The following is a 115,343-nucleotide window of genomic DNA, read 5'->3' on the forward strand; positions in this document are numbered from 1 at the left end:
GCTGGCACTGTTTATAGCAATAGGCAATTCCTTGTTAGACAGTGGCCTCACAGCATCCCTGATCAGAACAACCGATGCTGACGATCGCGATTACTCAACGATATTTTATTTTAACCTGGCAGGGAGCGCAGTTGTATATGCATTGCTTTTTTTAGGCGCACCGCTTATTGCCGAATTTTATAATCAGCCGCTTTTAAAATCGGTTGTACGGGTGTACAGTTTTATCCTGGTCATTAATGCCTTTTTCGGCGTGCAGAGCACATTGCTGGTTAAGGAAATGAAATTTAAAAAACAAACCAACATCCAAATACCGGCAGCTATTGGCGGCGGCATACTGGGTATTGTAATGGCAAAAATGGGCTATGGAGTTTGGAGCCTGGTTTGGATGGGTATGTGTACTTCGTTTTTATCAACAGCCCTGCACTGGATCTATTCGTCATGGCGGCCGTCATTAACGTTTGACAAGGAATGTTTTAAAAAGCATTTCAGTTTTGGCTCCAAAATGACCCTATCGGGAATACTGGATACCATTTACCAAAACATATACCTGATCATAATCGGGAAGTATTTTTCGGCCGTGCAGCTTGGGTTTTATTCCCGGGCCGATACCATCAGCCAGTTGCCAATTGGTAATATATCTGCGGCGGTTAACAAGGTAACCTATCCCATGTTTGCCGAAATATCCCACGATGTGGTGCAGCTGAAAAATGTATATAAAAAATTGATGCAGCAGGTGCTGTTCTGGAATGCGCCGATCCTGATCTTTTTATGTGTTATTGCCGAGCCTTTGTTCCGCTTTTTACTCACTGATAAGTGGATGCCGGCTGTACCATATTTTAAAATTTTATGTATCTGCGGCATTATGTACCCGCTGCACGCTTACAACCTTAATATTTTAAAGGTACTGGGTAAAAGCGCTTTGTTCCTGAAGCTGGAAGTTGTAAAAAAAGTACTTAGCCTTATCGGTATTCTATCGTTCATCTCTTTTGGGATCTATGGCCTGCTTTACTTTCAGTTGTTCTTCAATTTTGTAGCCTATTATATCAACTCTATATACAGTGGTAAACTGATTGCATATCCTGTAAAGGAGCAGGTTGAAGATATCCTGCCTATCCTGATCCTGGCAGGCAGTATTGGAGTGGCCTGTTATTTTCTTGATATGCTGCTCGCCCAGTTATTTATACCCGACCTGATCAGGATTGCCATCATTGGGATATGTTATGCCCTGCTTTATTATGCGTTTAGCCTGCTTATTAAGCTTACAGCTATAAATGATTTTAAACAATTAATCCTAAGAAAATGATACCAGTAACTAAACCTTTTTTACCCGCCGAGAAAGAATTTAAAAGTTATGTGAAAAGCATTTGGGAGCGGCAATGGCTCACCAACAATGGCCCTCTTGTAAATACGCTTGAACTAAAGCTAAAGGAATATTTAGGGCTTGATCATTTATTGTACGTATCAAACGGTACGGTGGCATTGCAGCTGGCTATTAAAGCCCTTGAGTTAACCGGCGAGATAATTACCACACCTTTTTCGTTTGTGGCAACAACCAGCACCATTGTATGGCAAAGTTGCAAACCTGTATTTGTTGATATTGATGCCGAAACATTTAATATTGACCCTGCTAAAATTGAGGCAGCCATTACTCCGCAAACTTCGGCCATACTGGCTACACATGTTTATGGTACTCCATGCGATATTGACGCCATACAGCAAATTGCCGACAAGCACGGGCTTAAAGTAATTTATGACGGGGCCCATTGTTTTGGAACCAGGTATAAAAACAGGTCGGTGTTTGAATATGGCGATATAAGTACCACCAGTTTTCATTCAACAAAACTGTTTCATACCATTGAAGGCGGTGCCGTATTTACCAGGCAGCCCGATTTACTGAAGAAAATGGCGCTTATGCGCAATTTCGGATATTCAGGCGTGGATACTTTTTCTGAACAGGGCATCAACGCCAAGAATTGCGAGTTTCATGCAGCCATGGGTTTATGCAATTTGCCTCATATTGATGAGATCCTGAAAAAAAGAAAACTCTTGTCGGCCCACTATATGCTTCGCTTAAATAAGCTAAATGTGCGGTTTCAAAAACTTCATGATATTGAAGAATATAATTACGCCTATTTCCCTGTTCTTTTTAAAAGCGAGGCATTAATGAAAGAGAGTAAGGAGAAACTGGAGCTTGCGCAAATTTATTGCCGCAGGTATTTCTACCCGTCACTATCGGCTTTGCCTTATGTTAATAATGTGGATATGCCGGTTTGCGATTCTATTGCCAGCCGGATCATGTGCCTGCCGCTTTATCATACCCTGACGCTTGCTGATGTAGATTTGATTTGCCGTCTTTTATTAAGGGTGCAAAATACTGATGAAAATAATCTGTCGGAATCAAAACATTTTGGAATCCTGATAGCCGATCAGATTGAGTCTGAAATTAATACAGCAACCATAAAAGTAAACGGTTCACTATGAGCTATCAAAATCCGATGGTCAGTATTTGCTGCTTAACTTATAATCATGAGCGGTTTATTGCCCATGCTATGGAAAGTTTTTTTATGCAGCAAACAAACTTTCAATTTGAGATTGTTGTAGGTAATGACTGCTCATCCGATGGGACGCTGGCCATATTAGAATCATTCAAAAAAAAATATCCAGATCAGGTAAAGCTCATTTCTTCAAAGAAAAACCGGGGTACACATTATAACCTTATTGACACTATTAAAGAATGTACAGGTAAATATATAGCCCTGTGTGAAGGAGATGATTACTGGACAGACTCATTTAAATTACAAAAACAGGTTGATTTTTTGGAGAAGAACCCCGACTATGTAATTTGCTGTCATTATACACATGTGGTCGATGAGAACGGCAATACCATTTATGTTAATCCAAAGCCTGTACCTCTTGTATATACTTATCATGATTTGCTTGCCGGCAGACAGGAAGAAACAAAAACAGCAACCGTGCTTTATCAAAACATACCGGCTATACACGAGTTGTTTACCCAGCCCTGGTTTTTTAGCTGTAATGCCGGCGATAAGATATTTAAACTTTTTGCCACCCATTATACCGGCCGAAAAATTTATGTGCTGCCCGAAGTAATGAGCTGTTACCGTAATCATGTGGGCGGTATATGGAGTATGATTGATGTACGTAAGCGTAAAGAAAAAATGATCAGCGATTTTAACCTGATCATTAAAAATTTCACCTATCCGGCATTGCAAAAGAAAGTGCTGCTGTTGTTGTATATCAAACGTTACTTTTTGTTTGAATTGAGTCGCCACCGGGTACGTGAAGCTTTTAACACCATCAAATACCTGCTCTGAGCCAATCATGAAAACACAAACAGATTTACAGCAAAAGCCGGTACTATTTTTTGTTATCCCGTCATTAAAAGGCGGCGGCGCCGAAAGGGTGCTAATTGCTTTGGCAAATCATTTTAACCAATTAAACTATACATCGGTAATTATAGCTTTAAATTATGCTGAACCCGGTTATGTGATAGATGATGGCGTAGGGGTGGTTTACCTGGTTGATCGTAAAGAGAATTCAGTGGTGCACCGGGTATATTATATATTACTTACCTTTTTTAAGCTATTGGGTTTGCTTTTAAAAGAAAAACCGGTTTGCGCTTTGTCTTTTATTACATCAGCAAACATATGGACAGGGATCACCTGCAATATAACCGGGACTCCTTACATAGTTTCTGAACGCACATCGCCCAACCGCAGCATTTATAAGCTCAACCCGATAGTAAGGCAGCTGGTTGCTTTACTGTATAAAAAAGCAATGGCGGTTGTGGTTGGTGCAAAGGGAGTTGAAGATTGTTTACGCCAGGGCGAAGCATTTAAAAAACTTAACAATGTCTATAAAATTACCAATGCTGTTCCGTCTTTTAAACCTGTATCATCACTAAAGGTACATCATCGCAGGTTTATACTGGGGGTAGGCCGGTTGGAATATGTAAAAGGATTTGATTTGCTTATCACGGCTTTTAATAACGTGGGCCTTGCCGATGATATAGATCTGCTTATTATAGGCGATGGGCAGGAAAGGGACAATTTGACCCGGCAGATAGATGAACTTGGATTAAACGACAGGGTTTTAATTCCTGGTACTAAAACCAACCTTCAGGATTATTACAGCCAGGCAGATGTTTTTGTGCTGCCATCAAGGAACGAAGGGTATCCCAACGCCCTGGTTGAAGCCATGAGCTTTGGTTGCCCCTGTATAGCTATGGATTGCGAGTTTGGCCCATCCGAAATAATTGTAAATGAGCATAACGGATTATTAGTTGATACTTCGGCAACAACCAATTTGGCAAATGCGATGACCAGGTTAACAAATGATGCCGAGCTAAGGGCCAGTTTGGGCAGGCAAGCCAGTGAAATTAATTATACCAATGGCGCAGCGCAAATATTTAGTAAGTGGGAGCAACTGATTTTAAACCCTGTTAACAAAGCTGTAAACCTGCAGGTTTGATACAAACAAATAAAACCAATTAAAAGAGGGTTACTGACCTGATCATAAACCTGACAAATTTTTATGGTACAATATTTAATCCGCCTGGATGACCTCTGTCCAACCAATAACCTGAAAAAATGGGAACGGTTTTTCCACCTGTTTGATCTTTATGATATTAAACCAATTATTGCAGTAATACCTGATAACCAGGATCCTAAGCTAAATGCCTGCGGCGAGTTTAACCCTTATTATTGGCCTATGGTTCGCCACTTGCAAAAGAAGGATTATGTTATTGGGATGCATGGCTTTGAGCATCGTTACCAGATCAATAACTCGGGTTTGTTCAAAGTAAACAACCGTTCGGAATTTGCTGGTTTGCCATTATATATCCAGGAACAAAAAGTAAAAGCAGCGGTGGCCATATTTAAGCGCGAAGGTGTAAAAACCCCGCTTTTTATTGCGCCGGCGCATACGTTTGATCGCAACACGCTAAAAGCATTGGATAAACACTCCGATGTGCTGATCATCAGCGACGGGTTATTACGGTCGCCATATATCAGGTTTGGTTTTGGGTGGATACCTGTACAATTGTCTGAGGCGGTTGCAAAAAACAAAGATACCTGGACATTTAACTATCATCCTGAAACCTGCACCGATGAAGCCTTTGAACGGCTTGAAAAATTTATTGCCGAAAATCACCAGCATTTTGTTCAGCTTTCAACATTATCTTTTAAAGACTATACTTTTAAAGACTACATAGATGAGTATTACCAGGTTTATTTAAGGTTATTGAAAACCACCGTAAAAGATTATTTGAACCGTTTCCGGTCATTTAAACTCGTCAGATAAACCAGCCCTGTTTCACCCGCTTTATTCGCCTAATTCATAAATATCATGATGAATATTCCATTTTCGCCACCTTTTATTGACGATGACGTTATTGATGAGGTTTTACATACGCTTCGTTCCAAGTGGATCACCACTGGACCAAAAGTGGCTGCATTAGAGCAGGAAATAGTAAAGTTAACCACATCAAAAGCAGCCGTTTGTGTAAATTCATGGACCTCGGGAGCCATACTGATGCTGAAGTGGTTTGGTGTAAAAGAGGGCGACGAGGTAATAGTTCCTGCTTATACTTACAGCGCTACCGCATTGAGCGTTTTGCATTGCGGGGCAACACCGGTTATGGTTGATATTGATGATGATTTTTGTATATCGCCCCAGGCCATCCGCAAAGCCATAACACCCAGAACAAAGGCCATCATGGCGGTTGATATTGCCGGCTGGCCATGTGATTATGACGAACTGAACGCCATGATCAGCGAACCTGAAATAGCCGGTTTATTTGTTGCCTCATCTGTTAAGCAACAGCTATTGAACAGAATATTATTGATCAGCGATGCCGCGCACTCATTAGGGGCCACATTTGGTGGTTTTGCCGCTGCTAAAAAGAGCGATGTAACCATCTTTTCGTTTCATGCGGTAAAGAATGTTACCACTGCAGAAGGGGGTTGTATTTGTTTGAACCTGCCTGATAACTTTGATGCGGCGGCAGAGTATAAATATCTTAGGATGTATACGCTTAACGGGCAAACAAAAGACGCGTTGTCAAAATCACTGGGCGGCGGCTGGAAATATGACATCCTTTTTCAAGGCCTTAAAATTAACATGCCTGATATTTGTGCCGCCATCGGGCTTGCCCAGATAAAAAAATACAAGACCGAGCTGCTTCCCAGCCGGAAAGATGTGGCGTTAAAATATTGTGACGGGTTTAAAGATGCAGAATGGTTTATTGCTCCCCCGCTGAAAGATCAAAAACGTGAGTCGAGCTATCACCTGTTTCCCCTCCGGATAAAAAATATTACAGAAGAGCAGCGCGACCGCATCATTGACGATATAACCAGTATGGGTATTGCTGTAAATGTGCATTTTATACCAATGCCGTTACTAACCTTATTTAAAAACCTGGGCTACCATATTGATGATTACCCGGTGGCTTACAAACAATACGCCAGCGAGATCTCCCTGCCAATTTATCCGCAGTTAACCGCTCAGGAGATCGCGTTCATTATTGCATCAGTTATTGGCGCTGTTGAAAAAGAGCTTGCAAGCAATCAGGCACCGAATGCAGGAAGCAAAGAATATGAACCTGCTGCCGTAAATTTTTAAAAATACAGATATGTTTTTGAAAAGGGCTTTTGACGTTTGCCTGGCTTTAACAGGCATTATTTTGCTGCTTCCATTATTTATAATAATAGCGCTATTGATATGTATTGACTCCCGCGGGGGGGCGTTTTACGTTCAGCGCAGGGTTGGCCGCAATTGCATTGATTTTAACCTGATAAAATTCAGGACCATGTACACCAATGCCGACCGCAGCGGATTGCTAACAATTGGCAACCGGGATTTCCGCATTACCCCGGTAGGCTACTGGCTGCGTAAATACAAGCTTGATGAATTGCCGCAGTTGTTCAATATTTTTTTAGGGCATATGAGCTTTGTTGGCCCCCGGCCCGAAGTGCGGAAGTATGTAGATCTGTACACCCCCCAACAACAAAGAGTGTTAAGCATTAAACCAGGTATAACCGACCGCGCCTCTATCCGGTATTTTAATGAAAATGAACTGCTTGCAGTTGCCGAGGATCCCGAGAAGTTATATATCACTGAAATTATACCATCTAAAATTCAATACAACCTGGATTATATTGATAACCAGAATTTATGGGTCGACATGGTTATCATATACCAAACCCTAAAAAGAATTATCAGTAAATAGATTCATCACCTTTAGTATATGTTCCTTAAAAAATGTATCGTTTTTGGCCTGATGACAGCTTATCTGTATTCACTTGTCTTTGGCATTTTTATGACAGATATCATCAGGATACCGGCCCCGATAATTTTAGGCATATTAATGTTGCCTTTTATAAAAAAACCGCTGCCGCCTTTTGCTTATTATAAAGAGTGCATTTTGTTTACAGTTGCCCTGTTCCTGTACAATATTGTAGGCCTTGGCGATAGTGTATCATTTTTTGCAAGCCTGATTACCATTTTAACCTGCGCGCTTTACTTTAACTATTTTGTTGGGTCAAACCCTGTTCGTTTTAACGCATCAGTTTTTATATCATTTGCGCTGCTGCTGGTTTCAATGATCATACTGGTTCTTGATCATTATTTTGTATCAACAATTGATCCCATAAGGGCTTTAATGCTGGGCGAACCGGTTAAACAAACCCCTGCGGGCCTGTCGCTCACCCAGTTTACATTTGGTTATCAAACCGCGGCGTTCTCTGCCTTTGTATTTGTATTAACCTATACATTCAGGCAAAATGTTTTTGTTAAAGTAATAGCTTTTTGTGTTTGCATGGCCTGTCTTTATTTGGGTATGAACCGCTCGGCCTTTGTTAGTTTTGTTGGTGCGGCGGTAATATTCCTGTTTGTTTACTACCGGTTTAAGGCTGTGTTTTTAGTAGCTGCCGCCTTGCTTATAGGTTTTGCCATTTACACTTTTGTACTGAAGGAAAATGCCGACGATAAAAATAATATCCTGGCTAAAGATCAGGCTAAAGAGGCTAATGATTTTAACCGTGTAAACCTGGCTGCCGAAAACCTGAAAATTTATGCCGACTACCCATATGGCCTTATATTTTATGGCAAGAACTGGGACGAAGTAACTTACAAAAATATTGTATTTGAACCCGGGCTCACAAGCCACAATGCTTATTTAATGTTCATTACCTATCTGGGGCCTTTTTTAGGCATAGGGTTACTCATAGGCATTTATTACAAAATAACGCGGCTGTTCCGGAGAACAATAAAACAGGGACGGCTAAAAAGTAATGCTTTAATGCTGTGTTTATTCTTTTCATTTATCTCGGTATCACTAAATGCACTATCACATAATGCCTGGCTGGTAGCCGCTGATGGCCCCACATTGTTCCTTTATTTTGCCATACTGCAGGGTGCCAGGATATACGAAACCCAGCCTGTGGCTGATGAGGTACCTATTGAAGAGGAAGCTGTTTTACACTAAGACCACACAGGTTATTAATAAGTGTTAATCATGAAAAAGAAGATATTTCTTATTGTAGGGTCACTGGGGGCCGGCGGTTCTGAGCGGGTTTACTGGCTACTGTCGCAATATTTTAATAAGCCCGATTATGCAGTGGCTGTCGTTTTTCTGGATGCAAATGATAGGTGTTTTTCCATGGACATTGAAGGTATCCGTTTTATAGATCTGAAAACTATCAAAGCATCCAGATCCTTTTTTAAACTGTACGCTCTTTTAAAGAAAGAGAAACCTTATGCCGTTTTTTCAACCAATGATCACATTAATCTTTTAACCGGTATGGTGGGCCTGTTTTTAAAAGTGCCCGTACTTATAGCCAGGGTTTCAAACAACCAGGAACAAATGAAGGAGTTTTGCGATAACAAGTCAAAATTCTACAATTTCTTTACCCGGTTGTTTTTTGCCCCGTTCAATTTTGTGGTTTGCCAAACCAGTGAAATGCGGGTGGCTATGGCCAGGCTGCACGGAATAAAAACCAAAAGGATCAAGGTGATATCAAACCCGGTTTTACGGCAGCCGCTTATAAAGGAAGATGCCCCTGCATCAGCCCAAAAAAAATTAATTGTTGTTGTCAGGCTTGCAAAAGAAAAAGGCTTGTTCCGTCTGATAGATATTATGCAGGAACTTCCCGCTAACTATACATTATCAATTGTTGGCGAGGGCCCTTTACTTGACGAGCTTAAAGCCTATGTAGCGTTAAAGCAGCTAAATAACAGAATTGCTTTTATGGGTAAAATCAGTGGCATATCGTCATACATCATACAGCATGATCTTATGGTACTGAGCTCTTTTACCGAAGGATTTCCCAATGTGGTTTTAGAAGCCCTTTCTGTTGGCGTACCCGTTGTAAGCTTTCGTGTAGACGGTATACGGCAAATGATACGCAATGGATTTAATGGTTTTGTAGCTGAGCAGCATGATACTGCACAGTTAAAGGAATTGATTATAAAAGCATGCTCGCAAACATGGCCGCATGAGCAAATTAAAGCCGACGTATATGAACGGTTTGCTCTTGATAAAATTGGCCAGGCTTATGAAAATCTTTTACTGGAATATTAACAATTAAAATAATAACTGATATGTGTGGAATATACGGATCAACAGTTTACTATAATGACAATACAGTTCGGGCTAAGTTGGCAAGGGTTAGTTTCAGGGGGCCGGATCATTCCGGGTTTGAACGTATTGACCAGGTAATATTAGGCCATAACCGGCTGGCAATTGTTGATCTGGATCCACGCTCAAACCAACCATTTACCTACAAACATCTTAAGGTTGTTTTTAACGGGGAAATATATAATTATAAACAGCTCAGAGCGTCATTAAGAAACTTAGGGCACACCTTTAGTACCGATTCAGATACAGAGGTGCTTGCCGCGGCATACCTGGAGTATGGTACACATTGTGTTGCCCATTTTAACGGCATGTTTGCTTTTGTAATTTATGACACCATAGCGCAGGAATTTTTTGGCGCCCGCGACAGGTTGGGTAAAAAGCCGTTTTACTATGCACATAGCGGCCTTGATTTTGAGTTTGCCAGTCAGCCGGCACAAATTACACACAGCAGGCAAACCAATATTGATCTGCAGGCTATTAATGAATATTTTATATGGGGGTATGTGCCTGAACCACGCTCGGCCTGGGAAGGCATTCACAAACTTTGCGCTGGCTACTCTTTTTGTTTTAACCTTCATACCGGCCAGTTTAAAACAGAAAAATATTGGGATATTGACCATGCCGGTTTAAACAACTATAAGGGCAGTTATTCCCAGGCTAAAACTGAGCTTAAAACCCTATTAACCGATGCCGTTAATATACGTATGCATGCCGATGTAAACCTGGGGGTTTTTCTTTCGGGTGGCATTGATTCTTCACTGGTAGCAGCGCTTGCCGCCGAAAATACCAGGCAGATCAAAACATTTTGTATCAGGTTTAACGAGAAGGGGTTTGACGAAAGCGTTTATGCCGGGAATATTGCCAAATACCTGAAAACAGATCACCACGAAATTGAATGCGATACGGAGGAAGGAATGACCCTGATTGGCGATCTTGGCAAATACTACGATGAACCCTTTGCCGATTCAAGTGCTATCCCAACTTTATTGCTTAGTAAATATACCAAGAAGCACGTAACTGTAGCCCTGAGCGGCGATGGTGGCGACGAAAGTTTTATGGGTTATTCCAGGTATAAATGGCTAAACATGGCCAACCAGTTTTTCAATTGCCCGCTGGCACTGCGTAAGGTAATGGGCGGGCTTGTAAAACTGTCGCCCGATTACCGGCACAAACTAATAGCCATGGGTATGAGCACTACTTCAATTGATATGCTGTATGTGCTGATGCTTGGCGGGTTGGAATACTCCTGGCTGCAGCAAACCGAGCTGGGGTTAAACGTACCGTTTATGGATATGTTGTCCTCAGAATCCGGAAGTTTTTTAAAGAAAATGTCGGCTTTTGATACCAAGACCTATCTGAACGGGGATATCAATACCAAGGTTGACCGCGCCTCAATGGCTTTTGCTGTAGAGGCAAGGGCTCCGTTGATGGATCACCGGATAGTGACCTTTGCACAGCAGCTTCCTGATAACTATAAATTTGGTAACGGGATACAAAAAAGAATATTAAAGGATGTTTTATACCAGTTTGTGCCGCCTCATTTATTTGAGCGGCCTAAATCGGGATTCACCATGCCGCTTAAGCATTGGTTCAGGCACCAGCTTAAAGACTATGTGCTTGACCAGCTATCCCTGCATGAGTTAAAAAGCATTCCGGGCATTGAGGTGCAAACAACGGCCGACATGATTAATGATCACATGACCGGTAAATGGAACCGCGCCCCTCAAATATGGAAATTATTGGTGCTAAAGCAGTGGTTAAAGAATCAAAAAACAACCACGTTACCGGCATTTCAATTAGTATAAGAAACCATCTTCCCCTTTATCATTATGATCCGGATTAAAGCGAGGGCGTTGCGCATAATGCCCGTTAATGTAATTTGGTTTGCAGGTAAACCGCAAAAATGGCAATGCCTTTCCAGCTATTATAAGCAAAGCGCTTATTGCGGGTCTGTTGCAGGCTATTACCGCGAGGCTTTTTATACCAAAGTTATTGATATAAGTGCCCCCGTTGACGCTTTTGCATCAGGCTTTGACTCAAATACCGCTTACGAGATCAGGCGGGCTATAAAAGATGGCGTAACCACAGCCATTGAAACAAATTTGGAGAGCTTTGTTAACTTTTACAATTTATTCGCCCAAACAAAACAGCTGCCGGGCCTTGGTTCTAATTTTACCAGCTACAAATCGCGCCTGGTTATTACCAAAGCAATTTATAATGAGCAGGACGTTGTAATGCACGCTTATATTATTGACGTTAACCTGAAAAGGGTAAGGCTATTGTATTCGGCTTCGCTTTTCAGAAACGAGCAAAGCACACAAATGAAAGCAATAGTAGGCCGGGCTAACCGCATGCTGCATTTTGAAGACATGTGTTTGTTTAAAAAGCAAGGATATGATGTTTATGACCTGGGTGGTTATGCCTATAACACCGGTAATGAAGCGTTAAAAAGGATAAACCAATTTAAAGACAGTTTTGGCGGAGAGTTGATACAGGAGAGCGATTATTTGCCTATGCCGGCAAAGGTGCTGTCTTTTTTTAACAAGGTGTTTAAAGCATGAAATTGATGGATTTGCTTCACCGCTATTTCACCAAGCTGTTTGTGAGCGACAAATGGAACATCGGGTATGTTAAACAAACGCCCGAAGACCTTATCAGATCTCAGCAGCTGAATGGTAAAATAAACTGGCTCAAGGAAGATAGTGTTGATTACGCAGCCGATCCTTTTATCATCAATATAAAAGGCCGCACGCATATTTTTTACGAGGAGCTTAATTTTTGGAAAGGGAAGGGCGAGATATTAGTTACCGAGGGGCTTTGTTTTAAAAAGAAAAAAAAGGTAAGGGGAATCATGAACCAGTCGGTACATCTTTCATATCCATACCTGTTCCAGGTAAAAGATAAGCTTTACTGCATTCCCGAAACCTCGGCTGCCAAACAGGTTGCACTGTACCAGGTTGATAAAGACAACCCGCAGATATTTAGAAAAGTAAGGGTGCTTTTGCAGGGGAATGATTTTGTAGACAGCTCCATTATATATTACCAGACTAAATACTGGTTGTTCACCAGCCGGTCGGGAAAGCCGGGCGAGTTGTATATTTTTTATGCAGACAGCCTGCTGAGCGCATTTAAGCCGCATGCTTTAAACCCGGTTAAGGTTGATAATTACGCGAGCAGATCAGCAGGGGGCTTGTTTATTGTGGACGAAAAGCTTTATATGCCCGGTCAAAATCCTGAAAAGTGTTACGGCGGTTCAATCATGATCAATGAGATCACGAGCATTAACGAGGCCGAATTTAATTACCGCCCTGTTTTTGAATTGTTGCCCCAGCCGCCTTATAACGGCGGGCTTCATACCATAAATTTTGCCGAAGGGTTACTTATTGTAGATGGTAAACGCAGTGTGATCAGCGCGCTTACCCCAATAAAGAAAATGGTCAGGAAAATTACCAATTACGCTAAGCCAGCTATCAATGTCAACAGTTAATCAAAAGGTAGTTTTTATTTCCATGTCTGATATGGTTGGCGGCGCGGAGAATGTGTTACTGATGGCTGCCTGTGTAAGTAAAGGCCTTACCATATATTTAAAAAAAGCCCGGGTTGGCCGGCTGAGTATTCCTGACGGCCAGGAAGTAATTTATGCTACGGACAAAAGCATGCTTACCGGTTTTTTAAAACTTGTTGGTTTACTTAAACCCTACCGTACCGGCTGCATCATTATGAGCACCCATCCTTATTTAAACGCCTACCTTGGTTTTTTAAAACGGATGGGATTTTTAAGGTCAAAGCTTGTTGTGCGCGAGTGTACCTCGGTTTTCACCAGGTTTACAGGTTTTAAAAGATTGAGCTATAAGCTGGCCTACCAGCTGGGTTACCGGGGAGCCGATCTGGTAGTTTGCCAAACGGGCCTCATGCGCGATCAGTTTTTGCAGCATGTTGCTTTTATGCCTGCGCAAAAGGTAATTATACAGGAGAACCCGGTTAATTTAAAACAAATTTTTAGTAAGGCAAATGCGCCTTTAACTGACCAGGATACTAAGGCAGGTTTTATTTGCGCGGCGGGCAGGCTGATCCCCGAAAAAGGATTTTCAGTTTTGATCCACGCCTTTAGTTGCATAGAAAAAGAATATCCCGGCCTGAAGTTAATAATACTGGGCGAAGGGCCCGAAAGACAGGCGCTTACGGTATTGATCGATGCGCTTGACCTCGGCAACAGGGTGATTCTTAAAGGCCGGATTGATAACCCGATACCATATTTTAAACAGGCAAATGCCTGCGTGGTATCATCGGTTAAAGAAGGCTTCCCAAATGTTTTGCTTGAAATGATGAGCATCAACCCAATTGTGGTTTCAACCCTGTGTGCCGGCGGGATAGAAAGTATCCCTGGTATTTTAAAGGTTGAGCCTAATAATGTTAATGCGCTTGCCGCGGTAATAAAAACCGCCCTTGACGAGGGCACAACCAGCCATAAACAAGAAATAATTCAGCAATACCTGCATAACAGGACGCCTGAAATATTCATAAACTCTTTGTTACAGAACATCAATTACAAAACCTACCATAAACAACCTTTAAACTGAAGGCTAATTGTTTCACTTTTAAATTTTAAACAAAATGAAAAGCAAATTGGAATTCTTTCGAAAAGTGGCATTATCCTGCATGTTATTAAGCGCAATAATCGCTTTTAACAGTTGTAAAAAGGAAATTAGCCAAACACCAACACCGCCTCCTGATAAACCAAAAACGGTAGTTGAAATACGACCAGGTTTATTCAAGGTAAACTTTGTCGGGTTACGATCTGATGGAGGTTTCGCATACAAGATCGGTTATGAAATTGATGGAGGCGATTCAAATGATGAGCCGCAACTATCAAAACTCCGGCTGTTTGAAAATGGTGTTGAGTTACACCCCCCTCATTCATACCACGCTGATATCCGCGATTATGGTAAAGGGCGTTTTAGCCACTGGGGTACTACTTTATACTTCTCTACTTCTGATAATACAGATCCGGTTGTTAACGGCAAAGAATATGCTTACACATTAGATGGTACCGGGTACCCAGCACCATAAGTGCCGGTACCTTCTGTGTATCAAATAAAAAGGCAACAATTGCCGGTAACTATGGGCAATATTTAATAAAGTGCCTATAGAGGGAGTAAGCAATTTGCAGCTATAAATAATACCCTCATTAAATCAATTGTTGTTGGATAAGTATTTGTCCGGCCGGGTCCGGCGTTATCCAGCAGCAATAGATAAGCCTGTTACGCAGGTGTCAAACTCATCCATGTTATTCCTGTAACGCCTTACTCAAAAGGCTCATTTTTTAATACTTAAACTTAATCTTATGAAAATTTTGGTTACCGGTACAGCCGGTTTCATTGGCTATCATTTGGCTAAACACTTGCTTGAAAGAGGCGACACCGTAGTAGGTATTGATTGTATTAATGATTATTATGATGTGAAGCTAAAATACGCCCGGTTAAAGCAAACCGGTATCAACGTAGCTGAACTGGAATACGCAAAGCCAATTTGCAGTGAAAGTTATCCCAACTACACTTTTATAAAGCTTGATATATTGGATAAGGAACAACTGCAGGCATGTTTTCAAAAATATGAGTTTGATGCGGTATGTAACCTGGCCGCCCAGGCGGGCGTTCGCTACAGTTTAACTAACCCCGAGGTTTATATTGATTCAAACATTAAGGGTTTTTTAAATATCCTGGAATGCTGCCGCCATTTTAAAATAAAGCATTTAGCTTATGCAAGCTCATCAAGCGTATATGGGTTAAATAAAAAGATGCCTTTTAGCGAACATGACATAGCCGACCACCCCGTTTCGTTATACGCGGCATCAAAGAAGGCAAATGAAATGATGGCGCATACTTATAGTCATTTATTTAATATACGCACTACCGGTTTACGCTTCTTTACGGTTTACGGGCCATGGGGCCGGCCAGATATGGCGCTGTTTATTTTTACCAAAGCCATGCTTGAGGGCAAGCCCATTGAGGTTTTTAACAATGGTAACATGCTGCGCGATTTTACTTACATTGATGACATTATTGAAGGCATTGTACATGTAATTGATAACCCCGCCGAGCCAAACCCCAATTGGGATGCTCAAAACCCCGATCCGGCTACTTCAAAAGCGCCTTTCCGCATCTTTAATATTGGCAGGGGCGCCCCCATAAGTTTGATGGGATTTGTTGAGGAAATTGAATCGCAGATGAATGTTACAGCCAAAAAAGTGCTGCTGCCAATGCAGGAGGGCGACGTCGCTGAAACCTGCGCGGATGTATCAAATTTAGACGATACTTTAAACTACAAACCCAGGGTATCTGTAAAAACCGGGATAGCCAATTTTGCAGCGTGGTATAAGGCGTTTTATAAGGTTGGAAAACGCCAGTTAGTGGCGGTCTCCTGAGAATTTAAGACCGAGAAATGTCATATTAATGTCATGAAGTGTGCAATTTTACATGTCAGCTTTACATTAATGTTTACACATTTTTAGCACGTATAGTTGTGTAAACACACTTTTTGAACCTTTTACGATATAAGTATATTTCATCCATGTAAATTTTACGGCAATTTTTCAAACATAGTCCCGTTTGATGGCCTTAAAATAAAAAATACATGGAAAGAAAAACAAAACTCTTTAGAAAAGTGGCAGTTGTCTGTATGATGTTAAGTGTAATTCTCCTTTGGGGAAGCTGCCAGAAAACTGGCGAAGCGCCAATGCAGATGCAAGACAGCACCGCAGCACAAACAGCTGCGTTAACCACTGCGACGACGGCAACCCCTACCGTTTACACAGTAAATTTATCGGGCCTTAGGTCAGATGGGGGATACGCTTATCAAATTGGGTATATTCTGAGTGTATCAGGCGACTCGAATACAAACGAGAAAGCGTCAACTATGAGGCTTTATGAAAATGGTGTTGAACTGAAGCCAGCCCACTCTTATCACTCTGACATCCGTCAGTACGGAAAAGGGGCTTTCAGTCACTGGGGTACTTCATTGTACTTCTCAGCATCTGACAACAGTAACCCCAAAACCAATGGAAGGAAGTACACCTATACTTTAGGTACCACTTCCACTTCATCATCTACCGCACCTGTTACCACAACGCTGCCCGCTACAACTACCGTTCCGGGGCTTATTGGTTATGCAATGGTGAACGGAACAACCACTGGTGGTGCCGGCGGTAAATCAATTACTGTTACAACGCTTGAAGGTTTAAGAAGCGCGGTTAAAGGTAACACGCCAAAGATCGTTTACATCAGCGGTGCAATTAAAAGCAGCGGTGACGATTTGATCTATGTTGGATCAAACACTTCTATCATTGGTAAGCCATACGCTTCTGTTGAAGGTTTAACACTCTTTATGGAAACTGTAAGCAATGTAATTGTACAGGATCTGCGTCTTAAAAATTATGTTTATGATGCTGGGGTTATGGTTAAATACCAGTCGCACCATATTTGGGTTGACCATTGCGAGTTTTCTTGCGATCGTTCCCGTTGGGGTTACTGGGGCAAGGATATCGCCATCACACGCGAGTCTGATTATGTAACCGTATCCTATTGTAAGTTCCACGATAATAACCTTTCGGTATTAATTGGTGTTGATTCACCTGATAAAGGAACCTTACACGTAACCATGCACCACAACTACTGGTATAACATTAGCGAAAGGGAGCCGGCTTTGGTTTACGGTACTGTACACTTATTTAACAACTATCACCTTAACAACGGTAGCTACTCTATTGGTTTAAGATATGGTGGCATAGTTCGTACAGATAATGACTTTTTTGAAAACGGTCATAAGCCTATCACTACCAACCTGGATGGCGAAACTCCGGGTTACATCAGCGGGCTTAGTACAGACATATTTAAAAACTGTCAGCCTAATGATATTACTACAGCACTTTCATCATGGATACCGTCTTACAGCTACAAACAATATCTGCACGCCGCTAAGGATGTGCCGGCAATTGTAACAGCCGCTACTGGTCCACGTGCTATTCATTAATACATTATTATAATAACAATTTAATAAACAAACCAATTTTAATAGCCCGGGAGCATAACGCACCCGGGTTATTAAAATTTATAATACCAGGTTACCCAGCTTTACTTTATCTGCATTATACAGATAAATACATATATCCTCATATAGGGCTCAGCATATTTTATATGCGTCAAAATCATTCCGATTTTTAATAAACCGGCCCGCATCCGTTACCGTTCCAAACGTTAATATTTTTCTTCTTAGCTCTATTAATTCTTATACCGTGGTATTTATACCACTATCATAATTACAGGTATTTATTAATATCATGAATCAAATTGCGCAAAAAGTTCTGATCGCGTGCGATTCGTCAAAATCATTAATGGATTTCAGGGGCAAGCTGGTTGAAGCAATAGCCCGGCAGCACCAGGTGCACGTTTACACACCGCGGGTATCAGATCCTCAATTTCTTGAAAAATTGCGGTCGATGCAGGTTGAAATCCATGAAAATGAACTTGATGGCGGCACAGTATCCGTTTTTTCAGATCTCAGGTATATCACACGGCTGTATAAGCTCATGAAAACTATAAAGCCCGATGTGTTTTTTCCGTACACATTTAAGCCGGTTATTTACGGAACGTTATTGGCAAAAGTATGCCGTATTAAAAGTATAATACCCATGTTAACCGGCCTGGGATATAATTTTACTTCAACCTCGCAAAAGAAACTTGTAAGTAATATTACCCGGCGGCTGCTCAGGTTTAGCCTGATGCAAAGCAAGCGGTTAAAAATTATTTTTCATAATAAGGACGATTATCAAACACTGCTGCAACAGGGCATACTGACAGCAAAGCACCAGGCCTTTATTGTTAATGGCTCGGGCGTTGACCTTGACCATTACACCTACGCCGAACCCGATACCCAGAATATAAGTTTTTTGATGATTGCACGGCTAATTAATGCCAAAGGCATCAGGGAATATTATGAGGCTGCAAAAAACATCAGCTCGCGCTTTCGGGGCATTAAATTTAAACTGATAGGCGCTTATGGCAACAATGTTGACACCATTAGCGACGAGTTGTATGCCAGCATCTGCAGCGGCGATGTTATTGACTACCTGGGCGAGGTTAACGATGTGAGGCCCTACATACAGGATGCATCAGTAATAGTTTTACCCTCATACCGCGAGGGAATGCCCCGCAGCCTGCTCGAAGGTATGGCAATGGGCCGCGCAATTATTACCAGCGATGCCATTGGCTGCCGCGAAACGGTTGATACCGATTCGGCAGTAAACGGGTTTATGGTTCCGGTTAAAAACGTACCCGAGCTTATTTCAAGCATGGAGTTTTACCTGCATAATCGCCAGGCCATACGCACTTATGGTATAAGCGGGCTCGCTTTTGCCCGCAAAAAGTTTGATGTACACATGATCAATGCCGAGATGCTGAAGATCATGCAATTGAACTAAGTAAAACCACATAAACAATAATAGAATTTTAGTAAAGCATTAAAACCTTGTCAAAAATGAGAAACAGACTGAGCTATGCCGACCGGACGCCGAACGATTTTAAAGCCATTATGGATGAATTTGGATGGGTTGTATATGAAAACGTACTTGAACCTGATTTTATCAGTACTATAAATTACGATTTATTTAAAGCACATCAGCTTCGCAAAAGCATTCAGGAAAAAAACGGTATCAGCGCTAATATGAGCGGTACACTGCACCACTTGCTTGAGCGGGATAATTTTGCATTAGGGTTTCTTGAAAATATGTATTGTGACGAGGAGATAAAAATGTTTTTAGATGGGCATTATATCCTGAACGGTATTAACGCGGTTATACATGCCAAACAAGAACATCCTTATTTAAGCAATATGCACCGCGATGTGCGTACGTTTATGAAAGAGACCAAGTTGCTGGTGCAAATGATTGTTACGCTTGATGATTTTACGCTGGAGAATGGTGCAACTTATTTTTTGACCGGCTCGCATAACGTTGACCTGCGGCCCGATGAAGATTATTTTTATGATTATGCCGACAGGGCTGTTGTTCCAAAGGGAAGCATCATCCTTTTTAATTCAAACATATGGCATGCCGCCGGCGAAAATACCACCCAGCATGTACGCAGGGCTTTAACATTGGGTTTTACACGGCCATTTTTTAAACAACAGTTTGATTACCCGCGTTTTTTGGGTTATGATTTTGTTGCCGGCCTGAGCCCGCAATTACGCCAGGTTATTGGGTATAACGCCCGTGTTCCTGAAACTTTAGACGAATATTACCAGCCTCCGCATTTGCGGATGTATCAGCGCGATCAAGGCTGAAATACCTTCCTGAACCTACTTCCAATTTTTTAGCAATGCAGAAAACTAAGCCTGCCCTTAAAACCATTGGGGGTTATTTTGAGCTGCAGCTCAGCCCCGGTAAAGAGCATTATCCCGATCTGGTGCGGTTAAATACAGGCCGCAATGCTTTAGAGTATATTTTAAAGCAAAAAGGGTATACCAAAATTTACATACCCTATTTTACCTGCGACGTTATACTTGAACCTATTACCAAATTGAATATACCTTACCAGTTTTATTCAATTAACGAAAAACTTGAACCCATTATTGATTTTGAAATTGAGCCGCATTCCTGCTTTTTATACACCAATTATTTTGGCATTAAACAGGAAGCTGTAAAGGGATTAAGTAAGCAGATAAAACACCTTATTGTTGATAATTCGCAGGCGTTTTTTTCTGATCCGCTGCCCGGTTTGGATACCTTTTATTCCTGCCGCAAATTTTTTGGCGTTCCTGATGGGGCTTATCTGCAAATAAGCAAAAAGATCAACCGCAAATTTCCGGTCGATTCATCCATCGGTCGCTTTTCGCACCTTTTAAAAAGTATCGAGCTGGGTATCGAAGCCGGGTACTCTGATTTTAAGGCCAATAACGATGCCTTAAATAACAATGAAATTAAGTGCATGTCGCCCTTAACGCAAAAGATCCTTTCAAGTATTGATTATGAAGACTGCGCCAGGATAAGGAAACGAAATTTTAACTTTTTGCATAAGCATTTAAAAGGACACAATGAGCTCAAATTCAATGCTAAAGAAGATTATTCGCCCATGGTTTATCCCTTTTTAAGTGCCGACCGCGACCTCAAGCTCCATCTAATACAGAAAAAAATATTTGTGGCAACCTACTGGCCAAATGTTTTTAAATGGACCAATAGTAAAATGTACGAAAACTATCTGGCCCGCTGCTTAGTGCCCCTGCCCATTGATCACCGGTATAATCTCCAGGATATGTTTTTAATGTTAACCACTTTACAACAATTTTTATGACACTTTCTGTATACATACGCCCTTTGGTATTGGAAGATGCCCAAACCTCTTATTTATGGAGGAACGACCCACAGGTATGGACTTTTACCAAATTTAAACCCACTCAGCGCATCACCCCGAAAATGGAAGCCGCGTGGCTTCAGGACAACCTGAACAGACCTGACCAGGTACGTTTTGCCATCTGTTTAAAAGAGCTTGATACTTATATAGGCAACGTACAGCTGCTTGATATTAAGCATGAACGGGCCGAACTGCACCTTTTTATTGGAAATAAACTTTACTGGGGAAAGGGTATTGGCTATCAGGCTACCATGCTCATACTCAGGTATGCTTTTTTTTACCGCAAACTGGAGGGTTTATACTTAAGGGTACACCCAGCCAATATACCGGCTTTGTCAATTTATGAAAAAGCGGGTTTTGAAATCACCGGCGAAACAGAAGGGTTGGTAAAAATGAATATCTCTAAAAACAAGTTTGTAGCTCTTGAGCAGCAACTGGTAAAGTGATAGTTAACTAAAATATTAAGCCTTATGACTAAATTATATACCATTAACAACAAACCGGAGTGGGTTTCTTATGTTCAAAAAGCAGCCGAATACGATTTTTATCATACCTGGCATTATCACAAATTAGAAACAACAGGCGCGCCTACGCTATTTGTTTACCAGGAACAGGACGATTTTATAGCGTTCCCTATGTTAAAAAGAACCATTCCGGGATCTGATTATTATGACCTGGGCTGCGTGTATGGTTATAGCGGTCCGTTTTCAAACCGGAAAATGGAAGACCTGGACGATACGCTGAAAGAAAACTTTAAACAGGCATTTCTTGATTTTCTGTCGACCGAAAAATGTGTTTCGGTATTTACCCGGATGCACCCGTTTTATAATCAGCAGTTATTGCTCGAAAAATTCGGCGGCGTATATGACAACGGCCAAACAGTGGTTATTGACCTATCGCAAAGTATTGAAGACCAGCGCAGGAAGTACCGGCAGTCAACCATGGATGCCGTTAAGCATGCCTGGAAAAGAGGCTTTACGGTTAAAGACGAAAAAGGGCCCGAAGCCATTGCCATGTTTATGAGCATCTATAACGAAACCATGACGCGGGTTAATGCTTCTGACAGTTATTTTTTTGATGAGGACTACTATAACGAGGTTTTAAACACGCCCGAATATGACGCGCGCCTGCTGAATTTGTATGACGGGGATAAAGCTATTTGCAGCACCATAGTGATGTTTACCAATGGCATTATCCAGGCACATTTAATAGGCACACGCACCGAATTCCTGCACCATAGTCCCTCTAAGTTTATGGCCGATGAAATTTCGGTAATGGGCAGGTCATTAGGCATGCGCTATTATAATTTGGGTGGTGGCCTTGGCTTTAAAGAGGATGCCCTTTTTAAATGGAAGTTAGGCTTCACCGATCTTTGTTTTGACTATAAAAGCTGGCGCTATATTGCCAATCCTTCCAAATATCAGGAACTGCTTGATAAAAAGGATATCGACCAAAATGCCGGTATCGATTTCTTCCCGCTATACAGGTACGCCTGAATTTTTCTTTGTCTCCTAAATTTTATTTGTCATGATATACATTAGAAATTTACTATTTCACGAAAGGATACACTCCAGGTGGTTGGTACTTTTAATTGACCTGATGATCGTATTTGTATCGCTTTGTCTTTCAATATCTTTAAAAGACAAGCTGGATATGAAACTGGATAACATTTATTATCTTAGTTTTTACTGCAGCAACGCTATTTTAATTTTCATGATAATGCGTACCCATACCCGCATTATCAGGTATTCAAACACCAAAGATATGTTGCGCATTTTTGTAGCGGTGCTGGTAAGTAACCTGGCCTTTTTGCTGCTTTGTAATATATTATTTGCGCCGTATTTACAATTTAGCCTCAGCGGTTTGGGCGATATATTGCTCATTAATTTTTTTATATCGTCCTCACTGCTCATGGGTATGCGCATAGTGATCAAAGATTTGTTTGTGTACCTTGAAGAGCCCGCGCCGGCCGTAAAGAAAGAGAATATCCTCATATACGGGTCAGGTACGGCCTCTATCTTAATTAAAAACACGGTAGAAGCACAAAAAGGATTAATGATACACGTGCAGGGTTTTATTGATGTAGGCCCCGATAAGATATATAAGTGTGTTGAGCAAAAGCAGGTTTACCCGGTACGGGTTATTGAAAACTTAAAGAGAAAGTTTGCTATTAAAACAATGCTCATAACCTCCGAAGACCTGAATATTGATGGGAAAAGAATAGCGGTTGAAAAATGTATGGCACTTGGCATTAAGGTTATTACCGTTCCCCCGTCAGACCAATGGCTTAACGGCAAACCCAACTTAAATCAGTTTAAGGACCTCAAAATTGAAGATCTGCTTGAACGTGCGCCAATTGAGCTGTGTAAAGACCATATCATGAGCGAGCTGCAGGGTAAAAGGGTTTTAGTTACCGGCGCGGCGGGTTCAATCGGGTCTGAAATTGTGCGCCAGGTAATGTGTTACAATCCCGAGTGTGTGATATTATGTGACCAGGCCGAAACGCCGTTGCATGAAATTCAGCTGGAGATTGAAGATCATAAAACCTTGTGCAAAACAAAGATGTTTGTTGCTGATATTCAGAATACCGCGCGCATTAGGTCGCTTTTTGATTTGTACAAACCACAAATTGTTTTTCATGCGGCGGCATATAAACATGTGCCCATGATGGAGAATAACCCTACCGAAGCGGTATCCACCAATGTTTGGGGCACCAAGAACATAGCCGACATTTCGCTGGAGTTTGGTGTCGAAAAATTCATTATGATCTCAACAGACAAGGCTGTGCGACCAACCAATATTATGGGGGCCACCAAGCGTATTGCCGAAATGTATATCCAGTCGTTAAATAAAGAAATAAGCGATAACCCTGTTTTCTTTCAGGCCAACGGCCAAAGCGTGATCGGGAAAACCAAGTTTATTACTACCCGTTTTGGAAACGTGCTTGGATCAAACGGCTCTGTTATTCCGAGGTTTAAAGCGCAGATTGAACGGGGTGGGCCGGTAACGGTAACCCATCCGGATATTACCCGCTATTTTATGACCATTCCCGAAGCTGTGCAGCTGGTGCTCGAAGCGGCCATAATGGGCAATGGTTCTGAGATTTTCCTGTTTGACATGGGAAACCCGGTTAAAATAGCTGATCTGGCTGCCAATATGATCAAATTGGCAGGTTACGTTCCTGATGTGGATATCAAGATTGTTTATACCGGCCTTAGGCCAGGCGAGAAGCTTTACGAAGAATTGCTGAACGTTGAAGAACAGATTATTCCAACTTATAATGAAAGCATAAAAATATCAAAGACCATACCTAACAGTTATGCCGAGGTTAATAATCTGATCAAAGAGCTGCTTGAGTTGAGCGTGCTTAATAACGAAGAACTGATGGTTATGAAAATGAAAACCATCCTGCCCGACTTTATCAGCAATAATTCACAGTATGAGAAATTGGATTTACGGCTTGTAAACAGCGAAGTATAACTAACACGCAATAATATTAAATGGCACTAAAATAAACACCATTCTATTGACGAATATCATCGTTAATTGTGACCAAAATCATTTTTTACAATTTTGGATACCCTAATTTTATATTAATGAATGCACAATAATTGTACATAGATATAGCTAACAGATGGGAATTGTTCGCTAAGAAATTACAAATGATCATTATATAAAATTTAAGTTATGCACAACAAAATCGATTATCCAGTTTTAGGTTATGAGAATAATAATGCTGGCAGTATTTCCGATTTAAATTATGGTCGAATATTAGAAAGGGTAGTCCGCAGGGATCGTATGGGGATTAGCGAACTTGCACGAAGACTGAACGTAAGTCGCAGAACCGTATATAACTGGTTTGAAATGGAAAAACTCAATATTGATATTATAAGCAAAATTGGGTTTTTAATAGGACATGATTTTTCCAATGAGTTTCCGGAAGAGTTTGCCAAAACAACGAACTACTTTACTGACGAAGATCCGTTGAAAGACGGGGTAAGCCAATCAGAGCAACCATCTAATGCAATTTACTACTGGATGGACAGGTATATAAAGTTACTTGAAAAATTCAATGAGGTTTTAAGCCATGAAGGGAAGGATCATGAAACCTCAGGACAACAAGCCTTTTAATAGTTAAGCGTACATCGTTTTAATGCGATGTAATTTATTGTGATAATGGAAGCAGGTAAATGTAATTTACCTGCTTTTTTTATGTCCAAAATTTTCAGGGCGTTAGGTAGTTGGCTACCTAAATCAGGATATCCAGGAAAAAATGTTAAAATGATCATTTTTGATGTTTTTATTGCCAGTTTTTGCTGTCAACGCTTGTTTTATGGGTACTAAAAGTGTTAAATCTGACGGTGTAGAACGCGTCGTTACTTAACCGTTTAAACACTTTTTTCATTTATTTTGAATGATTCTAAATAATTTGACTTTCTTTGTATTAATTTAGACTCAATCCAAATAACGAATGAAGGCAGGACTTATACTTTTATTATTCTTTTTTACTTTATCTACTCAAACCTTACAGGCACAACAGGACAATACCATTACCGGGAAAGTGGTAACCACCGATAACAAGCCTGCCGAAGCCGTTTCGGTTGGATTGGCCGGGACAACAAAAGGAGCTATTACCAACTACAAAGGGGAGTTTACAATTGTTAAAGTGCTGGCTGGCAATTACAACCTGATATTTACTGGTGTGGGATACAAAAAACTCATCAAAAATATTACCATAACAGATGGGCAGTCAGCAAATATCACCGTAACCATTAATGATGATGAACAACAATTACAGGTTGTTGAAATTACGGGTCGAAAGGAGAAAACTTATAAAACAACCGCGACTTTTATAGGTAACAAAACAGAAACCGATATCAAGGACCTGCCGCAATCGGTATCCTACGCCAGTAAGGAACTTATAGCCGACCAGGGCGCAATACGCGTAGGCGATGTGGTGAAAAACTTCAGCGGCGTTAGCCAGTTCACTACTTATGATGATCTTACAATCCGTGGATTCAGGATAAACGGGGGGAGTAACACGCAGTTGTTGAACGGGTTGCGTACCAGTACCGGCTTTTGGAAACAACCTTTAACCAACTATTTGGAGAGGGTAGAAGTTTTAAAAGGGCCATCATCGGCATTATATGGTAATGCCAGTCCGGGTGGAGTAGTTAACCGTGTTACCAAAAAACCGCTTAATGATACCCGCCAAACCGTTAGTTTTTCATTAGGAAGCTTTAATACCTTTAGGGCACTTAGTGATTTTACCGGACCTGCCAATAAGGATAGCTCATTATTGTATCGCCTTAACCTGGGTTATGAAGACGCTAACTCGTTCCGCGACCTGCAGTTTGATAAAAATATCATCGTGGCTCCGTCATTATCGTTCGTGGCATCCCCTAAAACGCGTATAAATTTTGACCTTGTATACAATAACTCTAAAAGCCGGTTAGACAGAGGGCAATCAACAAGGATGAATGATCTTTATTCTACTCCCTCATCGTTATCATTAAACACTGGTAATGACCACCTAAACGAACAAACGTATATTGTAACATTATCAGGAAGCCATCAATTTAATAGTAAGCTGAGCTTTAACGCGGCTTATTCAAAAACAGGCTATCAGGAAGATCTGTACGAACACAGGAGCGCTAATGCCTATGCTGTTGATGGTAATGGTACCGCAGTCCCCAATCTGGTTGCCATGCAGATATTCTCGCGCATACGTAAACGTTATGTAGACAATTTTAGCGGTTATTTTAATTACAGGGAGGTTACGGGCGCTCTGGAGCATAATATAGTGGCCGGTTATGACTATGGCAGCGAAAAATTGCCGGTTGGCGCATCTCAATTAACAGCATCAGGTTACCGCAACGCTGCCAATAGCGGTAGTATTAGCAGTTATGATCCTGCCAAAAAAGCTAATTATCTGCTGGATAAAAATGGTGATCCTGTTCCTAATGTACCATCATTTAATCTTGATGATGTTATAAATTCGCAGCGTATGCAGGATGACAGTAAAGATTTTTTTGCACAGGTTGCTGTTGATCCCACCTATTATTATTTAAATGCCGGCTACGTTCAGGATCAGATAAAGTTGGGTAAGTTTCAGGCGCTGTTAGGTGTTCGTTATGAGTATTATACCGATTTTGCCAACTATAAAAAATCGACAGAGGCTAAAACACATTCCAGCGCCTGGCTGCCCCGGTTTGGCCTGGTGTACACTGCAACTACCAACATTAATATTTATGGTACTTACGTTGAGGGATATAACCCGCAAACAGCGTCAACCCTATCAAATCCAAACGCTGGTGGACCTTTTAAACCGTTAATCAGCAATATGATAGAGTTTGGCGCAAAAAGCAGCTGGTTAAATAATATGCTTACTATAAGCACCGCGGTGTATCAGATAGATCAAAATAATACGCTTTATAACGCAAATGTTGCCGGTCAGCCTGACCTGCTCAGGCAGGTAGGCAAAGAACGCTCAAAAGGAATTGAATTTGACATAACCGGGCGCATTATGCCCAACTGGAGTGTTTTGGCGTCATATGCTTACAACGATGCGAAAATTACACAAAGCCTTGTACCTGCCGAAATTGGCGCGCAAAAGCCAAACGCCCCCAAAAACATGGCCAATATCTGGACGCGTTATAACGTAACCAATGGCCTTTTTAATGGCTTAGGTTTTGGAGCCGGCGCTAATTATGCAGGCAAACGTAATTTGTCTATAAATCTCGCCCAGGGGATACCTGCTTATACATTGGTGAACGCAGCTTTATATTACCAGGTGGGCAAGGTACAACTGCAGTTTAATGCAAATAACATTACCAATAAAAAATACTGGGTGGGCGGTTATGATTATATCAGGCTATTTCCTGGCGCCCCTTCTAATTATCTGTTAACATTAAATTATACCATTAATTAATATCCGTTTGAAAAGGTTTAAAGCAATAGCAGGGTGGCTGCATTTATGGATCGGCCTGGTAACCGGCCTCGTGGTAGTGGTTATTTCAGTTACCGGTTGCATACAGGTATTTGATGAGGAATTATTTGATCTTTTTCATCATGATTTAGTTAACGTTACAAAAACCGGCCCTGCAAGGCCGGTTTCTGAGCTGCTGGCGGTAGCACAAAAAACGTTAGGCAAAACAAAACCTGTCAGCAATATTAAAATAAAGCAGGCCGGTCACAGCTATGTATTTACCGCTTCAAAAACCAATAAGTTAAAGGATATTGGTATAAGCTACTTTAGTCAGTTTAAATATAATGACGATGTTTATATAGATCCATACACAGGTAAGGTATTAGGTGTTATTGATTCGCGGTATGAGTTTTTTAATGTAGTGGAGCAACTACATCGACAACTTTTGCTGGTTAAACCAGTTGGCAGTGTGGTAGTTGGCACATGTGTTTTGCTTTTTCTGCTTATGCTGATAACCGGTTTTATTTTGTGGCTGCCTAAAAATTACAAACAACTCAAAAAAAATATATCTATTAAGTGGAAAGCCAAATGGAAACGGGTTAATTATGATATTCATAATAGCTTTGGTTTTTATGTTCTGCCCGTTGCCATGATAATAGCTATCACAGGCCTTGCGTGGTCATTCAGTTGGTGGGAAAATGGCATATTCAAAATATTAGGTTCCCCGGGAAAAATTGTATTAACCCGTAAAACTCCTGCTAAAGCAAATGCTGATACCACTACTAATAACACTGTTGATGTGGTATTTACAGCGATGCAGCACCAGATAGGCGATAACTACAAAACCATAGGTATTAACTTTCCCGATAAAAAAAATAAAGTAATTATGGTTTATACTTATGGCAAAAACATTGACGGCTGGCGCAACATGAGTTACTATTATTTTGACAGCCGCACAGGCAAAATGTTTGATAAGCTTGAGCAACAAAATAAGCCGCTGGCCCTTAAATGGCGAAACTCAAACAAGGATATCCATACCGGGCGCATATATGGCTGGCCCACACAAATACTTGCGTTTTTTGCAAGTTTAGCTTGTGCATCGTTACCCATTACCGGGTTTTTGATATGGTGGGGCAAGCGCAATAAAAAGGTTAAAAAGCATGCTGTGAAACAGACACAAACAGCATTGGCCTGATGTTTTCCGCATTTTTTATTATAATCAGTTAAACCGCTTAATAAATAGTGCTAAATTGGTTTCAGTGAAAGATATTCCCGTACACCAGTTAAAAGAGAGGGTAAACACAGGCCTGGAGATCTGGCACTTTGTTGCCGGAGAGGTGCTAGATGAGGAGGACACACTTGGAGCCCATCGCGATGATCATTATATTTTTTTTGTTGTTGAAAAAGGAACAGCATCATTAATGATCGATTTTCATGAATTGTCTTTTCAGGGATCTTCATTGTATTATATTTTACCCGGTCAGGTACATCATCGCATTCGCAGCGAAGTTGCGCATGGTTGGTTCATTGCCATTGACGCTATGTTGATAGCGCCCGATTATAGAAATGTTTTTGAAACACAATTATTATTACAACAACCTTTTTTACTAAGTGAAGTGCAATTAAAGCAATGTAACGATGTGCTGTGCTTGTTGCAGGCAAAATATCTGGAAGATGAACCCGGGCCTTTTTATCTGCCGGTGGTGCACTCCCTGCTGCAATCATTTGTGGGCATGGCCGCCAGTTGTTATAGTGGGGCAGGCGGTTTGCAGTTTGCAATGTCCAGACCCGTACAATTAGCCCATCAGTTTAAAAAACTACTGGCCGAAAACATCCGGCAGATCAAAAGCCCGTCGGCTTACGCTTCAATGCTTAACGTTTCTGAAACTTATTTGAATGAGGCTTTAAAAAAAGCGACAGGTTTATCGGTAAGTTATTGGATACAGCAGGAAGTGATGCTTGAAGCTAAACGCCTGTTGTTTTACAGCCAGATGAGCATAAAAGAAATTGCCCACAACCTGGGCTATATGGATCATACCTATTTTTCAAGGATATTCAAAAAAAGTGAAGGGAATACGCCTTTACTATTCAGGGTTAATTACCGTAAATAGTCCAATCATTACCGCAAGTTGGTTATTGATTTAGCTTTTAATACCATGTTTATTTGTATTATAAAATAAAATACACATGGAAACATCCACTCTTAAAAAACTCATCAGAAGAAAAGCGGGCAAGCTGTTTGAACACAGGTTACAAACCTGCAACGTGCTCGACGTAAGACACTGGGAGCCTTCAACCATTATTGAGGTAGACCTTCACCTGCCCCACGCTGATATAGCATTATGGAACGAAGTGCCCTATATTAAATTTAAGGTAGACGATTTTACTTACAGGGATTACACACCATCGGGCTGGGACGCCGAAACCAGCACCTGCACTATTTATATTGATGCAGCACATCAAGGCCCCGGCAGCCAATGGGTAAAGCAGCTCAAAAAAAATGACACTGTAAGCTATATTAAAATTGGTTCAACACATCATAAACCGGTAGCAACATCAGCAGTTGTTGCGCTGGGGGATGAAAGCAGTATAGGACATTTACTGGCATTGCAAAAAATGGTATTGCCTAATACCCGTTTCTCGGGCGGACTTGTAATAGGTAATGAACATCACCGTAAACTTTTTCATGAATACTTTTGGTCGCCGCTGGTGCCTGTTGCCCGTAAAGACATATTTGGCCATCATAGTTTAATGGAGTGGGTACTTGAACAGCATTACAGCCTTGAGAATACCGTTTTTTATCTGGCCGGCAATAATACTATGGTAGCACAGTTGCGTAAACTGCTTAAGAACCAGGGATATCCATCAGCGCAAATAAAGATGCAGGGTTTTTGGTCGTAAATATTAAGCCAAAGCTGCTTTTATCTTGTTTTCGGCATCCAGCACAAGATCTTCAACAGGGGTCTTTCCTGGTTCAATAGGGCTAAGCACTTCCCAGGTCATAGATGTAAACGTATTTAGCGGATACAGGCCATAACGTATCAATTTCCAGGAATCCTTTATAGCTATTGGTACCAGCAGGGCATCGGGGCATTTTTTCAATATGGTTGCAATACCGCCTACCTGAAAGCTTTTTACTTCGCCATTTTTTGACCTTGTGCCTTCGGGGAATATCACCGCCGACCATTTATTTTCTTTCATCCGGATGGCCAGCTTAACAATTTCGGTAATGGATTGGCGCGAGTCCTTACGATCGATATTGGCACCACCGCCATGTTTTAAGTTATAGGATATTGATGGAATACCTTTGGTAAGCTCAACTTTTGAAATAAATTTAGCGTGGTATTGACGTAAGTACCATATAAGCGGCGGTATATCAAATAAGCTCTGATGGTTGGCCAAAAAAATAATGGGCCGGCCGGCCGGAAGATTTTGTTTGTTGATAAAAGTAACGGTATTGCCCAATAGGTAAACAGAGCTAAGCAGGCATAGGTTTAAAAGGTCAACAGCCCTTTTGTGCGCGGTATAACCAAATAAGCGAAAGCATACCCATTGGATAGGGTGAAAAATAAGAAGCGCTAAAAAGAATGCTGCAATAGCAAGCGGGGACAAAATGTAGCCTAAAAACTTTTTCATCGACCACCAAATTTAGTTTTTTTTAAATAAACGTATTGGTTTTTATAAACGGTTTTCTAACAAAAGCAATTGTACTTTAAGCACTGCAGCTACGGTTACCGAGTCGGTGATTTCGCCGCTGCAAACCATACGGTACACCTCGGCAAAGGGAACCTTATTTACTATCAGCTGTTCGGTATCCTCTGGTTCGGCTTCAAATTGGGTTAGGTCCCGAGCAAGGTAAATAATGCATAGTTCGTCACTTACCGAATTGCTCAGGTGCATACGTTGTATTTCAACCCATTGGTCTGCTTTAAGACCGGTTTCTTCCAGCAATTCTCGTTTAGCAGATTCAAGCGGATCGGTTCCCTCAGGAGAGCCGCCTTCCGGCATTTCCCAGCTATATTGGTCCAAAGCAAACCGGTATTGCCCTACAAGGTAAGTGTTCAGTTCTTCATCAAGCGGTATTACACCAATGGCCAGGTTCTTGAAATGTACTTTGCCATAAATACCCGGGTTGCCCGATGGATTTATCACCTGGTACTCGGTTACGTTTATCCAGGGGTTATTATAAATAGTTTTTTCAGACGTTATTTTCCAGGGGTTTTCTTCAGGGTGATGCATGGTGTTAAAAATAATAAAAGCCCGCTAAATCTTCCTTAAAGGGCAAATTTTTATGAGGAGATCAATTATTTAAAAAACGACAAATAAATCTGTTTCACCACATGATAAGCTGCAAATGCGAAAAACAGGATAGCTATACCGGTATTAATGAATCGCGTGCTCAGGGCAAACTTTTCCTGTATATACTTAGCAAATTTGGCATAAAGGAACAGGCACAGAAAGGCCCCCGCTGCCGATCCTATGCTAAATATAACTAAGGCTATTTTTCCGTCAAGAATCCACTCATGCGTGATCAGGTAAGTACCTGTTACCATCCAGAAAGGTACCTGCATGGGGTTTAAAAAGCCAAGTAATATGCCGTATTTGATACTGGCATGTTCAGAATAATGGGTTTCTGGTGGTTTGTTGCGGTGTATCCAGGTTATGGTACCTAAAACGCCAAACAATATAACCATTATCCAGTCTATTATAACTGCAAGCCGCAGTTCGCCCGAAAGCCACCTGGCCGCGTGCATGATAAAGTATGTGAAAAAAAACTCTACGCTTGAAAAAGCTATAATAAAGCGCAGCGCCTCTTTTATGCCGCGGTTTATAGTGATCTGTATGAGTGTAAGATTTATGTTTCCAGGCGGTATGTAACCAATAAAATTGGCTATTAGACCTATAAAAAAGGTTAGGAATATCATTGCCGCAAAGATAGGTTCAAATTACTCATATTTCAAATGTGCAAATATGCAGATGTTTAAAATGATCCGGCTATTTTCAAGATCAGGTCAAAGCAATCCTTTGATCTGCTTAATTCCGGTTCAGACAAAAATCTGCATATTTGCACGTCTGAAATCTGCACATCTGTAACATGTCAACTGATAAAATAGTTTCCCTGCTGCCATCTGCCACCGAAATAGTTTGTGCCCTGGGCCTTGAGGCTAACCTTGTAGGCCGTTCGCATGGGTGTGATTACCCTGAATCGGTGAAGCAATTACCCGTATGTACAGCAGCTAATTTCCCTGATAATTTAAGCAGTGCAGAGATTGACGGTAAAGTAAAAGAGATTCTTGCCGATGCCTTGTCGGTATACACGGTGAAGCGCGAACAGATAAAAGAATTGGCCCCCGACGTAGTGATAACACAGGATCAGTGCGAGGTTTGTGCTGTTTCCCTTGCGGATGTAGAACTTGCGCTGGATGATTACCTGGATAAAAAAGCGCGTATAATTTCCTTGAAACCCAATAGTCTTGATGACATTTTTGCAGATATCACTACCATAGCAAGGATTCTTAATGTGCCCGAAACAGGCGCAGATCTGCTGGAACGGCTGATCGAGCGGGTTGACATTGTTAAGCACAAATTAAAGTTTAGCGAAAGCCGCCCTACGGTTGCTTGCATAGAATGGCTTGACCCTATGATGGTATCGGGTAACTGGGTTCCGGGCCTGGTAAGCATTGCCGGCGGTACACCTGTACTGGCTCAGGATGGCAAACACTCTCCCTATGTGCAATGGGGTGATATCCGTGCGCAAAACCCGGAATTTATTATGGTAATGCCCTGCGGGTTTTCGATAGAACGCACTCTAAAAGAGATTGATACGTTGATGCAGCTGCCCGGTTTTGCCGACATGCAGGCCGTGAAAAACAATCAGCTTTTTATTGCTGACGGTAACCAGTATTTTAACCGCCCCGGGCCGCGTATTGTTGATTCTATTGAGATATTGGCCGAGATCATACGCCCCAAACAATTCGCGTTTGGTTATGAGGGTGAGGGCTGGATCAGGTTTGGCATGTAGTAATTTCGGTGTTCAATTTTGAATGATGAACACCGGCAAGATCATGCCACCATTAGGAGATTCTTTTACGGGCATGCAGATTAACATCGTGTCGTTAGCAAGGTAAAAACCACTACAAAAGTGGCTAAAAAATGATGGTTTGCTTATCAATTCCGCATCATTTGTGATCTTTTTAACAAAAAAACTACGGTTTTAAGAAAGTCGGCTTTTAACAGCGTTTATATCCGGGTTCCGTGTTGCCGGCCGGCGCTGTTACAAATGGTCCAGCGTTTAAAAATAATTCTTATTAAATTTTTTTAAAAAGTACTCCTTTCATTTTAAAGAATGAAAAGTTGTTTATATTTACCATTCAATCATTATTAACCCTGTTAAACTATGCGCACAATTTTTACAACGATGCTGATCGCGGCATTTTTTATGAGTACCGCTTTTACTGTTACTGATGAAATAAAGTTTAAAGCTGCCGATCTGCGCATGAGCTGGCAGGTGGTTGATAATAATTACCAAAATAAAAACCGGGCGCTAACCGCACTGGTGATCACCAACGCCGGGCATGATATATTGCCGGCCATCGGATGGAAATTCTATTTTAATTCCGGCCGGGGCTTTACCGAGAACGCGGTAAGCGGCAACGCTAAGATAAACCAGGTGAACGGCGACTTATACAGCATTACCCCAACCGATGGCTTTAAAGAATTAAAACCAGGCGCGTCTGTTCGTATTGAATATATTAATGACGACCCCGTTGTAAATGTTACCGACGCCCCCGAGGGTATATACATGGTTTGGGATGCCGACCCCGGCAAAGGATATAGCATAACATCATTTAATATTGAATCATTTAAACCTACTTACCAGGGGCTTGTAACTCCCGAAATTGTTTTCGACAGAAATAAGGCGATAACCGATATTCCTGCCGGCGAGCTGCCCAAAGTTTTCCCAACGCCGGCAAGCTACCAGGAAACTAATGGTAAGTTTACCCTTGATAACAAGATAAGTATTGTTGCTGATAAGGATTTTGAAAACGAAGCCGGCCAACTGAAAGCAATTTTAAATCAGCTGCTTGTTAGCCCCGTTACAAACACACGCAAAGCTGGCGGTGCGGTTATCAATTTAACCAAAGTATCCGGCCTTAACCCCGAAGCTTATGAGTTAAAAGTAACTCCGCAGGGCGTTACTATCAATGCATCAAACAGCGCGGGGGCATTTTATGGCATACAGTCCTTAAAATCACTGATACCGGCCACCGCGTTTGCCGAAAAGCATAAATCGGTTCAATTAGCCGGTGTAGATGTAAAGGACGAGCCCCGTTTTGGCTACCGTGCCGTGATGCTGGATGTTGCCCGTAACTTTCAGCCCAAAAAACAGGTGCTCAAACTACTGGAAGCCATGAGCTTATACAAGCTGAACGCCCTGCATCTGCATTTAACCGATGATGAAGGCTGGCGTTTGGAACTGCCCTCACTGCCCGAGCTAACTACCGTTGGCGCAAAACGCGGCCATACGCTGGATAGTAAGCACTTTTTACCCGCTTCGCACGGATCGGGCCCTGATGTAAATAATACTGTAGGTACAGGGTTTTATAACCGCGCTGATTATATTGAGATTTTGAAATTTGCCGCTGAACGCCATATCACCGTAATTCCCGAAATTGAGACACCCGGACATGCGCGCGCCGCTATTAAAGCAATGGACGCCCGCTATGACCGACTGATAGCCGAAGGCAAAAAAGCCGAAGCCGAAAAATATTTGCTGCGCGATCTGAATGATAAATCTGAGTATCGTTCGGTGCAGTATTGGAATGATAACGTGATCGATGTATCGCTGCCATCAACCTACAATTTTGTGGAAACCGTAGTAAACGATGTTGCCGCTATTTACAAAGAGGCGGGCGCGCCACTGCAAACCATTCATTTTGGTGGTGATGAGGTACCCCCGCACGTTTGGGAAAAATCGCCCGCGTATTTAGCATTAAAGGCCGGTCATCCCGAAATACAGGGCACCAATGACCTGTGGTATTATTTTTACGGCCGGGTAAATGATATATTAAAAGCCAAAGACCTGCGTCTTTCGGGCTGGGAAGAAATGGCCCTGCGCAAAACAATGCTTGACGGTAAGCCTGCCTATGTGCCAAATCCCGATTTTACAAAAGAGCACTTACAGGCCGATGTATGGAATAATGTGTTGGGCGATGGGCAGGAAGACCTGGCTTACCGTTTGGCAAATGCCGGTTACAAGGTAGTACTTACCTGTGTTACCAATTTGTATTTTGATATGGCCAACTATAAGTCATTTGATGAGCCGGGCTATTACTGGGGCGCATTTTTAGGTATTGACAAATTTTACTCGTTTATTCCTTTTGACTACTTTAAAAATGCCGACGTGGATAAAAACGGTAAGCTCATTAACCGCTCGTTATTTATAGGCAAGCAGCGCCTTACCGATTATGGCAAAAGCAATATTGTAGGTTTACAGGGCGCGCTTTGGGCCGAAACCGTAAAAAGTACCGAGCGTATGGATTACATGATATTTCCGCGTTTACTGGCTTTGGCCGAACGTGCCTGGGCCGCTGATCCGCAATGGGCCACCGAAACCGATCCTGTTAAGGCACAGCAGGAATACCAGCAGGCGTGGTCGGGTTTCCTGAATGTGTTGGGCAAACGCGAGCTGCCGCGTTTAAGTTATTATGAAGGTGGCTATAACTATCGTATCCCTAAGCCAGGCATTAGTCTGCAGGATGGCAAATACCTGAGCAATATTGAATTTCCCGGTTTAACTATTCGTTATACCACCAATGGCAAGGATCCCGATGATAAAAGCAAGGTTTATACCGGACCGGTTAACTACAATGGAGGTCTCATCAAATTCCGTGCTTTTGATACCAAAGGCCGCGGCGGAAACATAGCCGAAGGCGGGAGCAATGGGGGCGAATAGTGAGTGGTGAATGGTGAGTAGTGAATGGAGAGGGGAGACGGAAGTAGTGAATTAGCGCGGGGCAATTTTTTGGTTAGGGACGCATCACCCGCGTCTCCCGATAAACCCACCTTGTCATTTCGAACGAGCCTCGGTCGGGCCTGTGCAGTTGGGGGTGAGGAGAAATCTTGTACGCCAGGCGCTATCCGTATTTTAGGCCGGGTGACCTTGAAGTGAGTATTCGTGACGTATAAGATTTCTCCTCACTCCTCGCTCTTTCCAACCCCACGTTCGTCGAAATGACATTACGGTTTTGGTCCGGGGCATTGTTTTTTTTAACACGTTTCAATAACCCATCAATAACCCACCTTGTCATTTCGAACGGGCCTCGGTCGGGTCTGTGCAGTGGGGGCGAGGAGAAATCTTGTATGCCTCGTGCTATCCATATTCCGGCTGACCTTGAAGTGAGTATGCCCGGTGTATAAGATTTCTCCTCACTCCGCGCTCATTGCAACCCCATGTTCGTCGAAATGACATGGGGAGGCGCTTGGTATTCTTTTTTTAACACGTTTCAATAACCCATCAATAACCCACCTTGTCATTTCGAACGAGCCTCTGTCGGACCTGTGCAGCGGGGGCAAGGAGAAATCTTGTACGCCTGGTGCTATCCGTATTTCTGAGCGACCCTCAAGTGAGTATGCCCGGTGTATAAGATTTCTCCTCACTCAGCGCTCATTGCAACCCCATGTTCGTTGAAATGACAGGGTGGTTTTGGTCCGGCATTGTTTTTTAACACGTTTCAATAGCGCCCGCTTAAAACACAACTCCCATGCCTACAGTATAATTCCTCAATGGCGACGCGTTATAATAGCGATTGCCAACCGCGTTAAGGTCATTGCCGAGGCTGTATTTTTCGTTCAGGATATTATCGGCGCCGGCATAAAATTCAAGGCGCGTTTTGCGACCGATGACCGGCTGCCAGCTTGCTTTGGCTTGCAGCAGGTTATAATGTGCCGCATATACCGTATTGCCATCATTCAGTGGTATTTTCGCGGTGTAGTTATGTTGGCCAAATAACGAAATATATTGCGGAAACCTTATCTGCAAACTGGTTACAAATACCTGCCGCGGAACTCCTGTAAGATTATTGCCGGCATAGCTGGTAGTAGCGTCCGCGTAATCCCTAAACGTGAATTTGCTATAGGTATATGATTCATTGAACTGCAGTCCGCGTACAAAATGTGTGTGGTTCGGGTGGATGAGCCAGTCGGTAAATGACAGTTCAAAGCCGGGCTGATTGGTTCCGCCGGCGTTAATGTAATGTTCAGTTTCATTAGCGTTAAGGCGGCGCACAATGGCATTGCTAATGCGGTAGTAAAATACCGAGGCATCCAGAAACATGGTTTCGTCCTGGTTACGCAGGCGAAAGCCGGTTTCATAGTTCCAACCGTATTGCGCCTGTAAAGCCGTGTTCACAATATTATCGGTAGGCCTTACTTCGGCGGTGGTTGGTGTAGAGTAGCCACGGCTTACTGATGCCCGCCATATAAAATCATTGGTAACCTGGTAACTTAGGGCTAATCTGGGCATAAGCTGGGGATCAAAATTCCGGTTGGTAAACCCGGTTTGGTTAAGCGGGTAAATGTTCTTAAAATCGTATCCGTACCAGTTAAGGCTCAGGGCAGCTTCCAGGTGCAGGCGTTTAAACATATCGGCCGAGTAGCGGGCAAATATAGAATGCTGGTTGCTGTGTATGTCATCGCTGGTTTGGGTGGTATCCTTTACCCCCCTGTTATTGCCATAATTGCTGATACGTGAGTTGGTTTGCTGCCACTCCATCCCCAGATTGATTTTCCAATTGATGTTTTCATGAGGTAGTCCGGCCAGTTCAAAATAGGTACGGAAGCCGTAGGTGTTTTCGCTACGCTGCTCAAAATTAGTGATGAACGGATTGGCGAAATCAACATGGTTGCCAAAAACAGCCAGTACATTACGGATCCGATCATTGAAATGATACTCATTAACCAGGCCGCCTAAATACATGCTGGTAGTAATACCAATATGCTGCTGAATGGCCCCGGGTACTACTGCAGTAGGTTGCCTGGCCTGGCGCGGATTGGCTGTAAACTGCGCCAGGTTTAAACCGCCCGGTGTTTCATAGGCCAGGTCAGAATACAGGCCCAGGAAACGCAGTTGGTTTTTACCGCTATAGTTCCATTTATCGGCCAGTTGTATGTAATTGCGGCTCATGTTGCTGTTTTGGCGGTAGCCCTGGTAAGCCTGGTAACTTTGATTGATGCTCAGCAGGTTTTTGCCGAACTGCTGTTGTATGTTTGCCTTTTCATGAAAAAGGCCATATGAACCGGTGTTAATGCCCACTGACCGGTAGCTGCTATCAGCATACCTGTTGATGGGGCTCAACAAAACAACGCCGCCTGAGTTGGCGCCGAACAAGCTGCCATCGGGTCCTTTTAAAATTTCAATGCCGGGTACAGCGGCAATATCAATAGCGTTTAAATAGGTATTGCCCCCGGCATCAGTAAGCGGGATCTCATCAAAATAAACCTTAACATCGCGCACGCCAAAAGGTGAGCGCAGTAAACTACCCCTGATGGATAACCTGTAACTCCCCGGCGAACGTTCCTCGGCCCTGATGCCAGGAACCGTATTGAGCGCGCTTACAAAAGAATTATCGGGCTGTAGCTTTAGCTGTGCCGCACCCAACACACTTACCGATGCCGGCACGCTGATCACGGGTTGCTCGCTCAAATAACCTTTAACGGTAACCGTTTGCAGATGAGTAACTGTATCCCTTTTTGCAGATGACCTTTTGGTTTGGGCGGAGGCGTTTATCGCGGCAGCAAAAATGAAAAATATTGTAGTATAAGTTTTTAACATAGATTGATCGGCAGAAAGCCAAAAGTATATGTTTTGACTTGTAAAACCATGTGGGTTTAAGTAACAAATTAAGGTGCAGACAATCGCAGTCTTCCTTGGAAAAGAAGAGATAGCGGCTTAAATAAATTACTAAGCGGCACCCCGGCACTAAAGGTTACACCAGTACGTCCATTTAACAACTAACTGGCGGTTTTTAACCATAAAGGGTGACGGAGTTGAATTATCGCCATAAACAATAAAAAAGTCCGACGCGGGTTTATAGCGCCATTGCATACGGATATTGGTATTGATGTTCCTGATTTGTCCGTTGTATTGAATGTAGGTGGTAAAATACAGCTTATTGCTTACAGTAACATCGGTGCGCGGCCCAATAAGCCAGAAACTGGTATTGCCATAAGGCTGCGGCAGGTGCAGATCATTGTAGGAGCTGTTGATGGCAATGTTTACATAGGGCTGAAAGCGATATCCCAGCTGCCCTATTATGCTTGTTTTATTGCCGTTTTGGTAATACCCGCCGTAAGCCGCTTCGGCAAGGTAGGTAAACAAGGCTTGCGGCTTTGATACAAACTGGGCGTCAACGGTATTCCAGTGATTTCTTGTACCTATGGGCAAAGGTATTTTACCTGTGTTGGTAGGATCAAAAGGAACCAGCAGCTTTATATAAGTATCAACAGCCGATAGGGTAAACGTGCTGCGGTTGCGCAACGTGACAAGATAAGCCAGTGTGCTTTCATTATCGGTGCGCTTAAAATTCTCGTCGAAATAATAATTGGACATGAGCTGTATGCCATGACTTAATATGTTGCCTGACTTAGGGAAAAAGTTGCGCAGCAACAGCGGACTGATCTTATTGTACCCTGTTCGTGGCACATAGCCAACGCCCGCGGTATAATTTTTACCTACATACTGGTCCTGTAAATAAGCGGTCCAGTATTTACTCAGGTATTGCAGGTGACCGGCCACTACCAGGTCATGCCCCCTTAAGCCGGGTGTAAATGATTTTATGCCCAGCATTTTACCCGTAAGTAAATTATTTGATGATGCCAGGTTAAACTCCATGCCTATATTGCGGTTATAAGCATTACCCGGTGCAGCAGAGCCAGTAGCATCTTTATTGATAAACATAAAGCCGATATTTGAACGCGCAAGCACCCGCCGTTGCAATGTAATTACCCCATAGTTTTGCGCCGGGGCAGCCACTACGTCTGAAGCGCCGGTTTGTATATCCATAACGCCTACACGCCAGTCCTTATCAATTTTACCAGTGAGCCTGGTGCCAAAACGTATAGGCGCGTTAAGCCCGATGCGGCGCGAAAAGAATGGCCGGATATCTGCATAACCAAAGTTGGCAAACAAATCGCCGTTTTCTAAAAAGAACTGGCGTTTCTCCGGGAAAAAGAGTTCGTAACGATTCAGGTTAACTACCTGCTGGTCTACATCAACCTGCGAAAAATCGGGGTTTACGGTAAGGTCAAGATTGAGCGACGAGGTAAGGCCAATTTTAACATCGCCGCCTACGTCCTTGCGCCAGGCCGTACCTGTTTTGGCTTGATAGTCTTTAGAAACACCAGCCAGCGCATAAGGGATTATGGAGATATTGGTGCCTGCATCGGGGGGCAGTTCGTCCCACACCAGCGAGCCGGTATAGGCTAAGGAAGCTGTAGGGAACTGACGTGGTACAGGAGCCCAGCTTGATTTTTCGGTGGTTTTAAGATCGTTGCGGCTAAAATTAATACCCCACACGCCAACTCCTTTTTTGTACCTGATGCTTTTAAAAGGGATAGCCGCCTCAAATATCCATTTGTCCGGATAGTTTTTTACCGCCGATGTCCATTTGTTGTCCCAGCTCAGGTCAACCTTACCGCCTTCATACATGGTGCCGTCCCATTGGGCGCCCGCTGCATTGGCCCCAAAACTGAAACCATCCGTCCGGGCATCAAAGGGGTCAATAAATACAAGGAAGTTATCATTTTTAACAAAGCTGAAGTCGCGTTTAAGTGATTCAACCATGTATTGTTCCGCGCCCTGGGTATAACATATGGCAAGCAGGTACAGGTTGTTGTTGTCATAGGTCATGCGCACTTGTGTTTGTACAGTGGCGCGGCTTGTATCCATTGGCAACACCATGAAAAAACTACTGGTGGAGTCGGCCTTTTGCCAGGCATCATCCATTATGCCGTCTATGGTGATAGGGGCGGCGCTTTTACGGATATGGTATTGATAACCGGCATTCTTTTTTTGAGCGTTTGCCTTAAAACAGAGTAAGGACAAAGCCAGCAGCATTAATATTTTTCCCGGCGATAAAGGATAGATAAAATTCAAAATTAATGCTTTGTAATTGGTTTTGTTAAAACGATTTACTTGGGTGTGGAAAGTTAGTAATTATCATTTAAATTTAAAGGATACAATATTTGTATCCCTTAAATTATTTTTTTAGAAAAAAACGCGTTAACGCGCCTGTTGGTACTTATTACAAACTAACTACCAGCGCCTTCCCTGCATATTTAACTACCTTATCGGCTTGGGCTGTGGTTTCCATATTTGCACCGTGCGCACCTTTAACCATTACGATATTAAACGTATGGTTTTTAAGCATGCCCGGGAATTTTCCTTTAGTGTCTGATATACTCAGCTTACGTGTTTTATCGTTCCAGGTAAGTTTAAAGGTTGCATATTGCCCTTTTTCGTAGTTGTAATTATCATTCTCATCTTCATAGAACTGGAATGAACCGTCGGCGCCCGGGTAAATACGCAGTTCGATATTATCAGCCGGTTTTTCGGTTGCGTATTCCATGTGCGGGCCCATTGGTATAATAGAGCCGGCCTTTACGTAAAGTGGTAAAATTTCAATAGGCGCGGCAGCGCTGATGCTTTGTCCGCCATCAAGTACTTCGCCGGTCCAAAAGTCGTACCATTTGCTGGCTGCAGGCAGGTACACCTGGCGCGCTTTGGCCTTTTTATCGGCATCGGCCGAGGTATACAGTTGTTCAGTAACCGGGTTTACCATAAATGCCGGCCCAAACATATATTGATCAGGTATGCCATAAACCTTAGGGTCGTTCCTGAAATCAAATGCCAGCGAACGCATAATGGTATAGTTATCAGTAGTAACCCTGCCGGCCAGCGAATAAATATAAGGCAGCAGGCGATAACGCAGCTTATCAAAGTTCAGCAGGATGGCCTTGGTGTTGTCATCCCAGTTTTTGCTGAACAGGGCACGCTCACCTTTACCATGGATACGGAAGATTGGGCAAAACGCGCCAAACTGAAACCAACGGGTAAATAGCTCTCGCTTATCAGGCTGCGACCAATCGGCAGCTTTCCAATGGAAGTGATAACCACCGATGTCTGATGTCCAGTAAGGGAGGCCCGATGCGCAGGCATTTATGCCCTGCGGTACCTGGTTCTTGAAATCCTTAAAAGTACACTCAATATCACCCGACCATAGCGTTGATGCATTGCGCTGCTCGCCGGCAAATGATTGCCTTACCAAAAAGAAAGCACGTTTGCCCGGAATATCCCTGCGCCAGCCTTCATAAACCCCTTTGGTATGCTGTAAAGAGTAAGTATTAAAATAGTCGATTCCCTTACCTATGCTGAAATTGCTTTGACGGCGTGCATCCTGCAGCGCGCCGTTATCAGGTTCGCACTGATCTATCCACCAGGCGTCCCAGCCATAACGTTTAATGAGGCTGTCGCGGGCCTGGTCCCAGTAAAGCTCGCGGGCTTTGGGGTTATGGGCATCATAGTAGGTATCAAAAGTATGGGTAACCACGTTGTCCCAGGTAATATCAGTTAAGCCGCCCATTTTTTGCAGCGCGTCATAATTCGGGGTGCCTTTGCCAAATACCGGCCAAATAGAGATCATGGCATGAATGTTGGCTTTATGCAGTTCGTCAACCAGTTGTTTTGGGTGAGGATAACGTTCAGGTTTCATTACATGCGAGCCGATAGGCAATGGATCCCAGTAGTACCAGTCCTGCACAATTACGTCAACCGGTATATGATTATTGCGGTAATTATCTTTAACACCGATGATCTCCTCCTCGCTCATGTACCTGTCCTGTGACTGGAATAAACCAAAGGCCCATTTGCCAAACATTGGCGCGCGACCGGTAGCTGTACGGTACAGATCAATAATATGATCAAAATTAGGGCCGTAGAAAAATAGGTAATCAACCTGTTTACCGCTTTCAGACACATATTTGAACTTAGTGTTATCGGCTTCGGCACCGTAGAAGTTGGAGGCCGAGTAATTATCCCACAATAAGCCATAGCCTTTAGTTGACAGCAGCACAGGAATAGCGCCGGTAAGGTATTTGATCAGCAGTTCCTGGTTGCGGCCTTTATAATTGATAGACAAAGAATCAAGCGGGTGGCAGCCCAGGCCAAACAAGCCCTCGGTTTTGGGCGAAACAAATTGGGTGCTTACATTATAAGTGCTGATGCCCGCAATGGTTGCCGGTGTAATGGTTTTATTTTCGTCGTCTTCGGCGGTAATGACATTGCCTTTCAGGTCGGTGTAGGTAATAGCGTTGGTGGCCTTGTTCACTTGTACCTTTAATTTGGAGGTGGTAATTATAACCTCTTTTTTATTTTCGGTAACCTGGTAAGCGGAAGGAGTTTTCCAGCTATTGTTAACCACCAACGATGGTTTGGTTTCAAAAGCATTAAATATGGTGTACTTTACCTCAATAATATCAGCCCGGCGAACCAGTACTTTCAGCAGGCCTTTATCTAAAGAAAAGGTAACACCATCTGCCGCCTTTTTAAATGATTTAATGGTTGCATTTACAGGCAAAACTGCCAGGCAACTTATTATCAAAAATAACAACGCAATCGATTGTTTTATTTTTGCATTGAGGTGGGGTAGGGTTTTGATCATATTGAATATTAGTATTATGGGTTTATAACTAGTGTAAGAATAACACTTGCTTTGAAAATGTGAATATAGGTTACTTTTTTTAAATTGAAAAGAATTTTTTTCAAAGCATATAAATTCAGGAGCACTCGTTGGCGCCCGTTTCTGACCCTATGCTATTGGAGTATATGTTCAGGAAAAATGGTATGATCAAAAAAGTTCGCGCAGATTATAGGCAATTAATGCTTCTTTTCTCCTGCAAATAGTTTTTCTCCGGCTTCAATAGCAACGGCCAGCCGGTTACCATCAGGCGGTTTTGGGCAGGAGTACCCGCCACTATAAGCACAATACGGATTATAAGCCTTATTAAAATCAATCACCACGCTGCCATCTTTAAAATCGCCGGTGCGCAGGTCAATATACCGGCCGCCTCCATAAGTCGCGGTACCGTTGGTATCATCCATAAACGGCAGGAACAGGTAATCGCTATACTGCGGGTTTTGAGATAGTGCAATGCTCTTATACACGGTAAGTTGCATGGGTTTACCCTTAAGCATAAATTTAAGCAAGGCATAAGGAACATATTCGCGGGCTGTGCCGCTAAATACCGGCATAATAAAAGCCTGGGCATTTATCAGTATCTCTGCTTTGGCTGTAACCCTATAACTGCTGTCGGCATCGTAAAAGCGTAAAAGTTGCAGATCATTTTTTTTAAGCGGAGAGCGTTCATCTTTCAGAAAGTCTTCCATATAACCTTTGCGATGCTCCGCTATCAGTGTCTTATAATCTTGTCCAAAACAGCTCAGGCTTGTCATCAACAGGATGGAAAGGAGGTATTTCATTAATGTATATTTATTGAAATGCAATATAGAACAAAAAGGGATATAAAATAGGGATAATGCTGTTTGTTGAGCCATCCCATCTCCGCTGCGAAGCGGAGATAACTCTCACTTTTATCATCAATTCATACCTAAAACGATTTACAGAAATATATATTTGCTTATTAAACCCCCAAATACCAATTATTACTATGGACAATAAACCGCTAAGGAGCAGGCAATGGTTTGGTAAAACCGGTAAAGATGGTTTTATATACCGTGCATGGATGAAAAACCAGGGAATCCCTGCGCATCAGCTGCAGGGCAAGCCGGTTATCGGCATCTGCAATACCTGGTCGGAGCTTACACCTTGCAACGCTCATTTCAGGGAACTGGCCGAATCAGTAAAAAATGGGATTTACGAGGCGGGGGGCTATCCGGTAGAGTTTCCTGTAATGTCATTAGGCGAAACATTGATAAAGCCTACAGCCATGTTGTACCGTAACCTGGTGAGCATGGATGTGGAGGAATCTATACGCGCCAACCCGCTTGATGGCGTTGTACTGCTTTGCGGCTGCGATAAAACCACGCCAGCCCTTATTATGGGCGCCTGCAGTGTTGATATCCCCGCCATTGTAGTTTCGGGTGGCGCCATGCTTACTGGTAAATACCGTGGTCACGACATTGGAACGTCTGATATATGGCGTTTTTCTGAAGATCACCGGGCTGGTTTTATGAGCGATGAGGACTTGTATACTGCCGAAGCATGTATGGCCCGCAGCCGGGGGCATTGCGCGGTAATGGGTACGGCATCAACCATGGCTTGTATGGTGGAATCGCTGGGATTGTCACTTGCTGAAAACGCGGCCATCCCGGCTGCCGATTCACGCCGTAAAGTGCTGGCCCACTTGTCGGGCAACCGCATTGTTGATATGGTACGTGAGGATCTTAAACCGTCGGACGTACTTACCCGGCAGGCTTTTGAAAACGCTATTTGTGTGAATGCGGCCATTGGAGGCTCAACCAATTTTATCATTCATTTGCTGGCCATTGCTGCCCGCGTTGGAGTGGAGCTGGACATGGACGATTTTAATACTGCGCATAAACGGATTCCGCTGCTGGCCAATTTGCAGCCATCAGGTAAATATTTTATGGAAGACTTTTACTACGCCGGCGGCTTGCCCGCTTTAATGAAAGAATTGCACGAAGTGCTTCACGGCGATACTATTACGGTAAGTGGGAAACCCATAAAACATAATTATGAGCACAGTGAGTGCTTTAACCGCGAAATGATAGCCACCTGGAAAAAACCATTTAACGAGGTGGCAGGTATTGTGGTGTTAAAAGGTAATTTGTGCGAGAACGGCGCGGTACTTAAGCCATCCGCGGCAAGCACGGAACTGATGATACATACCGGACGCGCTGTTGTATTTGAGGATATTGAAGACTATAAAAATAAAATTAACGACCCCAGCCTTGAGGTTGATGAAACCAATGTATTGGTACTCAAAAACGTTGGCCCCAAAGGCTACCCTGGTATGCCCGAAGTAGGTAATATGGCCATTCCCAAAAAACTGCTTGACAAAGGTGTGCGTGACATGGTGCGTATATCTGACGGGCGCATGAGCGGTACCGGCTTTGGCACCGTTGTACTGCATGTATCGCCCGAGGCCGCTGTTGGCGGCACCCTGGCTATTGTACAGGACGGCGATATTATAAGCCTTGATGTATACGCCGGCACCCTGCATATTGAATTAAGCGATGAAGAAATTGCGGCCAGAAAGAAAAGCCTGGTGTTAAATACCAACATAGCCAAACGTGGTTATGTGCATTTATACCAAACCCATGTGGAGCAGGCGCATTTGGGCGCTGATTTCGACTTTTTGAAAGGCGGGTCGGGGAGCGAGGTTGTGCGGGATTCCCATTAACATAGCGTTGAATTGCATAGCTAAAATGAGTCGTCGCCATCTGAGCTTTGCCGGACGGTATTAAATGAATATGAATTAAGATTTAAAATGTATATGAATTAAGATTTACGAAATAATCTTCATAAGTCTGATAAACAGATCAATTTGAAAATATGACAGCTAATAATTTTAAAGATCAGGTAGCTATTGTAACCGGAGCAGGGCAGGGAATTGGTTTTGAAATAGCCAAACAGCTAAGCCTTGCCGGGGCCTGTGTTTTACTGAATGATTTGAGCGAAGAACTAACCGCACAGGCATCGGATAAAATTAATGCTCTTGGCTGTAATTGTTATCCCCTGGCCGGTAATGCTGCCGATCTTGATTTTATACAGCAAATGGTTGATGTGGCTGTACGGCAGTTTGGCAAACTCACTATTGCCATTGCCAACGCGGGCATTACCCTGTTTGGCGATTTTTTAGATTATCCCGCCGAATCATTTCAAAGTGTTTTAAACCTTAACCTGCAAGGCAGCTTCTTTTTGGCCCAGCGTGCGTCCAGGCAAATTATACAGCAAAAAAGCGGCGGCAGTATACTGTTCATGTCGTCGGTAACAGGGCACCAGGCACATAAACACCTCGCGGCTTATGGCATGACCAAAGCGGGGCTCGAGATGCTGGCCAAAAGCCTGGTGGTTGAGTTGTCGCCTTACCAGATCACCGTAAATTCGGTAGCTCCGGGCGCAACACTTACCGAGCGCACCATGGAGGACGCCGGTTATCAGGACACCTGGTCGCGCATTACACCCATGGGCCGCCCCGCAACAGTACAGGATGTAGCCAATGCTGTATTGTTTTTAGTATCGCCCCAGGCCAACCACATTACCGGGCAAAATATCATAGTTGATGGCGGGTGGACAGCCGTAAGCACATCGCCCTATTAATTGAAATGAGCAAATACAGATTTAAAGTTTTTAACCGCTAAATTATCCAGTATAAAATCAGCCCGTCGCTAATTCACCAATCCCAATAATTAAGCATCAATGGGGTAAGCCCTCAGCCTGTTCCACTCGGGGTGGCGCTTCAAAAAGGTGAGTACATATGTACAAAGCGGAATTATTTTCAGGTCATGCTGTTCCAGGTAGATAAATGTTTTTTCGACCAAAGCAGCTGCAACGCCCTTTCCCTCCAGCTCTTCAGGTACTTCGGTATGTATCAAATATACCTTATTGCCCCTTTGTTTATAATCAACAAATGAACGCGCGCCATCAACAGTAAGCTCAAAGTTGTGCCGGGCCTCATTATTTATAAGCGGAATATCTTCGTATTTCATATTTTTGCACTTTAGCAATAAAGGGCTTCCCGCTAAATATGGGAAACCATTTGTATTGAAGATAAAGGTATAAACTGGCGCTGATAATGCCTGTTACAAATGATTTTTATTGATGATATTTGTAAAAAAATATTTGAACAACCAATAACAAGTTTTTATAGTACGCAAACCGGCAGTATAAAGACACAAGCGTTTTGTTCATTTTCTTCAAATTTTTATTAGTTTTAAATTGTATTTATACTTTTATAAAATTACCTTAAAGCACATCGTATTTTTCCTGAAAATGAAAGCTATTGTGAAACAAACTAAGCGAACCTTATTACTGCTTGTGCTTTTGTTTGTTGTGATCAGTGGTGGAGCACAGGTAAAATATCCGCATTTATTAACCAGGGTAAAAAAGAAACCTGTTCCTGCACGTGCCAAAGCCCCAATAAGCGCACAGTATAAGGAGTTTTTGCAGCTTTTGGCCCAGGCGAGCGTCAGCTTTACTTTCCCAAAAAACTTCAAAGAGATCCCGGCGGTTAATAATGAGGACTTTTCTTTTGACTATGCCATGGAAATGCCGGGCAGGGATTTTGAGGTTTGGTTCCAGGTAAAGTCACAAAAGGAAAACTGGGCCAGTTATGAACGGGCGCAGAATGATGATGGCCGCCAGCTGGCAAACCCCGACTCGTTATACCTTGACATGGGTAAAGCCCATGCTACAGCTTTTACCGGCGACAGAAATTATTTTGTGCGCAACATGCCGCAAAATGTGCTTGACCGTTACAACGCTGATGCGGGTAAGTCATATCTGCTTAACCTGCTTGACTTGCCTGCTACAAAACACTATAAATATGCCTTGCTGATAACGCTGCAACGCAACCACACCGGTACTATTATGATGGTTTGCTTTACCAACGAAAAGGACCCGGAATTTTTTAAGAACATTGACAGGGTTAGCAACTGTCTTAAGTTTAAATTGTAACAGCATAATGTTAATAAGTTGACAGTTTTGAACGTAAGTTCAAAACCGAAACTATATTTTTGCAAAATGGCGCATGCTGGCGCCGGTTTTAAAAATCTACTTTATAAATGGCAGAACCAGTTAATTATAGTGAAGATAGTATCCGGTCGTTGGATTGGAAAGAACACATTCGTTTACGTCCCGGAATGTATATTGGTAAGCTGGGCGATGGCTCGGCCTATGACGATGGCGTATATGTATTGTTGAAAGAGATCATTGACAACTCAATTGATGAGTTTGTGATGGGATCGGGCAAAACCATTGAGGTAAGTATGAGCGACCATAAGGTATCCGTACGTGATTATGGACGGGGCATACCTTTGGGCAAGGTGATAGATTGTGTATCAAAAATTAATACCGGTGGCAAGTATGATAGCAAGGCCTTCCAAAAATCGGTAGGTTTAAATGGTGTGGGTACCAAGGCAGTTAATGCCCTTTCCAATACTTTTATTGTACAATCGTACCGCGACGGCCGTACCAAACTGGCTGAATTTACTAAAGGCGAACTGGTACGTGAGGAACCTGAAAAGGAAACCACACAGCGTAACGGCACCGCCATAAACTTTATTCCCGACGATACCATTTTTAGAAAATACCGTTTTATACCGGAGTTTGTTGAAAGCATGATCTGGAACTACGTTTTCCTTAACTCGGGCTTAACGATAAATTTTAACGGACAAAAATATTTTTCCGAAAGAGGTCTTTATGACCTGCTCAGCAAAAATACCATTGCCGAAAACTTGCGCTATCCCATCATTCACTTAAAAGGTGAAGATATTGAGATAGCTATGACCCACGGCCAGCAATACGGCGAAGAATATTACTCCTTTGTAAACGGGCAACACACCACCCAGGGCGGTACCCATCAGGCAGCGTTCCGCGAGGCGGTAGTAAAAACCGTACGTGAGTTTTATGATAAGGATTATGATGTTTCTGATATCCGAGCATCAATTGTGGCTGCAATTGCCATTAAGGTACAGGAACCGGTTTTTGAATCGCAAACTAAAACCAAGCTTGGTTCGCAAAGTGTAGGTCCCGAAGGGCCAACAGTGAAAACGTTTATCAATGACTTTGTTAAAAAGGAATTAGATAACTATCTGCACAAAAATCCTGCTGTAGCCGATGCTTTGAAGGCGAGGATCCTGCAATCTGAACGCGAGCGTAAAGATATAGCCGGCATTAAAAAGCTGGCCAATGAGCGCGCCAAAAAGGCATCATTGCATAACCGCAAACTGCGCGATTGTAAATTGCATTTTGAAGATCAGCATGAACGCCACCAGGATACCACGCTCTTTATTACCGAGGGCGACTCGGCCAGCGGCTCCATCACCAAATCGCGCGATGTGATGACCCAGGCCGTATTCAGCTTAAAAGGTAAGCCGCTTAACTGCTATGGGCTAACCAAAAAAGTGGTTTATGAAAATGAGGAATTTAACCTGCTGCAGCATGCCCTCAATATTGAGGATGGCCTTGATGCACTGCGTTATAACAACATTGTGATAGCTACCGATGCCGATGTGGACGGAATGCACATTCGCCTGTTGCTGATGACCTTCTTTTTGCAGTTTTTCCCAGACCTGGTAAAGGCCGGGCACGTATCCATCCTGCAAACACCATTGTTCCGCGTTCGTAATAAAAAGGAAACTATTTATTGCTACAGCGATGAAGAACGTAAAAATGCCATCGCCAAACTGGGCAATAAACCCGAAATAACCCGTTTTAAAGGTTTAGGTGAAATATCACCCGATGAATTTGGACTTTTTATTGGCAAGGATATGCGCCTTGACCCGGTAATATTAAAAGACGCCAACATCAAAAACCTGCTGGAATATTTTATGGGTAAAAATACGCCAAGCCGTCAAATGCACATTGTAAACAACCTGCGGGTTGAAAAAGATGACGAAAGCATTAACCCGCTTGTTGCCGAAGAAGCTGAAAGTTTGACATTGCCGGTTGCAGTGTAGATTTTTACCTTCCCGGATTATAACTTTAAGTATTTGACCTGTCTGTGTAGGGGGCTGCTTTGCTGCTTGTAATGACGCGTGTTTTATTCTGGTGAAATCATTTTTTTTCAAAAAAATCCTTATCTTGTTTCCCCTGCTTTTTATGCGGGGGATTTGTTATGATTAACCACGAGATAAAAATTGCTTTTGACGAATATGATTCGCTGAAAGATTTGGACACTGCCGACTATGATTTGTGTATCGAGGCAGCTAATGCACTTAAAAATTCACATTCACCATATTCAAAATTTCGTGTAGGCGCTGCGTTACGTTTGCAGAGCGGACGAATAATTTACGGCAGTAACCAGGAGAATGTAGCTTATCCATCAGGCCTTTGCGCCGAGCGCGTGGCGTTATTTTACTGGGGCGCCAATCATCCCGATGATCCGGTTGAGGCTATGGCTGTTACAGCTCAAACAGATGAATTTGAACTTACCAGGCCCGTTACCTCCTGCGGATCATGTTTGCAGGTACTGGCCGAAGTTGAAAAAAAACAAAAACGGCCCGTGAAAATTATATTATATGCCGGACAAGGGCCGGTTTGGGTGATAAAAGGCATTGAAAACCAATTGCCATTTTTGTTTTTTGAGGAACGACTAACCACTATTTAAATATGAAATTAAAACTGTTTTTATTATTGATAGGCTGCGGTTTTGCAGCAAGGGTATTTGCCCAGCAGGGTTTCCCGTTTGATAACGAGATACGCGCATTTAAACACCAGGATAGCCTTAACTTTCCAAAGCCCGATGGTATATTATTTATCGGCAGTTCGTCTATTCGGTTATGGGGTGATCTGGAGCAGCGTTTTGCGGGCAAGCCTATTATAAAGCGTGGGGTTGGCGGGTGTATGTTGCAGCAGTTGGTTGATTATTATACGCCCTATATTCTTTTTCCGTACCACCCGCGCAAAATATTTATTTATGCCGGCGACAATGATATAGCCGCTGGCAGGTCGGCCGCGTTTATAGCTAAGGAATTTGACAAGTTATGGACAATGATCCATGAGCAGTTGCCACAAGCCGAGATCTATTTTATGTCGATAAAGCAAAGCCCGGTAAGGGCCAAATATTATGATACCGTTACAAAGGCCAATGAACTTGTAAAAACTTACTTAAAAAATAAACCTAACAGTCATTTTGTTGACCTGGTTACCGCTATTTACAAACCAGGCACAACCACTCCCGATAGCAGTTTGTTTAAAAAAGATCATCTGCATCTGAATGCAAAAGGCTATGATAAGTGGCAGTCGGCATTGCAGCCCCTGGTAAACTGAGCGGGCAGTTGCTGTATTACTGTTAAAAATTTTATTGAACATAAGGTTCAGTAGCTATTTAAATGAAAAAACCCTGCATCAGCAGGGTTTTTACTTACATATAAACACTAAACTAAAACTAAACTTATTTGAAAATACTGTAAACGTTGGTGATTTTCCAGCCTTTACCTGTATTGGTAACGGTTACCATGTTGCTGCGTACAAAACCATCAAACTGCATGTCAACCTTTATAACTGCCATAGCTTCGTTGCTTTCAATAACCGAGGTTGTGGTGGTGCATTCCTGTTCAACGTTTTTTGTAGAAGCTAATGACTCCAGCATTTCGTTCTTGGAAAAATTCAATACGGTTTTTCCGCGTAACATGCTGAACTTAGCATCTGAGTCCAACACCTCACCTAACCCTTTTAATTTACCATGGGTCATGGCATCAATGTAAGTGCTGATAGCGTAATTTTTGGTTAAATTTTCTCCATCTGTAAATGTATTAGCTTTTGCCGCGCTGCATACTATTAATAAAGCTAAGCCGAGTAATATTGATTTAAAGGTTTTCATTTTATTGCTGTTTAAGGTTGTTTATTATTATTAATTAAATTTATACTCATAAGACATCAGCAATATGCCGTACGTTACAATTAATATTATAAATTTTGACGATTTAACAATCATTTAACATATTGCATGTTTTTTTGGATACTTAGCAACAGAAATTAAGTTAAACATTGCTATGATTGATTTTAACACCATTATTTTACAATTTGCAGAACAGGGCGAAAAAACCGGCTGGACATATATAGAAATTCCGGGTGATGTGGCCCGGCAAATGAAGCCAGGTAATAAACGATCATTTAGGGTAAAGGGTAAACTTGATGAGTTGCCGATTGCCGGTATGGCCCTGATACCAATAGGTGAAGGCAACTTTATTATGGCGTTAAAAAAAGAGATATGTAAAGGGTTGCGCAAGCATCGCGGAGCCATGTTACGCGTACGCCTGGAGCCTGATGATGATTTTAAATTAAACGTACCTGCCGATCTGTTGGAGTGTTTTGAATTTGAGCCCGAAGCCGGCAAGTTTTTTTACAGCCTTACCGAAAGCCACCGCGGTTATTTTATAAAATGGATAGACAGCGCCAAAACAGAACAAACCCGCGCCAACCGCATAGGTAATACCATTGATGCCATGTTGCGCCGGCATGGTTACTCTCAAATGTTAAGGGCACTGAAAAACGCAAGGGAATAGGCCTTTTTTAAATTTTATCCTTTTCTCTCTCCTTCCAGTTTTCAGGAAAGGGTATATCTGTTATTTTGATGGTCTTAAATCCCGGTATCTTAAAATCAATGCCCGACGCGTTATACATAAAGAACGGATCAGTTTTAAAGTATTCATAGTCCTTAAGCATATGCGCTTTAAGCTTTAGTAAACGGTTTTGGTATTTATCATCATAAGGCGTACCGGTATTTTTGTCAAGTAACCTGTCAATATATTCAAGTAAATTGTAGCAGGTAGTAAATTGGCCGCAGGCAATAAGGCAGGCTTCGCAATGTTCCTGCTCTGCTGATTGCTTATCAAACCAAAGGGTTGTACCCATATTATAAGCGGTTTGTGATACTATTTGTATATCTCTGCTGGGTTCAAGTGCCGATGGGGCCGCCTGTATCTGGGTATTGCCTTGTTTGCGGTTAATATCATTTGAAAAGGAAAGATCATAAAGGTGGTTGCCCTTGCCGCGGTTTTTCCATTGAGGCGTTCCGTAAAACTTATCATATAGTAATTGCCGAATGCGTTTTAAAAATATACTGGTATTCAGCATCAGCACAGATTGCGTACGGGTCATCAGCATGTGTTTGATCTCGGTTGTGGGAATTTTAGTAAAGTAGCCAACCAGCAGGGATATGATCTTTTGGGTAAAATTCCTTTGAAAATTCATGCCCGACGATGATTTGGAAACAGTGAAAAGCTCATGCCGCACATACAGTACTGCCGATACCCATATTAACGGAATAGGTGTAAGTAATGAGCCGGCAATTATAGCAACCGCATGGTTACGGCATACGCCAAAACAAATTAAAGCCAGGGCAGCTAATAAAAAAGCAGTGGCTATAAAAAATATACCCCACAGGTTTAACTCAAAACCCTTCTTTAATTTAGGCAATATATAAGGATGTATATAGTGGCTACCCACATCATTAACCAGCATTAGCTCAAAATACGGAAATTCGGTTTGATGATTTAATCGGCGGCCATCTGCCTCCATCATGCTTTGCAAACCCTGGTTATCGGTAATACCGCCATCCATCAGGCCAAACTGTTTTTTCCTTATAAACTCAGTTTCTTCCTTATCGCCGGTTTGCTGTACCGGAGAGAGCGCATTTTTTAACTCAGTTTCATTTAATTGCTGATGCGTAAAATCACATGGGTAAACGATGGGCTCAAATCCCGACGGAAAACAGGACGAAGCCGCAAGTACATCGCCTAATTTTATTTTACGGGCAACTGACTCATCTACAGTTATTTCCTCATTTCCGTATCTAAAATAAGGGTCGGCGGCCTTGTCAGAGACCAGTTTAATAGCCTGCCTGAATGATTGCCCGGTATAAAACTCAGTGGCGTTAAAACAAACTTCCTGCAGGTGTAAACCCGGCGATGAGTCATGACACAATGATTGAAGCATGGCGCCGTCAAATAGGTACCGGTCATACGCTAGCGCAAACGCATTAACAATATTGCGGCTTTTTTGGGGCCTGTTGCGCCAGTGTTTTTTATCTGCTAAAATTTCAAGTGACTGCCGTAACAGGTCATCGCCGTTAAGCCCGGCGAACAACTTGCTGTAAAATTGCCCGAAGGTTTTGCCTTGCGCATTGTACAGCGCGTATAAAGAGGTAGTTATTGTACCGCCTGATGCTGATGATAAAAAGCGTACCTGCTGCAAAAGTGTTTTATTATAAAGTTCGTCCTGGTCATCGTCAAAGGTCACTTTATCCAGATAGGATAGTACCCCTAATGCAAATGAGGCTGCCCGGAAACCACCACCCGAAAAGGCCAGTGCTATATTTTCAAATGGTTTTATGTAATCAACTTCAAGTTTGATTTCGGCTAACTTGTCGGGTATAGGTGTGTTTGCCATATGGTATTGATATACTATAAATTTAGATATTAAAGCTTAATAAGGTATACGTAAAAATACCTTATTTTCAGAGTGTTAACACGTATGTGTAAATGTGTAAAGCAGTTGTATACATAACGTTGAAAAAAATTGACAGCCATCATTTACTAAAAGGGGACGAGTGGGTACGATTGCCAAAAGCTGTGTCTTTTAAAACAAGCGCCAAATAAAAATTTGCAATTGTATAAGCACTTATATAAATTGCATCATGAATTTATATCAAAGCCTGGGCTACCTGGTTTTGGGCAGCCGTTTGCGCCGCCTGAGCGAATCTTTTTTGGCCGAAATCAACCGGGTTTATCAAAATGAGGGTATTGATTTTGATGCCAGCTGGTTTCCGGTATTTTATTTACTGTCAAAAAATGAAGCGCTTTCTATCAAGGAACTAAGCGAGCAGATCGAGGTTTCGCACCCGGCCGCAAGCCAGCTCATTACAAATTTGAAAAATCGCGGATTGGTTACCTCGGCTACCTGCGTTGATGATGGCCGCAGGCAACTGGTAACTTTAACTCAAAGCGGCCGTAAATTATTGGCAACCATATTACCGGTATGGGATGCCATTAGTTTGGCGATGACCCGGCTGGTAGAAAGTGATAACACCGCTAAGCAATTATTGCCCGCTATCACCGCGCTCGAAACAGCTTTCCATTCCTCTGATCTTGCAGGTACTATCAGTCAAAACTTAACTGCCGATTTAAAACCAACCAATCATGGATAGCATATTTAATTATGGCGCCGACCATTTAACTATAGGTATTTGCCTGGACATAGCCGCTGGCAAAACCAGGGGGATTATTAATGCTGATTCCGAGAATAGAATTCGTGCGTCATGGCGCGAGGTGGAGAAAATTGTACACGCACAACACCCGGTTTACGGCATAAATACAGGGTTTGGTCCGCTATGTGATACCCGCATATCTGAAGCCGATACCAGCCTGCTGCAAAGTAACATCCTCAAAAGCCACAGCGTGGGTGTAGGCAAGCCAATTCCGGCAGAAATTGCCAAGTTAATGCTGATCACCAAGGTACAGGCACTGGCGCAGGGGTACTCAGGTGTTGCACCTGAAACATTGGAGCGTATCATCTGGCATATTGATAATGATATTATTCCCATAGTTCCCGAAAAAGGTTCAGTAGGTGCCTCGGGCGATCTGGCGCCCCTGTCGCATTTGTTTTTGCCCCTTATTGGTTTGGGCGAAGTATATGAAAGCGGTGTAAAAATTCAGGCCATGGAACTATTAAAAAAGCATGATCTTGAGCCATTGGTATTGGGGCCAAAAGAAGGGCTTGCATTAATAAACGGTACCCAGTTTATACTGGCCTTTGCCGTAAAAGCCGTACAGCGCTTAAATGATGCCCTTGATCGTGCCGATCTGATCGGTGCTTTGTCATTAGAAGGGCTAATGGGTTCGGCCCGGCCTTTTGATGCGCGCCTGCACGCCATTCGCCCGTTTAAGGGTACTAAGCTGGTTGCATATCGCCTGTTTACTTTATTAAGCGGCTCGGAGATCAACTCATCGCACATGAATTGCGACCGTGTTCAGGACCCTTATTCGTTAAGATGTATGCCCCAGGTGCACGGCGCATCGCGCAATGCATGGCTGCACCTAAAAGAGCTTACCGAAATTGAACTGAATTCAGTAACCGATAACCCCATAATTTTTAACGCCGACGATACCATAAGCGGAGGTAACTTTCATGGGCAGCCGCTGGCCCTGCCATTGGATTATGCTACCGTTGCCGCGGCAGAGCTGGGTAATATTGCCGACCGCCGCTGTTACCTCATGAGCGAAGGGCGTTATGGTTTACCCAAGCTGCTAACGCACAACGCAGGGTTAAACTCTGGTTTAATGATACCTCAATATACCACCGCGGCCCTGGTAACCGAAAATAAAACGCTATGTTTCCCTGCCAGTGCCGATAGCGTACCAACCTCACTGGGGCAGGAAGATCATGTGTCTATGGGTTCTATCAGCGGGCGCAAGCTGCACCAGGTAATTGATAACCTGGAATATATACAGGCTATTGAACTGCTATACGCAGCGCAGGCAGTTGATTTCAGAAGGCCGTTAAAATCAACACCGGTTATTGAGGCTATTCACGCGCTGGTAAGGCAACACGTATCTCATATACAGGATGATCGTGTTTTTGCCGCTGATATTAATAGCCTGCACCAAATAATTACAGATGGATCTCTGCTGGCAACCGCCAATGAGGCAGCCATCAGCAATAATATAAATCTTAGCCATGACGAGTTCAGAATTTATTAAAACCTATGCCAGCCATCCGGTGTATAAGGCACCGCACGGTATGCAGCTGCATGCCAAAAGCTGGCAAACAGAAGCACCATTACGAATGCTGCTCAACAACCTTGACGGGGAGGTTGCCGAAAATCCGGATGAACTGGTGGTATATGGCGGTATTGGCCAGGCAGCCCGCAACCCGGAATCGCTCCGTAAAATAATTGAGTTGCTGCTGGAGTTGGATGAATACCATTCGCTGCTGATACAATCGGGTAAGCCGGTGGGGATAGTCCGCAGCCACCCCGAAGCGCCGCGCGTGCTCATAGCCAACAGTAACCTGGTTCCGGCATGGGCCAATTGGGAACACTTTAATGAACTGCGTGCCAAAGGCCTCATGATGTATGGGCAGATGACCGCCGGCAGCTGGATATACATTGGGACACAAGGAATTTTGCAGGGTACTTACGAAACCTTTGTAGAATGCGGTAACCAGCATTTTAACGGTGACCTAAGCGGCAAGTTGGTGGTAAGCGCCGGTTTGGGCGGCATGGGCGGCGCACAGCCATTGGCCGCAACCATGGCGGGCGGCGTTTTTTTAGGTGCGGATGTGGATGCCACACGCATACAAAAGCGCGTGGATACAAATTATATCGACAGAATAACACACTCTTATGACGAGGCCATTGCCTGGGTAAAAGAAGCCATCGCTAAAAAAGAAACACTATCAGTAGGCCTGGTGAGCGATGCCGGTGATATGCTGGAACATTTATTAAAAGATAACATCATTCCCGATATTTTAACCGATCAAACATCAGCACATGATCCGCTGAATGGTTACATACCAAACGGGTTATCATTAGCCGAAGCTGCTGCTTTACGCAAAAACAATGCTGCAGAATATAAACACCAGTCTTTAAAAAGTATGGCACGGCATGTGAATTTAATGCTGCAACTGCAAGGTAAAGGCGCTGTTACCTTTGATTATGGTAACAACCTGCGCGAGTTTGCCAAACAAGGCGGCGAGCCCGATGCTTTTAACTTCCCGGGATTTACCCCGGCTTATATCCGCCCATTGTTTTGTGAAGGCAAAGGCCCGTTCAGGTGGGTAGCTTTATCAGGCGATCCGGAGGATATTTATACTACCGACCGGGCATTGATTGAGGCTTTCCCTGAAAACCGGCCCTTGATTAAATGGCTGGAAAAAGCGCGGGAAAAAATCTCTTTTCAGGGATTGCCCGCGCGTATTTGTTGGCTGGGCCTTGGCGAGCGTGAAAAGGCAGGTTTGATATTTAATGAGCTGGTGGCAAGTGGTAAGGTAAAAGGGCCGATAGTGATTGGCCGCGATCACTTGGATTGTGGTTCAGTAGCATCACCAAACCGTGAAACGGAGGCTATGAAAGATGGCTCAGACGCGGTGTCTGACTGGCCGCTGCTTAACCTCATGGCAAATGCCTCGGGGGGCGCAACCTGGATATCGTTCCATCACGGTGGCGGGGTTGGTATGGGCTATTCGCAGCACGCGGGTATGGTAGTTTTGGCTGATGGCACGGAACGTGCAGCCACATGCCTAAAACGGGTACTACATAATGACCCGGCAATGGGTATTTTCCGTCATGCCGATGCTGGTTATGATAAAGCACAGGAGTGGGCAGATAAGTTTGGATTGAAGGTTTGGTAGGTAAACAAGGCCGAAAGCTATAGGCCACATAAAAACAAAAAGCACGTCATTGCGAGGAACGAAGCAATCTCTGTACTTTACAGAGTCAGCAGAAAATCCTAAATCCGGCAAACAGAATGCCTGCGTAGAGATTGCTTCATATCTCACAATGACGCATGGAAATAATGAGCTCACCCCGTTTGCAAGGCTTCCTGCCCCGTAAACTGACGAGGTAGGTGGGAAATATAGATAACAAAATGAAAAAACTGATAGGTCCGTTCACTCAAATACTGCCATTAACCGGGCTCCCGTTAAAAGGCGCGCTGAAGGACGAGCAATTGCAGATCATCTCACAGGGAGGGGTATTGATGGAGGATGGACTGATCATGGCTGTTAGTGATTTTGAACAATTGAGGTCGGCCAACCCATCGGTACGAGTAGAAGAAATTGAGCGTAACCATGTACTGTTGCCGGGTTTTGTTGATTGCCATACGCACATTTGTTTTGCAGGCAGCCGGGCAAAGGATTACGCTTTGCGTACCTCCGGTAAAACCTACCTGGAAATTGCCAAAGCTGGCGGAGGTATTTGGGATTCTGTTACTCAAACCCGTGCGGCTGGTGAAGCCACGCTGACTGATATGCTGTTAAAAAGTGTACAACGGCATTTAACCGAAGGGGTCACAACAATTGAGATCAAGAGCGGCTATGGCCTGAGCATTGATGCCGAGATAAAACAGCTGAAAGCCATCAAAGCGGCGGCAGATAAAACCCATGCAAGTCTTGTATCTACCTGCCTTGCTGCTCACATGTTGCCCAAAGATTTTAATGGAACACACCAGGAATACCTCGACTATATTATAAACGACTTGCTGCCTGTTATTAAACAACAAAGGCTTGCCGGCCGGGTTGATATTTTCATTGAAGAAAGCGCCTTTAACAGTAGTGATGCATTAAACTACCTGTCAAGAGCTAAGCAAATGGGCTTTGAGGTAACTGTTCACGCCGATCAGTTTACCACCGGTGGCAGCGAAGCAGCTGTAAAGGCCCGGGCAGTTTCGGCCGATCACCTGGAGGCCAGCACGGATTATGAAATAAATATACTTGCCCAATCTGACACGGTAGCTGTAACTTTACCCGGCGCGTCTTTAGGGTTGGGTATGCCTTTTGCACCCGCCCGCAAATTACTGGATGCGGGGGCCTGTGTGGCTATTGCCAGCGACTGGAACCCGGGATCGGCCCCAATGGGCGATTTGCTGATGCAGGCTGCAGTTATGGGAGCTGCCGAAAAACTATGCGCTGCCGAAGTATTCGCCGGATTGACGTTCAGGGCGGCATCGGCATTAAAACTAAATGATCGTGGTGTTTTAACCAAAGGCAAGCTTGCAGATATGCAGGCCTACCCATGCGACGATTACCGGGAAATACTATATCAACAGGGAAAATTAAAACCGGATAGGGTATGGGCTGTCGGATTAGAAAATTAAAAATAGCACAGGTTGGTGCAATTCCTTCCCTTGGGAAGAAGAGGAAGGGGTTTATTGAAGAGTAAAGTTCCGAACGGCCCTGCTATTGCACCATCCAACGCGGCCTCTTAAGGGAGGAGGTAGAACGGAATGGATAGTGCTTTGATTTGAAGACTGACAATACCAATGAACAAATAAACTAATGAACCAATGAGCCAGAAACTAATAGAATGTGTACCCAATTTTAGCGAAGGTGTAAACCTCGATATTATAAAGCAGATCACCAGCGAAATAGAATCGGTTGAGGGCGTACGCTTGCTGAATGTTGACCCGGGCAAGGCCACCAATCGTACCGTGGTAACGTTTGTGGGCGAGCCTGAAAAAGTTATTGAAGCTGCTTTTCTGGCTATAAAAAAAGCTGGGGAGCTAATTGACATGAGCAAGCAAAAAGGCGAGCATCCACGAATGGGTGCAACCGATGTTTGTCCGCTGATACCTATTAGCAATATCAGTATGGAAGAAACTGCGGAGTACGCCCGGCAACTGGCTAAACGCGTTGGCGAAGAGTTACAGATCCCGGTTTATTTGTATGAGCAGGCCCAACCTGATAAAAGCCGGAGCAACCTGTCGGTGATCAGGGCTGGAGAGTACGAAGGGTTTTTTAAGAAGATAAAGCTACCTGAATGGGCGCCTGATTTCGGTCCGGCGGAGAATGATATAAAACGGGGTGCAACGGTAATTGGCGCGAGGGATTTTTTGGTGGCTTATAATGTAAATCTCAATACAACATCAACCCGTAGGGCAAATGCCATTGCTTTTGATGTGCGCGAAGCTGGTCGTACCATGCGTGAAGGCGATCCGGTAACAGGCAAGGTTGTTACAGATGAAAACGGCAAGCCCAGATCAATTCCCGGTTCTTTAAAGGCTGTAAAGGCCATTGGCTGGTATATTGAGGAGTATGGCATCGCTCAAATCTCCATGAACCTTACCAATATTGAAATTACCCCGGTACATAAAGCGTTTGATGAAGTTTGCGCCAAGGCCAATGAGCGGGGCATCCGCGTTACCGGCAGCGAACTGGTGGGCCTGATACCGCTGAAAGCCATGTTGGATGCCGGTAAGTATTTCCTGCGTAAGCAACAGCGTTCCGTTGGGGTAAGTGAAAAGGAGTTGATCAGGATAGCTATTAAATCGATGGGGCTGGATGAGCTGGGGCCGTTTATACCGGAGGAGCGGATTATTGAGTACCTGTTAAAAGATAAGGTCGAAAGTAAACTGGTGAGCATGAGCCTTGTTGATTTTGCTGATGAAACGGCCAGTGAAAGCCCGGCTCCCGGTGGTGGTTCAATTTCGGCTTATGTGGGTAGCCTGGGAGCTTCACTTGCGGGTATGGTAGCTAACCTGAGTTCGCATAAAAAGGGCTGGGACAAGCGCTGGGAAGAGTTTAGCGATTGGGCCGGGAAGGCGCAGCTTTACAAAGATGAACTGATCCGTTTGGTTGACCTGGACACTACTGCGTTTAACCGGATCATGGAATCATTTGGCTTGCCTAAATCAACCGACGAAGAAAAAATGGCAAGAGATAAAGCCATACAGGATGCTACAAAATATGCCATTGAAATTCCGTTTAAGGTGATGCAGGCTGCATTAAACAGTATGGAAGTGATAAAAGCAATGGCAGAAACAGGCAACCCTAACTCTGTAACTGATGCCGGTGTAGCTGCCCTTTGTGCCCGTACCGCTGTTTTAGGTGCTTTTATGAATGTGAAGATCAACGCTTCGGGTTATAAGGATAAGGATTTTGTTGTGGATGTAGTTTACCGGGGCAATGAAATAGAGCGCAAAGCAATTGCTTTGGAAACAGAAATTATTGCATTGGTAAATGCTAAGATAGGGGTATAATGGTTAAGGTAAGATTTGTCTAAAAACAGCCTTACGAAGTTTTCAAAACTTCGTAAGGCTTTAAATGAGCCAGCTGATAGCAAAGCACCTGAGATTGCGATGCTATCAGCGATGACATAGATTAAAACTGATAACGTTTAAAGGCTTCCATGGCTTCATATTCAGCAAGACCGAGGCGGTCATAGCGCTGGGCCGTATCGCGTGTACGGTCCTCGGCACGCACCCAGAACTCGCGGGCATCATCGCCGGGGAATACCGGGCGGTCCTTTTGCGACTGGTGCTTAAAAATGGCGTTGCGCTTGCGGATCACCTCCTGGGGCGAAAGCGGCACGGCCATTTCGATCTCATAAGTTTCAAACTCATGCCATGCCCCGCGGTACATCCACAGCCAGCAATCCTTTACCCATTCCTCGGTAGGTTTAAGGCGTTCCAGTGCAGCCAGGATAATATTAAAACAAACCAGGTGGGTGCCGTTCGGGTCGGCAAAATCACCGGCCGCAAAGATCTGCTGTGGCTTTATTTGCTGCAGCAGGTCAATGGTAAGCTGGATATCCGCTTCGCCCACGGTGTTCTTCTTGGTCTTGCCGGTCTCATAAAAAGGGAGGGCCATAAAATGGATATGGTCATCAGGCAGCCCGGCGTACCGTGCACCGGAGATCGCCTCGGTCTTGCGGATAAAACCCTTCACGTTGCGGATCTCTCGGGTATCGATCTGGTTTGGCTGTTTCTGCGGGAAAAAAGCCCTCATTTCCTCATAAAGCTTTTGCAGGTGGCCCGTATCCTCGCCAATGCTGTTGGTAAAATCAATGGCAAACTCCATGTAGCGCAGCACATCATCATCCCAAACGGCGGTATTGCCCGAAGTCTGGTAAGCCACATGCACCTCATGACCCTGGTCTACCAGGCGGATAAAAGTACCGCCCATGGAGATCACGTCATCATCAGGATGCGGAGAAAAGATGATGGACCGTTTTTTGGCCGGCAGGGCCCTTTCCGGTCTTTGGGAATCATCGGCATCGGGCTTTCCGCCGGGCCATCCGGTAATGGTATGCTGTATCTGGTTAAAGATATCGATATTGATGTTGTACACCGGCCCCTGCTCCACGGCCAGCTGCGCCATGCCATGGTTGTTGTAATCCTCCTCGGTCAGTTTCAGTACCGGTTTGCCGATGGTATCGGCCAGCCAGATCACCGCTTTCTTTTTCAGGAGCTGGTCATCCCAGGAACAGTCCTTCACCAGCCATGGGGTATCAAACCGGGTAAGCTCAGAAGCTGCGTCCACATCCAGCACAAACTCCACATGGTCAGACAGCTGGAGGTAAGTAGCCGGCACATCGCCCGACATTTCGCCCTCTACAGCTTTCTTGATGATCGGGGCCTTCTTTTTGCTCCAGGCCATCAGGATGATCTCGCGAGCCTTAAAGATGGTGCCGATGCCCATGGTGATGGCCTTGGTAGGCACATTGGCCTTGCCGCCAAAATCGCGGGAGGCGTCATTGCGGGTGAGGTCATCCAGGGTCACCAGGCGGGTACCCGAGTTAGGGGCCGACCCCGGTTCATTGAAACCGATGTGACCGGTACGGCCGATACCGAGGATCTGCAGGTCGAGCCCGCCCAGCTCCTCGATCTTATGCTCATAAGCCAGGCAAAAGGCAGCCACAGCCTCCTGGTCAAGGGTGCCATCGGGGATGTGCACATTGGCCTTATCGATATCCACATGGCTAAAGAGGTTCTCGTACATGAAGGTCACATAGCTTTGAGCAGCATCGGGCTTCATGGGATAATACTCATCAAGGTTAAAAGTGATCACGTTGCTGAAAGACAAGCCCTCCTGCTGGTGCAGGCGTACCAGTTCGGCATACACCCCGATGGGGGTAACACCGGTAGCCAGCCCAAGCACGGCTTTTTGGCCGCGGGCCTGCTTATCCCGTATCAGTTTGGCTATCCTGCCGGCTACCGCCACGGATGCCTCCTGCTGGTTGCCATAAACGCTTACCGGCAGCTTCTCGTACCGGGTCTCTTCCAATAAATTTAATCGGGCCATAATTTTCTAAGAACCTGTGTTTTAGTATATGTTGAAATTAAAAAAGTCAGTATATAAAAAACCCCCGCCGAAACGAGGATTTTTCAAACCAATTAACAAAACCTTTCCGACCCCACCGACATGAGGCTAAAGTAAATTCCGTTGAATAACATGCTGTACATTATTGGTACAAACTTAATAAAACTAATTTTTAAAATAAAGTACTTTTTAAATTTTTTTAATAAGTAAATATAATTTAATCAAGTCATTAAGTGAATAAAAAAAGAGCTCCTGATGGGCAGGAACTCTAATTAACCAATTATAAAACATAAATATGAGAGAAGAGAGATGCAGGGGACGGGATCGAACCATCCGTTTGCTGCCGAGCCAGCGCCTGCGATGTTGTTATTAAATGAACCACCATTTATCAACCAACTGCTGCAAATATAATATTTATCTATTAAATCTATCTATTTAGTAGATAAATATTTTTTATATTTAATTATATGGCATTACGCCCCGGAGTTAAATACATGAACGCCGTCTATGTTTTTTAGTTCATCGCCGGTAGTATTAAAATATGGCCGCGGGGTGTTAATAAAACCTTAAATGTGCAAATCCCGCGTCCGCACATCCGCTCATAATTATTTATCTTTACCCATCCAAAAGTTTTTAGCATATAATGAGTGAAGATCTGAGTCAAAATGATATACCCGCCAATAATGATGAAAAATTACATAATGTTACCTCACTCGACGGGTTATACGAAAACTGGTTTCTGGATTATGCTTCTTACGTAATTCTTGACCGCGCCGTTCCGCATATTAATGATGGCTTAAAGCCTGTACAGCGCCGTATATTGCATTCGCTTAAAGAAATGGACGACGGGCGCTTTAATAAAGCAGCCAATGTGATAGGCAACACCATGAAGTACCACCCGCATGGTGACGCATCTATTGGCGACGCCATGGTACAAATAGGCCAGAAGAACCTGCTGATTGATTGCCAGGGTAACTGGGGCGACCCAGTAACCGGCGACTCGGCCGCGGCTCCGCGTTATATTGAGGCACGCCTTTCCAAATTTGCACTTGATGTTGTTTTTAATGCCGATACCACGGTTTGGCAGGCCAGTTATGATGGCCGTAATAAAGAGCCTATTACCCTGCCTGTAAAGTTCCCCTTGCTGCTGGCACAGGGTGCCGAAGGTATTGCCGTAGGTTTGGCCACCAAAATATTACCGCATAATTTTATTGAACTGATAGATGCTTCTATAGCGGTATTAAAAGGTGAGCGGCCTAACCTGATGCCCGATTTTCCTACGGGGGGTATGGCTGATGCATCTTTGTATAACGAGGGGCAACGCGGCGGAAAGATACGGGTGAGGGCCAAAATTGTAGAGCGCGATAAGAAAACACTGGCCATTACCGAGATACCCTTCTCAACAACTACAGGCAGTCTGATCGATAGTGTGATCTCGGCCAATGACAAAGGTAAGATCAAGATCAAAAAGATAGAGGATAATACCGCCCAGAATGTAGAGATCATCATCCACCTGGCACCTGGCATATCGCCCGATGTAACCATCGACGCATTGTATGCCTTTACTGATTGCGAAGTGTCCATATCGCCCAACACCTGTGTTATTCAGGATGATAAGCCGCGCTTTATGAGCGTGAACGACATGCTTAGCGAAAGCACCTTTTTTACAAAAGATCTGTTAAAGCAGGAGCTGGAGATCAGGCTGAAGGAGCTGATGGAAAAGATTTTCTTTAGTTCATTACTAAAAATATTTATTCAGGAAGGGATGTATAAACACCCTGACTATGAAGGTTCAGGCAACTTTGAAACCGTACTGGAAGTGCTTAACCGTTTGTTTGAGCCCTTCTTTCCTCAGTTTTACCGCGAAATATTACCTGAGGACTATAAGAAACTGATTGATAAGCCGATGAGCAGCATTACCCGCTTTGATGTTAAAAAAGCGGATGAGCTGATGAAAACGCTCGAAAACGAGATAAAACAAGTTAAGCATCACCTTAAGCACCTCACAGAGTACACCATTGCCTGGTTTGAAAAACTGCGCGAAAAATATGGTAAAGATCGCGGCCGCAAAACGGAACTCCGCACCTTTGACAAGGTAGAGGCGGCACAGGTTGCATTGGCCAACGTTAAGTTATATGTAAATAAAGTTGATGGTTTTATTGGTTCTGGTTTAAAGAAAGACAGCTCCGTTGAGTTGGTTGGCGATTGCTCCGATATCGACGAGATCATTGTTTTTAGAGCCGACGGGCGCTGCCTTATTACCAAAGTACAGGATAAGGTTTTTGTGGGTAAAGATATTATTCATGTTGCCGTATTTAAAAAGAACGATGAGCGTACGGTTTATAACATGATCTACAAGGACGGCGAAAGCGGCATCAGTTACATCAAACGCTTCTCGGTTGTTGGTGTAACCCGCGATAAGGAATATGACCTTACCAAAGGTACCAAAGGCACCAGAGTGTTATATTTTTCGGCCAATCCCAACGGTGAGGCCGAAGTGGTAAATGTGCAGCTTAAGCCGCACTCCAAACTTAAAAAGCTACAGTTTGATGAAGATTTTGCCACGTTAGCCATTAAGGGGCGCGGCTCAATGGGTAATATCATTACCAAATATCCGGTTAAAAAGATCATACTTAAAAGCAAGGGAGTATCAACCCTGGCCGGGCGTAAAATTTGGTATGATGAAATTTTGAAACGCCTGAACGCCGACGGCCGCGGCAAGTACCTGGGTGAGTTTGACGGCGACGATCGTATACTTAATGTGTTGAGCAATGGCGTTTACGAGCTTACCAGCTTTGATCTGAACAATCATTTTGATGATAAAATGATCCTGATTGAAAAGTATGACCCTAAGAAGGTTTATTCGGTGATCCACCTGGATGGCAAATCGAAAAACTATATGGTTAAGCGTTTTATGTTTGAAAATATAGTATTGGGCAAACAGGTAAGTATTATTAGTGATGAACCGGGCTCCAAATTGGTATTAATAGCTAATGCCGCCCCTTTAGTAAGCGTGGTGCAGCTAAAAGGTAAGGATCAAACACCTGAAACCATTGAGGTTAACCTGGCCGAGCTGATAGACGTAAAAGGGATGAAAGCGATGGGCAACCGTTTATCGCAATTTCCGGTAAAATCAGTGCAACTAATAGCTGAAAATGAGACTGCTGAAGTTGAAGAGGCCGCGGGTAGGGATGAATCAGAGATGGGATTAGATGAAGAAGCAGATATGGATGAACCGACTGAACCGATTGATCAATTGTCTGAAACAGAACCCGAACAGTTAAAATCAACGGAAGAGCCTAAAATTACAGCGAATTCTCCGGAGGAAACACCGGCGGAGGTAAAGCCGGATGTTGTGCAGCCATTAGCAAATGAACCTGCAAAGCAGGAAGAACCACCCAAAGAGGTACATAAAAAAGTAGATTTTGAGATCACCAACCCTGATGATATTGAAATTGATGATAAAGGGCAATTGGGCTTATTTTAAAAATTGCGATTGTTACAAAAAAAAAGCGGCTCTGATATATCAGAGCCGCTTTTTTTATATGAGCGATTGATTATAATATCAGGATCAGTACTAAAATAATGATGATGATAGCACCAACTGAAAGATAAACACCACCGCCACCTAAAGCGTTTGCTTCGTGTTTTAAACCTTTAAGCTCAGTACGCAGTTCTTTACGTTCCTGTTTGGTAAGCTCAGATTTCTTCATCGCTTTAATTTCGTTCACCCTTGCTTTAATTTCTTCAACACGAGCCTGTTTTTGCTCAGTGGTCATGTTGGCTATTTGCTCTTTGCTTAATATGGTTAAAGCTCCGTCTGTAGCTGTAGAAGCATAGCTGTTAAATGCCGTAACGGAAAGCAACATGGTAAGGGCAATTAGATAGATTTTCTTTTTCATAGTAATAAAATTTAATTTAATAAGTGTTGTGTTAATTATGGTAAATAAAAAAGCAGTTAAAATGTTTTTATTGTGTCCATTATTTATTGTTACAAAAACCTTGCCTAAAGACTTATAAAATAGGGAGCCTCAAAAACATGCCCGGCATGAAGCGATTGTATGGCTTCTTTTTTGTCAATATTTATAGGATGATCTTGTGTATCGGCATAACCAAGCCAGGGTTCTATACATACAAAATCAGCACCTGGTTTGGCCCACAAGCCCAGGTAATTAAAATGAGGGAATTCAAGGGAGAGGGATTGGTCATGTTTGGTGCTTTTGATGCTTATCATCCTGGAATTTAATTGTTTAAAAACAAGCGCGTCGGCATCAAACAGGTGGCGGGTTAAAAACAGTTTATTACCGGGTGTAGGTACGGGGTGCGTTTCACCTGTAAAAAAGCCTTCGGCCGACAATAAATTTGTTTCTAAATGTTCCTCGGTTTCAAATTCCAGATAATAGTCTTCATAATTTTCACCTTTATTAAAAGGAACGTTAAATGCCGGATGCCCTCCAACCGAAAAATATATTGTTTTTTTATCCAGGTTGATCACCTTATAGGTTATTCTCAGCGAATTATCTATTAGCATGTATAAAACCTGAAAGTCAAATTTAAAGGGGTAAGCCTGAAGTGTTTTTTCGCAATAAGGAAGGGAAAAACTGGCTGATACTTCATCTGCCTCCAGTAAAATAAATTCCGATTGTCTTGCAAAGCCATGGCGGCCCATCTCATAGGTGTTTCCGTCAACCAGTAACTGGTTGTTAATTAATCCGCCTACTACCGGGAAAAGATTAGGGGCGTGCCAGGGCCAAATGTTAGGATCGGCTTGCCAAAGATGCTCAATACCCGTTTGTTTGTTATAAAACGAACTGAGTTGGGCACCTTTAAGCTCAATAGCTACTTTTAGGTACTCGTTTTCTAATAAGGTCATACGTTAACAGCAATTATTTTAGTATAAATTAACTTATAAGCATCCAAGTTACAGGAATTTTCTGTGAAATAAAGCCCTTTGAAAAATGTAACAAAGCAATGGGCATCCTGTTTCTTTTTCTTGAAAAGATCAATAAAAACCCAGGCAACTGGCTAATGAACCAACTGCCTGGGTAAGGAGGAATTTCACGGGTTATATCTCTGCGCCTGTACGCTTATATATAGCCTGTGTTTTATTTGCTTTTTATGGTTATTGATGCGCTTGGTAAGCCTGCTGATGTAGCTGTAATAGTAATATTGCCGGCTTTCTCTTTTGCCTTTACAATGGCCAGTGCCAGGCCATGAAATGCTTTACGGTAATTAACTTTAAAGGAATCATGGCTAACCGGGTCGCCATTATCAACCGAAGCAATCACTGCTTCGCCATTAATTTTAAAATTCACCAAATTTTCGGCATTTGGCACCACATTGCCGTCTTTATCCATAATTTTTACCGTAACAAATGACAGGTCTTTCCCATCGGCGTTGATCAGTTTGCGGTCGGCCAGCAACTCAATTTTTGCAGGTGCGCCAGCGGTATGCAGCTCACTGGTCAAAACTACGTTGCCACCTTTGCGCGAAACTGCCTTTAGTGTACCGGGCTCATATTTCACGCGCCACATCACATGCAGGTCGTCGCCGGTTTTCTTTTTGATGCCTAATGATTTGCCGTTCAAAAAGAGCTCAACTTCATCGGCATTGTTATAATAGGCCCAAACATCAACTGTTTTTCCAGCTTCCCAGTTCCAGTGCGGAAAAATATGGAGCACCGGTTTGTTTGTCCATTCGCTCTGATACATGTAGTATACATCTTTTGGGAAACCGGCCAGGTCCATAATTCCAAAATATGAACTGCGCGATGGCCAGCTGTACGGGGTAGGTTCGCCCAGGTAATCAAAACCCGTCCAGATGAACATGCCCGAAAGGAAATCATGCTTTTTCATTACCTTCCAGGTGGCTTCGTGGGTTGATCCCCATGGTGGTCGCACATTATCATAGGCAGAAACATTATTACCGGGCCTTACAAAAGGTTTATCCCAGCGCTCGGGCCATATCCTTATACTGTCCGACGGCATTTCATAGTATCCGCGGGTTTCAAGGCCCGAAGTGGTTTCTGTGGCAATGAATTTTTTGCCGGGATACCTGTCATGAAATGCGGCGTATTCACCTTCGTGGTAGTTATAACCTACCAGGTCTATAGCGCCGGAGCTGATGATCTTATTGTTTTTACCCGGGTCGTTATTAGCAGTAGTTATTGGCCTGGTGTTATCAAGACTATGTACTATCCCCGCCAACTCGGGCGTAATTCTTAACGCGCTGGTATCGCTTTGTTGGGGTATCTCGTTACCAATACTCCATATCATAACGCTTGGATGGTTACGGTCGCGCAGTATCTGATCTTCCAGGTCGCGTTTATGCCATTCTTTAAAAAACAGATGATAATCATATTTGGCTTTTTTCCATTCCCAGCAGTCAAAAGCTTCATCCATAACTATAAAGCCCATTTTGTCGCACAGGTCAAGCAGTTCCGGAGCGGGCGGATTGTGCGATGTGCGGATGCCATTACAGCCCATTGCTTTTAAAATTTCCAGCTGGCGTTGCAAAGCGCGCGTGTTGATAGCGGCACCCAGCGAACCAAGGTCATGGTGATTGCATACCCCCAGGATCTTCATAGGCTTTCCGTTTAGGCTGAAGCCTTTGTCCGCATCAAAATTAAAATAACGTATGCCAAGAGGCGTGGTATACTCGTCGACAACAGATTTGCCTTTAACTACCTGCGTAACTATTTTATATAAATAAGGATTTTCTACCGACCAAAGCTGAGGCGTTTTTATAACAAGATCAGTAGCGCTTTCAAACACCGTATCTTTTAAATTGCTATTTGAGGGGATATTGCCGCCAGTAGCCACAACTTTTCCGCTTGCATCATAAACAGCTGTTTTTATGGTAAATGGCTCATTGGCACCTGCGGTGTTTTTTACCTTTACTTTTAAATTTACAGTGGCCGATGCATCACTTACCTGCGGTGTGGTTACATAAGTTCCCCAATGGTCAATGGCAACTTTGTTGGTAGTAACCAACCATACATTACGGTAAATGCCTGAGCCGGAATACCAGCGGGAATTAGGTTGAACGGAGTTATCAACCTTAATGGCTATTACGTTTTTACCGCCAAAGTTTAAATAAGGTGTAAGCTGGTATCGGAACGAGATGTAACCGTTGGGCCGGAAACCCAGATGATGCCCGTTTATCCATACATCGCTTTTTTGGTAAACGCCGTCAAAATCAATATAAACCAATTTGCCTTTGGATGCAGCCGGAACAGTGAATGTTTTACGGTACCAGCCTATGCCGCCGGGAAGAGCGCCGCCTTCAGGCGTTGCAGGGTTGTCTTTCGAAAACTTGCCTTCAATGCTCCAGTCATGCGGCAAATCAAGTGTACGCCAGGCCGCATCATTTGTAGTTTTAAGCTGGGCGTTTTTAACATCCCCCAAATGAAATTGCCAGCCCTTATCAAAATCAAGTTTTTGACGGGATGGTTGTGCAAAGCCTTTTGAACTAAGCAGTATGCTGATAAACAGCAGGCCTAATAATCTGCCGGCATTTGTAGATAGTTTATTAAATGGCATATTGATAATTTAGATTAATTGTAATTTTGACACTAAATTATAAATAATTATGAAATAGTAAAATGAATTGTTGGCGCACCCGGTTTAATGCAAATGCTCAGGACAATTGTAAAACAAAAAATGCCGGATAAAACCGGCATTTTTCTCAAAATAGGTTTAATTATACAACCGGTACAGCGGTAAATATACTCGCGTAATACTTGCGGTATGCAATGCCTAAAAATACGTGCAGCACAATAATAGCAAGGGCCATAGGGATACCTGCCGGGGCTAAAATGGTGTGGAAAAGAAAAATATTTACGGAAACAGGGAATAATATGAGTAAGAAGAATGCAGTGTAACGATTAAACAATATGGCCAGCCCGCTTGTAATTTCAATAACCTTCATATATTGAAAGAAATAGCCTGAGCCAAAAAGTCCGCCGCTAAAGGCCTGGGCCTTTTCTGACATAACCGGTTGAGGCATGTGTATAAAATTAAAAAAGAAATTCAGGCCAAATACTACAAAGGTAAGACCCAGTAAGATACGGGCAATTAATACTGCGATTTTCATGAATTTAGGGTTTAAATGTGAGTTTAAATACTAAATTAGTAATTTAATTGACATATTCAAATGCAGCATAACCGCCTTAAACCAAACAGGTGTTATATTCGTAAATAAATAATATGAATATACAAAAAATAACATTTGGCAACGGTTGCTTTTGGTGCACCGAAGCCATATTTCAAACACTTAAGGGTATAACATCGGTAACCTCGGGTTATATGGGCGGAAATGTTTTAAACCCCACCTATGAGCAGGTGTGCACCGGTACTACCGGCCATGCCGAGGTAATACAATTAGAGTACGATGCCGATGTGATTTCATTTGACGAATTACTGCTGGTATTTTTCAGAACCCATAATCCCACCACCCTAAACCGCCAGGGAAATGATATCGGCACGCAATATCGCTCGGCCATATTTTACAATACAGAAGAACAAAAGCAGGCATCACAGGCCATGATCAAAAAACTTAATGATCAAAATGTTTTTGATGGCCCCATAGTTACCGAAGTTACGCCGGCCAGTGAATTTTATCCGGCCGAGAACTATCATCAGAACTATTTTAATGATAATCCTAATAAGTCGTACTGCGCGTTTGTTATCCAGCCAAAACTGAATAAATTTGCCAAAGAGTTCACGGATAAAATAAAGCCTGAACTATTATAAGTTATTCAGCTCCGGTTTGCCGGGCAAGTATCAGTACATCATAATGAAAAAAAACTGTTCTTATCTGTTCTTCGCCATATTGTTTTTAACCGCTTGTTCTTCAACAAAAAAAGTAAGTACAACTACTAACACCGCAATTCCTGTAAATGGTAATATCTCAATCGCCAATGATGGTAAGGTATGGGCATCTTTATGGCAGCAAAGAGCTGCGGAGTATAAGGCATTGTGCTTCCAGGCTTATAATATTGCCAGGCAGCGTGTTGACGAAGGTGTAAAGCGGGTGGGTACCAAACCGCTGGCCATAGTAACCGACATTGATGAAACCCTGTTGGATAACAGCCCTTATGATGCCAAACGCGGCCTGCAGAATTTAGATTACGATGATAAAACCTGGAAAGAGTGGACAGATAAAGGCAAGGCGGATACTGTTCCCGGAGCCCCGGCATTTTTAAAATACGCGGCATCAAAAGGTATAACCATTTTTTATATCACCAACCGCAATGAAAATGAGCGCGCGGCAACGTTGTATAACCTGCAGCGCTATGGCTTGCCTAATACAAATGATGAGCACCTGCTGTTAAAACAAAGTAATTCAAGTAAAGAGAGCCGCAGGCAGGATGTTTTAAAAACACACGACATTTTGCTCCTTTGCGGCGATAACCTGCCCGATTTTGATTTGTTATATGACAATCACCCGTCCGAAGAAAGTCGCATTGTTACAACGCAAAAGCTGCAAAAGGAATTTGGGAACAAATACATTGTTATACCAAACCCATCATACGGCGATTTTGAGGGAGCATTATTCCAGTTTAATTACAAACTAAGCGCGGCTCAAAAAGACTCTGTTATCAGGGCCAAAATAAAGACTGATAAATAGTTGGGTATTGTTTTTTTGCAGATATAATTTATATTTACTGGTTAATTGGCTAAAAAAAGCAGCCGTTAATAGTTCATCTGAATTTGTAAAGGATTATTAAACTTTATAAAAAAACAGGAAAAATGTTGGGTTGATGTCAAATATTGCAGTAAAGTGTGTTTAAAACACAAATAAATTGCAAATTTGTGCCCTGCATAAAATTCAGTTAACACCCTGTTTAACTATGAGTGAAAAGACGATATTGGTTTGGTTCAGAAATGACTTGCGAATACATGATAACGAGATTTTGTTAGAAGCCGTTCGCAAGGCTGATAAAGTACTGCCCGTATATTGTTTTGACCCCTATTATTTTCAGCATAACGCCCTCGGAGTTCCCAAAACCGGAAGCTTTAGGGCAAGGTTCCTTTTAGAGGCAGTGGCTGATCTGCGTAAAAACCTGCAGGCCTATGGTGCTGAATTGGTTATAAGGACCGGAAACCCTGCCGAGATATTACCGCAGCTTGCCGAACAATACCAGGTGAACGAGGTATATCATCACCGGGAGGTTGCCTACGAGGAAACCGGCATATCCGAACAGGTAGAAGCCGCTCTTTGGAAAATGAGGCTTAACCTAAAGCATTTTATAGGCCATACACTGTATCATAAAGAGGATCTTCCGTTCCCTATTAAAGATATCCCCGATAGTTTTGCGGTATTTAAAAAGAAAGTAGAGCGCGATAGTAATGTGCGCCCCTGCGTTCCTACCCCTGAACATATCATTACTCCCGAAATTCCGGACGCCGGAGAATTGCCGACTTTACAGCAATTAGGACTGGACGAGCCTGTTGATGATCCGCGGGCCACTAATTATTTTCAGGGTGGCGAAACCGCCGCTTTGGTACAACTGCACAAGTACTTTTCGCAAAGTGATCCGGCTGTTAAACCCAAAGGCTCGCGCAATAGCAGTGTAAATAACTCATCAAAATTATCGCCCTGGCTGGCTGTGGGTTGTATATCGCCCCGGCAGGTTTACTGGGAAATATTTAAACACAACCAGGATAGCTATGCACAAACCGCCAGCTTATTAAAGCTTGAACTGTTATGGCGCGATTATTTCAGGTTCATGTTTAAAAAACACGGGCAAAAATTCATCAAATCAAAAACTGATAGTGATGCGCAGGCACCCGCAACAAATGAGTTTGATTTCCTGAAATGGGCAAATGGCGAAACCGGCGTTCCGTTTGTTGATGCCTGTATGCATGAGTTAAATGCCACCGGGTATATATGCAACCCATGCAGGCAAATAGTTGCTGCTTACCTGGTACATGAACTAAAAGCCGACTGGACGCGCGGCGCGGCGTACTTTGAAGAAAAACTCATCGATTACTCACCCGCCAGTAATTGGGGCAACTGGGCTTTTATAGCCGGCGTAAATGACGCTAAAGAAAGTAAATACACCATAGCCGCCATGCAGCCTAAAGACGCGGCCAGCGATTTTGTGAATACCTGGCAACATTCTCCAATTGATGAGGCCGGTGATCTGGTTAATGTATGATATGCAAAAGTATTATCATAGTATTATTTGCATATTCTAATTAAACCATTTCTTAAATAAACACTCCATCAAAGGTATTTTACGCGTTCAGTACCTTATGACACCAATATTATGCAGGTGTAAATTTCTTTACAATTAATTATGAAGTATATAAGCCTATATGCTTACTTTTGTACCGTTTTAAAGATCAGTTTCTCATGGATCGTCTAAATTATATCAACAGCGGCAACGCAGACTACATTAATAACCTATACGACAGCTACAAGCAAAACCCCGAATCGGTGGATTTTGGATGGCAGAAATTTTTTGAAGGCTTTGATTTTGGTAAGGATACCCAATCATCCACCGCACCAAGCGTGGGCGACAAAACTCCCGACCACTTTTTAAAAGAGATCAACGTGCTCAACATGATCTATGGTTACCGTTCACGCGGTCACCTGTTTGCCAAAACAAACCCTGTACGCGAGCGCCGTCATTATTATCCCGGCAAAGAACTGGAAACCTTTGGGCTGAGCGAAGCTGATATGGATACCGTTTTTAATGCCGGTGTTGAAGTTGGCCTGGGTGCTGCCACATTGCGCGATATTCGCCAGTTGCTGGAAGATACTTATTGCCGCGCTATAGGTGCCGAGTACAGGTACATCCGCAATCCTATCAAAATTAAATGGTTTGAGGAGCGCATGGAAGGCCACCGCAACACGCCTGTATTTACTCTTGAAGAGAAAAAGCTGATGTTGAATAAACTCAATGAGGCGGTAACTTTTGAGAATTTCCTGGGTACTAAATTCCTTGGGCAAAAACGTTTTTCGCTTGAAGGTGCCGAAGCGCTGATCCCGTCACTTGACTCTGTTATAAAAAAAGGGGCCGACCTGGGCATCGAGGAGTTCATCATTGGCATGGCTCACCGCGGCAGGTTAAACGTGCTTACCAACATCATGGAGAAAACTTATAAAGAGGTGTTCTCTGAATTTGAAGGAAAAAACTTTGATTCCGAATCTCCTTTTGGCGGTGATGTTAAATATCACCTGGGTTTTTCAACCGATGTAACAACTGCCAACGGTAAAAAAGTACACCTGAGCCTTTGCCCCAATCCGTCGCACCTGGAAGCGGTTGACCCGGTTGTAGAAGGGATCACCCGCTCAAAGATCGACTTTAAATACAACGGCGATCATTCTAAGATCGCTCCTATATTAATTCACGGCGATGCATCAGTTGCAGGGCAGGGAATTGTTTACGAAGTTTTACAGATGGAAAAACTTGATGGCTACCGCACTGGTGGTACCATTCATCTGGTTATAAACAACCAGATAGGTTTTACCACTAATTATAAAGACGCGCGTTCAAGCACTTATTGTACTGACGTAGCTAAAACGGTGCTTTCGCCGGTTTTTCACGTAAATGGCGATGATGTAGAAGCATTGGCGCACGTTGTAAACCTGGCTATGGAGTACAGGCAGGTGTTTAATGAAGATGTATTTATTGACATTTTGTGTTATCGCCGTTATGGACATAATGAAGCTGATGAGCCAAAATTCACCCAGCCATTATTATATAAAGCCATTGAAGCTCACCCCAACCCGCTTAAAATTTACAATCAAAAATTAGTGGATGAAGGCAGCATTGATGCCGGTTTGCTTAAATCGATAGAAAAAGCTTTCCGCGATGAGTTGCAGCAAAAGCTTGACGAATCAAAGGCCGAAGAGCGGTTTACCGAAACCATAGCCATGTTTGAAGGCGCCTGGAGCGGATTGCACTTAGCCAGTCACAGGGAATTTGTTACTGCTGTTGATACCTCAGTACCTAAAGAGGAACTTATTGCTATCGGAAATAAAATAACCGATCTGCCAAAGGGAAAAGAATTCTTTAAAAAGATCGAGAAACTGTTTGAAGACCGCAAGGCCATGGTGAATAAAACCCAGGTTTTTGACTGGGCTATGGCCGAGTTACTGGCTTATGGCACGCTGTTGAAAGATGGTTTCCCGGTAAGGCTAAGCGGCGAAGACGTTAAACGCGGTACATTCTCTCACCGCCATGCGGTATTAACCCTGGCTGATTCTGAAGACGAATATACCCCGCTTGCAACTATTGATACCGAGGCTAAACTGAGCATATACAACTCATTATTGTCTGAATATGGTGTTTTGGGTTTTGAGTATGGTTACGCTTTGGCAAACCCTAATGCTTTAACCATTTGGGAAGCGCAGTTTGGCGATTTCTTTAATGGCGCGCAAATTATAGTTGACCAATACATAGCCAGTGCCGAAACCAAATGGCAGCGTGGCAATGGGTTGGTAATGCTGTTGCCGCATGGTTACGAAGGCCAGGGCCCCGAGCATTCTTCGGCACGTGTAGAGCGCTTTATGGAGCTTTGTGCTGATGATAATATCCAGGTAGCCAACTGTACAACCCCGGCCAATTTCTTCCATATATTACGCAGGCAAATGCACCGCGATTTCCGCAAGCCGCTGATCATTTTTACACCAAAAAGCTTGCTGCGCAGTCCTAAATGTGTATCGCCTATTGAGGATTTTACCAATGGGAAGTTCCATGAACTTATTGATGATACCTACGCTGATGTTAAAAAGGTAAAACGCGTATTGCTTTGTACCGGTAAAGTATACTATGATCTGCAGGAAAAACAATTAGCTGATAAGCGTAAGGACGTGGCTATTGTTAGGGTAGAGCAGCTGTATCCTACACCGGTAACACAGATATTGAAAATTAAAGCCAAATATGATAAGGCTACCGAATTTATATGGGTACAGGAAGAGCCGGAGAATATGGGAGGGTGGCCATATATTTGCCGCAAGTTCCATAATGATAAAATTCTGAAGCTGAATGTGATCTCAAGGATAGAAGGCAGCAGTACTGCTACCGGTTTTGCCAAGCAGCATGCCGCGCAACAGGCATATATTGTATCAAAGGCATTTGAAGCGCCTGCAGGCAAGGTAGTAAAAGAAGTTATAAAAAAAACAACCCAAAAAATGGCTGATGCCGGGGCGGATTAAGTACCGGTTGACGGTTGTGTGTTTCTGAGGTTAACCAATTACACGCATCCCAACCAGTAAACCCCCAACAATAAATATAAAATCTACAACACTAAAATATGAGTTTAGCGATCAAAGTGCCTACCGTAGGCGAATCAATAACTGAAGTAACCCTGTCAAGCTGGATAAAAAAAGATGGCGACCATGTGGAAATGGATGAGGTTATTGCCGAACTGGAGTCAGATAAAGCCACCTTTGAGCTTACTGCCGAAAAAGCAGGCACTTTAAAAACCGTAGCCAAAGAAGGTGATACTTTGGCAATAGGCGCTGTTGTTGCCAATATTGAAGAAGGTGCCGCCGCTCCTGCAAAAGAGGAGGCTCCTGCAGCACAGCCACAACCCGAAGTTGTTGCTAATGCGCCCGCTCCTGCTCCGGTTGCCGCTGCGCCTGCCACGTCAGTTGCTGAAGCAGGCCAGGCGTTGGAAATTAAGATACCTGCCGTTGGCGAATCAATAACTGAAGTTACTTTATCGCGCTGGATCAAAAAAGATGGTGATGCGGTTGAAATGGATGAGCCACTTGCTGAGCTGGAATCAGACAAAGCCACGTTTGAACTGACCGCCGAAAAGGCTGGCGTATTAAAAACAATAGCTAAAGAAGGCGATGTGTTGCCTATTGGTGCTGTTGTATGTACCATTGAAGGTGCAGGTGCTGCAAAAGCTGTAAAGCCAACCGAGGTTAGCCCTGCTGTTGTTAACGCTACTGACGAATCGCCACGCGGAGGTGGTGCTAAACCAGCCGCTGAGGGAGTAACTTATGCCTCAGGAACGCCATCGCCTGCAGCTGCAAAAATATTAGCCGAAAAAGGCGTTGATGCCAAATCAGTAAACGGTACCGGAGTTGACGGCCGTATTACCAAAGGCGACGCGCTTGGTGCACAAGCCCCGGCCGCCGCCCCGCAACCCGCAGCTGCTGCACCTGCTGCCGCACCGGTAATTGCTGGTGAAAGAAGCGAGAAACGCGAAAAAATGACCTCGCTGCGTAAAACTGTTGCCAAGCGTTTGGTAGCTGTTAAAAATGAAACGGCCATGCTTACTACCTTTAACGAGGTTGATATGCAACCCATCATGGACCTGCGCGGCAAATACAAAGATAAATTTAAAGAGAAACACGGTGTGGGCTTAGGCTTTATGTCGTTTTTTACCAAAGCAGTTACTGAAGCTTTAAAAGACTGGCCCGCAGTTGGCGCCCGAATTGAAGGCGAGGAAGTAGTGTACAGCAATTTTGCTGATATTTCGATAGCAGTATCGGCGCCTAAAGGTTTGGTTGTTCCGGTGATCCGTAATGCCGATAGTATGAGCCTTGCCGAAATTGAGAAAGCTATTGTTGTTTTGGCAGGTAAAGCACGTGAAAATAAACTAACCATTCCTGAAATGACTGGCGGTACTTTTACTATTACCAACGGCGGTGTGTTTGGTTCCATGATGTCAACACCAATCATCAATTCTCCGCAATCGGCTATATTAGGTATGCACAATATAATTGAGCGCCCGGTTGCCATAAACGGACAAGTTGTAATTCGCCCTATGATGTACCTGGCATTGTCATATGACCACCGTATTATTGATGGCCGCGAGTCGGTTAGCTTCCTGGTGCGTGTAAAACAATTACTGGAAGATCCTGCAAGATTATTGTTGGGAGTTTAATATTCCCTCTTTATAAAATATGATGAAGCCCGGCTAACCGGGCTTTTTTGTTTTATGGCCTGGAAGAAAGTCTATTTATATCAATGGCAACAAAGATCATTATTGCGATGAGAATAAATAAAAAGAATAGAAAACCAAAAAGATAAAACGCCCTGTATTTATTATAGGGCTCTTTTTTTACGTAGCTTTTAATAATGTAAACAATTCCGGCAGGAACTAATATATACATTCCTATAATTGGCAATACCACTAAAAGTGCTTCGATAATTGCGTTGGTTTTGAGCACTTTTGCAACCTGCGTATACAGAATAATCCATAAAAATGTGTACCAGGTTATTTTATACCAGTACTTGGATTTATAAAAGTATTTTGAGTTTTCTTTAGTGATAAGTTCCATGTCTGTTAAAGGGTTACCTAATTCCCTTTTTTGGTATCAATAGTAACCAAAAAAATTAATAACCACATGAAAACAAGAATTTTAATGCTGCCACTGGCAGCCGGCTTGCTGCTGGGCGCTTGTAAAGGATCGACCCCACATTACGAGGCGGTTAACAACAATACGGCCGATACTGCGGCTGTAGCTGCAGACTCATCGGTCGTACAAAAACTGGTGAGAGCCGCAAGTATGTCCTTCAAGGTAAAAAACGTTCAGCAAACAGCAGAAAAGATAACTGCCTTAACAGTTAAAAACAATGGCATGGTGATGAACCACCAGATGGAATCAACCGTCCGGAGCAGCAAGGATTTCAGAATCAGCGATGATTCGGTTAACCGGGTGTCGTCTTTTAACACCACTGCCGATATGACCGTTAAGATACCTTCGGAGCATTTGGAAGAGTTTATGACCGAAGTTGCGCATATGGGCATGTATGTTACATTGCGTAAAATGGATATTGAAGATAAATCGTTGGATTATCTATCCGCCAAACTGAAATTGAATAATCGTAGGGAGTTGGTAAACCAACAGAAAAGAGGAGAGGTCAATATCAAAAATCCGGTGAATGTATTATTGTTAAAAGATAATATGGTTGATGGCCAGGTTGGAAATCTTAAAATTGATGACGCGGTAAAATACAGCATTGTTACACTGAGCTTTTACCAAAGCAATACGGTTTTTCAGGAACATATTGCGAATGATGATCCTTCAGCCTATAATTTACCTTTTTTCAACCGGTTGGCAGAAGCATTTGCCAATGGCTGGTACCTTTTTACGGGAGCTATTTTGATAGCCGTTAATCTTTGGGTATTTATTCTGGCAGGTATAGGTATTTGGATCCTATTCCGTTTTTATAAAAGAAAATATCCAATACTGCAAGGGACGATAAAATCATAAAAATATAATAGCATTTTCGGTAAACATTTCTATTTTTGCCAAACATTAAATAACAGTACCATGGAGTCAATGCAAAATGCTAATTCAGAGAAACATTATAAAGTTTTAGTTATCGCTATCGCCATAGGCATAACAGGTGTTTTCATTCGTTTTGCCGGTGATGAAAATTCAACCTATTTTTCATGGATAGCCAACCTGTTACTGATTTTAGGCGTGTTTATCGGTTTAAAAGCTATTTTCAAGATCATCAGCTAATATTATTTTCAAGATATAATAAAAAAAGCGTCCGGGTCTTTCCCGGACGCTTTTTTTGTGGCCCAGCCTGTTAGCGGGCTTCATTTGGGCCTGTATTTTGATTGGTTCAATATCTTTTGCGCGTCCTTTTCGGCCATCAGTTGCGGCAGGCTAACCTCAGGGTGTTTATCCATATACTCACGCACAATTTGCCAGCCTGTCCATACCGCCAGTTTGGGCGCCGACTCATTTTTTTCGCCCAGGCCCGGCGTAAACGGCGCTTCGGTAAGATATTTCTGAATTTTTGGATAATCGGTTTCATACAGCAGGTTTTCCTCCAAAAAATAACCCCATATTTTGCCTTTAAAATCATTGCACCATTTAAGTTGTTCGGGACTATAGCCTATTTTGGTGGTATCAGCCACATCGGGCAGTATGCGGTCCATAAAATACATGATCTTGCCGTTATAGATCATTTTTGAAAGTAACGACCGGTCATTGTCATCCTCCGGGAACATATCCTCACGGGCAATACCTTCCACAACGCGCGGAGTAATATTGTCGGGTGTAAAATGCCTTGACAAATAATGCGGGAACGCGCTGGTAATAGCCGGGTAAAACCTGGAGTTGGCGCCCAGGAAAAGATCAAGCCCTACTGCAAAATACCCATCGCCAATGGATGTTTGTGCCTGGAAACCAGAAAGGTAGGCGTATATTTTTGGAGGTTTTTTTTGCGGATAATAATATTTGATGTATTTAAAAGCTTCGGTAAGGCTGGCATTTTGCGCGTCCATATTTGGATAAACCGCGTCTACGTCATGCTTAAGGTCTGTATAAGCTTTGCCTGTAAAAATCTGTCGCAGGATTTTAAAATAGGTAGTGTCATTAACAGTGCCTGCCTGTAAAATGTGGTTTATGAAATCCTGGTAAAAAACGCCATACTTCTGCTGCAGGTAAGCGGCCTGCATGTTCATGGGCTTTATGCGCATGGCATCAAAATCATGGTCAAAACGTTCTACTTTAACATCAACGTGAATATTGCTTACATCAACTTTTTTGTTGCGTGCACATGACGCTAATATCAGGCCGATGGAAAAAATTAAGTAAATTTGCTTTGCTTTGAACCGGGTAAGTATCATTTTTATCCTTTGAGCAAAAATAATTTTTATTTGCATTAATACATCACTACACTATTCATGAAAATTGCATTAGCCCAGCTTAACTATCATATAGGTAACTTTGAATCAAATACAGCCAAAATTATTGATCATATACAACAGGCAAAGCAAAACGGTGCCGACCTGGTGGTGTTTGCCGAATTATGTGTTTCCGGTTACCCGGCGCGTGATTTCCTGGAGTTTGATGAATTTATAGGATTGTGTGATGAATCGGCAAAAAAGATAGCCGAAGTATGTACCGATGTAGCTTGTATTATAGGCTTGCCCACATTTAACCATAAAGATGAAGGCAAAGACCTGAGCAATTCTGCTTATTTTATTGAGAACGGCGCGGTAAAGGCGGTAGTAAACAAAGCCTTGTTGCCCAATTATGATGTGTTTGATGAGTACCGGTATTTTGAGCCGTCAACTGATTTTAATTGCATTGAGTTTAAAGGCAAAAAGATAGCGCTTACCATTTGCGAAGACCTTTGGAACACCATTGAGAACCCATTATATGTAACTAGGCCAATGGACAGCCTGATCCATCAGGAGCCGGATATCATGATCAACATCGCGGCGTCGCCGTTTTCCTATAACCATGATGAGGAGCGTATTGCTATTTTAAGCGATAATGCAAGCCGTTATAAATTACCGCTGTTGTATGTAAATCAGGTTGGTGCGCAAACCGAGCTGATATTTGACGGCGGTTCGCTGGTTTTTGATAATACCGGCAAGCTGATAGACGAACTTCCTTATTTTGAAGAAAACCTGGCCTATTATACCTTCAATGACGATTCGACCCTGAGTTTTGACCATACGTCAACCCTTAAAACAGAACGTCCCAGCGACATTGAGCAGATACATCAGGGTATTTTATTGGGTATCCGCGATTATTTTTATAAATCGGGCTTTAAGCAGGCCATATTGGGCCTGTCAGGAGGTATTGATTCGGCTGTGGTATGCGCTTTGGCTGCCGAAGCGCTTGGCCCCGAAAATGTAATGGCGGTACTGCTGCCTTCGCGTTTCTCCAGCGACCACTCTTTAAAAGATGCTGAAGACCTGGTGCGCAACCTGGGCTGTAAGAGCGAGACTATCGCCATAAAAAACATTACTGAATCTATTGAAACAGCGCTGCACCCGCAATTCCATAACCTGCCTTTCAATATAGCCGAGGAGAACATACAATCACGCACCCGGGCGGTATTGCTTATGGCCATGTGCAATAAGTTTGGCTATATTTTATTGAACACCAGTAATAAAAGTGAGGCCGCTGTAGGCTACGGTACTTTGTATGGCGATATGTGCGGCGGGATATCTGTAATTGGCGATGTGTATAAAACACAGGTATTTGAATTAGCCCGTCATATAAACCGCGACAGAGAGATCATCCCGGTCAACTCTATCATCAAACCACCATCAGCCGAACTAAGGCCCGGGCAAAAGGATACCGACTCGTTACCGGAATATGATATACTGGATAAGATACTGGCCGAATATATTGAAAACCGGTGTTCATCTGCCGAGATCATAAAAATGGGTTACGATGAACATACTGTTCGCCGTGTTATCAGGCTTATTAACCTGGCCGAGCATAAGAGGTACCAGACTCCGCCCATCCTCAGGGTATCGCCAAAGGCTTTTGGAATGGGCCGCAGGATGCCTATTGTAGGAAAATACCTGTCGTAACGGGCAATATCAGGTATCAGAACGGCTGCGTTTACCTTTAATAAAGCTTCAAAAATCTTGATACCTGATACCAATTACCCAATACTTGTTTTCATAAAAATGCCTATATTTCAGGGCCATGAATAAACCATACACAGCAGTTTGTGCTTGCTTTTTATTGCTGTGTACAGCAGCGGGTGCCTACGCCCAGCAAGTACCGGTAAGTGAAATCCACCGGGCCGAACTAACTAAACTTTCTGCGCAATCAAAAAACACCTATCAAACAAATCATAACCAGGCATTGGCGCTGGCGGCAAGCCGTGGCTGGCGGGTACAGCGCCGGGCAAAAAATGGTAACCTGATATCATTACAAGGCTTAAATGCACTGGGTTTCCCGGTATACCTTATTACCCACAACAACACCACATCGGCAGCAACAACCGGCACCAATGCCGTACAGCCGGGCGGATCACTGGGTTTAAGTTTATCCGGCTCCAGTACTTTCCTGGATAATAAACTGGCCATATGGGATGGCGGCAGCGTATATACCGCCCACCAGGAGTTTGCGGGTAAAAGTATTACTGTTAAAGATGCAGGCTCGGTACTTGATCATAGTACACATGTAGCCGGTACCATGATAGCCAAAGGCGTGTACGCACCGGCAAAAGGCATGGCCTTTAATACATCAACCCTGCAATCGTATAATTTTGACAACGATGTGTCTGAGATGAGCGCGGCCGCGTCGGGCTTGCTGTTATCCAATCACTCCTATGGTGATGAGGCTGGCTGGAATTTTAACGATGCCGACAACCGGTGGGAATGGCTCGGTTTGCCCGGCGACTCGGTTGATTATACCTTTGGGTTTTATGACAGCCGTGCGCAATCATGGGATAAAATAGCGTATAACGCCCCGTATTACCTTATTGTGGAATCGGCAGGTAACAGCCGCTCCAGCAATGGGCCGGCGGTTGGCACAACTTATTATGGCTACAAGAGCCGCACCGACCAAACACTGGTTGATAAAGGACCAAGACCAGCTGGTATAAGTGATAACAACGGTTACGATATTATAAGTACAACAGGCAACGCCAAAAATACACTTACAGTTGGCGCGGTAAACCCTTTGCCATTTGGCCCCAAAAACAGGCAGGATGTAAACAGTGCCTTTTTTAGCAGCTGGGGGCCTACTGATGACGGGCGTATTAAGCCCGATATTGTAGGTAATGGTGTAAATGTACTGTCGGTAGGGGTTGATAATCCTACCTCGTATCTTACGCTCTCGGGCACATCAATGGCTGCACCAAACATTACCGGTTCCTTATATTTATTACAGGAATATTATGCTCAAAAAAACGCGGGCAGTTTTATGCGTTCGGCTACGTTAAAGGGCCTGGTATGCCAAACTGCTTTTGACGCGGGCAACGTTGGCCCCGATTATATTTATGGGTGGGGCCTGCTTGATACCAAAAGGGCGGCTCAAGCCATAACAGATAATGGAACAAAAAGCCTTATTAAAGAAAATACGCTGCAGCAGGGCCAAAGTCAAACTTTTAAGGTAATTGCATCAGGAAATAACGTTCTGTCAGCTGCTATCTCCTGGACAGACCCCGAGGCTACAGCTACCGCTGATGGCGTTATTAATAGCCGCACTCCTAAACTGATCAATGATCTTGATATAAAGATCAGCGATGGCACCACTACTTATAACGCCTGGGTGCTAAACCCAGCCAGCCCGGCATCGGCGGCAACAACCGGCGATAACATCAGGGACAATATGGAGCAGGTTTATATTGGCAATACTACGCCCGGTAAAAGTTATACTATCACCGTATCGCATAAGGGTACTTTAAAATCCGGTTCACAGCCATACTCACTTATTGTTACCGGGGTGGGCGGCGCAACTTATTGCGCATCGGCACCGTTGTCAAATGCCGATTCGCGAATAAATAATCTTAAGCTGTCAAATATCAACAATACCCCGGCTGCCGGATGCAAAAGCTACTCAGATTACACCAACCTCACCGTTCAGCTGGAGCAGGCCAAAACCTATCCCTTAAGCATTACTTTGGGTACATGCGGCGCAAATTTTAACAAGGCCGCTAAAATATTTATTGATTGGAACGGTAACGGTGTTTTTGACACGGATGAACTGGCAGCCACAACCAATGTAATTAGCGCCACCGGAACTTATACTGCTAATATAAAGGTACCCGGTTCTGTTGTGCCCGACAATTATAGCCTGATGCGGGTGGTGTTGACTGAAACAAGCGATACATCAACTTTAAAAGCCTGCGGTACCTATAATAAAGGCGAAACCCAGGATTACCGTGTGCAGTTTTTACAAACAAGTATTGATGCCGGGGTGGTGGCAATAGTTAATCCGGGGTCCAGCGGTTCATGCTCGGCAAGTACTCCCGTTACCATCCGGCTTAAAAATTTTGGCAGCGCCCCCATTGGTAATATACCGGTTACCGTTACCATTACTGCGCCCAACGGTACCAAAACTACCTATTCAGAAACCTATACAGGCACATTAGCACCCCTGGCCGAAGAAAACTTTACCTTTAGCCAGGAGTTTAACGCTTTGGCAGGTGCCACTTACGCTATAACAGCTACAAGCAATTTAGCAAGCGACCCGGTTAACGCGAATAATACTATATCGGCAACGGTGGTAATCAATACGCCTGCCACTATTGGAGGGCTTAGTGCGTATTATTGCACCGATAGCAAACAATACCAGTTGTCGGGCACGGGCGATGGCACAGTGCTTTGGTATAAAAATAATACTGATGCTATTCCTATCGCTTCCGGTTCGCCTGCATTTACATCGCTGGCCCCTGTTAATAATACTTATTATGCCGCTATAAATGATTTTAAAGGCACTGTAGGGCCAGCTACCAAAAGCGCTTTTACCGCTGGTGGCTATAACCAGTTTACGCCCGGAGTAAATGTAAGTACCAAAATACCGTTGGTTATTCAAAGTGCACGTTTGTATATTGGCTACCCCGGTAAAATAACTTTCAATGTAAACAACGGTAATGGGCAAATAGTATCAACTACCACTATTGACGCGCAGGCTACCCGAACCAATCCGCGGCCCGGTGAGCAGCCCAATGACGTTAACGATCAGGGAAAAGTTTATGACCTTAATCTTGAGCTGCCTGCAGCCGGTAATTATAACATATCGGTTGAGTTTGACGCTAATGCAACTATTTTCAGGAGCAATGGAGGCGTAACCGGGTACCCTTTTAAAATAGGCGACATATTCAGCATAACCGGAAACAACGCTACACCCGACAATCCATCGGACACCACCTATTACAAAAACTTTTATTATTATTTTTATGATATGAAGGTGCAAAGCATGGGCTGCGCATCGGCTGCAAGGCAAGCGGTAAGTTTAAGTAAACCGGTTATTACACAAACAGGCAATACATTAAATTCAAACTTTGCAACAGGCAACCAGTGGTTATTAAACGGGAAGGTAATACCGGGAGCTACAGCGGCAAAATATGACCCTTTACAAAGCGGCGATTACCAAGTAGCAGATACCCTGGCAAGTGGCTGCGTGGCCTTATCTGATATTTATACATACGCACGTACAGTTGAAAGCCCGGGCAATGCAACGAATATTGGCCTGGCGGTATTTCCCGTTCCGGCAAGCAGCCAGCTCAATGTTGTTTTTGCAGCAAAAGAAGCTGGTGATCTGAACCTATCGCTTATCAACTCGGCAGGGCAAATCATTTATCTGAACAAGCAAACCCTGCCCAAAGGCAATTTTAGTAAAGTGATTGATGTTAGCAAACAAATTCCCGGTGTTTACGTGCTGAAAGTATTACTGGGGCAAAAGGTCTATGCCAAAAAGATAATTATTAACAGGTAGGAGTGGTGAGTGGTGAGTGGTGAGTGGTGAGAAAATTGACAAACAATTTAGTCAAAAATCTTGTACATCCGTTAATCAGAAAAATCCAGGTTCAGACAAACAACTCACCATTTACCATTCACTACTCACTACCTCACCATGCTTAAAACGTGTATTTTAAGCCCAGGCCCGGTGCAATATCAAAGAACGGGCCTCTTGCCAGTTCAAGCCGGGGATTAAGGTCAAGGCTTATCGCTATAGGGGCTTCGGGTATTTTATATTCAAGGCCCAAAGTAGCATCAGCGCCTATTAAAATGTGCTTACCGTCATAATACTCATCATCGCCTCCAATGCGCTTATAAAAGCCGCCGCGGCCTATTGATCCGAGGTGACCGCCAAAGCCATAGTAAAAGTTCAGTTTATCAACATTAAAAGCCGGTTGGTGTATTTCATACAAACCAGTAATCACCACGCCGTGGTCGCGTATACCGATGATGCCTTCAAGTGCGGTATTTTTATCCATGAAATATTTTATGGATGGGCCAACTTCATAAGCGCCAAACTTTAGCCCTACAGCTGTTTGGTAATCCTGAGCCTGTGAGCGTTTACCTATTAATAAGAACGAAACCGAGAAAAATAAAACGTAAGCTAATTTTTTCATGTAGTGATTTTAAGTTAATGAATTTAATCATGTATTACCGTTGTGTATACAGATTTATACACCTGCTTAACTGTGTTTTAGTCTGCTATACATCCTGCAAATAAACGCCAGTTTTGAATTTTTATGGCATTTTAATTAAAAAACAAATTTTTAAAATTTCCATTTGCTTGATTATCAGTATAAAATAATACGCTTTTGATAGAATACATATACCATCAAATAGCTTATTTTAGCAAAGAACAGGCTATTACATCTATGTATAACTTCAATATAAAGAAAAGCAAATACTTAAGTTTATTTTTAATATCGCTGACTTTTGTACTTGCCGGCTGCGTGCAAAAACGCTTAGGCATGGACGGTAAAAGATACTACCATAATGGAATGGTGGTATGTGCCTACCCTGATGCTGCCCGGGTTGGGGTTGATATATTGAAAAAAGGGGGTAACGCCGTTGATGCAGCCGTAGCGGTACATTTTGCACTGGCCGTTACACTGCCCGAAGCCGGTAATATTGGCGGCGGCGGTTTTATGGTTTACCGCTCAAAAACAGGTGAAAGTAATACGCTCGATTTTAGGGAAAAAGGGCCTTTAGCGGCGAGCGCAGATATGTATTTAGATTCGGCAGGAAATGTAATACCTGATATGAGCCTTTATACGCATAAGGCATCCGGCGTACCCGGGTCTGTTGATGGTATGATACAGGCGCATCAGAAGTATGGCACACTCAAATGGGCCGACCTTGTACAGCCGGCTATTGAACTGGCCCGTAAAGGATTTAAAATAACCAAGCACCTTGCCGCTGATCTGAACCGGACAGGCCCTCAGTTTAAAAAACTAAATCCGGGTAAATCTTATTTAATAAAAGAAGGCGACTGGCACGAAGGGGATACCCTGGTACAGGAAGACCTTGCCAAAACCCTTGAACAGATACGCGACAAGGGTCGCGACGGATTTTACGACGGCGTGGTTGCAGATCAGCTTATCGCCGAAATGAATAGTGGCGGCGGGTTAATATCAAAAACCGATCTGAAAAATTACCATTCAGTTTGGCGTAATGCCATTACAGGGAATTATAAGGGATATAAGATCATCACCATGCCGCCGCCCTCAAGCGGTGGCGTGGCTTTACTGCAACTGTTGCGGTCGGTTGAGCATTATCCCTTAAAAAAGTGGGGCTTTAACCAGGACTCGACAGTGCGACTGATTGTTGAGGCCGAGCGCCGGGTTTACGCCGACAGGTCCAAGTACCTGGGCGACCCTGACTTTTATAAAGTACCGGTTGATAGTTTGTTAAAGCCGGATTATATAGCATCGCGCATGAGTAATTTTAGCTGGGATGCCGCTACTCCGAGCACCAGCATACAGCCCGGTACTTTTGTTGGGTACGAAAGCGATCAAACCACTCACTACTCCATTGTTGACCGTGAAGGTAACGCGGTATCAATAACCACCACATTAAACGACAGTTTTGGCTCCAGGATATTTGTACAGGGTGCCGGGTTTTTACTCAATAACGAAATGGACGATTTTAGCTCCAAGCCCGGCGTTCCTAATATGTACGGACTGATAGGCGGCAAGGCCAACAGTATACAACCCGGCAAGCGAATGCTATCATCAATGACACCAACCATAGTTGAAAAAGATGGCCGCCTCTTTATGATAGTGGGGACGCCGGGAGGCTCCACCATTATAACCTCGGTTTTTCAAACCATTATTAATGTGATAGAGTTTAATCAGGATATGCAGCAGGCGGTTGCTTCCAAACGTTTTCACCACCAATGGCTGCCCGATGAGATTGAAGCCGAAAAAGGCGCGCTGGACAGCGCAACCGTAGTAAAATTACAGCAAAAAGGATATAAGGTAACAGGCAGTGGCGGCATTGGTAGGGTAGATGCCATCCTGCAGACCCGGCCAGGCTATTACCAGGGCGGCGCAGACCCGCGCGGCGATGATACCAAATTGGGATTTTGAACGGTAAGCAGTGAGATGAGGGTAGTGGGTGACAGATTAAGTAACTCAAAACCCAACGCTATTTTCCCCTTGTGTAATCAACAAGCATTTCTTACGTTTGGTATCCATGCAAAACAGTGTAAAACATCAGGAAACCATTGACTATTTTTTGAAGATAGTTTGGCAAACCGTTGCCAACAGGTATAACCAGTTGGTTACTGAGTTTGGAATTACACAATCAATAGGCTATTTACTCATCAATATCGACGAAAAGGAGGGGACTACCGTTTCGCAGGCGGCGGCTTTGCTGGGGCTTAAGTCAACCAGCTTGTCGAGGATGCTTAATCAGCTGGAGAAAACCGGGTTAATATACCGGGAATCAAACCAGGGCGATAAACGCTCCGTTAAAATTTACCTGACCGACCTTGGTAAAGAAAAACGGCATCAGGCCCGTGCGGTTGTAAAGCAATTTAACAATTATCTTGATGCCCACATCAGCGATGCCGATAAACAATACCTTATCGAGATGCTTAAAAAGATCAACAAGCTTACCCTCAACTATAAGCCCTGAGCAGGGAGCCTAATGATTATATAAGCCACACTTTTACTTAAAATTCAACGTTTTATTCAGGAAATTGTAATGCGAACGGAGGTTAATGGCAGGCCTGTGTTTTTATTAATTGTTAAAAAGTGTTAAGCTGCCGTTTTTCTATTATAAAAGAATAAATTTGCCTTTTGAAAAATGAACAGGATACTGTTAGTTTTATTGGTTTTTGTTGTAGGTTTTGCCGCGTGTGGCAAGTCGGGAACTGATCCTTCGGTTCAGTATAATGCGCAAAAAGCTATTGATGACAAACTGATAAGCGATTATTTAGCAAGCCATCCCGATCTGAAAGCTAAACGTATAGATACCACAGGGGTTTTTTATATTATTAATCCGGGTGAGGAGGGTACCGGTAATGATCTGTTCACCAATTCAACACAGGTAACGGTTGGGTACACAGCGCAGATACTAACATCAGGTGTAGTTATTGCTAAAACCGATAACTTCCATCCGTCATACCGGATAAGTGATGTTATACGGGGGTGGCAGTTAGGGATACCATTGATGAAAAAAGATGGTAAAATAAGGCTGTTTGTACCATCGCGCTATGCCTATGGACCGTATGCGCAGGATTCAATACATTTGCCGGCAAATTCGGTGCTTGATTTTCACATACAGCTATACAATGTGATCAACTGATAACCTGGAAGATAAACTTAAATGAACTGAGCATAAACGGGCTCTGAGCCGTTAACGAAATAAGTAAAGTAAGATAAATGAAACAAACAATTTTTACGCTTTTATTAATTACCTCTATAGGTTTAATATCCTGCCGCAAAAACAATAACGATCCGGATATTAAACAGTACGACCTGATCCAGATACAAAATTACATTGCAGCCAACGGCCTTACCGGTATGAAACGCGATACCGTAAATGATACTACAGGCATATATTACCAGATACTTTCGCAGGGATCAACCACCGGAGTTACGCCTTTAAATTATGCTGACAGCGTGGCGTTTGTTTATACCTTTAAATCATTTGATGGTAAATACACCAATGTTGATACGCTTAATTTAAGTCGCTTTGATGGTTTGCTGGGCCATATAACCAATGCAAACAACGGCCTAACCAAAGGGCTGCAGGATGCTATACATGACCTTGTTAAATACAGGGGCACACGTGCCCGCATACTGGTTCCGTCGCGCATGGCGTATGGGGTTAGAGGAGCCGGTACAGGCAGTTCGTCAAATGTAAATACCCGTATTGCCGGTAATCAGTGCCTTGATTATTATGTAAATGTAATTTCAGATGTCAATAAGTATGATGATTACCTGATCAAAGAGTACATAAAAAAGCATAACCTGTCGGGCTATACGGAGATCACCTCGGGCAGGGGCAAAGGCGTGTATTATAAGGTAACTACGCCCGGCAGCGGAACCGGCGAGGTTCTTGATTACCCATCATCTATTACCTGTCTTTATACAGGCAAACTCCTAAACGATTCGGTGTTTGACAGTTCTGCTATACATAATAATAATGATGCAACTGCCACATCTTCATTCGATGTGGAAGGACTTGCTTCGGGCGTGCAGGAAGCGCTGAAAGGACAAACTACCGGTGCAGTTGTTTCCATGCTTATTCCATCAAGGTTAGCTTATGGCAAAACAGGCAGCGGCATTATAGGAGTTGATGCATGTTTGTATTTTGATTTTACCATATCATCTATTACCAACCCATAATTTACTTAGCCAGGGCGGCTTTAAAAGCTTTTAAACAACGCTCGCGCGCAAACGCGTGGTCGATAATGGGTTTCGGATATTTGCTAAAATCGGCATATTCCGGAACCCATTTTTTGATATACTCCAGGTTTGGGTCAAACTTTTTTGTTTGCGCGTCAGGATTAAATATGCGGAAATAAGGCGCGGCATCCGTACCCGAACCAGCCGCCCATTGCCATCCACCCACATTACTCGCCATTTCATAGTCAAGTAGTTTGCGGGCAAAATAATGTTCGCCCCAGCGCCAGTCAATCAGCAGGTGCTTACTTAATAAACTGGCCGCTATCATGCGTACGCGGTTGTGCATAAAACCGGTAGCATTTAGCTCACGCATACCGGCATCTACAATAGGGTAGCCCGTTTCACCACGGCACCAGGCTTCAAATTGTTTTTCACCATTAATCCATTGAATACGGTCATATTCTGGCCTGAAAGCATGGTTAGTTGTTTGTGGAAAATGGTAAAGGATCATCATATAAAATTCCCGCCATATCAGTTCACTCAGCCAGGTTTTGTCATGGCTCGCATATGCGGTACGGGCCAGCTCGCGGATACTTACCGTACCAAAACGCAGGTGTATGCCTATGTGCGAAGTACCCTTAATGGCAGGGAAATTTCTTTTTTCTTTATAATCTTCAATCACGTTTTTATACTCCCTGCCGGGGAAGTGCATAGTGCTTTTCTCAAATCCCATTTCCTGTAAAGACGGCACAGGTAAGGCTTTGATCTTAACCAGGTTTTTGAGGTATTTTTCGGTGGGGTAAGATTTCAGGTAAAATGGTTTGATACTGCTGTACCATTTACGCTGGTAGGGGGTATAAACCGTATAAGGCTTGCCATCGTCCTTAACAACTTCGTTCTTTTCAAATATAACCTGATCCTTAAATGTCTTTAATTCAATACCATGAGCGCTTAGTATTTCTTTTATGGCATTGTCGCGCTTGCGGGCGTAAGGCTCATAATCATGATTGATATAAACCGCTGCAATGTGATGGTCTTTAATAATATTGGTCCAGGCACGTTCGGCTTTGTCATATATCACCAGTAAGCTGCTGCCGTACTGTTGCAGCTCGCGGCCGAGCTGCTCAATGGTTTCATAAATAAAGGTTACGCGTGCATCATCCTTGTCTTCCAGTTCGTCCAGTATCTCCTTGTCAAAAATAAATAATGGCAATACCGGGCGGCCGCTTTTCAGGGCGTGGTATAAACCCGCGTTATCGTTTAAACGTAAATCGCGCCGGAACCAGAAAATACTGACCGCTGATTTATTGTCCATAGATATCTTTCAAAGCTTCGGGCACGTCGGTATATTTAAACTTAAAACCGGCGTCCACAATTTTTTGTGCCGATACTTTGGTGCTGCCCAGCACAATGGAACTCATTTCGCCTAATAACAGTTTCAATATAAACGCAGGTACCTTAGGCGCCCACAGCGGCTTGTGCAGTTGTTTGGCTACAGCCTGTGTCAATTGCTTATTGGTAACAGGGTTGGGGGCAACCATGTTATAAACACCGGCAAGACTGGTATTTTCAATCCCCAAAATATACATATCCACCACGTCTAACCAATGTATCCACGAAATCCATTGCCGGCCGCTCCCCAATACCGATCCCACGTACAGTTTTATAGGTTTAACAAGGGTGGGCAGCGCTCCGCCGTTTTTATCAAGCACTACGCCTGTGCGGAATTTTAGTATCCGCAAGCCCAGTTTTTCGCCGTCGTCAACGGCAGCTTCCCACTCAACGCAGCAACGCGAAATAAAATCATTGAGCGGCGCTGCGGTTTCGGTCATCAGTTCATCCCCGCGATCGCTATAATAGCCAATGCCCGATGCCGATATGACCGATGTTACCTGATGTTTTCTTTTTTTTAACAATTCGTATACCAGGCCAATTGACCGGGTGCGACTGCTGATCAATTCCTTTTTGCGCTTTTCTGTCCAGCGCTTTTCGGCTATGCCCGCTCCTGCCAGGTGTACAATAGTGTCAACGCCATCAATGCAGTGTTCATCAATAGTGCCTTTGTCAATGTCCCATATATAGGTTTTAACAGCCTGGTTTTTGCCGCCGCTGCGGCTTAACACACTTATGCTGTAACCCTTATCCAACAATAAGCGGATAAGCCGTTTACCTATTGAACCCGAAGCGCCCGTGATCAGGATGTTTTTACTCATTGTTCTTTTGTTAACCCGTGGTCCATAATTAAATGTAGCGATTCTTTATAAGTTAAACATTGGCGGGGTACAACCTCCTCAATGGAATGTTCATGCATTATGGTTTCGTTCTTCAGACTGCTGATGAGGCTCAGCACCATTTTATAACTAAGCGAAGTAGTGAAATAAAGCCAGCATGATAATATTTTTGACGATAAGAAAGGTACGGTGATGATGTGCCTTTTAAGCTTGCGCGCTTTGGCATAACCCAGTATCATTTCCCTGAAACTCAATATATCCGGACCGCCAATGTCAAAACTGCGGTTAAAAGTTTTTTCATTTAACATAACGCTTTCCAGGTAAGCCACCACATCACGTATAGCTATAGGCTGGCAGGGGGTGTTTACCCATTGCGGAACGGTCATGAGGGGCAGTTTCTCGGTCAGGTCGCGGATTATCTCGAACGCGGCGCTGCCTGGTCCAACAATAATGGCCGCTCTTAAAACCGTTAGGGCCGATTTTCCTTCTCTCAGCACATCCTCCACATGCTTGCGCGATTCGAGGTGTTTTGACGGGCTGTCCTTATTAACAATGCCGCTTAAAAATATGGTTTGGCGGCAATTGGTTTTATCAAGCGCATGGATAAAGTTATAGGCCGATAGTGCCTCAAGGGCTGCAAGATCATGCGTTTTAGTGATGGAATGCACCAGGTAATAAGCGGCGTCAATATCGGCGGGGAAGGCTTCAATACTCGATTCTTTAAGCAGGTCGCCGGTTAGCAGGGTAACATGGTTAGTAAAATTGCTGTATCCACGAAAATGTTTTTTATCACGAACCAGGCAAACAACCTCGTGACCTTTCTCCAATAAAACGGGGATCAGCCTTGTACCTATATAACCGTTAGCACCAGCAAGTAACACTTTCATGTTATCAGGAACAATAAAAAAGGCAGGGTGTTTTAAAATTACGCACCCTGCCTTGTAATATGTTCAAACAATAGCAATTATATATTTACGCTGTCAGATACCACCACTTTTACCTGCAATGGTTTAACATATTGTTCCACAAAAATAAGATGTGTAACGTCTGTTTGATAGGCCGCCTGAGCTTCTGGTGTATCAAACAGCAGCAGCAACGATACGTCATAGGAACGGTCAATCACATCGCGATTGGTATCGGCAGGTACGCCAATATGAATATCGCGAATATGGGCAATAGACTTAAGCAGGTTTAAACCCTCAATAAGCTTGTCTTTATCGGCTTTATTATTAAGCCAAAAGTGTACATGGTGAACAAAGGTATTTTCAAGTAGTGGCATATGTGGTTTTTTTGATAAATGATTGATTTGATAAGGATGCTAATCTAAAGGATTGACCGGAACGGAACAAGGTAAAAACATTGTTGTTGCAAAAAGGATGTTGAGGGAGTTTCTTCACCCCGCTTTGAATTACTTTCTATCGAAGAAGATGCTTCACTCCGTTCAGCATGACAAGGGGAATGTAAAAAAGGGGATGTAAACCATAAAAGTTTGCCATCCTGAGCGACAGCGAAGGATCTTCTCAGCCTTGGTGGGCGCCGGTTTTTCTACAGAAGAAGATGCTTCACTCCGTTCAGCATGACAAGGGGAATATAAAAAAAGGGGATGTAAACCATAAAAGTTTGTCATCCTGAGCGATAGCGAAGGATCTTCTTCGCATTGGTGAGCGCAAACTTTTCTATGGGAAGAAGATGCTTCACTCCGTTCAGCATGACAAGGGGAAAGGAAAAAAAGGGATGTAAAACATAAAAGTTTGTCATCCTGAGCGATAGCGAAGGATCTTCTTCGCCTTGGTGAGCGCAGACTTTTCTATGGGAAGAGGAAGCTCTACTCCGTTCAGCATGACAAATGCTTTTTGCAGCATGTTAAGGAGCGCTAAAACAAGGACCTTCTTCAGGTATATTATATATCAGATACCTCAATGCACCACTTCAAAGCTAAGTATCAGTCTCAATATTCCAGCACAACGTGCGGTTTAAACGTATCGGTCCTGACATCGGCTTTTAGTTCGTGCAATATGTTGTATAACCCAAAATTGGTGCGGTTTACATAAATAAAATGCTTTACGCCCCGGGCCTGTTTAAACTCGGGCATTTTAGAAAGCCTTTCGCCAAATTTATACAACTGATCAAAAAATGCTGTCTGGCCAAAATCAAAATGATCAGTAATATACGGCATGGCAAACAGCTCGATCATCTGGCGGTACTGGGTGTAATAAAACTCCACCTGCGCCGGCGTATCATCCTTATGGATCATGTCCAGCTGACGGAAGGCTTTGATAGTTTCGGCTTTATTATCAAGTAAATTGGTTGAGGTAAGGGAGAAGAACGGGTAATAAAAATCTTCGGGCATCTCTTTAATACAGCCAAAATCAATAACGCCCAGTTTGCCATCGGGCGTAATCATAAAATTACCCGGATGCGGATCGGCATGTACGGCACGCAGTTCATGCTGCTGAAAATTGTAAAAATCCCACAGGGCCTGGCCAATCCGGTTCCTTAGCTCCTGTGATGGGTTGGTGGCCAGAAACTCGCGCAGGTGTTTACCCTCCAGCCAGTCCATCGTGATAATGCGTTTACTGGATAGCTGCGGATAATATTCAGGGAAAACTACATTATTAAGGTTGGCACAGGCGGTAGAAAATTCAATAGAACGGCGCACTTCCAGTTCGTAATCGGTTTCTTCCAGCAGGCGCTCTTCCACCTCGCGCATATAAACGTCCAGCTCCTTCTCGCTCATGCCCAGCATCCTGAACGCAAAGGGTTTGATCAGTTTCAGATCAGACGATATGGAATCGCCTACACCGGGATACTGGATCTTTACCGCCAGTTTTTTACCGTTCAGTTCGGCCTGGTGAACCTGCCCTATAGAGGCGGCATTGATAGAGCGGATGTTAAATTTATCGTAGATCTGATCGGGGTTTTTGCCGAAATATTTTTTAAAAGTTTGCACAATAAGCGGTCCCGAAAGCGGCGGCGCGTTGTATTGCGATTGGGTGAATTTATCAACGTAGGCTTGCGGCAGCAGGTTTTTATCCATGCTAAGCATTTGCGCCACTTTAAGTGCGCTGCCTTTAAGCTCGCTTAACGACTGGTAAATGTCCGCAGCATTATCCTCATTCAATTCAGACCTGTCCAAGTCGGGATTAAACAGTTTTTTTGAATAATGCTTAATATAGTTTCCGCCTATTTTAACGCCCGTTGTTATGAATTTAGCCGAGCGTTGAACTTTGGTAGTAGGAATGCTGCTTTGTTCTGGAGTTGCCCCGGGCCCTTCTAAACCTCCCCCGGAAGAGGAGGTCCTTTTATTATCTGCCATATGTTTAAAATCCCATCTTATCTTTTATGCCGCCGTTTTTCACCAGGAATTTGCCATATTCAAACAGGTTGTCAATAGGGGAGCGCTGAAACAGGTCGAACGTTACATTAACACCCTTTTCAATAGCCTCGTCGGTTTTTTCAAACCCGGCCGAGTTATCATTAACCCAAAAGTTAAGTACAAAAACAAACTGTATCCATAATGCGTCCTTATAGCGCTTGCTAAAAAATTTGCGGTCGCTAAGTTCGGCGGTTTCAATTCCTTCTTTTAATATCTCGTCGGCAAAGCTCTCGTAAATATCCTTTAACCGTTCAAAAACACGCGGAGTGGTAAAACCTTTGGGTTGTTTATTGATGGTGTAAATGGCAAAGCTGCGGCTGCCCTTAACCAATTCAAAAAAGGCATAAAAGAACGACAGGGCTTTTTCGCGGGCGTTGTACCCGGCCCAAACTTCCTGCGCACGGATCTCGGTAAGGGTTTTGCTGGCGAAGCCGGCCCATATACTTTGTTCAACCGCTTCAAACGAGCCGAAGAACTGATAAAACTCAGCCTCGGTCATTTCATTTTGTTTGGCAAAAATGTAAACCGATTTGGGTTGCACACCTTCGGTAAGTACATGATCAATATACGCGTTCTGGATGCTTTCGATAGTTGCCATGATTAGAATTGCTTTAATATAAGTACGTTAAAAATACAAACATAGTATGAACATAATGTCACAGGCGTTTAATAAACCGCAACCGGATCCCTCCAAACAGTAATCGCCTGCGAAAGAACATAACTACACTTGGTGTATCGCAAAAAGCATTCGTCATGCCGAACGGGGTGAACATCTTCTTTGATAGAAAAGTCGACGCTAATATGTTTAAGCAGGACTGATAAACTGCTCTATTGCCGACTGTAATTGTTTGGCCTGTATTACCCCGCTTTGACGCCATTTGGTTTGCCCTTTTTGAAATATCATCAGGGTAGGTACGCTTTGTATTTTATAAGCATTGGCAGCCGATGGATTTTTGTCGATATCAATTTTAAGGATCTTCACCTTGTCGCCAAGGGCATGCTTAACGTCCTGGAGTATAGGGGGCATCATTTTACAAGGGCCGCACCACTCCGCCGAAAAATCAACCAAAACAGGTGTGTCTGATGCTATAATTTCCTTAAAATTTGCCATAGTTTTTTGTTTTTAGTTTATGGATCAAGCTCCTGTGAATAAGAACATTAATTGAACACATGAATTACGTAAAAGTTTAAGTTATTTAAGCGATAATTAAATAATATGACTTTTTAACTACCTGCTTCATGGTTCGCCTTAGTTTGTATTTGGTAATTAACCGCGTTAAATTATTAAATTTAACCATGCGTAAAGAACTAACCATTTACCTGTACCTGCTGTTGTTTGCTTTGCCTTTTGCCGTAACTGCGCAGGAGAAACCGGCAGTGATCCCGCTTTGGCCAAAAGGCGCGCCCGGATTTGAGAACCGCCGCAACGAGCCGGAACAAGCTAAGGATTATTGGGTAAAAAATATCCATAACCCATCGCTTACTGTGTTTTTACCGCCTGCGGGTAAGGCTAATGGCGCGGCTGTGGTAATATGCCCCGGCGGGGGTCACCGGTTATTGGTATACACTGCCGAAGGCATAGAACCGGCTAAATATTTAAACACCCTGGGCGTAACTGTTTTTGTACTGAAATACCGCCTGGGCCGCGATACGCTGTCCCCTTATAAAATTGATGTTCACGCCAAACAGGATGGCTATCGTGCTATGAGATTGGTGCGTAGTAAGGCCGCTGAATATGGATTGGATACTAACCGCATAGGGATGATGGGGTTTTCGGCCGGAGGCGAGGTAGTAGATATGGTGGCTTATGGCGAGGGCAAAGGAAACCCTGGTATGCCCGATCCGATAGACAGGCTGAACGCCAGGCCAAACTTTGTGATACAGATATATCCGGGTCCCCTGTTTATACCTGATGTGTTACCTGCCGATGCCCCGCCTGCGTTTTTGCTGGCTGCCAATGACGATGCCTGTTGTTCGGTATCGGTAGTAAAATTGCTGGATAGGTACCGGGCCGCCAAAGTACCGGTAGAGGTTCACATTTATGCCCGCGGCGATCACGGCTTTAACATGGGTAACCGTTCCGGGTTACAATCCATCAACACCTGGCCGCAGCGCATGGCCGACTGGCTCATTGATAATAATTTCCTGAACCCCTCAAAAAGGGAACGGCCAAAAATTTTGCATTAAACTTTGGTAAACTTTTTAAAATAGATTTTTGCCCAAAAAAAGTGTTAAAAGCGTGTATAAATGATCAGTATTTGATATGAAATGATCACTTTTTAACAACAAAACAGGGCAAAAATGTGGCTGTAACAGCTTATCGCATTTATTTAATAAGTATTTGAAAAGTTATGGGTGTAACAACACCAGCTGCATCTCTGATAATTCCTTGTCGCGGGTGGCCTTGTTTAAAAAGCGGGGGGTAAGGCGGGTAACCGGGTAACGTTTAAAAGTTTTGATCACCTGAAATTTCCAGCCCTTTGCCTCAAAATCATGTATAACGCCTGTATTGGCATAAAGCAGGGCCCTACCACGCACGGTGCCCTTTGTCTCGGGAGTGATCTCGGTAACCGGGCCATGCAGGTAAAAATTCATATCGTCATGAAACATGCCGTCGTCTACATAAACCGGCAATTTTTGCGGATTGTTTTTGTTTATCCACATAGCTGCCTCACTACCAGCCTGGTAACGGAGCAGCGAAGGGTAAAAGCACAGGTTGAGATACAGGTTTACTATAAATGAGGCCAACAAGGTGCAATATATAGTTTGCTGTATGCCTGCTGATATCCTGGCAGGTACAAATATCAAAGCGAGCAGGAATATTAAAATAACAGACCCGGTTAGCCAGGTAAATGTTTCGGCTCGGTAAAAATATTGAAGTGTACCTATAATGGTCAGCATCAATACAATAACCACAACCTGGGTAATGCGCACAGCCCTTATGCTTTTGACAGATGTTAAATGATACAGGTACTGCGCGGTAATAATGGCAAAAAATGGAAATACAATTACTATATAGTGCGGGAGCTGAAACTTTGAGGCAGAAAAAAGCAGGAAAGTGAGCATCGATCCGCAGATACAATACCACTCCTGCGCCTGTACATTCCTGACGCCTTTTTTGATGAATTGAAATATTGCCGCAAATAACAATAGCGACCACGGCAAAAACGCCCACAGGGTTGTATGTATAAAAAAAGACGGATCGCCGCTGCCTTTGATGGGGCCGGTATTAAAAAAGCGCCCGAACTGACTGTCCCAAAAAAAGAATTTAACGCCCGATACGCCTGTTCGCCCAAATACTGTCTTTTCGGGGTGAAGATCAAACTGGCGATACAGGCACCATATTTCGGGCAATATGAACAACAGGATCAATACAATTGCAAGCAGCCACCTCCAGTGAAAAAGCTGTTTCCATTGCCGGGTAATAACAAGGTGACCAATTATAGCCCCACCAATAGTGATCAGCGCGAACATGCCCTTGGTCATGATAGCACAAGCTGTAAACAGGCAGGCCAATACCAGTTGCCAGAAACTATTGCGGGTATGCGTTTTATAAAAATGATAAACCGCGGCAATGATCAGTCCGGTTAGGTACGGCTCGGCACGCACATCATTATTGGAGAGTACAATATGCTGGGCGGTAAGTAATATCAATACGGCCCATAGGGCTATTTGTTTATTGTATAATGCTTTAGCTAAATGATAGGTATATATAGCGCCCATCATGACAAATAAAATACCCGGTAGTTTATAAGCCCAGGTGGTAAATCCAAAACACTTGAAAAACAGGGCGGTAACCCAAAAAGGAAAGTGGGGCTTATCCAGCCAATCCGCGCCCCAGGCAAACAGATCTGCATAGTTGTTACGCTGTACCATGGTTTTGGCTATGGTAGCATACAAATTGCCGTCGGGCCCCATAACGGTAATAAACAGACCGCTAAAGTTTAGCGCAACAGCCATTCCTATAAACAGGTAAAGCCATTTTGTTTGATTTGCGGTGTCCGGTTGATCCATAGAAATAACCTGTATAAGGCGGCGGTAAATATAAACAGATTTAAGCGTAGCGGGGAAGATCAAACTTCACCGGTATTTTATAAATTCTGCTCCATACAAGCCGTCGTAGAAAATCCGGATAGTCACCGGCGCGACGCAACACGCACGGCGGTTCTGTCTATATTTAAACTCATGGTAATTCCTTTATTTGGATATGGCGATATTCCATCTGTCCACGATCTCCTTCCAAACCCATAGGGCCGGTTGCTGGCAGCACCAGCGCATCTTCAAGCACCTCGCCGTTACACTCGCAATGGGCAATATTATCCTTCACCGTGGCGATGATGGTGTTCCAGTCCTGTGGCCGGTATTTTTTTAAATCATTATACGGACCGGCCACGAGATAATCACGGCATTGGAGCTGTTTCCCGCGCAGGAAAATACCGCTGTCGGCATTTTTGGATGCGCGGAATTCGATCTTCAGGATAAAATTTTTAGGAAACTCCCGCAGCGTCCACGATTCCTGTATTTTACGCTCTACACCTACAGGATAATTTACCGTAAGGATTCCGTTAGCGGCAGAATAGCGTCCGTCAGAAGACGCCGTCTTTCCGTCGAATTTTTCCGTTACATCACCCTCTTTGCTCCGGTAGCACCAGCCATTGAGGTTGGTACCGTTAAAAAGGCTTTCAAAGCCCGCATCCGGTTTCCAGCTATCGGTTTGAGCGCTCGCCTGCAGACTGGTAAACATGAATCCGGCTGCAAGCATAAAAATGGGAACGATTACTCGCGACATTAATTTTTTCATAGTAATAGGTTATCGTGTGAATTAACTGGTTAATTTGAATTCTTTTTCCGGGCAGAAATAGCGCTTGCCCGGCAGTTGATAATGGCAGACAAAAGGTAAAAATAAAAGCACATTTATTATATATAATTTTAATATTTTAATAGCGACAAAGACACTGCCGGAAGCACCCTCTTCATCCCTTATCTTTTATCCTTTATCACACAAAGGCAAAACATAACAATTTATTAACGCCCCAATCTTTAAAACGCGGTAGTTTAGTAACCTTGTTCTATCTATATTTAAACAATGCAAAATCCATTTAAACTAAGTCTTGTTGTTCTGTTGTTAGTGGCCACTTTAGGCGTAAAAGCTCAAACCCGTGTAAAAAAAGCTGTTTTTATTATTGCAGACGGTATCCCCGCCGACGTAATTGAGAAACTGAACACACCCAACCTTAAACTGATAGCCAAACAGGGCACGTATTTGCGTGCGCATGTAGGAGGCGAAAAAGGCGGGTATTCGCAAACCCCTACCATATCGGCCAATGGTTATAACAGTTTACTTACCGCAACCTGGGTAAACAAGCATAATGTTTGGGGTAATGATATTAAAGCACCCAATTACAACTACTGGAACATTTTCCGGATGTTTAAAAATGCTTACCCGGATAAAAAGACCGCTGTTTTTTCGAGCTGGACAGATAACCGAACCAAACTTATAGGCGATGGACTGCCACAGGCCGGTAATATCCACCCGGACTATGCGGCTGATGGTTTTGAGCTTGACACCGTGAAATTTCCGCATGATAAGGCAGGCAATTATATGCACCTGATAGATGAACAGGTGGCCACATCAGCAGCGGCATGTATTAAAGATAAAGCACCCGACCTGTCATGGGTGTACCTGGAGTATACCGATGATATGGGACATAAGTATGGTGACAGTCCGCAATATTATGATGCCATTGAAAAGATGGATGCACAGGTTGGCCGTATATGGCAGGCTATCAAATACAGACAGCAGCATTTTAAGGAAGACTGGCTGATTTTTATTACCACTGATCATGGCCGCGACGAGCAAACGGGTAAAAACCATGGTGGCCAAAGCACACGCCAGCGTTCTACCTGGATGGTTACGAGCTACAGGCCACTTAATAACTATGCTAAGTATTACACTCCCGGCATAGTGGATATTACTCCATCTATCAACAGTTTTTTAAATGTAAGGGTACCGGCCGCACAGCTGCGCGAGATGGATGGTGTATCTCTTATTGGAACGGTGTCAGTTGCTGAGCCGCAGGCGAATTTTGTACAAGGTTCATTGGATGTAAGCTGGAAAAGCGTTAATGCAAACGGCAAGGTAAAAATATGGGTGGCTGCTACCAATGATTTTAAAGAAGGTAAACCGGATGATTATCACCTGCTTGCAGAAGTGCCCGTTACTAATGAACATGCCCTGCTTAATGTTAAAGACATGCTATCAAAATTTTATAAGGTTTGTATTGAAGGGCAGTTCAATACCGTAAACAGGTGGGTTGTGTTGGAAGAGAAGAGGTAAGGTTTTTAGGAGATACAGGACAGTAAGAGTCAGAAAAACAGTCTATAATTACACAAAAAAAAGCCGGGTTTGATGCCCGGCTTTAAATTCATTTATCAGGTTCTCCTAAACCACCTTCCCCATCAAAGGATCGCTAAAACTGTGCTGCCCGGTTTCAACGCGGCCTGCGTATCTTTTCTCGAAAGCATGACTTCCTGAAACTTTTACGCTGAAATCATACCAGCTATGGCTGTTAGCCAGGTTAAGTGTAAGTGAGTTTTGCGCTTTGGGTGCTAATATCTTTTTGTGGTTATTGGTTTTGTATGCGTGGTCAATGATCTCAATAGTGTAGGGCTTGCCGCTTGTATTTGCCAGTTTTAAGGCGATGTTGCCGGTTAGTTTGTTGCCTGCGTTTTGCTCATATTCGCAAATTACATCAAGCAGTGGGTCATTAACATTGCCTTTGTACTCCCTGAAAAAGCCGTTTGGCCCGTAAACACGCAGGTGATATTCGCCATTCTCAAATTCCTGCAGCGGCCAGCTATCGGTTATATTGTCGCCGGCTGTAAGGGCATAAGCCCAGGTGCGTAAAGACTCCATTTGCTGCGGATCATTAAAACCGATGTATTTGCCTGGTGCGTAAACGTTAAATGGCGCTCCTAAAGCTTTTTGGCCAAATATCTTATTGTCAGCTGTAAACTGAATATCAAACGTTTTTTTATCCGCGCTTAGCCTTCCATCTGCAGATAACTGATACGGCAGGGCGCATGATGGTTTTATTCCTTTTTCCTGCTGCGGCATGTACGGTGATGAATGTGGATCTTTATTGATCTGCGCTATTTCATCAGGTGTAAGCAGTTTGTAAGTAGGTAGCTTTTTAAACTTGGCCTGGTGTATACTTTCTAAAAACGCGTCTTTAGCCAAAAAATCCGGATTGGCAATTTTTTCGCCGTTGTATGGTCTGAATACGCTGGTAAGGTCGCCGCAAACAGTACGGCGCCAACTGCTAATGTTGGGTTCTTCTATCTTTTTACCGGTTTTTTTACTTAAAAAGTCCTCCAGGAATTGCAGGGTAGAGGTATGGTCAAATACTTCGGAGTTTACCCATCCGCCTTTGCTCCAGGGTGAGGCAATAACCAACGGTACGCGGTAACCCAGCCCAATTGAACTTTCGCGATCATATACTTCAGGAAAATTGTTGCGTGCTTTTTCCTGTTCAAGTGTTACAAATTCAACGCTGGTATCAATACCCTTTGAGGTTAAGCCTGTTCCTGGTTTTTTGGAATGGGGCACAACAAATGGAGGCACATGGTCAAAGTAGCCATCATTTTCGTCATAGGCCAGTATGAAAATAGTTTTTTTCCAAACCTCGGGGTTTTGAGTTAAAATGTCCATCACTTCAGATACATACCAGGCTCCAAACCATGCGGCACTTGGATGATCGGAAAAATTTTCAGGGGCCGACAGCCAGGAAACGGTTGGCAGCTGCCCGGTTTTTACATCGTCCCTAAACTGGTGCAGTACATCGCCTTTGGGCACCAGCAATTCGCGCGCTGTGCCGTTATCATCATATTTTAAATTAACCAGCTCGCGGTAGTGCGGATCATTGGTGTTGGTTGCAAATCCTTTTTGATGCAGGTTTTTTTCGCGTTGCGATAATGCAGCAAATTTACCCGGGTCAAGGCTTGTCATATCCTTTTTAATATTTTCGAAGTCGCGTTTTTTCTGTTTCAGCTGTTTTTGCAGATGATCTATATGCGCATCGCCTGCGGGCAAAGCGGCTATTTGTTTTTCCAGCTCAGTGATTTCGCCCGGCAGCAGTGTTGATCTTTTTTGCAGATGGCTGATATGGTTATCATGCAGCTTGATGTTGTACTGACCAAAAAACTCCAGGGGATTATCCTGAAAATTCGATAGCCAGGCGTCCTGCTCACCTTCAAAACCGGTATCAATAGCTACCTCGTTCTGGTAGTGCTTCCATGAGATACCATGATCTTCAAGCCGTTCGGGGAAAGTAGGCCAGTTAAGGGTGCCATAGTCCATATCATCATTCCACACGTGGGCCAGCGAATTTTCGTGCTGTTCGGCACGTATAGTTCCGCTCCAGAAATAAAGCCTGTTGGGGTTGGTACCTGTAAGTGCTGAGCAAAAATTTTGATCACACACGGTAAAGGCATCTGCAAGGGCATAATAAAAGGGCAGGTCTTCACGATTATAGTAGCCCATGGTAAGCGGCATGTGTGCATACTCTTTATTGCCGGAGTGTTTTACATTGAGCCATTGGTCGTACTTACCATCATTGCGGGCATTTACCTGGTTGGCCCAGGAGTGCGGTAACGACGACATCCAGGTAGCCTTGGTGCCTTTAATATCCAAACGGAAGGGCGCATAAGTTTCACCTTTATTATTGGATTGCAGCCAAACCTTATTTTTATTTGGCAGATCAATTGCCCGCGGATCATTGAAGCCGCGTACCCCTTTAAGCGTACCATAGGTATGATCAAAAGAGCGGTTTTCCTGCATCAGGATAACAATATGTTCGGCATCAAGATAAGTACTGCCCGGCGCCGGGTTTATGGCCATTGCCTTTTGTATGGATTCGGGCAAAATACCTGCAATGCCGGCTGCACCGGTAAGCAATGCTGCTTTTTTTAAAAAATCTCTCCTGGTATCCAGCATGATTGTTATGAGTGGTATGGGTGTTGAATTATCGGTTTTATTTTATACGTTTTAGGCTGTAAGTTACTTTATGATCTATAAACTATCAACCATGATCTATGAATTTGCTCTTTTTGCAATCACTTCTTCGCATAACCCGAATGAAAGTGTCATACCGTTGCCGCCAATGCCGTTTATAACAGTTACGCCTGGTTCAGTTTGTACTATCAGCTCGGTTGCCCCGCTGGTCATTTTGGGATATATGCCATGCCATGATTGCAATAGTTCCCAGTTTTTAAAGGTGGCAAAAGTATGTAAGTACTCAGTTATCAAATTATTAATAAATGCTTTGTCAAAAGGGTCATGTACCAGCCCGTATTCGTGCGAATCGCCGATGGTAAGTTCGCCATCGCCGTTTTGCGAAACCATTACGTGAATACCCCATTTTAAATGCGTAGCATACTGCTCCTCATATCGCTTGCGCAATGCGGATAATGAAGCTGCTGATTGGAAGCCGGGATAATGGATCATAGATAACCCGCCGCATAGTGACGGGCCAATGCGCCAGCCATCAGGCTGGGTAGCCAGGCGCATCATCTGCAATTTACATTTGGTGATCTGTGTTTGGGCGAACAGTTCGGGGTACAGCGTTTCAAAATCGGCGCCGCTGCAAACAAATATCTCGTCGGCCTGCCAGCTTTGATTGCCAGATATCACCTTAGGATGCTCAATACGGCTGATGGCAGTATTCCAGTGAAATTCAACACCGTATTTATCAGCCAGATATTTGGATACCTGCCCAACAGCCTCGCGCGATTCAATGATCATGTCCTCGCCGCTCCATAAAGCGCCTTTTAAACCATCCGGATTTACGGCTGGTGATTTGGCCAGTGTTTGAGCGGGGTTAAGCAGAGCGCAATCCCTGAAGGTGTGATTTGCTTCTACATACTCCTGTATCACCTGCAGCTCATCATCATGATAAGCGAGGTGCAGTGAGCCAACTTCGTTATGCCAGATACCCGCTTCGGTGCAAATGGTTTTCCAGATGCTGCGCGATAGCATAGCACGGTCAAATAATAGTCCGGTGGCCTGTCCTATGGGCCATATCATTCCAAAATTACGGATGGATGCCCCAACCGCACGTTGGTTACGTTCAAACACTGTTACCTTGTAGCCACGCATGGCCAAAGCCCGGGCTGTGGCCAAACCCACAATACCAGCGCCTATTATTATGGCAGAGTTTTTTGATTTATCTTGAGTCATTGATTTAATTTAGTTTTGTCATTAGGTCGGTGGTCATTTTTTTGACTTTTAACTTAAGGAAAGTACCCCGTCTTCTTGTTCAGTAGTGTTTTTTTTATCTTTTTGCGCACTTTGCAGAAAGTACAGGAGCGATAGCACACCGCAAATACCGCCAACAATTGCAACGGCCATAACACCTTCCTTAAAAAAATTACCCCAGCTGATATTGGGCCTGCCCAGTTCTTTTATCAAGAGAATGCTTATGCTGCCCAGGTAACCCATAGAATCGGCCACGTACATGATAAAACCCACATTACTGCGATAGTTAAAGGTAGCTATCATGCGTTCAAAAAAAATGGCATTGTAGGGCACATAACCCAGGTAAAGACCAAGACCGGCCATGGTCATCCAGCTAACGGGGCTAATCAGTTTTAGGGTGTACAGCGTGGTTGAAACACCAACCAGCACACAACCGCAAATAATTAACAGGTGAATGATACTGAAAGCTTTTAAATTCTTTTTAACGAGGATAAGCAGGCTCATGGCCACCAGTACAATAATGGATATAACGGAATCAATATTGGTATAAATGCTGTTGCTTTTTACGCCAAGGTCTGCCCAAATCTCTACCTCGAAATTATCGCGTACATCGCGCATAATAGTAAGCAGCACATAAATAATGATGGTTAGGATAATACCCGGTAAAAACCTCATCAGGAACTGCTTGCGCCCGGCGGCATTCATTGGGCTACGCTTAGTTCGTAATTGCTGGTCCTGAGTTGTAGGGGCGGGCATTAGTTCCATAAAAAATACAAACAGGAGCAGGGGCAGTATAAATATGGCGCCTGTTAAAAAAGGCATGTGATATTCATTTACATGAAAAACGCTCAGTAAAGTACGCCCAATGGTTTTTACAAATCCCGATGCGAATATTAAACTGATGGACAATACGGCCGCCATGAACTCGGTGGAACGGCGCCCTTCCAGGTAGCCAAAAACCAATCCCCATATCAACCCCAGCGGAAAGCCGTTTATAAATAGAAAAATGATATTGAAGGGTGCAGGTATAACAGCAAAAGCCAGTAGTGCCAGCCAGGCTATGCCTATGAGCGTTAAGATATAACGTGCCCTGTTTTTACTGTTAACTTCGGCTATAAAACGAATGCCGTAAAACTTGCTTAAAGTGTAACCGAGCACCTGGGCTATTACCAGCCAAACTTTATAATCAACATGCAGGTATTGCTGACCGGTAAAGGTGCCCGCCGCAAAAGCCTTGCGAAAAGCATACATTGATGTATACAACCCGAATGCCGCTACAGCCGCCATGACCGATAGCACGGCATATGGCCATTTGGCTACCTTTGCCCGCAGTTGGTACATCAGTTTCATGCTGTTACTGGTTAATGATTTCGATAACCTGTGCTATATCATCAATAATATGGGTAGGGTTGTATTTTTCCAGTTCGGCGCGGGTAAATATGCCGGTAGTTACACCTATTACGTATTTGCAGCCGGAATTTTGCCCCTCACGAACGTCAACCTCGGTATCGCCAACTTTGGCAACCTGCAGTGGATCTGTAATACCGCCTTCGAGCATCATTTTTTGGATCATGTAAGGGTGCGGGCGACCAAGCTTTACCTCGTCAGAACCAACTACGTGATCTATCAGGCCTTTTTCGGCCCATTGCAGGCGGTTGATAATGGTATCGGCAATATCACGCGAAAAACCTGTATTGATACCCACCTGTACGCCATTGGCACGAAGCGCGGCAAATGTTTCTTCTACATTTGGCAATGGCTCAATACCGGGCTCATGTTTGTAAAAGTTGATCATCTGAAACACAAACTCTTTATGGATATTACTTACCAGCTCCGTAGTTATTTTCTCACTATCGGTTTCGTGCAATTGCAGCATCTGCTTTATCGCCAGGTTTTTTTCATAACCCATCAGTGGGTCTATCCTGTCGAGTTCAACATGGTAATTGTACTTTTTTAAAGCAGCCTGGAAAGCTTTACTTACTTCGTGATCGTCTTTAACCGTAGTACCGGCTATATCAAATACTACTAATTTAATGGCCATAAATAAATGTATAATGTTTAGCAATACTAAACTTTATTTATTAATACCAAACTAAATTTGTGTTAAAGTTAGGTTAAGAGCCTAAGATCATTGTTTGAGTAACTATGAAACTGCAACCAAGCGGCTTGGGAGAGGGGCTCCTATATGGCATAAACAGCTTATTTCTTTTCTTCAAAAAAATAAATGACCAGCATGCTTGCGGTAGTTTTGCCCAGGTTTTTTGGGGTATGAGGAGTGCGGCCGTCAAACAGCATAGAGTCGCCCTGATTCAGAATTATTTTGTCGTCATTAAATTGGTATTCAACCTCGCCTTGTAAAATATACTTGTATTCAAACGCGTCGGTTTTTACAAGCGGACGTACAGCATCGGGTTCCAGTTCTAAGATCACTATATCAATGGTTGATTGTGTTATAGATTGGGTAAATATGCGCTGGTAATGAAAACCGGTAGCATGTTCCTTTTCAAAATGTTCATATTCACTTTTGCGTTTTACTAAAACTGGTAGATGGTCGCTTTTTGAACGGATATCCTTAAAAAACTCATTCAGGTCAATCTCTAAAGCTTTAATAATATCAATTAATACCATAAGCGAAGGTATGGTGCGGCTATTTTCAATTTGCGATATTAATCCTTTGCTTACATTGGCCCTGATGGCCAATTCCTGTACGGTGATGTTTTTTTCTCTTCGGCGTTCTTTTATCCGGTTACTGATCTGTATCAGTATGTCTTCTTCCATTATTTAGCGGTTCAATTATTGGCGCAATGTAAAAATTCAAAATTCAAAATTCAAAATTACATAAGTTCCCCCGGCTCGGTTTTTAATAAAAACGGTTACTTAAAGCATTTTAACTACACCGCCAATGAGCGGATTTTGCAATATAACAGGCTATTTAACTGGTTAATAATGAAAGTAATGGCTTTGTTTGCCGATATAAAATAGTATTATTAGGAATAATAGGTTATTTCACAAACATTTAATATATCCATAATCTGCATACCCTTTATTTGTAAATAAAAATTTAATTATGTCTTTTTCCTTATATAATCCGGAAGTTGTGGTTAGAGAAGTGTTTTCACTTTATGAAAAATTTGGTGATGAAGATTATATTGGAGAGCCCGTTTCACAGCTGGAACATATGTCTCAGGCGGCTGCATTAGCCCAGGCCGAAGGTTATGACGATGAAGTAATACTCGCAGCGTTTTTTCATGATATAGGGCATTTGTGCGCAGATGCCGGCGAAGCGGAAAGCATGGATGGCATGGGGAATGTTGACCATGAAAAATTAGGGGCCGATTATTTACTTGAACGCGGTTTTTCAGAAAGAGTGGCCAACCTTGTTCAGGGCCATGTAATTGCTAAAAGATACCTTACCTACAAACATCCTGAATATTATAATTGCCTGTCAGACGCCAGTAAAGCCACACTTGAGTTTCAGGGCGGTGTGATGAATGCCGAAGAAGCTGCTGATTTTGAGCTCGACCCGGATGCAGAGCTAATTGTGAGGTTACGCTACTGGGATGATATGGCTAAGGAAATGAATGTACCTGTTAACAATATTGAGTATTTAAAATCCATTGCGCTAACTCATCTACAACTGGTAAACAGTTAATTTCCATATTAAATTCATGTAAGGTTTGTGTAATTTCCTTATTACATAAACCACCCTGTTTAACACGGAGTGAACACAAGATTAAGCATAGCTTAATACTAAATTAGTTTACCAATAATAAACAAAGTTTAGTATTGCTGAATGAAAAAGTCTAAAATTTCACCCTCAAATTTAAGCAGATGAACAAGTTTTACCTGAAACTCAAAATCCTTATCACGGTTTTATTATTTTGTATTGCTCCATCTATTTTATTGGCGCAAAGCAAAATAAGCGGTAAAGTAACCGACGAGAACCACTTACCATTACCCGGCGTAAGTGTAAAAATTAAAGAACAAACTAAAGGTACAATTACTGATGTGGACGGTCGCTACAGTATTAGTGTCAATCCCGGTCAAACACTCATTTTTACATTCATAGGCTTTGCGCCTCAATCTGTAGTAGTAGGCAATAACCCTATTATAAACATCAGCTTGAACGGCGACAGCAAAGCGCTTAACGAGGTAGTGGTGACCGCGCTGGGTGTAAAGAAAGAAACCCGCCGCATAGGTTACGCACTGCAGGCTGTTAACGGTGCCGATGTAACTACAGCGCGCGATCCCAACCCTATTACCGGCTTAACCGGTAAAGTGGCAGGTTTATCTGTAGGCCCTTCTGCCGAACTATTAGGCAACCCTTCGGTATTAATAAGGGGCAATTCAGTAACCTTGTATGTAGTTGATGGTTTTCCAATCAATACAGACACTTACAACATCAGCCCTGATGATATTGAAACCTATACTGTACTAAAAGGCCCCGCTGCTGCCGCACTTTACGGTAGCCGTGCACAAAACGGTGCTATCCTGATCACCACCAAAAAAGGCGACAAAAACAAAAAAGGCTTAACTGTTGACATCAACAGCAGTACGGTTATGAACACCGGCTTCCTGGCATTCCCGCGTACGCAAAGCAAATTTGGCGCAGGGGAAAATACCTTTTATACTTTTGTTGATGGTAAAGGTGGTGCACCAGGTGGTGTGGATTCGGATTATGACGTTTGGGGACCATATTTTGCCGGACAGCTGATCCCGCAGTATGACAGCCCGGTAATTAATGGTGTACGCCAGGCAACCCCTTATACCGCACGTGGTAAGGATAACCTAAAAAACTTTTTGAAAACCGGTTATCAAACCAATAACAACATTTCATTGGGAGCCGTTGGCGATACTTATGTAACCCGCTTTTCGGTTTCGCAGCAGCACCAAACCAGCTATATCCCATCTCAATACCTGGATATAGCCAATGCTAACTTTTACGCTTCATTTACCCCAACC

92 protein-coding genes (2 of these 92 cut by a window edge) are annotated in these 115,343 nt (G+C 43.4%); 60 read left to right on the forward strand and 32 right to left on the reverse strand.

The genetic code is table 11. The features are described 5' to 3' along the window. From J2W55_RS00185 to J2W55_RS00315, 27 genes are all read left to right on the forward strand, one after another. Window positions 1–1,303, forward strand: the 3' portion of a protein-coding gene (locus tag J2W55_RS00185; protein ID WP_310090587.1) for a lipopolysaccharide biosynthesis protein. Its footprint begins 137 nt before the window's first position; 1,303 of the gene's 1,440 nt are visible here — the last part of the coding sequence; its start codon lies off the left edge, out of view; the stop codon is at window positions 1,301–1,303. Next, window positions 1,300–2,481: a DegT/DnrJ/EryC1/StrS family aminotransferase gene (locus J2W55_RS00190; RefSeq protein ID WP_310090589.1), complete on the forward strand. Its 1,182-nt coding sequence runs from the start codon at window positions 1,300–1,302 to the stop codon at window positions 2,479–2,481. The genes J2W55_RS00185 and J2W55_RS00190 overlap by 4 nt, the downstream gene beginning before the upstream one ends. After that, the gene (locus J2W55_RS00195; RefSeq protein WP_310090591.1) at window positions 2,478–3,335 is read left to right on the forward strand and encodes a glycosyltransferase family 2 protein; all 858 of its coding nucleotides are present in this window, start codon (window positions 2,478–2,480) and stop codon (window positions 3,333–3,335) included. The genes J2W55_RS00190 and J2W55_RS00195 overlap by 4 nt, the downstream gene beginning before the upstream one ends. A 7-nt stretch (window positions 3,336–3,342) precedes the next feature. Further along, window positions 3,343–4,491 carry a glycosyltransferase gene (locus J2W55_RS00200; protein ID WP_310090593.1) on the forward strand — a complete coding sequence of 383 codons (1,149 nt, stop codon included), beginning with the start codon at window positions 3,343–3,345 and terminating at the stop codon, window positions 4,489–4,491. A gap of 63 nt (window positions 4,492–4,554) precedes the next feature. Further along, window positions 4,555–5,322, forward strand: a complete 768-nt coding sequence (locus J2W55_RS00205) for a DUF2334 domain-containing protein (protein ID WP_310090596.1) — start codon at window positions 4,555–4,557, stop codon at window positions 5,320–5,322. A 45-nt stretch (window positions 5,323–5,367) separates the two neighbouring features. Beyond that, on the forward strand, window positions 5,368–6,642 hold the full coding sequence (locus J2W55_RS00210) for a DegT/DnrJ/EryC1/StrS family aminotransferase (RefSeq protein WP_310090598.1): 1,275 nt from the start codon (window positions 5,368–5,370) through the stop codon (window positions 6,640–6,642). A 10-nt stretch (window positions 6,643–6,652) separates the two neighbouring features. Beyond that, window positions 6,653–7,249 (forward strand): sugar transferase, encoded by a 597-nt coding sequence (locus J2W55_RS00215; protein WP_310090600.1) that lies wholly within the window; start codon window positions 6,653–6,655, stop codon window positions 7,247–7,249. Window positions 7,250–7,267: 18 nt separating this feature from the next. Then, window positions 7,268–8,506 (forward strand): O-antigen ligase family protein, encoded by a 1,239-nt coding sequence (locus tag J2W55_RS00220; RefSeq protein WP_310090601.1) that lies wholly within the window; start codon window positions 7,268–7,270, stop codon window positions 8,504–8,506. A 30-nt stretch (window positions 8,507–8,536) separates the two neighbouring features. Then, the gene (locus J2W55_RS00225) at window positions 8,537–9,601 is read left to right on the forward strand and encodes a glycosyltransferase (protein WP_310090603.1); all 1,065 of its coding nucleotides are present in this window, start codon (window positions 8,537–8,539) and stop codon (window positions 9,599–9,601) included. 20 nt (window positions 9,602–9,621) lie between these two features. Then, window positions 9,622–11,463 carry an asparagine synthase (glutamine-hydrolyzing) gene (gene asnB, locus J2W55_RS00230; protein WP_310090605.1) on the forward strand — a complete coding sequence of 614 codons (1,842 nt, stop codon included), beginning with the start codon at window positions 9,622–9,624 and terminating at the stop codon, window positions 11,461–11,463. A 24-nt stretch (window positions 11,464–11,487) separates the two neighbouring features. Next, a complete protein-coding gene (locus J2W55_RS00235) occupies window positions 11,488–12,219 on the forward strand; it encodes a GNAT family N-acetyltransferase (protein WP_310090607.1) in 732 nt (243 codons plus the stop codon). Further along, on the forward strand, window positions 12,216–13,145 hold the full coding sequence (locus J2W55_RS00240) for a glucosamine inositolphosphorylceramide transferase family protein (RefSeq protein WP_310090610.1): 930 nt from the start codon (window positions 12,216–12,218) through the stop codon (window positions 13,143–13,145). The genes J2W55_RS00235 and J2W55_RS00240 overlap by 4 nt, the downstream gene beginning before the upstream one ends. Next, on the forward strand, window positions 13,132–14,238 hold the full coding sequence (locus tag J2W55_RS00245) for a glycosyltransferase (protein WP_310090614.1): 1,107 nt from the start codon (window positions 13,132–13,134) through the stop codon (window positions 14,236–14,238). The genes J2W55_RS00240 and J2W55_RS00245 overlap by 14 nt, the downstream gene beginning before the upstream one ends. 34 nt (window positions 14,239–14,272) lie before the next feature. Further along, complete coding sequence (locus tag J2W55_RS00250; protein ID WP_310090616.1) at window positions 14,273–14,728, forward strand: hypothetical protein; 456 nt, start codon at window positions 14,273–14,275, stop codon at window positions 14,726–14,728. A gap of 274 nt (window positions 14,729–15,002) precedes the next feature. Continuing rightward, entirely contained in the window at window positions 15,003–16,082 is a 1,080-nt protein-coding gene (locus tag J2W55_RS00255; protein ID WP_310090618.1) for an NAD-dependent epimerase, read from the forward strand. A gap of 209 nt (window positions 16,083–16,291) precedes the next feature. After that, the gene (locus tag J2W55_RS00260) at window positions 16,292–17,686 is read left to right on the forward strand and encodes a pectate lyase family protein (RefSeq protein ID WP_310090620.1); all 1,395 of its coding nucleotides are present in this window, start codon (window positions 16,292–16,294) and stop codon (window positions 17,684–17,686) included. Window positions 17,687–17,993: 307 nt separating this feature from the next. Next, window positions 17,994–19,133: a glycosyltransferase family 4 protein gene (locus J2W55_RS00265; RefSeq protein WP_310090622.1), complete on the forward strand. Its 1,140-nt coding sequence runs from the start codon at window positions 17,994–17,996 to the stop codon at window positions 19,131–19,133. Between the two features lie 56 nt (window positions 19,134–19,189). Then, window positions 19,190–19,993 carry a phytanoyl-CoA dioxygenase family protein gene (locus J2W55_RS00270; RefSeq protein ID WP_310090625.1) on the forward strand — a complete coding sequence of 268 codons (804 nt, stop codon included), beginning with the start codon at window positions 19,190–19,192 and terminating at the stop codon, window positions 19,991–19,993. Window positions 19,994–20,028: 35 nt separating this feature from the next. Continuing rightward, entirely contained in the window at window positions 20,029–21,000 is a 972-nt protein-coding gene (locus J2W55_RS00275) for a hypothetical protein (protein WP_310090627.1), read from the forward strand. Then, window positions 20,997–21,506 carry a GNAT family N-acetyltransferase gene (locus tag J2W55_RS00280; protein ID WP_310090628.1) on the forward strand — a complete coding sequence of 170 codons (510 nt, stop codon included), beginning with the start codon at window positions 20,997–20,999 and terminating at the stop codon, window positions 21,504–21,506. The genes J2W55_RS00275 and J2W55_RS00280 overlap by 4 nt, the downstream gene beginning before the upstream one ends. Before the next feature lie 24 nt (window positions 21,507–21,530). Then, window positions 21,531–22,556, forward strand: coding sequence for a GNAT family N-acetyltransferase (locus J2W55_RS00285; protein ID WP_310090630.1), 1,026 nt, complete (start codon window positions 21,531–21,533; stop codon window positions 22,554–22,556). Between the two features lie 31 nt (window positions 22,557–22,587). After that, window positions 22,588–24,540, forward strand: coding sequence for a polysaccharide biosynthesis protein (locus J2W55_RS00290; protein ID WP_310090632.1), 1,953 nt, complete (start codon window positions 22,588–22,590; stop codon window positions 24,538–24,540). A gap of 207 nt (window positions 24,541–24,747) precedes the next feature. Further along, window positions 24,748–25,191: a helix-turn-helix domain-containing protein gene (locus J2W55_RS00295; RefSeq protein ID WP_310090634.1), complete on the forward strand. Its 444-nt coding sequence runs from the start codon at window positions 24,748–24,750 to the stop codon at window positions 25,189–25,191. 340 nt (window positions 25,192–25,531) lie between these two features. Then, complete coding sequence (locus J2W55_RS00300) at window positions 25,532–27,991, forward strand: TonB-dependent siderophore receptor (RefSeq protein WP_310090637.1); 2,460 nt, start codon at window positions 25,532–25,534, stop codon at window positions 27,989–27,991. A 7-nt stretch (window positions 27,992–27,998) separates the two neighbouring features. After that, complete coding sequence (locus J2W55_RS00305) at window positions 27,999–29,183, forward strand: PepSY-associated TM helix domain-containing protein (protein WP_310090639.1); 1,185 nt, start codon at window positions 27,999–28,001, stop codon at window positions 29,181–29,183. A gap of 64 nt (window positions 29,184–29,247) precedes the next feature. Next, window positions 29,248–30,099: a helix-turn-helix domain-containing protein gene (locus tag J2W55_RS00310; RefSeq protein ID WP_310090640.1), complete on the forward strand. Its 852-nt coding sequence runs from the start codon at window positions 29,248–29,250 to the stop codon at window positions 30,097–30,099. A gap of 76 nt (window positions 30,100–30,175) precedes the next feature. After that, window positions 30,176–30,889, forward strand: a complete 714-nt coding sequence (locus J2W55_RS00315; protein ID WP_310090642.1) for a ferredoxin reductase domain-containing protein — start codon at window positions 30,176–30,178, stop codon at window positions 30,887–30,889. Between the two features lie 3 nt (window positions 30,890–30,892). On the opposite strand, the gene J2W55_RS00320 is transcribed toward J2W55_RS00315, so the two are convergent. The 3 genes from J2W55_RS00320 to J2W55_RS00330 all read right to left on the reverse strand — a co-directional run bounded on the left by J2W55_RS00320 (window position 30,893) and on the right by J2W55_RS00330 (window position 32,913). Then, window positions 30,893–31,624: a lysophospholipid acyltransferase family protein gene (locus tag J2W55_RS00320; protein WP_310090645.1), complete on the reverse strand. Its 732-nt coding sequence runs from the start codon at window positions 31,622–31,624 to the stop codon at window positions 30,893–30,895. Window positions 31,625–31,666: 42 nt separating this feature from the next. Next, complete coding sequence (locus tag J2W55_RS00325) at window positions 31,667–32,227, reverse strand: NUDIX domain-containing protein (RefSeq protein WP_310090649.1); 561 nt, start codon at window positions 32,225–32,227, stop codon at window positions 31,667–31,669. 65 nt (window positions 32,228–32,292) lie between these two features. Then, the gene (locus J2W55_RS00330; protein WP_310090652.1) at window positions 32,293–32,913 is read right to left on the reverse strand and encodes a LysE family transporter; all 621 of its coding nucleotides are present in this window, start codon (window positions 32,911–32,913) and stop codon (window positions 32,293–32,295) included. Window positions 32,914–33,083: 170 nt separating this feature from the next. On the opposite strand from J2W55_RS00330, the gene J2W55_RS00335 reads away from it, so the two are divergent. Both J2W55_RS00335 and J2W55_RS00340 read left to right on the forward strand, forming a co-directional pair. Beyond that, window positions 33,084–34,010 (forward strand): cobalamin-binding protein, encoded by a 927-nt coding sequence (locus tag J2W55_RS00335; RefSeq protein ID WP_310090655.1) that lies wholly within the window; start codon window positions 33,084–33,086, stop codon window positions 34,008–34,010. Window positions 34,011–34,385: 375 nt separating this feature from the next. Next, complete coding sequence (locus J2W55_RS00340; protein WP_310090657.1) at window positions 34,386–36,944, forward strand: family 20 glycosylhydrolase; 2,559 nt, start codon at window positions 34,386–34,388, stop codon at window positions 36,942–36,944. 792 nt (window positions 36,945–37,736) lie between these two features. Here J2W55_RS00340 and J2W55_RS00345 read toward each other — a convergent pair. The 4 genes from J2W55_RS00345 to J2W55_RS00360 all read right to left on the reverse strand — a co-directional run bounded on the left by J2W55_RS00345 (window position 37,737) and on the right by J2W55_RS00360 (window position 45,524). Then, window positions 37,737–39,821 carry a TonB-dependent receptor gene (locus J2W55_RS00345; RefSeq protein ID WP_310090659.1) on the reverse strand — a complete coding sequence of 695 codons (2,085 nt, stop codon included), beginning with the start codon at window positions 39,819–39,821 and terminating at the stop codon, window positions 37,737–37,739. Between the two features lie 147 nt (window positions 39,822–39,968). Next, the gene (locus tag J2W55_RS00350) at window positions 39,969–42,143 is read right to left on the reverse strand and encodes a DUF5916 domain-containing protein (RefSeq protein WP_310090662.1); all 2,175 of its coding nucleotides are present in this window, start codon (window positions 42,141–42,143) and stop codon (window positions 39,969–39,971) included. A 148-nt stretch (window positions 42,144–42,291) separates the two neighbouring features. Further along, window positions 42,292–44,706 carry a glycoside hydrolase family 31 protein gene (locus J2W55_RS00355; RefSeq protein ID WP_310090664.1) on the reverse strand — a complete coding sequence of 805 codons (2,415 nt, stop codon included), beginning with the start codon at window positions 44,704–44,706 and terminating at the stop codon, window positions 42,292–42,294. Between the two features lie 215 nt (window positions 44,707–44,921). Continuing rightward, entirely contained in the window at window positions 44,922–45,524 is a 603-nt protein-coding gene (locus J2W55_RS00360) for a DUF1684 domain-containing protein (RefSeq protein ID WP_310090665.1), read from the reverse strand. 188 nt (window positions 45,525–45,712) lie between these two features. On the opposite strand from J2W55_RS00360, the gene J2W55_RS00365 reads away from it, so the two are divergent. Together J2W55_RS00365 and J2W55_RS00370 are read left to right on the forward strand one after the other, a co-directional pair. Beyond that, on the forward strand, window positions 45,713–47,428 hold the full coding sequence (locus J2W55_RS00365; RefSeq protein WP_310090667.1) for an IlvD/Edd family dehydratase: 1,716 nt from the start codon (window positions 45,713–45,715) through the stop codon (window positions 47,426–47,428). Window positions 47,429–47,580: 152 nt separating this feature from the next. Further along, entirely contained in the window at window positions 47,581–48,348 is a 768-nt protein-coding gene (locus J2W55_RS00370; protein WP_310090669.1) for an SDR family NAD(P)-dependent oxidoreductase, read from the forward strand. 89 nt (window positions 48,349–48,437) lie between these two features. Here the strand turns inward: J2W55_RS00370 and J2W55_RS00375 are convergent, their stop codons facing one another. Further along, window positions 48,438–48,737, reverse strand: coding sequence for a GNAT family N-acetyltransferase (locus tag J2W55_RS00375; RefSeq protein ID WP_310090670.1), 300 nt, complete (start codon window positions 48,735–48,737; stop codon window positions 48,438–48,440). Between the two features lie 283 nt (window positions 48,738–49,020). On the opposite strand from J2W55_RS00375, the gene J2W55_RS00380 reads away from it, so the two are divergent. The 4 genes from J2W55_RS00380 (at window position 49,021) to J2W55_RS00395 (ending at window position 53,019) form a co-directional block, all read left to right on the forward strand. Beyond that, on the forward strand, window positions 49,021–49,704 hold the full coding sequence (locus J2W55_RS00380) for a hypothetical protein (protein ID WP_310090672.1): 684 nt from the start codon (window positions 49,021–49,023) through the stop codon (window positions 49,702–49,704). A 107-nt stretch (window positions 49,705–49,811) separates the two neighbouring features. Beyond that, the gene (locus J2W55_RS00385; protein ID WP_310090674.1) at window positions 49,812–51,707 is read left to right on the forward strand and encodes a DNA topoisomerase IV subunit B; all 1,896 of its coding nucleotides are present in this window, start codon (window positions 49,812–49,814) and stop codon (window positions 51,705–51,707) included. Between the two features lie 158 nt (window positions 51,708–51,865). Beyond that, window positions 51,866–52,357, forward strand: a complete 492-nt coding sequence (locus J2W55_RS00390) for a cytidine deaminase (protein WP_310090677.1) — start codon at window positions 51,866–51,868, stop codon at window positions 52,355–52,357. Between the two features lie 2 nt (window positions 52,358–52,359). Further along, window positions 52,360–53,019, forward strand: a complete 660-nt coding sequence (locus J2W55_RS00395) for a GDSL-type esterase/lipase family protein (RefSeq protein WP_310090680.1) — start codon at window positions 52,360–52,362, stop codon at window positions 53,017–53,019. 124 nt (window positions 53,020–53,143) lie between these two features. Here the strand turns inward: J2W55_RS00395 and J2W55_RS00400 are convergent, their stop codons facing one another. Continuing rightward, complete coding sequence (locus J2W55_RS00400; protein WP_310090682.1) at window positions 53,144–53,572, reverse strand: nuclear transport factor 2 family protein; 429 nt, start codon at window positions 53,570–53,572, stop codon at window positions 53,144–53,146. Between the two features lie 172 nt (window positions 53,573–53,744). Here J2W55_RS00400 and J2W55_RS00405 point away from each other — a divergent pair, with 172 nt between their 5' ends. Further along, window positions 53,745–54,257 (forward strand): YdeI/OmpD-associated family protein, encoded by a 513-nt coding sequence (locus J2W55_RS00405; protein ID WP_310090684.1) that lies wholly within the window; start codon window positions 53,745–53,747, stop codon window positions 54,255–54,257. Window positions 54,258–54,264: 7 nt separating this feature from the next. Here J2W55_RS00405 and J2W55_RS00410 read toward each other — a convergent pair whose 3' ends face one another. Beyond that, window positions 54,265–56,142 (reverse strand): patatin-like phospholipase family protein, encoded by a 1,878-nt coding sequence (locus J2W55_RS00410; protein ID WP_310090686.1) that lies wholly within the window; start codon window positions 56,140–56,142, stop codon window positions 54,265–54,267. A gap of 247 nt (window positions 56,143–56,389) precedes the next feature. Here J2W55_RS00410 and J2W55_RS00415 point away from each other — a divergent pair, with 247 nt between their 5' ends. From J2W55_RS00415 to ftcD, 5 genes are all read left to right on the forward strand, one after another. Beyond that, a complete protein-coding gene (locus tag J2W55_RS00415; protein WP_310090689.1) occupies window positions 56,390–56,899 on the forward strand; it encodes a MarR family winged helix-turn-helix transcriptional regulator in 510 nt (169 codons plus the stop codon). Next, window positions 56,892–58,451: a histidine ammonia-lyase gene (gene hutH / locus J2W55_RS00420; protein ID WP_310090691.1), complete on the forward strand. Its 1,560-nt coding sequence runs from the start codon at window positions 56,892–56,894 to the stop codon at window positions 58,449–58,451. The genes J2W55_RS00415 and hutH overlap by 8 nt, the downstream gene beginning before the upstream one ends. Further along, the gene (hutU, locus tag J2W55_RS00425; protein WP_310090693.1) at window positions 58,429–60,102 is read left to right on the forward strand and encodes a urocanate hydratase; all 1,674 of its coding nucleotides are present in this window, start codon (window positions 58,429–58,431) and stop codon (window positions 60,100–60,102) included. Before hutH ends, hutU begins: the two co-directional genes overlap by 23 nt. A gap of 236 nt (window positions 60,103–60,338) precedes the next feature. Further along, window positions 60,339–61,565, forward strand: a complete 1,227-nt coding sequence (gene hutI / locus J2W55_RS00430) for an imidazolonepropionase (protein WP_310090694.1) — start codon at window positions 60,339–60,341, stop codon at window positions 61,563–61,565. A 189-nt stretch (window positions 61,566–61,754) separates the two neighbouring features. Beyond that, entirely contained in the window at window positions 61,755–63,446 is a 1,692-nt protein-coding gene (ftcD, locus tag J2W55_RS00435) for a glutamate formimidoyltransferase (RefSeq protein WP_310090695.1), read from the forward strand. Window positions 63,447–63,567: 121 nt separating this feature from the next. Here the strand turns inward: ftcD and nagB are convergent, their stop codons facing one another. After that, on the reverse strand, window positions 63,568–65,490 hold the full coding sequence (gene nagB / locus J2W55_RS00440; RefSeq protein WP_310090697.1) for a glucosamine-6-phosphate deaminase: 1,923 nt from the start codon (window positions 65,488–65,490) through the stop codon (window positions 63,568–63,570). Between the two features lie 661 nt (window positions 65,491–66,151). On the opposite strand from nagB, the gene J2W55_RS00445 reads away from it, so the two are divergent. Then, window positions 66,152–68,995 (forward strand): DNA gyrase/topoisomerase IV subunit A, encoded by a 2,844-nt coding sequence (locus tag J2W55_RS00445; RefSeq protein WP_310090698.1) that lies wholly within the window; start codon window positions 66,152–66,154, stop codon window positions 68,993–68,995. Window positions 68,996–69,065: 70 nt separating this feature from the next. Here J2W55_RS00445 and J2W55_RS00450 read toward each other — a convergent pair whose 3' ends face one another. From J2W55_RS00450 to J2W55_RS00465, 4 genes are all read right to left on the reverse strand, one after another. After that, entirely contained in the window at window positions 69,066–69,410 is a 345-nt protein-coding gene (locus J2W55_RS00450; protein ID WP_310090699.1) for a hypothetical protein, read from the reverse strand. Between the two features lie 104 nt (window positions 69,411–69,514). Beyond that, window positions 69,515–70,381 carry an aldose 1-epimerase family protein gene (locus tag J2W55_RS00455; RefSeq protein ID WP_310090701.1) on the reverse strand — a complete coding sequence of 289 codons (867 nt, stop codon included), beginning with the start codon at window positions 70,379–70,381 and terminating at the stop codon, window positions 69,515–69,517. Between the two features lie 232 nt (window positions 70,382–70,613). Next, a complete protein-coding gene (gene galB, locus J2W55_RS00460) occupies window positions 70,614–73,049 on the reverse strand; it encodes a beta-galactosidase GalB (protein ID WP_310090702.1) in 2,436 nt (811 codons plus the stop codon). A 160-nt stretch (window positions 73,050–73,209) separates the two neighbouring features. Next, window positions 73,210–73,602, reverse strand: a complete 393-nt coding sequence (locus J2W55_RS00465) for a DoxX family membrane protein (RefSeq protein WP_310090704.1) — start codon at window positions 73,600–73,602, stop codon at window positions 73,210–73,212. A gap of 113 nt (window positions 73,603–73,715) precedes the next feature. On the opposite strand from J2W55_RS00465, the gene msrA reads away from it, so the two are divergent. The 6 genes from msrA to odhB all read left to right on the forward strand — a co-directional run bounded on the left by msrA (window position 73,716) and on the right by odhB (window position 81,365). Beyond that, window positions 73,716–74,261 (forward strand): peptide-methionine (S)-S-oxide reductase MsrA, encoded by a 546-nt coding sequence (msrA, locus tag J2W55_RS00470; RefSeq protein ID WP_310090706.1) that lies wholly within the window; start codon window positions 73,716–73,718, stop codon window positions 74,259–74,261. Window positions 74,262–74,304: 43 nt separating this feature from the next. After that, window positions 74,305–75,138: a 5'-nucleotidase, lipoprotein e(P4) family gene (locus tag J2W55_RS00475; protein ID WP_310090708.1), complete on the forward strand. Its 834-nt coding sequence runs from the start codon at window positions 74,305–74,307 to the stop codon at window positions 75,136–75,138. An 81-nt stretch (window positions 75,139–75,219) separates the two neighbouring features. Then, the gene (locus tag J2W55_RS25715; protein ID WP_374726356.1) at window positions 75,220–75,312 is read left to right on the forward strand and encodes a DUF2256 domain-containing protein; all 93 of its coding nucleotides are present in this window, start codon (window positions 75,220–75,222) and stop codon (window positions 75,310–75,312) included. Window positions 75,313–75,361: 49 nt separating this feature from the next. Next, entirely contained in the window at window positions 75,362–76,672 is a 1,311-nt protein-coding gene (locus tag J2W55_RS00480) for a DASH family cryptochrome (RefSeq protein ID WP_310090710.1), read from the forward strand. Window positions 76,673–76,869: 197 nt separating this feature from the next. Beyond that, a complete protein-coding gene (locus J2W55_RS00485; protein WP_310090712.1) occupies window positions 76,870–79,680 on the forward strand; it encodes a 2-oxoglutarate dehydrogenase E1 component in 2,811 nt (936 codons plus the stop codon). Between the two features lie 98 nt (window positions 79,681–79,778). Continuing rightward, window positions 79,779–81,365 (forward strand): 2-oxoglutarate dehydrogenase complex dihydrolipoyllysine-residue succinyltransferase, encoded by a 1,587-nt coding sequence (odhB, locus tag J2W55_RS00490; protein WP_310090713.1) that lies wholly within the window; start codon window positions 79,779–79,781, stop codon window positions 81,363–81,365. Between the two features lie 52 nt (window positions 81,366–81,417). On the opposite strand, the gene J2W55_RS00495 is transcribed toward odhB, so the two are convergent. Continuing rightward, window positions 81,418–81,762 (reverse strand): hypothetical protein, encoded by a 345-nt coding sequence (locus tag J2W55_RS00495; RefSeq protein ID WP_310090715.1) that lies wholly within the window; start codon window positions 81,760–81,762, stop codon window positions 81,418–81,420. Between the two features lie 66 nt (window positions 81,763–81,828). On the opposite strand from J2W55_RS00495, the gene J2W55_RS00500 reads away from it, so the two are divergent. Then, window positions 81,829–82,698, forward strand: a complete 870-nt coding sequence (locus tag J2W55_RS00500) for a DUF4349 domain-containing protein (RefSeq protein WP_310090717.1) — start codon at window positions 81,829–81,831, stop codon at window positions 82,696–82,698. A gap of 60 nt (window positions 82,699–82,758) precedes the next feature. Beyond that, window positions 82,759–82,953: a hypothetical protein gene (locus tag J2W55_RS00505; RefSeq protein ID WP_310090719.1), complete on the forward strand. Its 195-nt coding sequence runs from the start codon at window positions 82,759–82,761 to the stop codon at window positions 82,951–82,953. Window positions 82,954–83,033: 80 nt separating this feature from the next. Here J2W55_RS00505 and gldB read toward each other — a convergent pair whose 3' ends face one another. Then, window positions 83,034–84,071 (reverse strand): gliding motility lipoprotein GldB, encoded by a 1,038-nt coding sequence (gene gldB / locus J2W55_RS00510; RefSeq protein WP_310090721.1) that lies wholly within the window; start codon window positions 84,069–84,071, stop codon window positions 83,034–83,036. 57 nt (window positions 84,072–84,128) lie between these two features. Between gldB and J2W55_RS00515 the strand changes: the two genes are divergently transcribed. Beyond that, window positions 84,129–85,778 carry an NAD+ synthase gene (locus J2W55_RS00515; RefSeq protein WP_310090723.1) on the forward strand — a complete coding sequence of 550 codons (1,650 nt, stop codon included), beginning with the start codon at window positions 84,129–84,131 and terminating at the stop codon, window positions 85,776–85,778. Between the two features lie 118 nt (window positions 85,779–85,896). After that, complete coding sequence (locus J2W55_RS00520; protein WP_310090725.1) at window positions 85,897–89,640, forward strand: S8 family serine peptidase; 3,744 nt, start codon at window positions 85,897–85,899, stop codon at window positions 89,638–89,640. Window positions 89,641–89,782: 142 nt separating this feature from the next. On the opposite strand, the gene J2W55_RS00525 is transcribed toward J2W55_RS00520, so the two are convergent. Beyond that, on the reverse strand, window positions 89,783–90,280 hold the full coding sequence (locus tag J2W55_RS00525) for a hypothetical protein (RefSeq protein WP_310090727.1): 498 nt from the start codon (window positions 90,278–90,280) through the stop codon (window positions 89,783–89,785). A gap of 255 nt (window positions 90,281–90,535) precedes the next feature. Here J2W55_RS00525 and ggt point away from each other — a divergent pair, with 255 nt between their 5' ends. From ggt to J2W55_RS00545, 4 genes are all read left to right on the forward strand, one after another. Then, entirely contained in the window at window positions 90,536–92,251 is a 1,716-nt protein-coding gene (gene ggt / locus J2W55_RS00530) for a gamma-glutamyltransferase (protein WP_374726357.1), read from the forward strand. 106 nt (window positions 92,252–92,357) lie between these two features. Further along, complete coding sequence (locus J2W55_RS00535) at window positions 92,358–92,801, forward strand: MarR family winged helix-turn-helix transcriptional regulator (protein ID WP_310090730.1); 444 nt, start codon at window positions 92,358–92,360, stop codon at window positions 92,799–92,801. A 171-nt stretch (window positions 92,802–92,972) separates the two neighbouring features. Beyond that, the gene (locus J2W55_RS00540) at window positions 92,973–93,473 is read left to right on the forward strand and encodes an FKBP-type peptidyl-prolyl cis-trans isomerase (protein WP_310090732.1); all 501 of its coding nucleotides are present in this window, start codon (window positions 92,973–92,975) and stop codon (window positions 93,471–93,473) included. Between the two features lie 77 nt (window positions 93,474–93,550). Beyond that, window positions 93,551–94,519, forward strand: a complete 969-nt coding sequence (locus tag J2W55_RS00545) for an FKBP-type peptidyl-prolyl cis-trans isomerase (protein WP_310090734.1) — start codon at window positions 93,551–93,553, stop codon at window positions 94,517–94,519. A gap of 1 nt (window position 94,520) precedes the next feature. On the opposite strand, the gene J2W55_RS00550 is transcribed toward J2W55_RS00545, so the two are convergent. The 7 genes from J2W55_RS00550 to trxA all read right to left on the reverse strand — a co-directional run bounded on the left by J2W55_RS00550 (window position 94,521) and on the right by trxA (window position 101,237). Next, window positions 94,521–95,834: a cryptochrome/photolyase family protein gene (locus J2W55_RS00550; protein WP_310090737.1), complete on the reverse strand. Its 1,314-nt coding sequence runs from the start codon at window positions 95,832–95,834 to the stop codon at window positions 94,521–94,523. After that, window positions 95,824–96,732 (reverse strand): TIGR01777 family oxidoreductase, encoded by a 909-nt coding sequence (locus J2W55_RS00555; RefSeq protein ID WP_310090739.1) that lies wholly within the window; start codon window positions 96,730–96,732, stop codon window positions 95,824–95,826. Before J2W55_RS00555 ends, J2W55_RS00550 begins: the two co-directional genes overlap by 11 nt. After that, window positions 96,729–97,637, reverse strand: a complete 909-nt coding sequence (locus J2W55_RS00560; RefSeq protein ID WP_310090741.1) for an NAD(P)H-binding protein — start codon at window positions 97,635–97,637, stop codon at window positions 96,729–96,731. The genes J2W55_RS00555 and J2W55_RS00560 overlap by 4 nt, the downstream gene beginning before the upstream one ends. A 77-nt stretch (window positions 97,638–97,714) precedes the next feature. After that, complete coding sequence (locus tag J2W55_RS00565) at window positions 97,715–98,029, reverse strand: Dabb family protein (RefSeq protein WP_310090743.1); 315 nt, start codon at window positions 98,027–98,029, stop codon at window positions 97,715–97,717. Between the two features lie 669 nt (window positions 98,030–98,698). Continuing rightward, entirely contained in the window at window positions 98,699–100,066 is a 1,368-nt protein-coding gene (locus tag J2W55_RS00570) for an ABC1 kinase family protein (protein ID WP_310090745.1), read from the reverse strand. A 4-nt stretch (window positions 100,067–100,070) separates the two neighbouring features. Continuing rightward, on the reverse strand, window positions 100,071–100,724 hold the full coding sequence (locus J2W55_RS00575; RefSeq protein ID WP_310090747.1) for a TetR family transcriptional regulator C-terminal domain-containing protein: 654 nt from the start codon (window positions 100,722–100,724) through the stop codon (window positions 100,071–100,073). Between the two features lie 207 nt (window positions 100,725–100,931). After that, window positions 100,932–101,237 (reverse strand): thioredoxin, encoded by a 306-nt coding sequence (gene trxA / locus J2W55_RS00580; protein ID WP_310090749.1) that lies wholly within the window; start codon window positions 101,235–101,237, stop codon window positions 100,932–100,934. Between the two features lie 185 nt (window positions 101,238–101,422). Here trxA and J2W55_RS00585 point away from each other — a divergent pair, with 185 nt between their 5' ends. Next, window positions 101,423–102,313, forward strand: a complete 891-nt coding sequence (locus tag J2W55_RS00585) for an alpha/beta hydrolase (RefSeq protein WP_310090752.1) — start codon at window positions 101,423–101,425, stop codon at window positions 102,311–102,313. Window positions 102,314–102,475: 162 nt separating this feature from the next. On the opposite strand, the gene J2W55_RS00590 is transcribed toward J2W55_RS00585, so the two are convergent. Next, window positions 102,476–104,140, reverse strand: a complete 1,665-nt coding sequence (locus tag J2W55_RS00590; protein WP_310090753.1) for an ArnT family glycosyltransferase — start codon at window positions 104,138–104,140, stop codon at window positions 102,476–102,478. A 169-nt stretch (window positions 104,141–104,309) separates the two neighbouring features. Continuing rightward, window positions 104,310–104,927: a 3-keto-disaccharide hydrolase gene (locus J2W55_RS00595; protein ID WP_310090755.1), complete on the reverse strand. Its 618-nt coding sequence runs from the start codon at window positions 104,925–104,927 to the stop codon at window positions 104,310–104,312. Between the two features lie 285 nt (window positions 104,928–105,212). Between J2W55_RS00595 and J2W55_RS00600 the strand changes: the two genes are divergently transcribed. Beyond that, window positions 105,213–106,463: an alkaline phosphatase family protein gene (locus J2W55_RS00600; RefSeq protein WP_310090757.1), complete on the forward strand. Its 1,251-nt coding sequence runs from the start codon at window positions 105,213–105,215 to the stop codon at window positions 106,461–106,463. A gap of 105 nt (window positions 106,464–106,568) precedes the next feature. On the opposite strand, the gene J2W55_RS00605 is transcribed toward J2W55_RS00600, so the two are convergent. From J2W55_RS00605 to J2W55_RS00625, 5 genes are all read right to left on the reverse strand, one after another. After that, window positions 106,569–109,118: a phosphocholine-specific phospholipase C gene (locus J2W55_RS00605; RefSeq protein WP_310093451.1), complete on the reverse strand. Its 2,550-nt coding sequence runs from the start codon at window positions 109,116–109,118 to the stop codon at window positions 106,569–106,571. Between the two features lie 99 nt (window positions 109,119–109,217). Next, a complete protein-coding gene (locus J2W55_RS00610; RefSeq protein WP_310090759.1) occupies window positions 109,218–110,363 on the reverse strand; it encodes a TIGR03364 family FAD-dependent oxidoreductase in 1,146 nt (381 codons plus the stop codon). Between the two features lie 48 nt (window positions 110,364–110,411). Next, window positions 110,412–111,731, reverse strand: a complete 1,320-nt coding sequence (locus J2W55_RS00615; RefSeq protein WP_310090761.1) for a DUF5690 family protein — start codon at window positions 111,729–111,731, stop codon at window positions 110,412–110,414. A gap of 4 nt (window positions 111,732–111,735) precedes the next feature. Beyond that, window positions 111,736–112,422 (reverse strand): HAD hydrolase-like protein, encoded by a 687-nt coding sequence (locus J2W55_RS00620; RefSeq protein WP_310090763.1) that lies wholly within the window; start codon window positions 112,420–112,422, stop codon window positions 111,736–111,738. A 158-nt stretch (window positions 112,423–112,580) separates the two neighbouring features. Beyond that, window positions 112,581–113,159 carry a helix-turn-helix domain-containing protein gene (locus J2W55_RS00625; RefSeq protein ID WP_310090765.1) on the reverse strand — a complete coding sequence of 193 codons (579 nt, stop codon included), beginning with the start codon at window positions 113,157–113,159 and terminating at the stop codon, window positions 112,581–112,583. Between the two features lie 289 nt (window positions 113,160–113,448). On the opposite strand from J2W55_RS00625, the gene J2W55_RS00630 reads away from it, so the two are divergent. Continuing rightward, entirely contained in the window at window positions 113,449–114,033 is a 585-nt protein-coding gene (locus J2W55_RS00630; protein WP_310090766.1) for a phosphonate degradation HD-domain oxygenase, read from the forward strand. A 179-nt stretch (window positions 114,034–114,212) separates the two neighbouring features. Continuing rightward, a protein-coding gene (locus J2W55_RS00635) for a SusC/RagA family TonB-linked outer membrane protein (RefSeq protein WP_310090767.1) crosses the window boundary here: on the forward strand, window positions 114,213–115,343 show its beginning. 2,166 nt of this gene lie beyond the right edge of the window; only the first 1,131 of its 3,297 coding nucleotides appear in the window; it begins with the start codon at window positions 114,213–114,215; the stop codon falls past the right edge of the window.

It is taken from the genome of Mucilaginibacter pocheonensis (assembly GCF_031456535.1).
Taxonomy (GTDB): domain Bacteria; phylum Bacteroidota; class Bacteroidia; order Sphingobacteriales; family Sphingobacteriaceae; genus Mucilaginibacter; species Mucilaginibacter pocheonensis.

What these genes read in the sequence shown, in the direction of transcription:
- J2W55_RS00190 (WP_310090589.1), top strand. Translation starts at nt 1,300, where the DNA reads ATGATACCAGTAACTAAACCTTTTTTACCCGCCGAGAAAGAATTTAAA.
- J2W55_RS00195 (WP_310090591.1), top strand. Translation starts at nt 2,478, where the DNA reads ATGAGCTATCAAAATCCGATGGTCAGTATTTGCTGCTTAACTTATAAT.
- J2W55_RS00200 (WP_310090593.1), top strand. Translation starts at nt 3,343, where the DNA reads ATGAAAACACAAACAGATTTACAGCAAAAGCCGGTACTATTTTTTGTT.
- J2W55_RS00205 (WP_310090596.1), top strand. Translation starts at nt 4,555, where the DNA reads ATGGTACAATATTTAATCCGCCTGGATGACCTCTGTCCAACCAATAAC.
- J2W55_RS00210 (WP_310090598.1), top strand. Translation starts at nt 5,368, where the DNA reads ATGATGAATATTCCATTTTCGCCACCTTTTATTGACGATGACGTTATT.
- J2W55_RS00215 (WP_310090600.1), top strand. Translation starts at nt 6,653, where the DNA reads ATGTTTTTGAAAAGGGCTTTTGACGTTTGCCTGGCTTTAACAGGCATT.
- J2W55_RS00220 (WP_310090601.1), top strand. Translation starts at nt 7,268, where the DNA reads ATGTTCCTTAAAAAATGTATCGTTTTTGGCCTGATGACAGCTTATCTG.
- J2W55_RS00225 (WP_310090603.1), top strand. Translation starts at nt 8,537, where the DNA reads ATGAAAAAGAAGATATTTCTTATTGTAGGGTCACTGGGGGCCGGCGGT.
- asnB (WP_310090605.1), top strand. Translation starts at nt 9,622, where the DNA reads ATGTGTGGAATATACGGATCAACAGTTTACTATAATGACAATACAGTT.
- J2W55_RS00235 (WP_310090607.1), top strand. Translation starts at nt 11,488, where the DNA reads ATGATCCGGATTAAAGCGAGGGCGTTGCGCATAATGCCCGTTAATGTA.
- J2W55_RS00240 (WP_310090610.1), top strand. Translation starts at nt 12,216, where the DNA reads ATGAAATTGATGGATTTGCTTCACCGCTATTTCACCAAGCTGTTTGTG.
- J2W55_RS00245 (WP_310090614.1), top strand. Translation starts at nt 13,132, where the DNA reads ATGTCAACAGTTAATCAAAAGGTAGTTTTTATTTCCATGTCTGATATG.
- J2W55_RS00250 (WP_310090616.1), top strand. Translation starts at nt 14,273, where the DNA reads ATGAAAAGCAAATTGGAATTCTTTCGAAAAGTGGCATTATCCTGCATG.
- J2W55_RS00255 (WP_310090618.1), top strand. Translation starts at nt 15,003, where the DNA reads ATGAAAATTTTGGTTACCGGTACAGCCGGTTTCATTGGCTATCATTTG.
- J2W55_RS00260 (WP_310090620.1), top strand. Translation starts at nt 16,292, where the DNA reads ATGGAAAGAAAAACAAAACTCTTTAGAAAAGTGGCAGTTGTCTGTATG.
- J2W55_RS00265 (WP_310090622.1), top strand. Translation starts at nt 17,994, where the DNA reads ATGAATCAAATTGCGCAAAAAGTTCTGATCGCGTGCGATTCGTCAAAA.
- J2W55_RS00270 (WP_310090625.1), top strand. Translation starts at nt 19,190, where the DNA reads ATGAGAAACAGACTGAGCTATGCCGACCGGACGCCGAACGATTTTAAA.
- J2W55_RS00275 (WP_310090627.1), top strand. Translation starts at nt 20,029, where the DNA reads ATGCAGAAAACTAAGCCTGCCCTTAAAACCATTGGGGGTTATTTTGAG.
- J2W55_RS00280 (WP_310090628.1), top strand. Translation starts at nt 20,997, where the DNA reads ATGACACTTTCTGTATACATACGCCCTTTGGTATTGGAAGATGCCCAA.
- J2W55_RS00285 (WP_310090630.1), top strand. Translation starts at nt 21,531, where the DNA reads ATGACTAAATTATATACCATTAACAACAAACCGGAGTGGGTTTCTTAT.
- J2W55_RS00290 (WP_310090632.1), top strand. Translation starts at nt 22,588, where the DNA reads ATGATATACATTAGAAATTTACTATTTCACGAAAGGATACACTCCAGG.
- J2W55_RS00295 (WP_310090634.1), top strand. Translation starts at nt 24,748, where the DNA reads ATGCACAACAAAATCGATTATCCAGTTTTAGGTTATGAGAATAATAAT.
- J2W55_RS00300 (WP_310090637.1), top strand. Translation starts at nt 25,532, where the DNA reads ATGAAGGCAGGACTTATACTTTTATTATTCTTTTTTACTTTATCTACT.
- J2W55_RS00315 (WP_310090642.1), top strand. Translation starts at nt 30,176, where the DNA reads ATGGAAACATCCACTCTTAAAAAACTCATCAGAAGAAAAGCGGGCAAG.
- J2W55_RS00320 (WP_310090645.1), bottom strand. Translation starts at nt 31,624, where the DNA reads ATGAAAAAGTTTTTAGGCTACATTTTGTCCCCGCTTGCTATTGCAGCA.
- J2W55_RS00325 (WP_310090649.1), bottom strand. Translation starts at nt 32,227, where the DNA reads ATGCATCACCCTGAAGAAAACCCCTGGAAAATAACGTCTGAAAAAACT.
- J2W55_RS00330 (WP_310090652.1), bottom strand. Translation starts at nt 32,913, where the DNA reads ATGATATTCCTAACCTTTTTTATAGGTCTAATAGCCAATTTTATTGGT.
- J2W55_RS00335 (WP_310090655.1), top strand. Translation starts at nt 33,084, where the DNA reads ATGTCAACTGATAAAATAGTTTCCCTGCTGCCATCTGCCACCGAAATA.
- J2W55_RS00340 (WP_310090657.1), top strand. Translation starts at nt 34,386, where the DNA reads ATGCGCACAATTTTTACAACGATGCTGATCGCGGCATTTTTTATGAGT.
- J2W55_RS00345 (WP_310090659.1), bottom strand. Translation starts at nt 39,821, where the DNA reads ATGTTAAAAACTTATACTACAATATTTTTCATTTTTGCTGCCGCGATA.
- J2W55_RS00355 (WP_310090664.1), bottom strand. Translation starts at nt 44,706, where the DNA reads ATGATCAAAACCCTACCCCACCTCAATGCAAAAATAAAACAATCGATT.
- J2W55_RS00360 (WP_310090665.1), bottom strand. Translation starts at nt 45,524, where the DNA reads ATGAAATACCTCCTTTCCATCCTGTTGATGACAAGCCTGAGCTGTTTT.
- J2W55_RS00365 (WP_310090667.1), top strand. Translation starts at nt 45,713, where the DNA reads ATGGACAATAAACCGCTAAGGAGCAGGCAATGGTTTGGTAAAACCGGT.
- J2W55_RS00370 (WP_310090669.1), top strand. Translation starts at nt 47,581, where the DNA reads ATGACAGCTAATAATTTTAAAGATCAGGTAGCTATTGTAACCGGAGCA.
- J2W55_RS00375 (WP_310090670.1), bottom strand. Translation starts at nt 48,737, where the DNA reads ATGAAATACGAAGATATTCCGCTTATAAATAATGAGGCCCGGCACAAC.
- J2W55_RS00380 (WP_310090672.1), top strand. Translation starts at nt 49,021, where the DNA reads ATGAAAGCTATTGTGAAACAAACTAAGCGAACCTTATTACTGCTTGTG.
- J2W55_RS00385 (WP_310090674.1), top strand. Translation starts at nt 49,812, where the DNA reads ATGGCAGAACCAGTTAATTATAGTGAAGATAGTATCCGGTCGTTGGAT.
- J2W55_RS00390 (WP_310090677.1), top strand. Translation starts at nt 51,866, where the DNA reads ATGATTAACCACGAGATAAAAATTGCTTTTGACGAATATGATTCGCTG.
- J2W55_RS00395 (WP_310090680.1), top strand. Translation starts at nt 52,360, where the DNA reads ATGAAATTAAAACTGTTTTTATTATTGATAGGCTGCGGTTTTGCAGCA.
- J2W55_RS00400 (WP_310090682.1), bottom strand. Translation starts at nt 53,572, where the DNA reads ATGAAAACCTTTAAATCAATATTACTCGGCTTAGCTTTATTAATAGTA.
- J2W55_RS00405 (WP_310090684.1), top strand. Translation starts at nt 53,745, where the DNA reads ATGATTGATTTTAACACCATTATTTTACAATTTGCAGAACAGGGCGAA.
- J2W55_RS00410 (WP_310090686.1), bottom strand. Translation starts at nt 56,142, where the DNA reads ATGGCAAACACACCTATACCCGACAAGTTAGCCGAAATCAAACTTGAA.
- J2W55_RS00415 (WP_310090689.1), top strand. Translation starts at nt 56,390, where the DNA reads ATGAATTTATATCAAAGCCTGGGCTACCTGGTTTTGGGCAGCCGTTTG.
- hutH (WP_310090691.1), top strand. Translation starts at nt 56,892, where the DNA reads ATGGATAGCATATTTAATTATGGCGCCGACCATTTAACTATAGGTATT.
- hutU (WP_310090693.1), top strand. Translation starts at nt 58,429, where the DNA reads ATGACGAGTTCAGAATTTATTAAAACCTATGCCAGCCATCCGGTGTAT.
- hutI (WP_310090694.1), top strand. Translation starts at nt 60,339, where the DNA reads ATGAAAAAACTGATAGGTCCGTTCACTCAAATACTGCCATTAACCGGG.
- ftcD (WP_310090695.1), top strand. Translation starts at nt 61,755, where the DNA reads ATGAGCCAGAAACTAATAGAATGTGTACCCAATTTTAGCGAAGGTGTA.
- nagB (WP_310090697.1), bottom strand. Translation starts at nt 65,490, where the DNA reads ATGGCCCGATTAAATTTATTGGAAGAGACCCGGTACGAGAAGCTGCCG.
- J2W55_RS00445 (WP_310090698.1), top strand. Translation starts at nt 66,152, where the DNA reads ATGAGTGAAGATCTGAGTCAAAATGATATACCCGCCAATAATGATGAA.
- J2W55_RS00450 (WP_310090699.1), bottom strand. Translation starts at nt 69,410, where the DNA reads ATGAAAAAGAAAATCTATCTAATTGCCCTTACCATGTTGCTTTCCGTT.
- J2W55_RS00455 (WP_310090701.1), bottom strand. Translation starts at nt 70,381, where the DNA reads ATGACCTTATTAGAAAACGAGTACCTAAAAGTAGCTATTGAGCTTAAA.
- galB (WP_310090702.1), bottom strand. Translation starts at nt 73,049, where the DNA reads ATGCCATTTAATAAACTATCTACAAATGCCGGCAGATTATTAGGCCTG.
- J2W55_RS00465 (WP_310090704.1), bottom strand. Translation starts at nt 73,602, where the DNA reads ATGAAAATCGCAGTATTAATTGCCCGTATCTTACTGGGTCTTACCTTT.
- msrA (WP_310090706.1), top strand. Translation starts at nt 73,716, where the DNA reads ATGAATATACAAAAAATAACATTTGGCAACGGTTGCTTTTGGTGCACC.
- J2W55_RS00475 (WP_310090708.1), top strand. Translation starts at nt 74,305, where the DNA reads ATGAAAAAAAACTGTTCTTATCTGTTCTTCGCCATATTGTTTTTAACC.
- J2W55_RS00480 (WP_310090710.1), top strand. Translation starts at nt 75,362, where the DNA reads ATGAGTGAAAAGACGATATTGGTTTGGTTCAGAAATGACTTGCGAATA.
- J2W55_RS00485 (WP_310090712.1), top strand. Translation starts at nt 76,870, where the DNA reads ATGGATCGTCTAAATTATATCAACAGCGGCAACGCAGACTACATTAAT.
- odhB (WP_310090713.1), top strand. Translation starts at nt 79,779, where the DNA reads ATGAGTTTAGCGATCAAAGTGCCTACCGTAGGCGAATCAATAACTGAA.
- J2W55_RS00495 (WP_310090715.1), bottom strand. Translation starts at nt 81,762, where the DNA reads ATGGAACTTATCACTAAAGAAAACTCAAAATACTTTTATAAATCCAAG.
- J2W55_RS00500 (WP_310090717.1), top strand. Translation starts at nt 81,829, where the DNA reads ATGAAAACAAGAATTTTAATGCTGCCACTGGCAGCCGGCTTGCTGCTG.
- J2W55_RS00505 (WP_310090719.1), top strand. Translation starts at nt 82,759, where the DNA reads ATGGAGTCAATGCAAAATGCTAATTCAGAGAAACATTATAAAGTTTTA.
- gldB (WP_310090721.1), bottom strand. Translation starts at nt 84,071, where the DNA reads ATGATACTTACCCGGTTCAAAGCAAAGCAAATTTACTTAATTTTTTCC.
- J2W55_RS00515 (WP_310090723.1), top strand. Translation starts at nt 84,129, where the DNA reads ATGAAAATTGCATTAGCCCAGCTTAACTATCATATAGGTAACTTTGAA.
- J2W55_RS00520 (WP_310090725.1), top strand. Translation starts at nt 85,897, where the DNA reads ATGAATAAACCATACACAGCAGTTTGTGCTTGCTTTTTATTGCTGTGT.
- J2W55_RS00525 (WP_310090727.1), bottom strand. Translation starts at nt 90,280, where the DNA reads ATGAAAAAATTAGCTTACGTTTTATTTTTCTCGGTTTCGTTCTTATTA.
- ggt (WP_374726357.1), top strand. Translation starts at nt 90,536, where the DNA reads ATGTATAACTTCAATATAAAGAAAAGCAAATACTTAAGTTTATTTTTA.
- J2W55_RS00535 (WP_310090730.1), top strand. Translation starts at nt 92,358, where the DNA reads ATGCAAAACAGTGTAAAACATCAGGAAACCATTGACTATTTTTTGAAG.
- J2W55_RS00540 (WP_310090732.1), top strand. Translation starts at nt 92,973, where the DNA reads ATGAACAGGATACTGTTAGTTTTATTGGTTTTTGTTGTAGGTTTTGCC.
- J2W55_RS00545 (WP_310090734.1), top strand. Translation starts at nt 93,551, where the DNA reads ATGAAACAAACAATTTTTACGCTTTTATTAATTACCTCTATAGGTTTA.
- J2W55_RS00550 (WP_310090737.1), bottom strand. Translation starts at nt 95,834, where the DNA reads ATGGACAATAAATCAGCGGTCAGTATTTTCTGGTTCCGGCGCGATTTA.
- J2W55_RS00555 (WP_310090739.1), bottom strand. Translation starts at nt 96,732, where the DNA reads ATGAGTAAAAACATCCTGATCACGGGCGCTTCGGGTTCAATAGGTAAA.
- J2W55_RS00560 (WP_310090741.1), bottom strand. Translation starts at nt 97,637, where the DNA reads ATGAAAGTGTTACTTGCTGGTGCTAACGGTTATATAGGTACAAGGCTG.
- J2W55_RS00565 (WP_310090743.1), bottom strand. Translation starts at nt 98,029, where the DNA reads ATGCCACTACTTGAAAATACCTTTGTTCACCATGTACACTTTTGGCTT.
- J2W55_RS00570 (WP_310090745.1), bottom strand. Translation starts at nt 100,066, where the DNA reads ATGGCAGATAATAAAAGGACCTCCTCTTCCGGGGGAGGTTTAGAAGGG.
- J2W55_RS00575 (WP_310090747.1), bottom strand. Translation starts at nt 100,724, where the DNA reads ATGGCAACTATCGAAAGCATCCAGAACGCGTATATTGATCATGTACTT.
- trxA (WP_310090749.1), bottom strand. Translation starts at nt 101,237, where the DNA reads ATGGCAAATTTTAAGGAAATTATAGCATCAGACACACCTGTTTTGGTT.
- J2W55_RS00585 (WP_310090752.1), top strand. Translation starts at nt 101,423, where the DNA reads ATGCGTAAAGAACTAACCATTTACCTGTACCTGCTGTTGTTTGCTTTG.
- J2W55_RS00590 (WP_310090753.1), bottom strand. Translation starts at nt 104,140, where the DNA reads ATGGATCAACCGGACACCGCAAATCAAACAAAATGGCTTTACCTGTTT.
- J2W55_RS00595 (WP_310090755.1), bottom strand. Translation starts at nt 104,927, where the DNA reads ATGAAAAAATTAATGTCGCGAGTAATCGTTCCCATTTTTATGCTTGCA.
- J2W55_RS00600 (WP_310090757.1), top strand. Translation starts at nt 105,213, where the DNA reads ATGCAAAATCCATTTAAACTAAGTCTTGTTGTTCTGTTGTTAGTGGCC.
- J2W55_RS00610 (WP_310090759.1), bottom strand. Translation starts at nt 110,363, where the DNA reads ATGACTCAAGATAAATCAAAAAACTCTGCCATAATAATAGGCGCTGGT.
- J2W55_RS00615 (WP_310090761.1), bottom strand. Translation starts at nt 111,731, where the DNA reads ATGAAACTGATGTACCAACTGCGGGCAAAGGTAGCCAAATGGCCATAT.
- J2W55_RS00620 (WP_310090763.1), bottom strand. Translation starts at nt 112,422, where the DNA reads ATGGCCATTAAATTAGTAGTATTTGATATAGCCGGTACTACGGTTAAA.
- J2W55_RS00625 (WP_310090765.1), bottom strand. Translation starts at nt 113,159, where the DNA reads ATGGAAGAAGACATACTGATACAGATCAGTAACCGGATAAAAGAACGC.
- J2W55_RS00630 (WP_310090766.1), top strand. Translation starts at nt 113,449, where the DNA reads ATGTCTTTTTCCTTATATAATCCGGAAGTTGTGGTTAGAGAAGTGTTT.